Origin of the sequence: Streptomyces sp. BoleA5 (assembly GCF_000373665.1) — a bacterium.
In the GTDB taxonomy this organism is placed as follows: domain Bacteria; phylum Actinomycetota; class Actinomycetes; order Streptomycetales; family Streptomycetaceae; genus Actinacidiphila.
This window is the reverse complement of the sequence record NZ_KB892113.1, coordinates 1-113,097: the sequence shown is the minus strand read 5'-3', so window position 1 is coordinate 113,097 and position 113,097 is coordinate 1. Positions and strand designations below refer to the sequence as shown.

General features: G+C 73.3%; 104 protein-coding genes, 1 pseudogene and 2 riboswitches (1 of these 107 only partly in view). Of the genes and pseudogenes, 40 read left to right on the top strand and 65 right to left on the bottom strand.

Annotated features, from left to right (window positions below; all coding sequences use genetic code 11):
• Window positions 1-689, bottom strand: the 5' portion of a protein-coding gene (locus B085_RS0124770; protein ID WP_018561295.1) for an adenosine deaminase. Its footprint begins 505 nt before the window's first position; the window shows 689 of its 1,194 coding nt (coding positions 1-689); the start codon lies at window positions 687-689; the stop codon falls past the left edge of the window.
• Window positions 690-790: 101 nt separating this feature from the next.
• On the opposite strand from B085_RS0124770, the gene B085_RS0124765 reads away from it, so the two are divergent.
• Window positions 791-1,576: a dienelactone hydrolase family protein gene (locus B085_RS0124765; protein ID WP_078620042.1), complete on the top strand. Its 786-nt coding sequence runs from the start codon at window positions 791-793 to the stop codon at window positions 1,574-1,576.
• Window positions 1,577-1,631: 55 nt separating this feature from the next.
• Here the strand turns inward: B085_RS0124765 and B085_RS0124760 are convergent, their stop codons facing one another.
• The gene (locus B085_RS0124760) at window positions 1,632-2,612 is read right to left on the bottom strand and encodes a LysR family transcriptional regulator (RefSeq protein ID WP_063741067.1); all 981 of its coding nucleotides are present in this window, start codon (window positions 2,610-2,612) and stop codon (window positions 1,632-1,634) included.
• Window positions 2,613-2,675: 63 nt separating this feature from the next.
• Between B085_RS0124760 and B085_RS0124755 the strand changes: the two genes are divergently transcribed.
• A complete protein-coding gene (locus B085_RS0124755) occupies window positions 2,676-3,983 on the top strand; it encodes an MFS transporter (RefSeq protein ID WP_037732378.1) in 1,308 nt (435 codons plus the stop codon).
• A gap of 98 nt (window positions 3,984-4,081) precedes the next feature.
• Here the strand turns inward: B085_RS0124755 and B085_RS0124750 are convergent, their stop codons facing one another.
• The 8 genes from B085_RS0124750 to B085_RS0124715 form a co-directional block, all read right to left on the bottom strand.
• Window positions 4,082-5,359 (bottom strand): thymidine phosphorylase, encoded by a 1,278-nt coding sequence (locus tag B085_RS0124750; RefSeq protein WP_018561291.1) that lies wholly within the window; start codon window positions 5,357-5,359, stop codon window positions 4,082-4,084.
• 15 nt (window positions 5,360-5,374) lie between these two features.
• Window positions 5,375-5,797: a cytidine deaminase gene (locus tag B085_RS0124745; protein WP_018561290.1), complete on the bottom strand. Its 423-nt coding sequence runs from the start codon at window positions 5,795-5,797 to the stop codon at window positions 5,375-5,377.
• Window positions 5,794-7,083: an ABC transporter permease gene (locus B085_RS0124740; protein WP_018561289.1), complete on the bottom strand. Its 1,290-nt coding sequence runs from the start codon at window positions 7,081-7,083 to the stop codon at window positions 5,794-5,796. Before B085_RS0124740 ends, B085_RS0124745 begins: the two co-directional genes overlap by 4 nt.
• Entirely contained in the window at window positions 7,080-8,195 is a 1,116-nt protein-coding gene (locus B085_RS0124735; RefSeq protein WP_018561288.1) for an ABC transporter permease, read from the bottom strand. Before B085_RS0124735 ends, B085_RS0124740 begins: the two co-directional genes overlap by 4 nt.
• Window positions 8,192-9,742, bottom strand: a complete 1,551-nt coding sequence (locus B085_RS0124730) for an ABC transporter ATP-binding protein (protein WP_018561287.1) — start codon at window positions 9,740-9,742, stop codon at window positions 8,192-8,194. The genes B085_RS0124735 and B085_RS0124730 overlap by 4 nt, the downstream gene beginning before the upstream one ends.
• Window positions 9,743-9,999: 257 nt before the next feature.
• Window positions 10,000-11,055, bottom strand: a complete 1,056-nt coding sequence (locus tag B085_RS0124725; RefSeq protein ID WP_018561286.1) for a BMP family lipoprotein — start codon at window positions 11,053-11,055, stop codon at window positions 10,000-10,002.
• A 154-nt stretch (window positions 11,056-11,209) separates the two neighbouring features.
• Window positions 11,210-12,412: a M20 family metallopeptidase gene (locus B085_RS0124720; protein WP_018561285.1), complete on the bottom strand. Its 1,203-nt coding sequence runs from the start codon at window positions 12,410-12,412 to the stop codon at window positions 11,210-11,212.
• Window positions 12,413-12,701: 289 nt separating this feature from the next.
• Window positions 12,702-14,264, bottom strand: coding sequence for a glycosyltransferase (locus B085_RS0124715; protein ID WP_018561284.1), 1,563 nt, complete (start codon window positions 14,262-14,264; stop codon window positions 12,702-12,704).
• Window positions 14,265-14,470: 206 nt separating this feature from the next.
• Between B085_RS0124715 and B085_RS0124710 the strand changes: the two genes are divergently transcribed.
• Together B085_RS0124710 and B085_RS0124705 are read left to right on the top strand one after the other, a co-directional pair.
• Window positions 14,471-16,321, top strand: coding sequence for a hypothetical protein (locus B085_RS0124710; RefSeq protein WP_018561283.1), 1,851 nt, complete (start codon window positions 14,471-14,473; stop codon window positions 16,319-16,321).
• A complete protein-coding gene (locus B085_RS0124705) occupies window positions 16,318-16,698 on the top strand; it encodes a hypothetical protein (RefSeq protein ID WP_018561282.1) in 381 nt (126 codons plus the stop codon). Before B085_RS0124710 ends, B085_RS0124705 begins: the two co-directional genes overlap by 4 nt.
• Window positions 16,699-16,838: 140 nt before the next feature.
• On the opposite strand, the gene B085_RS0124695 is transcribed toward B085_RS0124705, so the two are convergent.
• From B085_RS0124695 to B085_RS0124680, 4 genes are read right to left on the bottom strand one after another with little or no spacing between them, the layout of a single operon-like run.
• Window positions 16,839-17,954 (bottom strand): hypothetical protein, encoded by a 1,116-nt coding sequence (locus B085_RS0124695; protein WP_018561280.1) that lies wholly within the window; start codon window positions 17,952-17,954, stop codon window positions 16,839-16,841.
• A gap of 3 nt (window positions 17,955-17,957) precedes the next feature.
• Complete coding sequence (locus B085_RS0124690; protein ID WP_018561279.1) at window positions 17,958-18,914, bottom strand: N-acetylneuraminate synthase family protein; 957 nt, start codon at window positions 18,912-18,914, stop codon at window positions 17,958-17,960.
• Window positions 18,911-20,197, bottom strand: a complete 1,287-nt coding sequence (locus tag B085_RS0124685; protein WP_026251388.1) for an acylneuraminate cytidylyltransferase — start codon at window positions 20,195-20,197, stop codon at window positions 18,911-18,913. The genes B085_RS0124690 and B085_RS0124685 overlap by 4 nt, the downstream gene beginning before the upstream one ends.
• Before the next feature lie 29 nt (window positions 20,198-20,226).
• Entirely contained in the window at window positions 20,227-21,534 is a 1,308-nt protein-coding gene (locus B085_RS0124680) for a DUF6716 putative glycosyltransferase (RefSeq protein WP_018561277.1), read from the bottom strand.
• A 187-nt stretch (window positions 21,535-21,721) separates the two neighbouring features.
• Between B085_RS0124680 and B085_RS0124675 the strand changes: the two genes are divergently transcribed.
• The gene (locus B085_RS0124675) at window positions 21,722-22,702 is read left to right on the top strand and encodes a glycosyltransferase family 2 protein (RefSeq protein WP_026251387.1); all 981 of its coding nucleotides are present in this window, start codon (window positions 21,722-21,724) and stop codon (window positions 22,700-22,702) included.
• Window positions 22,702-24,051: a polysialyltransferase family glycosyltransferase gene (locus B085_RS0124670; protein ID WP_018561275.1), complete on the top strand. Its 1,350-nt coding sequence runs from the start codon at window positions 22,702-22,704 to the stop codon at window positions 24,049-24,051. Before B085_RS0124675 ends, B085_RS0124670 begins: the two co-directional genes overlap by 1 nt.
• Before the next feature lie 306 nt (window positions 24,052-24,357).
• Here the strand turns inward: B085_RS0124670 and B085_RS0124660 are convergent, their stop codons facing one another.
• The gene (locus tag B085_RS0124660) at window positions 24,358-25,938 is read right to left on the bottom strand and encodes an acyl-CoA mutase large subunit family protein (RefSeq protein WP_018561273.1); all 1,581 of its coding nucleotides are present in this window, start codon (window positions 25,936-25,938) and stop codon (window positions 24,358-24,360) included.
• 123 nt (window positions 25,939-26,061) lie between these two features.
• Here B085_RS0124660 and B085_RS0124650 point away from each other — a divergent pair, with 123 nt between their 5' ends.
• Window positions 26,062-26,949: a L,D-transpeptidase family protein gene (locus tag B085_RS0124650; RefSeq protein ID WP_063741065.1), complete on the top strand. Its 888-nt coding sequence runs from the start codon at window positions 26,062-26,064 to the stop codon at window positions 26,947-26,949.
• Here B085_RS0124650 and B085_RS0124645 read toward each other — a convergent pair.
• The 5 genes from B085_RS0124645 to B085_RS0124625 form a co-directional block, all read right to left on the bottom strand.
• Window positions 26,940-27,365 (bottom strand): SRPBCC family protein, encoded by a 426-nt coding sequence (locus B085_RS0124645; RefSeq protein ID WP_018561270.1) that lies wholly within the window; start codon window positions 27,363-27,365, stop codon window positions 26,940-26,942. The genes B085_RS0124650 and B085_RS0124645 overlap by 10 nt on opposite strands.
• A 198-nt stretch (window positions 27,366-27,563) precedes the next feature.
• On the bottom strand, window positions 27,564-28,571 hold the full coding sequence (locus B085_RS0124640) for a hypothetical protein (RefSeq protein ID WP_018561269.1): 1,008 nt from the start codon (window positions 28,569-28,571) through the stop codon (window positions 27,564-27,566).
• On the bottom strand, window positions 28,568-29,200 hold the full coding sequence (locus tag B085_RS43685) for an RNA polymerase sigma factor (RefSeq protein ID WP_078620039.1): 633 nt from the start codon (window positions 29,198-29,200) through the stop codon (window positions 28,568-28,570). Before B085_RS43685 ends, B085_RS0124640 begins: the two co-directional genes overlap by 4 nt.
• A gap of 51 nt (window positions 29,201-29,251) precedes the next feature.
• The gene (locus B085_RS0124630) at window positions 29,252-29,779 is read right to left on the bottom strand and encodes an RNA polymerase sigma factor (protein WP_051102161.1); all 528 of its coding nucleotides are present in this window, start codon (window positions 29,777-29,779) and stop codon (window positions 29,252-29,254) included.
• A 239-nt stretch (window positions 29,780-30,018) separates the two neighbouring features.
• Window positions 30,019-31,581 (bottom strand): family 20 glycosylhydrolase, encoded by a 1,563-nt coding sequence (locus B085_RS0124625; RefSeq protein ID WP_051102155.1) that lies wholly within the window; start codon window positions 31,579-31,581, stop codon window positions 30,019-30,021.
• 283 nt (window positions 31,582-31,864) lie between these two features.
• Between B085_RS0124625 and B085_RS0124620 the strand changes: the two genes are divergently transcribed.
• From B085_RS0124620 to B085_RS0124600, 5 genes are all read left to right on the top strand, one after another.
• On the top strand, window positions 31,865-32,434 hold the full coding sequence (locus B085_RS0124620) for a 2-oxo-4-hydroxy-4-carboxy-5-ureidoimidazoline decarboxylase (protein WP_018561265.1): 570 nt from the start codon (window positions 31,865-31,867) through the stop codon (window positions 32,432-32,434).
• A gap of 126 nt (window positions 32,435-32,560) precedes the next feature.
• A complete protein-coding gene (gene sdhC, locus B085_RS0124615; protein ID WP_078620037.1) occupies window positions 32,561-32,941 on the top strand; it encodes a succinate dehydrogenase, cytochrome b556 subunit in 381 nt (126 codons plus the stop codon).
• A gap of 8 nt (window positions 32,942-32,949) precedes the next feature.
• Window positions 32,950-33,420 carry a succinate dehydrogenase hydrophobic membrane anchor subunit gene (locus B085_RS0124610; RefSeq protein ID WP_018561263.1) on the top strand — a complete coding sequence of 157 codons (471 nt, stop codon included), beginning with the start codon at window positions 32,950-32,952 and terminating at the stop codon, window positions 33,418-33,420.
• A gap of 28 nt (window positions 33,421-33,448) precedes the next feature.
• Window positions 33,449-35,203, top strand: coding sequence for a succinate dehydrogenase flavoprotein subunit (sdhA, locus tag B085_RS0124605; RefSeq protein WP_018561262.1), 1,755 nt, complete (start codon window positions 33,449-33,451; stop codon window positions 35,201-35,203).
• Window positions 35,203-35,961: a succinate dehydrogenase iron-sulfur subunit gene (locus B085_RS0124600; protein ID WP_018561261.1), complete on the top strand. Its 759-nt coding sequence runs from the start codon at window positions 35,203-35,205 to the stop codon at window positions 35,959-35,961. Before sdhA ends, B085_RS0124600 begins: the two co-directional genes overlap by 1 nt.
• 68 nt (window positions 35,962-36,029) lie before the next feature.
• Here the strand turns inward: B085_RS0124600 and B085_RS0124595 are convergent, their stop codons facing one another.
• Together B085_RS0124595 and B085_RS43680 are read right to left on the bottom strand one after the other, a co-directional pair.
• Entirely contained in the window at window positions 36,030-37,016 is a 987-nt protein-coding gene (locus B085_RS0124595) for a hypothetical protein (RefSeq protein ID WP_158689820.1), read from the bottom strand.
• A gap of 5 nt (window positions 37,017-37,021) precedes the next feature.
• Window positions 37,022-38,362 (bottom strand): DUF4132 domain-containing protein, encoded by a 1,341-nt coding sequence (locus B085_RS43680; protein WP_018561259.1) that lies wholly within the window; start codon window positions 38,360-38,362, stop codon window positions 37,022-37,024.
• Window positions 38,363-38,541: 179 nt separating this feature from the next.
• Between B085_RS43680 and B085_RS0124585 the strand changes: the two genes are divergently transcribed.
• Entirely contained in the window at window positions 38,542-39,720 is a 1,179-nt protein-coding gene (locus B085_RS0124585; protein WP_106435025.1) for a D-alanyl-D-alanine carboxypeptidase family protein, read from the top strand.
• A 265-nt stretch (window positions 39,721-39,985) separates the two neighbouring features.
• Window positions 39,986-40,402, top strand: coding sequence for a DUF3592 domain-containing protein (locus tag B085_RS0124580; RefSeq protein WP_018561257.1), 417 nt, complete (start codon window positions 39,986-39,988; stop codon window positions 40,400-40,402).
• A gap of 58 nt (window positions 40,403-40,460) precedes the next feature.
• Here B085_RS0124580 and B085_RS43675 read toward each other — a convergent pair whose 3' ends face one another.
• Window positions 40,461-40,904 carry a DUF4234 domain-containing protein gene (locus B085_RS43675; protein WP_018561256.1) on the bottom strand — a complete coding sequence of 148 codons (444 nt, stop codon included), beginning with the start codon at window positions 40,902-40,904 and terminating at the stop codon, window positions 40,461-40,463.
• A gap of 143 nt (window positions 40,905-41,047) precedes the next feature.
• Entirely contained in the window at window positions 41,048-41,575 is a 528-nt protein-coding gene (locus B085_RS0124570) for a MarR family winged helix-turn-helix transcriptional regulator (protein WP_018561255.1), read from the bottom strand.
• A gap of 68 nt (window positions 41,576-41,643) precedes the next feature.
• Here B085_RS0124570 and B085_RS0124565 point away from each other — a divergent pair, with 68 nt between their 5' ends.
• The 4 genes from B085_RS0124565 (at window position 41,644) to B085_RS0124550 (ending at window position 44,717) form a co-directional block, all read left to right on the top strand.
• Window positions 41,644-42,894 (top strand): MFS transporter, encoded by a 1,251-nt coding sequence (locus B085_RS0124565; RefSeq protein WP_018561254.1) that lies wholly within the window; start codon window positions 41,644-41,646, stop codon window positions 42,892-42,894.
• A gap of 128 nt (window positions 42,895-43,022) precedes the next feature.
• Complete coding sequence (locus tag B085_RS0124560) at window positions 43,023-43,433, top strand: hypothetical protein (protein WP_018561253.1); 411 nt, start codon at window positions 43,023-43,025, stop codon at window positions 43,431-43,433.
• A gap of 5 nt (window positions 43,434-43,438) precedes the next feature.
• Window positions 43,439-43,987, top strand: coding sequence for a thiol-disulfide oxidoreductase DCC family protein (locus tag B085_RS0124555; protein WP_018561252.1), 549 nt, complete (start codon window positions 43,439-43,441; stop codon window positions 43,985-43,987).
• 10 nt (window positions 43,988-43,997) lie between these two features.
• Window positions 43,998-44,717 carry a TetR/AcrR family transcriptional regulator gene (locus B085_RS0124550; RefSeq protein WP_051102154.1) on the top strand — a complete coding sequence of 240 codons (720 nt, stop codon included), beginning with the start codon at window positions 43,998-44,000 and terminating at the stop codon, window positions 44,715-44,717.
• Between the two features lie 38 nt (window positions 44,718-44,755).
• On the opposite strand, the gene B085_RS0124545 is transcribed toward B085_RS0124550, so the two are convergent.
• The 3 genes from B085_RS0124545 to B085_RS51030 all read right to left on the bottom strand — a co-directional run bounded on the left by B085_RS0124545 (window position 44,756) and on the right by B085_RS51030 (window position 46,834).
• Window positions 44,756-45,160 (bottom strand): ATP-binding protein, encoded by a 405-nt coding sequence (locus tag B085_RS0124545; protein WP_026251384.1) that lies wholly within the window; start codon window positions 45,158-45,160, stop codon window positions 44,756-44,758.
• Window positions 45,161-45,293: 133 nt separating this feature from the next.
• Window positions 45,294-46,589, bottom strand: a complete 1,296-nt coding sequence (locus tag B085_RS0124540) for a metallophosphoesterase (RefSeq protein ID WP_018561249.1) — start codon at window positions 46,587-46,589, stop codon at window positions 45,294-45,296.
• Window positions 46,586-46,834: an SCO4848 family membrane protein gene (locus B085_RS51030; protein WP_018561248.1), complete on the bottom strand. Its 249-nt coding sequence runs from the start codon at window positions 46,832-46,834 to the stop codon at window positions 46,586-46,588. The genes B085_RS0124540 and B085_RS51030 overlap by 4 nt, the downstream gene beginning before the upstream one ends.
• A gap of 224 nt (window positions 46,835-47,058) precedes the next feature.
• On the opposite strand from B085_RS51030, the gene B085_RS0124530 reads away from it, so the two are divergent.
• A complete protein-coding gene (locus B085_RS0124530; protein ID WP_086020732.1) occupies window positions 47,059-48,438 on the top strand; it encodes a D-alanyl-D-alanine carboxypeptidase family protein in 1,380 nt (459 codons plus the stop codon).
• A gap of 292 nt (window positions 48,439-48,730) precedes the next feature.
• Complete coding sequence (locus B085_RS0124525; protein WP_018561246.1) at window positions 48,731-48,949, top strand: hypothetical protein; 219 nt, start codon at window positions 48,731-48,733, stop codon at window positions 48,947-48,949.
• Between the two features lie 128 nt (window positions 48,950-49,077).
• Here the strand turns inward: B085_RS0124525 and B085_RS0124520 are convergent, their stop codons facing one another.
• Window positions 49,078-49,281 (bottom strand): DUF397 domain-containing protein, encoded by a 204-nt coding sequence (locus B085_RS0124520; protein WP_018561245.1) that lies wholly within the window; start codon window positions 49,279-49,281, stop codon window positions 49,078-49,080.
• Window positions 49,278-50,087 carry a Scr1 family TA system antitoxin-like transcriptional regulator gene (locus B085_RS0124515; protein WP_018561244.1) on the bottom strand — a complete coding sequence of 270 codons (810 nt, stop codon included), beginning with the start codon at window positions 50,085-50,087 and terminating at the stop codon, window positions 49,278-49,280. Before B085_RS0124515 ends, B085_RS0124520 begins: the two co-directional genes overlap by 4 nt.
• Window positions 50,088-50,157: 70 nt before the next feature.
• On the opposite strand from B085_RS0124515, the gene B085_RS0124510 reads away from it, so the two are divergent.
• Both B085_RS0124510 and B085_RS0124505 read left to right on the top strand, forming a co-directional pair.
• Window positions 50,158-50,640 carry an ATP-binding protein gene (locus B085_RS0124510; protein WP_018561243.1) on the top strand — a complete coding sequence of 161 codons (483 nt, stop codon included), beginning with the start codon at window positions 50,158-50,160 and terminating at the stop codon, window positions 50,638-50,640.
• Window positions 50,616-51,188, top strand: coding sequence for a 3'-5' exonuclease (locus B085_RS0124505; protein WP_018561242.1), 573 nt, complete (start codon window positions 50,616-50,618; stop codon window positions 51,186-51,188). Before B085_RS0124510 ends, B085_RS0124505 begins: the two co-directional genes overlap by 25 nt.
• Before the next feature lie 24 nt (window positions 51,189-51,212).
• Here the strand turns inward: B085_RS0124505 and B085_RS0124500 are convergent, their stop codons facing one another.
• The 4 genes from B085_RS0124500 to trpS form a co-directional block, all read right to left on the bottom strand.
• Window positions 51,213-52,184 carry a YihY/virulence factor BrkB family protein gene (locus B085_RS0124500; RefSeq protein WP_026251383.1) on the bottom strand — a complete coding sequence of 324 codons (972 nt, stop codon included), beginning with the start codon at window positions 52,182-52,184 and terminating at the stop codon, window positions 51,213-51,215.
• Window positions 52,185-52,217: 33 nt separating this feature from the next.
• Complete coding sequence (locus tag B085_RS0124495; RefSeq protein ID WP_018561240.1) at window positions 52,218-53,624, bottom strand: pyridoxal phosphate-dependent decarboxylase family protein; 1,407 nt, start codon at window positions 53,622-53,624, stop codon at window positions 52,218-52,220.
• A gap of 46 nt (window positions 53,625-53,670) precedes the next feature.
• Window positions 53,671-54,273, bottom strand: coding sequence for a 2'-5' RNA ligase family protein (locus B085_RS0124490; protein WP_026251382.1), 603 nt, complete (start codon window positions 54,271-54,273; stop codon window positions 53,671-53,673).
• A gap of 169 nt (window positions 54,274-54,442) precedes the next feature.
• On the bottom strand, window positions 54,443-55,456 hold the full coding sequence (trpS, locus tag B085_RS0124485; protein WP_026251381.1) for a tryptophan--tRNA ligase: 1,014 nt from the start codon (window positions 55,454-55,456) through the stop codon (window positions 54,443-54,445).
• Window positions 55,457-55,601: 145 nt separating this feature from the next.
• Here trpS and B085_RS0124480 point away from each other — a divergent pair, with 145 nt between their 5' ends.
• From B085_RS0124480 to B085_RS0124470, 3 genes are read left to right on the top strand one after another with little or no spacing between them, the layout of a single operon-like run.
• The gene (locus tag B085_RS0124480) at window positions 55,602-56,162 is read left to right on the top strand and encodes an RNA polymerase sigma factor (protein ID WP_018561237.1); all 561 of its coding nucleotides are present in this window, start codon (window positions 55,602-55,604) and stop codon (window positions 56,160-56,162) included.
• Entirely contained in the window at window positions 56,159-57,022 is an 864-nt protein-coding gene (locus B085_RS43670) for a hypothetical protein (protein ID WP_018561236.1), read from the top strand. Before B085_RS0124480 ends, B085_RS43670 begins: the two co-directional genes overlap by 4 nt.
• On the top strand, window positions 56,980-57,699 hold the full coding sequence (locus B085_RS0124470; RefSeq protein WP_158689819.1) for a hypothetical protein: 720 nt from the start codon (window positions 56,980-56,982) through the stop codon (window positions 57,697-57,699). Before B085_RS43670 ends, B085_RS0124470 begins: the two co-directional genes overlap by 43 nt.
• A gap of 50 nt (window positions 57,700-57,749) precedes the next feature.
• Here the strand turns inward: B085_RS0124470 and B085_RS0124465 are convergent, their stop codons facing one another.
• The gene (locus tag B085_RS0124465) at window positions 57,750-59,192 is read right to left on the bottom strand and encodes a glycine hydroxymethyltransferase (protein ID WP_018561234.1); all 1,443 of its coding nucleotides are present in this window, start codon (window positions 59,190-59,192) and stop codon (window positions 57,750-57,752) included.
• Window positions 59,193-59,222: 30 nt separating this feature from the next.
• Window positions 59,223-59,309, bottom strand: a riboswitch (ZMP/ZTP riboswitch).
• Between the two features lie 131 nt (window positions 59,310-59,440).
• On the opposite strand from B085_RS0124465, the gene rocD reads away from it, so the two are divergent.
• Window positions 59,441-60,646, top strand: a complete 1,206-nt coding sequence (gene rocD, locus B085_RS0124460; RefSeq protein WP_018561233.1) for an ornithine--oxo-acid transaminase — start codon at window positions 59,441-59,443, stop codon at window positions 60,644-60,646.
• Window positions 60,647-60,867: 221 nt separating this feature from the next.
• On the opposite strand, the gene B085_RS51025 is transcribed toward rocD, so the two are convergent.
• Complete coding sequence (locus B085_RS51025) at window positions 60,868-61,044, bottom strand: carboxymuconolactone decarboxylase family protein (protein ID WP_018561232.1); 177 nt, start codon at window positions 61,042-61,044, stop codon at window positions 60,868-60,870.
• Between the two features lie 208 nt (window positions 61,045-61,252).
• On the opposite strand from B085_RS51025, the gene B085_RS0124450 reads away from it, so the two are divergent.
• On the top strand, window positions 61,253-62,695 hold the full coding sequence (locus tag B085_RS0124450) for a PLP-dependent aminotransferase family protein (protein ID WP_018561231.1): 1,443 nt from the start codon (window positions 61,253-61,255) through the stop codon (window positions 62,693-62,695).
• A 77-nt stretch (window positions 62,696-62,772) separates the two neighbouring features.
• Here B085_RS0124450 and B085_RS0124445 read toward each other — a convergent pair whose 3' ends face one another.
• The 9 genes from B085_RS0124445 to B085_RS0124410 form a co-directional block, all read right to left on the bottom strand.
• Complete coding sequence (locus B085_RS0124445; RefSeq protein WP_018561230.1) at window positions 62,773-63,762, bottom strand: malate dehydrogenase; 990 nt, start codon at window positions 63,760-63,762, stop codon at window positions 62,773-62,775.
• A 186-nt stretch (window positions 63,763-63,948) separates the two neighbouring features.
• Entirely contained in the window at window positions 63,949-64,842 is an 894-nt protein-coding gene (locus B085_RS0124440; protein WP_018561229.1) for a helix-turn-helix domain-containing protein, read from the bottom strand.
• A gap of 85 nt (window positions 64,843-64,927) precedes the next feature.
• On the bottom strand, window positions 64,928-65,776 hold the full coding sequence (locus tag B085_RS45860; RefSeq protein ID WP_158689818.1) for a helix-turn-helix domain-containing protein: 849 nt from the start codon (window positions 65,774-65,776) through the stop codon (window positions 64,928-64,930).
• Between the two features lie 95 nt (window positions 65,777-65,871).
• Window positions 65,872-66,570 carry a response regulator gene (locus B085_RS0124430; RefSeq protein ID WP_018561227.1) on the bottom strand — a complete coding sequence of 233 codons (699 nt, stop codon included), beginning with the start codon at window positions 66,568-66,570 and terminating at the stop codon, window positions 65,872-65,874.
• Window positions 66,567-66,824 carry a hypothetical protein gene (locus B085_RS51710; protein WP_324603879.1) on the bottom strand — a complete coding sequence of 86 codons (258 nt, stop codon included), beginning with the start codon at window positions 66,822-66,824 and terminating at the stop codon, window positions 66,567-66,569. The genes B085_RS0124430 and B085_RS51710 overlap by 4 nt, the downstream gene beginning before the upstream one ends.
• A 2-nt stretch (window positions 66,825-66,826) precedes the next feature.
• Window positions 66,827-67,801, bottom strand: a complete 975-nt coding sequence (locus B085_RS43655) for a sensor histidine kinase (RefSeq protein ID WP_324603878.1) — start codon at window positions 67,799-67,801, stop codon at window positions 66,827-66,829.
• A gap of 239 nt (window positions 67,802-68,040) precedes the next feature.
• Window positions 68,041-69,258 (bottom strand): NADP-dependent isocitrate dehydrogenase, encoded by a 1,218-nt coding sequence (locus tag B085_RS0124420; protein ID WP_018561226.1) that lies wholly within the window; start codon window positions 69,256-69,258, stop codon window positions 68,041-68,043.
• 84 nt (window positions 69,259-69,342) lie between these two features.
• Entirely contained in the window at window positions 69,343-69,786 is a 444-nt protein-coding gene (locus B085_RS0124415) for a DUF3017 domain-containing protein (RefSeq protein WP_018561225.1), read from the bottom strand.
• Entirely contained in the window at window positions 69,783-70,637 is an 855-nt protein-coding gene (locus tag B085_RS0124410) for a bifunctional methylenetetrahydrofolate dehydrogenase/methenyltetrahydrofolate cyclohydrolase (protein ID WP_018561224.1), read from the bottom strand. The genes B085_RS0124415 and B085_RS0124410 overlap by 4 nt, the downstream gene beginning before the upstream one ends.
• A 101-nt stretch (window positions 70,638-70,738) precedes the next feature.
• On the opposite strand from B085_RS0124410, the gene B085_RS0124405 reads away from it, so the two are divergent.
• Both B085_RS0124405 and B085_RS0124400 read left to right on the top strand, forming a co-directional pair.
• A complete protein-coding gene (locus B085_RS0124405; protein WP_018561223.1) occupies window positions 70,739-71,419 on the top strand; it encodes an RDD family protein in 681 nt (226 codons plus the stop codon).
• Window positions 71,420-71,475: 56 nt separating this feature from the next.
• On the top strand, window positions 71,476-72,090 hold the full coding sequence (locus B085_RS0124400; protein WP_018561222.1) for a hypothetical protein: 615 nt from the start codon (window positions 71,476-71,478) through the stop codon (window positions 72,088-72,090).
• A gap of 69 nt (window positions 72,091-72,159) precedes the next feature.
• On the opposite strand, the gene purH is transcribed toward B085_RS0124400, so the two are convergent.
• On the bottom strand, window positions 72,160-73,713 hold the full coding sequence (purH, locus tag B085_RS0124395) for a bifunctional phosphoribosylaminoimidazolecarboxamide formyltransferase/IMP cyclohydrolase (RefSeq protein WP_018561221.1): 1,554 nt from the start codon (window positions 73,711-73,713) through the stop codon (window positions 72,160-72,162).
• Window positions 73,710-74,324 carry a phosphoribosylglycinamide formyltransferase gene (gene purN, locus B085_RS0124390; RefSeq protein ID WP_026251380.1) on the bottom strand — a complete coding sequence of 205 codons (615 nt, stop codon included), beginning with the start codon at window positions 74,322-74,324 and terminating at the stop codon, window positions 73,710-73,712. The genes purH and purN overlap by 4 nt, the downstream gene beginning before the upstream one ends.
• 229 nt (window positions 74,325-74,553) lie before the next feature.
• Here purN and B085_RS43650 point away from each other — a divergent pair, with 229 nt between their 5' ends.
• Window positions 74,554-75,258 (top strand): hypothetical protein, encoded by a 705-nt coding sequence (locus B085_RS43650; protein WP_018561219.1) that lies wholly within the window; start codon window positions 74,554-74,556, stop codon window positions 75,256-75,258.
• 29 nt (window positions 75,259-75,287) lie between these two features.
• On the opposite strand, the gene B085_RS49505 is transcribed toward B085_RS43650, so the two are convergent.
• Window positions 75,288-76,691 carry a DUF6350 family protein gene (locus B085_RS49505; RefSeq protein WP_158689817.1) on the bottom strand — a complete coding sequence of 468 codons (1,404 nt, stop codon included), beginning with the start codon at window positions 76,689-76,691 and terminating at the stop codon, window positions 75,288-75,290.
• 112 nt (window positions 76,692-76,803) lie between these two features.
• On the opposite strand from B085_RS49505, the gene B085_RS43640 reads away from it, so the two are divergent.
• Window positions 76,804-77,742, top strand: a complete 939-nt coding sequence (locus tag B085_RS43640; RefSeq protein ID WP_158689816.1) for an RNA polymerase sigma factor — start codon at window positions 76,804-76,806, stop codon at window positions 77,740-77,742.
• A gap of 101 nt (window positions 77,743-77,843) precedes the next feature.
• Here B085_RS43640 and sucD read toward each other — a convergent pair whose 3' ends face one another.
• The 5 genes from sucD to B085_RS0124350 form a co-directional block, all read right to left on the bottom strand.
• A complete protein-coding gene (gene sucD, locus B085_RS0124370; RefSeq protein WP_018561217.1) occupies window positions 77,844-78,728 on the bottom strand; it encodes a succinate--CoA ligase subunit alpha in 885 nt (294 codons plus the stop codon).
• Between the two features lie 18 nt (window positions 78,729-78,746).
• The gene (sucC, locus tag B085_RS0124365) at window positions 78,747-79,922 is read right to left on the bottom strand and encodes an ADP-forming succinate--CoA ligase subunit beta (protein ID WP_018561216.1); all 1,176 of its coding nucleotides are present in this window, start codon (window positions 79,920-79,922) and stop codon (window positions 78,747-78,749) included.
• A 343-nt stretch (window positions 79,923-80,265) separates the two neighbouring features.
• Window positions 80,266-81,387 carry a VWA domain-containing protein gene (locus tag B085_RS0124360; RefSeq protein ID WP_078620061.1) on the bottom strand — a complete coding sequence of 374 codons (1,122 nt, stop codon included), beginning with the start codon at window positions 81,385-81,387 and terminating at the stop codon, window positions 80,266-80,268.
• An 80-nt stretch (window positions 81,388-81,467) separates the two neighbouring features.
• Window positions 81,468-83,807 (bottom strand): DUF5682 family protein, encoded by a 2,340-nt coding sequence (locus B085_RS0124355; RefSeq protein ID WP_018561214.1) that lies wholly within the window; start codon window positions 83,805-83,807, stop codon window positions 81,468-81,470.
• Window positions 83,804-84,892, bottom strand: coding sequence for an ATP-binding protein (locus tag B085_RS0124350; protein ID WP_018561213.1), 1,089 nt, complete (start codon window positions 84,890-84,892; stop codon window positions 83,804-83,806). Before B085_RS0124350 ends, B085_RS0124355 begins: the two co-directional genes overlap by 4 nt.
• Window positions 84,893-85,056: 164 nt before the next feature.
• On the opposite strand from B085_RS0124350, the gene B085_RS0124345 reads away from it, so the two are divergent.
• Window positions 85,057-86,424, top strand: coding sequence for a hypothetical protein (locus B085_RS0124345; RefSeq protein ID WP_037732375.1), 1,368 nt, complete (start codon window positions 85,057-85,059; stop codon window positions 86,422-86,424).
• Between the two features lie 56 nt (window positions 86,425-86,480).
• Window positions 86,481-88,019, top strand: coding sequence for a DUF5691 domain-containing protein (locus tag B085_RS0124340; protein WP_026251379.1), 1,539 nt, complete (start codon window positions 86,481-86,483; stop codon window positions 88,017-88,019).
• A gap of 84 nt (window positions 88,020-88,103) precedes the next feature.
• Here the strand turns inward: B085_RS0124340 and B085_RS0124335 are convergent, their stop codons facing one another.
• Window positions 88,104-88,517, bottom strand: coding sequence for a cobalamin B12-binding domain-containing protein (locus B085_RS0124335; protein ID WP_018561210.1), 414 nt, complete (start codon window positions 88,515-88,517; stop codon window positions 88,104-88,106).
• Window positions 88,518-88,758: 241 nt separating this feature from the next.
• Between B085_RS0124335 and B085_RS0124330 the strand changes: the two genes are divergently transcribed.
• Both B085_RS0124330 and B085_RS0124325 read left to right on the top strand, forming a co-directional pair.
• Entirely contained in the window at window positions 88,759-89,577 is an 819-nt protein-coding gene (locus B085_RS0124330) for an esterase/lipase family protein (protein WP_018561209.1), read from the top strand.
• 141 nt (window positions 89,578-89,718) lie between these two features.
• Complete coding sequence (locus B085_RS0124325) at window positions 89,719-91,059, top strand: M23 family metallopeptidase (protein ID WP_018561208.1); 1,341 nt, start codon at window positions 89,719-89,721, stop codon at window positions 91,057-91,059.
• A 69-nt stretch (window positions 91,060-91,128) separates the two neighbouring features.
• Here the strand turns inward: B085_RS0124325 and pcrA are convergent, their stop codons facing one another.
• Entirely contained in the window at window positions 91,129-93,567 is a 2,439-nt protein-coding gene (gene pcrA, locus B085_RS0124320; RefSeq protein WP_018561207.1) for a DNA helicase PcrA, read from the bottom strand.
• A 328-nt stretch (window positions 93,568-93,895) separates the two neighbouring features.
• Window positions 93,896-94,054, top strand: a riboswitch (cyclic di-AMP (ydaO/yuaA leader).
• Between the two features lie 7 nt (window positions 94,055-94,061).
• Here pcrA and B085_RS0124315 point away from each other — a divergent pair.
• Entirely contained in the window at window positions 94,062-95,198 is a 1,137-nt protein-coding gene (locus B085_RS0124315; protein ID WP_018561206.1) for a C40 family peptidase, read from the top strand.
• A gap of 28 nt (window positions 95,199-95,226) precedes the next feature.
• Here B085_RS0124315 and B085_RS0124310 read toward each other — a convergent pair whose 3' ends face one another.
• On the bottom strand, window positions 95,227-95,580 hold the full coding sequence (locus B085_RS0124310) for a hypothetical protein (protein WP_018561205.1): 354 nt from the start codon (window positions 95,578-95,580) through the stop codon (window positions 95,227-95,229).
• Between the two features lie 339 nt (window positions 95,581-95,919).
• Between B085_RS0124310 and B085_RS0124305 the strand changes: the two genes are divergently transcribed.
• Complete coding sequence (locus B085_RS0124305; protein WP_018561204.1) at window positions 95,920-96,987, top strand: C40 family peptidase; 1,068 nt, start codon at window positions 95,920-95,922, stop codon at window positions 96,985-96,987.
• 18 nt (window positions 96,988-97,005) lie between these two features.
• Here B085_RS0124305 and B085_RS0124300 read toward each other — a convergent pair whose 3' ends face one another.
• Together B085_RS0124300 and B085_RS0124295 are read right to left on the bottom strand one after the other, a co-directional pair.
• A complete protein-coding gene (locus B085_RS0124300; protein ID WP_018561203.1) occupies window positions 97,006-97,677 on the bottom strand; it encodes a LuxR C-terminal-related transcriptional regulator in 672 nt (223 codons plus the stop codon).
• On the bottom strand, window positions 97,674-98,975 hold the full coding sequence (locus B085_RS0124295) for an ATP-binding protein (RefSeq protein ID WP_018561202.1): 1,302 nt from the start codon (window positions 98,973-98,975) through the stop codon (window positions 97,674-97,676). Before B085_RS0124295 ends, B085_RS0124300 begins: the two co-directional genes overlap by 4 nt.
• A 109-nt stretch (window positions 98,976-99,084) precedes the next feature.
• Here B085_RS0124295 and B085_RS0124290 point away from each other — a divergent pair, with 109 nt between their 5' ends.
• A complete protein-coding gene (locus tag B085_RS0124290) occupies window positions 99,085-100,338 on the top strand; it encodes a PspC domain-containing protein (RefSeq protein WP_018561201.1) in 1,254 nt (417 codons plus the stop codon).
• The gene (locus B085_RS49500) at window positions 100,335-100,598 is read left to right on the top strand and encodes a hypothetical protein (RefSeq protein WP_158689815.1); all 264 of its coding nucleotides are present in this window, start codon (window positions 100,335-100,337) and stop codon (window positions 100,596-100,598) included. Before B085_RS0124290 ends, B085_RS49500 begins: the two co-directional genes overlap by 4 nt.
• Here B085_RS49500 and B085_RS0124285 read toward each other — a convergent pair.
• The 3 genes from B085_RS0124285 to guaA form a co-directional block, all read right to left on the bottom strand.
• Entirely contained in the window at window positions 100,536-101,054 is a 519-nt protein-coding gene (locus B085_RS0124285; RefSeq protein WP_018561200.1) for a DoxX family protein, read from the bottom strand. The genes B085_RS49500 and B085_RS0124285 overlap by 63 nt on opposite strands.
• A gap of 119 nt (window positions 101,055-101,173) precedes the next feature.
• The gene (locus tag B085_RS0124280) at window positions 101,174-101,965 is read right to left on the bottom strand and encodes a class II aldolase/adducin family protein (protein WP_018561199.1); all 792 of its coding nucleotides are present in this window, start codon (window positions 101,963-101,965) and stop codon (window positions 101,174-101,176) included.
• Between the two features lie 89 nt (window positions 101,966-102,054).
• On the bottom strand, window positions 102,055-103,638 hold the full coding sequence (gene guaA, locus B085_RS0124275; protein ID WP_018561198.1) for a glutamine-hydrolyzing GMP synthase: 1,584 nt from the start codon (window positions 103,636-103,638) through the stop codon (window positions 102,055-102,057).
• Between the two features lie 277 nt (window positions 103,639-103,915).
• Here guaA and B085_RS0124270 point away from each other — a divergent pair, with 277 nt between their 5' ends.
• Window positions 103,916-104,194, top strand: a complete 279-nt coding sequence (locus B085_RS0124270; RefSeq protein ID WP_018561197.1) for a chorismate mutase — start codon at window positions 103,916-103,918, stop codon at window positions 104,192-104,194.
• A gap of 534 nt (window positions 104,195-104,728) precedes the next feature.
• Here B085_RS0124270 and B085_RS0124265 read toward each other — a convergent pair.
• The 5 genes and pseudogenes from B085_RS0124265 to B085_RS43635 all read right to left on the bottom strand — a co-directional run.
• Window positions 104,729-106,513 (bottom strand): GMC family oxidoreductase N-terminal domain-containing protein, encoded by a 1,785-nt coding sequence (locus tag B085_RS0124265; RefSeq protein WP_018561196.1) that lies wholly within the window; start codon window positions 106,511-106,513, stop codon window positions 104,729-104,731.
• Complete coding sequence (locus tag B085_RS0124260; protein ID WP_026251377.1) at window positions 106,513-108,114, bottom strand: succinic semialdehyde dehydrogenase; 1,602 nt, start codon at window positions 108,112-108,114, stop codon at window positions 106,513-106,515. Before B085_RS0124260 ends, B085_RS0124265 begins: the two co-directional genes overlap by 1 nt.
• 153 nt (window positions 108,115-108,267) lie before the next feature.
• Window positions 108,268-110,154: a serine/threonine protein kinase gene (locus B085_RS0124255; RefSeq protein ID WP_018561194.1), complete on the bottom strand. Its 1,887-nt coding sequence runs from the start codon at window positions 110,152-110,154 to the stop codon at window positions 108,268-108,270.
• An 81-nt stretch (window positions 110,155-110,235) separates the two neighbouring features.
• Entirely contained in the window at window positions 110,236-112,107 is a 1,872-nt protein-coding gene (locus tag B085_RS0124250; RefSeq protein WP_018561193.1) for a serine/threonine-protein kinase, read from the bottom strand.
• 121 nt (window positions 112,108-112,228) lie between these two features.
• Window positions 112,229-113,097: pseudogene (locus tag B085_RS43635) on the bottom strand (serine/threonine protein kinase); the annotation flags it as partial.

Genomic DNA, 113,097 nt, shown 5'->3' with positions numbered 1-113,097 from the left:
GAGGGCAGGCCGAAGGCCTCGCCGGCGTGGATGGTGAAGTGGAAGTTCTCCCGCTGGAGGTACTCGAAGGCGTCGAGGTGGCGGGTGGGCGGGAAGCCGGCCTCGGCGCCCGCGATGTCGAAGCCGACGACGCCCCGGTCGCGGTACCGGATGGCCAGTTCGGCGATCTCCTGCGAGCGGGCGGCGTGCCGCATCGCGGTGAGCAGGGCGCCCACCCGGATCCGGCCACCCGCCTCGCGGGCCCGCCGTTCGCCTTCCCGGAAGCCCTCGTTGACGGCCTCCACGACCTCGTCGAGGGAGAGCCCGTGGTCGACGTGGAGTTCCGGGGCGTAGCGCACCTCGGCGTAGACGACGCCGTCCGCGGCGAGGTCCTCGGCGCACTCGGCGGCGACCCGGGTGAGCGCCTCGCGGGTCTGCATGACGCCGACCGTGTGCGAGAAGGTCTCCAGGTAGCGCTCCAGCGAGCCGGAGTCGGCGGCCTCGCGGAACCAGGTGCCGAGCTTGTCCGGGTCGGTCTCCGGCAGGCCGTCGTAGCCCGACGCACGGGCCAGGTCGACGACGGTCCCGGGGCGGACGCCGCCGTCGAGGTGGTCGTGGAGCAGCACCTTGGGTGCACGGCGGATCTGCTCGGGCGTGGGGGTGGCCCCCGCAGCGCCCGCGGGGAAGGGGAGCGTGCTTGAGCTCGTCATTTCCGAAAGATACCCCCTACGCGCGTAGAACTCTTGGATGATGCCGAATATTGACCTCCTGGCCAGGTCGTGCACACCTTCCCGTCTGCCATGGTTACGCCATGGCTTCGCAAGCTTTACCGGTGCGTGGTGCGCGGTTGGGAAAGAGAGTGACACCGGGTCTGAACCCGGCGGCCCGGCGGGATTCGGACGAGGAGGCGGTCCGTGCCGCCGTGTTGCTGCTGCCCGGCGGCCGTGCGCTGAGCACCCGTCGGCGCTCCCCCGTGGCGGCCGCGGCGATGGTGCCGCTGGCACGTCGGCTCATGCGGACGGCGGGCCGCGGCGGGGGCCTGGCCGTGCACGTCGTGCACTACCGCTTCCGCGGCTGGAACGGCGGTCACGCCCACCCGGCCGAGGACGCGCAGTGGGCGGTCGACGAGGTCGTCCGCCGCTACGGTGACGTACCGGTGTCGCTGGTCGGCATGGACATGGGCGGCCGCGCCGCGCTGCGGGCCGCGGGCCACCCGGCCGTCGACTCCGCGGTCGCCATAGCCCCGTGGCTGCCGGACGCGCCCGAGCCCGATCCGGTGAAGCAGCTGATAGGCCGCCATGTCCTGATCGTGCACGGCACGAACGACGGCTCCACCCACCCCGATCTCTCCTACCGGCTGGCCGAGCGGGTGAAGAAGGTCAACCGGGACGTGTGCCGGTTCGAGGTGCACACCGACGGCCACCTGCTCCACGACCACCGGGCCGAAGTCGCCTCGCTGACGTCCGACTTCGTCCTCGGCACCCTGCTGGGGAGGTCCTTCGCCCGCCCCGTCGCCGACGCACTGGCCGCCCCTCCCCCGCTCGGCCTGCGCATGCCCCTGGCCTCCGGTTTCGGCAGGTCCCCCCAACTTCGCTGAGCCGCCCGGCGGCCACGGGGCTCACGCCCGCCCACCCCCGGACCGGCCGGCGCCGTCAGTCGGGCAGGAGCTGCCCGCGCCTGCCGAGCAGGAACTTCTTGAACGCCGCGACCGGGGCCGTGTCGGCGTGCCCGCCGAGCCAGGCCACCCCGATCTCCCGGACCGCGCGCGGGGCGGTGACGGTCAGCTCCACGACACCGGGGCGCGGCACGAGCGGCGGCGGCAGCAGGGCCACCCCCAGGCCGGCGGCGACCAGCCCGCGCAGGGTCTCGGCCTCCTCGCCCTCGAAGCCCACCCGGGGGGTGAAGCCCGCCTCCGCGCACAGGGCGTCGGTGATGCGCCGCAGCCCGTATCCCGCCTCCAGGCTGACGAACAGCTCCCCGGACGCCTCCGCCAGACGCACCCGGCGGCGGGAGGCGAGCCGGTGGTCGGCGGGGACGACCAGCCGCAGCCGCTGCTCGTCCAGGCGCCGGACGACCAGGTCGGGCGCGTCCGGCACCGGCGAGGTCAGGCACAGGTCCAGCTGGCCCGCACGCAGCCCGGCGAGCATCGCCTCGCCGTAGTTCTGCACGAGCTGGAAGCGGATCCGCGGGTGGTCGGCGCGGAAGGCCCGCAGCAGGGCCGGTACGGTCTCCGGGCCGAGCGTGTGGAGGAAGCCGAAGGCGACCCGTCCGGACAGCGGGTCGGCGTCGGCGCGCACGGACTCGGCCGAGCGCTCCACCTCGCCCAGCGCCCGCTCCACGGAGGCGAGGAAGCCGCGCCCCGCGGGGGTGAGCGAGACCGTACGGCCCTGGCGGGCGAAGAGCGTGACGCCCAGGTCGAGTTCGAGCCGGACCATGGCACGGCTGAGCGTGGACTGGGGCACCCCCAGCTCGCGCGCCGCACGGGTGACGTGCTCGTGCCGCGCCACGGCGGCGAACTGGGCGAGCCGGGGTGCCAGCACCGTCGCCCAGGACGTGCTGTCCAGCTCCGCCCGCATGTCTGTTGCGTCACGGGACGGCGACAGCGATCCGGCTGACCTCGCTTCATGCACCATGGGAACGATTATGGCCACTGTGTGCATTGGACGCATGAAACGGGCCCGGCCTAGCGTAAAGGCATGTCTCCCGCCGATACAGGGGCGTCCACCGTGACACGGCCGGGCGCCGCCCCCTCCGCCCCCTCAGCCCCCTCAGCCGCCACACTGCGACCGGGTGAGCCCGGCTACCGCCGCGCCATCCTTGCCCTGTTCGCCGCGGGTCTCGCCACCTTCGCCCTCCTCTACTCCACGCAGGCCCTGCTGCCGGTGCTGTCCACGGGGCTGTCCCTCAGCCCGGCCCAGGCCAGCCTCACCGTCTCGGCCACCACCGCCGCGCTGGCGCTGGCCCTGCTGCCGGTGAGCGCGCTGAGCGAGAAGTACGGGCGCACGGCCGTGATGACGGCGTCGGTCTTCAGTGCCTCGGCACTGGCCCTGGTCATCCCGTTCGCGCCGGACCTGACCACCCTGGTCGTGCTGCGCGCCGCGCAGGGCGTGGCCCTCGCAGGGCTCCCGGCGACCGCGATGGCGTACCTCGGCGAGGAGATCCACCCCAAGGCGGTGGCCTCCGCGATCGGGCTCTACGTCGCGGGCAACAGCATCGGCGGCATGAGCTCCCGGGTCCTGACCGGCGCCGTGGCGCAGGCCTTCGGCTGGCGCGCCTCGCTGTTCGCCGCCGGCGCGATGGCGGTGCTGTGCGCCGTCGCCTTCCGCCTGCTGATCCCCGCCGCCCGCAACTTCCGTCCCGGCCCGGTCAGTCCCGTCGCCCTGTGGCGCACGGTCACCGGCCATCTGGGCACCCCGCTGCTGCGCCGGCTCTACCTGATCGGGCTGCTGTTCATGGCGGTCTTCGGCGCCGTCTACAACGTGCTGGGCTACCGGCTCGCCGCCGAGCCCTTCGGCCTGTCGCAGACCGCGATCGGCCTCATCTTCCTGGTCTACCTGGTCGGCACCGGCGCCTCCGCCGCCTCCGGCGTCCTGCACGGCCGCCTCGGACGGCGCGGCGCCCTGTACGTCGCCGTGGTGCTGGCCGCCGGCGGGCTGCTGCTCACCCTGGCGGACTCCCTCGCCGCCGTGCTGACCGGCCTGGTCCTCATCACGGCCGGCTTCTTCACCGGCCACTCCATCGCCTCCGGGGCGGTCAGCCGCACCGCCACCACCGGCCGCGCCCAGGCCTCCGCGCTCTATCTGACCGCGTACTACATCGGCAACAGCGTCGGCGGCACCCTCGGCGCCTCCGCCTTCCACTCCGCCGGCTGGGACGGCACGGTCGCCCTGTGCCTGGCCGCCGTCCTGGGCGTCGCGGGGATCACCCTGCACGCCACCCGGCGCGCGGTCGCGGACCGGCGGCTCACCGTCCCGGCCCGGCGGACGGCCCGGCGGACGGCCTGACGGAAGGCCTCACGGAAGGCCTCACGGAGCGGAACGCGAACGGGACCGGTGGAAGTCCACCGGTCCCGTTCCGTGTCGCGGGGGGGGGAAGGCCCCGCTCAGGCGATGCGCTCCAGCACGATCGGGTCCGCCGTGAACGCCGTGCCCGCCGGGGAGATCTCGACGCCGCCGGCGAGGGCCTCCAGCGCCCAGCCGAACTTCTCCGGGGTGTCGGTGTGCAGGGTGAGCAGCGGCTGGCCCTGGGTGACCGCGGCACCCGGCTTGGCGTGCAGCTCGACGCCCGCGCCGGCCTGCACCGGGTCCTCCTTGCGCGCCCGGCCCGCGCCGAGGCGCCAGGCGGCGACACCCACGGCGTAGGCGTCCAGACCGGTGAGGACACCGGAACGCTCGGCGGTGACGACGTGCCGCTCGCGCGCGGCGGGCAGCTCCGCGTCCGGGTCGCCGCCCTGGGCGGAGATCATGCGGCGCCACACGTCCATGGCGGAGCCGTCGGCGAGCGCCTTGGCCGGGTCGGCGTCCTTCAGGCCCGCCGCGTCGAGCATCTCGCGCGCCAGGGCGAGGGTCAGCTCGACCACGTCGGCCGGGCCGCCGCCCGCCAGCACCTCGACGGACTCCCGGACCTCCAGCGCGTTGCCCGCGGTCAGGCCGAGCGGGGTGGACATGCCGGTGAGCAGCGCCACCGTCCGCACACCGTGGTCGGTGCCCAGCCCCACCATCGTGGAGGCCAGTTCCCGCGCCTGCTCCAGGTCCTTCATGAAGGCCCCGGAGCCGACCTTGACGTCCAGGACGAGCGAGCCCGTGCCCTCGGCGATCTTCTTGGACATGATCGAGGAGGCGATCAGCGGGATCGCCTCGACGGTGCCGGTGACGTCGCGCAGCGCGTACAGCTTCTTGTCGGCGGGGGCGAGGCCGTCGCCCGCGGCGCAGATGACGGCGCCGCTGTCGCCCAGGACCCGCAGCATCTCGTCGTTCGACAGCAGGGCCCGCCAGCCCGGGATGGACTCCAGCTTGTCCAGGGTGCCCCCGGTGTGGCCGAGGCCGCGGCCGGACAGCTGGGGGACGGCCGCGCCGCAGGCCGCGACCAGGGGCGCGAGCGGCAGCGTGATCTTGTCGCCGACGCCACCGGTGGAGTGCTTGTCGGCGGTCGGACGGGGCAGCGCGGAGAAGTCCATGCGCTCGCCGCTGGCGATCATCGCGGCCGTCCAGCGCGCGATCTCGGCCCGGTCCATGCCGTTGAGCAGGATCGCCATCGCGAGCGCGGACATCTGCTCGTCGGCGACCTCACCCCTGGTGTAGGCGTCGATGACCCAGTCGATCTGGTCGTCGCCGAGGCGGCCGCCGTCGCGCTTGGTGCGGATGACGGAAATCGCGTCCATGATTCACGTACCTTCTTAGCGATTGATCAGGTCGTCCGGGCCGAACGCGTCGGGGAGGACGTCGCGCATCGCGCGGATGCCGTCGGACATCTCCACCAGCAGTTCGGGGCCGCCGTGCTCCCACAGCAGCTGACGGCAGCGACCGCACGGCATCAGCTGGTCGCCCTTGCGGTCGACGCAGGTGAAGGCGACGAGCCGGCCGCCTCCGGTGGCGTGCAGGGTCGACACCAGGCCGCACTCGGCGCACAGGCCGAGGCCGTAGCTGGCGTTCTCCACGTTGCACGCCGAGATGACCCGCCCGTCGTCCACCAGCGCGGCCGCGCCGACGGGGAAATGCGAGTACGGGACGTAGGCCCGGGACATGGCGTCCCGGGCCTGTGCCCGCAGGCCTTCCCAGTCGACGTCGTCGACGCCGACCCGGCCCGCGGTGTCGCTCACTTGCCCTGACCCTTCCGGTACCTCATACCGTCAGCCTTGGGCATCCGCAGACGTTGTGCCGACAGGGAGAGCACCAGCAGGGTGACGACGTAGGGGGTCGCGCCCACGAACTCGCTGGGCACCTCGTCGGTGAGCAGGTACCAGGCCAGCACCAGCGCGCCGACGACGAGGCTGACACCGCCCTGCCAGAAGCTCCGCTTCCACAGCTTCCAGGCCGCCAGCAACACCAGCAGGACCACCAGGAGCAGCAGCAGCGCGTGCACCGTCGGACCGCCGTTGCGCAGCTGGAGCGCGTCGGAGTAGCCGAAGAGGCCGGCGCCGGTGGCGAGGCCGCCGACGCGCCAGTTGCCGAAGATCATCGCCGCGAGGCCGATGTAGCCGCGGCCGCCGGTCTGGCCCTCGAGGTAGATGTGCGTGGGCACCATCGCCAGGAAGGCGCCGCCGAGGCCGGCGAGACCGCCGGAGGCGATCACGGCGATGTACTTGTACAGGTACACGTTGACGCCGAGCGACTCGGCCGCGACCGGGTTCTCGCCGCAGGAGCGCAGCCGCAGGCCGAACGGGCTGCGCCACAGCAGGAAGAAGCTGCCGACGAAGAGCACCACCGCGACGAGCGTCAGCGCGGACACGTCGGTGACGAGGCCGCCGAGGACGCCGGCGAGGTCGGAGACGAAGAACCAGCCGTGCTTCTCGATGCTCGACAGCCCGTCGGACAGCCCCGGGACGTCGAAGGACGGCAGGGGGTCGACCGGCGGGGACTGCTTGGGGTTACCGCCCTTGGTGGCCGCGTCGCCGGTGGAGAACCACAGCTTGGCGAGGTACTGGGTGGCACCGAGCGCCAGGATGTTGATGGCCACACCGGAGATGATGTGGTCGACGCCGAAGGTGACGGTGGCGATCGCGTGGATCAGGCCGCCGAGCGCACCGCCGACGACGCCGGCGAGGACGCCGACCCACGGGTTGGTCTGCCAGCCGGCCCAGGCACCGAAGAAGGTGCCGAGGATCATCATGCCCTCGAGGCCGATGTTGACCACGCCGGACCGCTCGGACCACAGGCCGGCCAGACCGGCCAGGCCGATCGGCACGGCGAGGCCGAGCGCCGCGGTGATCTGGCCCTGCGCGGTGAGCTGGTCCTGGCCGGTGATGATCCGCACCACCGACACCAGCGCGATCGCGGCGGCGATGATCAGCAGGATCACCGGGAAGGAGAGGCGGCCCTTGCGGCCCTTGGCCCCTGCGGCCTTGGGAGCCGCGGGCGGCGGGGTCTGGGTCGTCGTGGCGGTCACGCCGTCACCTCCTTCTTGGTGCGGGCCTGGGCGGCGAGCTCCTCGCCGACCTTCTGCTGCTGGCGCTTGAGGCCGTAGCGGCGGACCACCTCGTAGGCGATGACGACGCTCAGGACGATGACGCCCTGCATCACGCCGACGATCTCCTTGTCGTAGCCCTCGAACTCCAGGCGGCCCGAGCCGCGCTCCAGGAAGCCCCACAGCAGCGCGGCCAGCGCGACGCCGACCGGGTTGTTGCGGCCGAGCAGGGCCACCGAGATGCCGGTGAAGCCGATGCCGGCCGGGAAGAGGTCGGCGCCGTAGGCGTGGGTGTCGTTCAGCAGCAGCGGCAGGCCGGTGAGACCGGCCAGGCCGCCGGAGATCAGCATGCTGGTGACCACCATGCGCTTGACGCTGACGCCGCTGGCGGTGGCGGCGCTCTCGGACAGGCCGACGCTGCGCAGGTCGAAGCCGAAGCGGGTGCGGCCCAGCACGAACCAGTAGCCGACGCCGATGATCACGGCGAGCACGACGAAGCCGTAGATCTGGCCGATGTCCTCGCCCATGTCGAAGTTGAACAGATGGCCGGAGGAGGGCAGCGGCGTGGTCGACACCGAGGTGCCCGCCTTGTCGAGGTGGCCGAGCCGGCCGTCCTTGAGCAGGTAGCCGACGATGGACAGGGCGATCGCGTTCAGCATGATCGTCGCGATGACCTCGCTGACCCCGCGCGAGGTCTTCAGCACACCCGCGATACCGGCCCACATGGCGCCGACGGTCATGGCGACCACGATGATCAGCGGGATCTGCAGGAAGCCCGGCAGCGACACCGCGCCGCCGACGGCCGCGGCGAAGAAGGCGCCCAGGCGGTACTGCCCCTCGACGCCGATGTTGAACAGGTTCATGCGGAAGCCGACGGCGACCGCGATGCCCGCGATGTAGTACGTGGTCGCCTTGTTGATGATCTCGACCTGGCTGTCGCTCTTGAAGCCGTAGTCGAACATCGTCCCGAAGGCGCCGAACGGCTCCTTGCCCGTGGCGAGCAGCACCAGCGCCGTGATCACGAACGCGGCCACGAGCGCCAGCACGGGGGCGGCGATGCCGAGGAGCACCCGCTCCTTGTCGATCTTCTTCATCGGTCCTCTCCCCCGTGGCCGGTGTCGCCGTCCTCGTGCTCGAGATGGCCGGCGGCCGCGCCGGTCATCGCGGAGCCCAGCTCCTCCGGGGTGATGGTGGCGGGGTCGGCGTCGGCGACCAGGCGGCCGCGGTACATGACGCGCAAGGTGTCGGACAGGCCGATCAGCTCGTCCAGGTCGGCGGAGATCAGCAGCACGGCCAGGCCCTCACGCCGGGCCTCGCGGATCTGGTCCCAGATCTGGGCCTGGGCACCGACGTCCACGCCCCGGGTGGGGTGCGCGGCGATCAGCAGCTTGGGCCGGTGGCTCATCTCACGGCCGACGATCAGCTTCTGCTGGTTGCCGCCGGACAGGGACGCGGCGGTCACCTCGATGCCGGGGGTGCGGACGTCGTACTCGCGCACGATCCGCTCGGTGTCGCGGCGGGCCGCGGCCGGGTCGAGGAAGCCGCCCTTGCTGTTGGGGGACTCGGTGACGTGGCCCAGGATGCGGTTCTCCCAGAGCGGGGCCTCCAGCAGCAGGCCGTGCCGGTGCCGGTCCTCGGGGATGTAGCCGATGCCGCCCTCGCGGCGCCTGCGCGTCGGCACCTGGGTGATCTCGTCGCCGTCGAGGCCGATCCGGCCCGCGTCGGGCGGCAGGATGCCCATGATCGCCTCGACCAGTTCCGCCTGGCCGTTGCCCTCGACACCCGCGATGCCGAGGACCTCGCCCTTGTGGATGGTGAAGGAGATCCGGTCCAGGACGACGCGTTCGATGCCCTCCAGGTCGGTCTCCGACAGGTGCAGACCGTCGACGGTCAGCATCGGAACGTCGGTGACCGTCGACTCGCGGGTCTCGGGGGACGGCAGCTCGCTGCCGACCATCAGCTCCGCGAGCTGCTTGGGGGTCGTGGTCGCCGGGTCGGCGGAACCGACCGTGGTGCCCCGGCGGATGACGGTGATCGCGTCGGCGACGGAGAGCACCTCGCCCAGCTTGTGGGAGATGAAGATGACCGTCAGGCCCTCGGCCTTGAGCTCGCGCAGGTTGTCGAAGAGCGCGTCGACCTCCTGCGGTACGAGGACCGCGGTCGGCTCGTCGAGGATCAGCGTACGGGCGCCGCGGAAGAGGACCTTCAGGATCTCGACGCGCTGACGGTCGGCGACACCGAGGTCCTCCACCAGGACGTCCGGGCGCACCCCGAGGCCGTAGGCGTCCGAGATCTCCTTGATCTTCGCCCGGGCCCTGCCGCCGATGCCGTACAGCTTCTCGCTGCCGAGGACGACGTTCTCGAGGACGGTGAGGTTGTCGGCGAGCATGAAGTGCTGGTGCACCATGCCGATGCCGCGGGCGATGGCGTCGCCCGGGTCGTGGAAGGTCACCCGCTCGCCGTCGACGGTGATGGTGCCCTCGTCCGGCTTCTGCATGCCGTAGAGGATCTTCATCAGCGTCGACTTGCCGGCGCCGTTCTCGCCCACGAGGGCGTGCACCGTGCCACGGCGAACCGTGATGTCGATGTCGTGGTTGGCCACGACGCCTGGGAATCGCTTGGTGATGCCGCGGAGCTCCACGGCATTCTGGCTGGGGGGGCTGGACGCGTCGATGGCGCACTCTCCTCGCGGAAAAGAGCGGGGTGGGCGGGGTGTGGCGAACGTATCGCGAGGAGGGGCCTCTACACGCGTAGCGTTGCCAGATCCATAAGGGGATGAGTCACAACGGATACCGCGTGCGCGACACCCGGCTGAACGCAGGCGCGAGGCCCGGGAAGGGGGGAGCCTGGGCTGTCCCCTCCCGAGCCTCGCGCCCGGCGCTCATGAGAGACCGGACGTCACTTGACGGTCGTCTTGACCTTGATGTCGCCGCTCACGATCTTGGTCTTGGCCTCGTCCAGCTGGGACTTGATGTCGTCGATGAAGCCACCGCTGGTGGACAGGCCGACACCGTCCTTGGACAGGTCGTAGGCGTGGGTGCCGGTCAGGGGGGCACCGTCCTTGACCGACTTGACCGCGTCGTAGACCGCGACGTTCACGTTCTTCAGCGCGGAGGTCAGGATCGAGTCCTTGTACTTGGCCAGACCCGGCTGCTCGTGCTGGTCGGAGTCGACACCGATCGCCCAGGCGCCGGACTTGCCGGCGACGGCCTCGATGGCACCGTTGCCGGAGGAGCCGGCGGCCGAGTAGATCACGTCGATGCCGTTGTCCAGCATGCCCTGCGCGGCGGCCTTGCCCTTGGCGGGGTCGGAGAAGCCGGAGAGGTCCGAGCCGGGGGTCAGGTACTGGGTGGTGACCTTGATCTTCGGGTTGGTCTCCTCCACGCCCTGGCGGAAGCCGGCCTCGAACTTGTTGATCAGCGGGATGTCCACGCCACCGATGAAGCCGACCTTGTTGTCCTTGGTCTTCAGGGCGGCGGCGACACCGGCGAGGTAGGAGCTCTGCTCCTCGGTGAAGACGATGCTGTCGACGTTCTTGGCGTCGACGACCGAGTCGACGATCGCGAAGGTCGTCTTGGGGTACTTCTTGGCCGCGGCCGTGATGGAGTCGGCGTACGCGAAGCCGACACCGATGACCGGGTTGTAACCCGCGTCGGCCAGGTCCTCCAGGCGCTGCTCGCGGTCGGCCTCGGTGTCCGAGGTCTTGGCGGTCAGCTCCTTCACCTCGACACCGAAGTCGGCCTTCGCCTTGTCCAGGCCCGCGGCGGCGGAGTCGTTGAACGAGTGGTCACCACGGCCACCCACGTCGTAGGCGACGCCGACCTTCAGCTTGCTGCTGTCGCTGCCGCCGCTGGTGGTGTCACTGTCCTTGGAGCTGCTGCCGCAAGCGGTCGCAGTGAGCGCGAGAGCCGCGGAGGCTATACCCGCGGCGGCGATCTTGGTTACCCGGCGCAAGAGGGTACCCCTTCAACTCTGAGCGCCCCGTCCGGCGCTGGCTTAACCGGAGCTTAACGCGCGTAGATGTCAGGTAAAGGGGGGTTGGCCGCCCGTTATCGGATCGTCGCATTTCGGCCAGGTGACCCAGCCGTGTCGGCCGGGTCACCCACCGTCATGCCAGCAGCGCAGCAGAGGTGAAGAGCTCCACGCCGACCTTGATCGCGCCCTCGTCGACATCGAAGTCACCTTGATGCAGATCACGCTTTGACGTGTCCCCAACGGGCCGTACGCCCAACCTCGCCAGCGCGCCCGGAACCTGCTCCAGGTACCAGGAGAAGTCCTCGCCGCCGAGGCTCTGCTCCGTGTCCTCGACCGTGTGCGCGCCGTAACGGGCCGTCATGGCGTCGCGCAGCAGCTCGGTCGAGTCCGCCTCGTTCACCACCGGCGGCACCCCGCGGTGGTAGGTCAGCTCCCACTTCGCCCGGTACATCGCGGCCACCTGGTCGATCACCTCGTGGACCAGGTCGGGGGCCTCGTGCCAGGCGTTCAGGTCCAGGCAGCGGACCGTGCCCTCCAGCTCGGCGTGCTGCGGGATGACGTTGGCGGCGTGACCGGCCTCGATGCGGCCCCACACGATGCTCATCCCGGCCCGGGGGTCGATCCGGCGGGCCAGCACGGCCGGCAACTCGGTGGCCATCTTGGCGGCGGCCGTGACCAGGTCGGTGGTGAGGTGGGGGCGGGCCGTGTGGCCGCCCGCGCCGTCCAGGGAGAGCTCCAGCCGGTCCACGGCGGAGGTGATCGGCCCCTGCCGCAGCCCGATCCGCCCGACCTCGACCTTCGGGTCGCAGTGCAGGGCCAGGATCCGGCCCACGCCGTCCAGCGCCTTCGCCTTGATGGCGTCCAGCGCGCCGCCCGGCATGACCTCCTCGGCCGGCTGGAACACCAGCCGCACCGGACGCCTCAGCTTGCCCTCGCGCTCCAGCTCCGCCAGTACCAGGCCGGCGCCGAGCACCACCGTGGTGTGCACGTCGTGGCCGCAGGCGTGCGCCCGGCCGGGCACGGTCGAGCGGTACTCCACGCGCTTGGTGTCCGGGATCGGGAGCGCGTCCAGATCCGCGCGCAGCGCCAGCCGCGGACGCTCGGGGTCGGTGGCGCCGATGTCGCACAACAGCCCGGTGCCGCCGGGCATCACACGGGGCTTGAGACCGGCCTGCTCCAGGCGCGCCTTGACCGCGGCGGTGGTACGGAACTCCTGCCGGCCCAGCTCGGGGTTCATGTGCAGGTCCCGCCGGAACGCCACGAGTTCGGCCCGCAGCCGCTCGGGCACCACCCCCAGCAGCGCACCTTCGGGTGCGGCGGGGACCACGGGCGCCACTGGCACGGGATTTTCGGAGGGTTCGGAGGCTGAGTCGTTCACCTCCGACAGGCTAGACCGCATCTGTACTCCTGATCGCTGGATCGCCGTAATTTCATGCCGCGCGAGGAAGAAAAACTCCCCCGTTCGGCGCGTACCCCGCCCCGTACAGGGGTAAGAACCTGGTTTATCCCTCGCCACTCCATAGTGGCCCAACGATCGCCCGGCCGCGAGGCAACGCTCTGTGAGCGGCCCGGAACGGCCCTGGCGGGAAGCGCCGAGGGCGGCGGACCCCCTTGGCCGGGGCGGTTCAGACCAGGGCGACGGGGGCGTCGGAGGCGGACAGCTCCGGGGAGGGACGGCGCGGGCCCAGGAGGCGCGCGTAGAGGTCGACGAGCGGCTCGGCCTGCTTCTGCCAGGACCACTCGCGCAGCACGTCCCCGCGTTCGTACGCCTTGCGGTAGCGGCGCGGGTTGGTGAGCACGGCGCCGACGGCCCGGACGAAGTCGGCGGTGTCCCCGCAGCGGAAGACCTCGCCGTTGCCGATCTCCAGGGTCGGGCGGGCCAGCACGCGGACGTCGCTGACCACCACGGGCAGCCGGGCGTGCGCGTACTCGAAGTAGCGGGCCGGGAGCGCGACCTGCCGGTCGGGGAGCCGGTGCACGGGCAGCACGCCGATGTCCGCCGAGGACAGGAAGCGCGGGATCTCGGCGGGCGGCACGTACGGCAGCACGTGCAGCCGGCGGGCCACGCCCAGCTCGGCCGCGCGGCCGGCGAGGGTGCCGATCCAGGGGTCCTCGGGGTCGGGGACGATCAGCGCGGCGTGCAGGTCGTAGAGCCTGGGCAGCGCGTCGACGACCGTGAGCAGGCCGCGGGCGGGGCCGGCGGCGCCGCTGTGGACCAGCAGCGGGACCTCGGGGGCGAGGCGGCAGCGGTCGCGGACCCCGGACGGCGGCGGGGAGGGCAGCGGCTCGTACGGCGGGGTGTTGCGGGCCACCGCGGGGCGCGTGGGCAGCCCGTGGCGCTCGCGAAGGCGGTCGGCGTAGGTGTCGGCGACGGTGACGACGCCGTCGGTGAGCGGCGCGTAGCTGCGCTCGTGGGCGTCGCGGGCGACGGCGGCGCGGCGGGAGGGCTCGGCCTCGACGGTGGTGTCCCAGACCACCTCCACCCGGTGGCCGCTTCCCTCGGCGCGCATCGCGGCCCGCACGGCGGTGCCCAGGGTCCGGTGGCCCAGGGCGTGCACGAGGTGCGGGCGCAGTTCGTCGAGGACCGGGCCGTAGGCGATCTCCAGGTCGAGCAGGAGCGGGTCGAGCCGGCGCCAGCAGCGCTTGCCGAGCAGCAGCCGGGTCGCGGTGGCGGCGGCGCTCTCGAGGGCTCCGCCGGGGACGGAGCGGCGGCGGACCGCGGCGCGGTACTGCGCCGAGCGCAGCGCCGTCCAGGCCCGGCGCAGTACGTGCCGGAACCGGCTGCCCGCGTGCAGGAGGCGGGCGCCGGCCTTCACCGGTAAAGGGCGGTGGATCACGTCCAGCTCGGCGCCGCGGGAGGCCAGCAGGGCCGCGTGGGCGGCGAGCAGCGCGTTGCGGAAGGCGTGCGCATCGGCGCTGCGGTAGGCGAGGACGTGCCGCGGGCCCGGACGGGGCCGCTGCAGCCGCCTGCGGTGGAGCGTCTCGGCGACGGTGACGCGCAGCAGCCGCACGCCGGCGGGCGCGGTGCCGGTCGCGCCGGCGGGCCCCTCGGCGGCGCGGCCGATGAGCGTGACCTCGTACCCGGCGGCGACCGCCGCCGCCGCCACACGGTGCGCCCGGGAGTCACCGTCGAGCGCGCTGTCCGCGAGGACCGCGATGCGCGGCGCGGACCTCGGTGCCGTTGCCATGGATCAAGACAACCGGGTTCGGGTGACCGCTCGGTGAAGTGGATCTTGCGGAGAGCGGAACGCCACCGGCCGCCGGTCCGCGCGCTCTTGCGCGCCCCCGCACTTCAACACGCCCCGGCGCGGCCGGTTTTCCCCCTTGCCGCGCCTTTCGGGAGCTCGTCACCGGCCACCAGACTGGTGTGACGAGGGGAAATGGGGTGGGGCGTGTGACATCGCGATACCCGGGCGCCGGGAACACGGGGGCCACCGGGGACACGGAGGCGTACGGCGCGGACGACGGGGGCACGGCCGCGGTGCCGCCGCCCCGCCCCGCGCACGCGCCGGGCGGCGCGCGGACGCCGCGGGGGGCGTCCGCGGTGCCGTACGGGGCCGAGGAGGACTGGAGCGCGTCGACCCGGTACATGTGCGCGGGGGCGCGCCTGGACGAGAGCTTCGCGCGCCGGGTGGTGCACGAGCTGCGGCACGAGCGCTACCGGGCCTGCGCCCCGTCCTACGGCGTCGACCTCGACCGGGTCGGCGCCCACGCCGAGCAGACCCTGCGCGACCTGCGCAAACGGGATCTGGCCGTCGGCGCCGCCTTCGTCCTGTCGCTGCTGGTCTCCCCGGTGGCCACGCTCGCCTACTGGTTCGCCACCTCCTTCCTTCCCGGGGGCGGCGCGCAGACGGGCTCGGCGGTGCCGAGGCGGCGCCGGCCCCGGGAGGGGCAGCGCGACCCGGCCGTCATGGTGGTGCTGCGAGCCCTGGCGGTGCAGCTCGCCGTCCTGCTGGCGGCCTCCTGGCTGAGTGCCCTGGTGCCGTTCTGGCCGAGCGCCGGACCGGTGGTGACCTTCCTGCTGACGCTGGTGCTGCTGGTCGGCTGGCCGTGGCTGCTCACCTGGGAGCAGCGCAACGCGGCGTGGAGGGCCATCCGCGAGCAGCTGACCCGTGAGGCCTTCCGCTCCTCCGCGCAGGAGCCGCCCCGCGACCCGGGCGCGGCGGGGCTGCCGCAGTCCTCCGTGGGCGGTGACGCGAACCTGGTCGTCTACAGCGGCTACCGGCCCTTCGTGGGGGCGGGTGACGAGGTCACCTCGTGGTCCTTCGCGATGCGGCTCACCCCGGAGGGCCACGAACCGGGCTCCGGGCAGGAGCCTCCCGCGGTGCCCTTCGACACGGCCGGGCTGGTCCGCCGGCTGGCCGACGACCTGGACGCCCTGCGCGCGGCCGCGGCCTCCCCGGTGGACCGGATCCCCGGCCTGGAGGTGACGGAGAAGGTCTTCGTCCACGGCACGGAACTGCGGCAGAACACCCTCTTCGGGGAGGCCGTGTTCTGGCCCGGCGCCGCCGGCCGGTGGCCGCCCGAGGGCAGGCCGGCCGACCAGCTCTCCTCGGAGCGCATCGCGGCGGCCCGGGGCGTCGTCGACGGCCCGGTGCGGCACTGCCTGGCCGCGCAGGTGCGCAGCTGGGGGACGGACCTGGTGCTGTCGGTCTTCGTACAGACCGCGGTGAGCGGGGCGACGCTGTATCTGCAGGCCGACACCCTGGTGCTGACCCCGGTCCGGGAGGCCTACCGGGTCGCCGACTCCGTCTCCCGTCCCGAGGAGGCCGAGGAGGCCGCCCCCGGCCTCGCCGACGCGCTGCTGCACAGCCGCTCGGTGCTGATGTCCGCACTGCCCGACGCCTACGCCGAGCTGCGCGCCTCCTCCCGGCGCGAACGGGCGCTGCGGGCGCAGCGGACGGCCGTCACGGACGACCGCCGCTATGACTTCGGGGCCCGGATCAGCCTGCGGGAGCTGGCCTCCTCGCACGCCTACCGCGACTTCTTCCAGAAAGTGGACGTCACGCGCGTCGGCAAGCAGATCGAGCTGCAGATCCTCGGCACGCTCGCCGAGTTCCTCGCGGAACACGGCCTGGAGCGAGGGGATCTGACGCAGCATCGCAACGTCATCCTGAACCAGGGCATCATGATGACCGGCGGCTCCATGAGCGGCAGCATCGCGGCGGGCTCCGGCGCCGCGGCGATCTCCGGCGGTGGGCGGCAGTCCGCGGCCGGGGCAGGCGCCGAAGGGAGCGCGAAGTGACGCCGCGGGATCCGGCTCCACGGATCAACCACGGCATCGTGATCGGGGGCGACGCCCGGGTCAGCGACTCGGCCCTGGCCGCCGGGCCCGGGGCGTACGCGCGCAAGGACGGCGCGGACGCCGAGGCGCTGCGTACGGCGCTCGCCGCGCTCGCCGAACTGCGCCGGCGCCTGGACGCGCCGGAGGGCACGCAGGCCGCCCGGGAGGAGGCCGACGCCCTGGCGGACGACCTCCTGGCGGTGGAGGCGGGGGGTATCGACGGGCGACGGGCGGGCGAGCGGCTGACCCGGCTGCGGACGCTCGTCGGTGACGCCACCGCGCTGAGCGGGCTGGTCACGGCGGTCCACGAGAGCGTACGGGCGATCACCGGTGGGTGAGCGTCCACGCCGACACCCGCAGCTCCGCCGGCCGGTTGGCCGCCCAGTTGAGCGGCGGCAGCCTGCCGACGGAGATGCGGGTCACCTCCGTGACGCACTGACCCCCGGCCGGCCCGGCCGGCCCGGCCGGCGGGCCGGCCTCAGTCGGCCGCGGCCGTGCCCGTGGCCACCGAGGCCAGACCGTGCAGGTCGCGGGCGCTGCCCGTGATCCCGGACAGGAAGCTCTGGGCCCGCGGCGAGGCCCGGTCGGTCAGCCACTCCGGATCGACGTCGCAGACGGTGATCCGGACACCGGTGCCCTCCAGGGCGAGCGGCAGGGTGTGCACGACCGTGGAGGGAAAGCTCAGGACCGTGTGGCCGATCGGGCCGCGGCGGGCGATCAGTTCCAGCGGCAGGTCGGGCCGCACGATCTGCAGTCCGGTCTCCGCGGTCAGCCGGTGGAGTTTGTCGGCGCTCTCCCGGCGGTGCGCGAAGTAGCGGGTGGCGCCGTGCGCCCTGGTCAGGGCGGCGACGGCGGTCAGATAGCGCTCGGGGTCGACCACCCCGGTCTCCACCAGGGAGGTGCCGACGATGTCGGTGCCGGCGCTGATGGTGGGCGGGCCGAACCGCGCCCGGGTCCAGGCGAAGCGGTTCGCCCGCAGCACCATCCCGGGGGGAGGCGAGGCGGGCATCGAGCTGAACAGCTCGACGCGCCGCCCGGCGCCTGGGGTGAGGCGGCGCCGGGCGGCAGAGGCGAAGACGCCGAAGGCCGCGTCCGCCGGCGACAGCCGGCGGCCGCTGCGGTGCCACCGGACGAGCCGGGCACCCTTGGCGAGGAGTTCGGTGAACTCCATGGTCGCCGTGCCGTCGTCCACGACGGTGATCTCCTTCGTCCGGCTCAGCGGCAGAAGGACCTGCACCAGCCGGGAGAAGGGATCACCGAGGACGACCCGTCCCGCGGCCCGCAGGGCCGGGGTCAGTTCGGCGGCGGTGCGCAGCAGCGAGCCCCGGGAGGAGCGGGCCTCGCACCAGCGCACGGTGATGCCCTCGTCCATCGCCAGTTCCGCCATGCGGCGGAGCTGACCTCGCGTCATGGGGTCACGCGGAGCGAGGGCGACGATGGTGAGCGGCCGCCCGGGCGCCGCCGGGCCCGGGACGGCCTTCGCCGTCCCGGGCCGCGGCGCGGGCACCGCGGGCGGGTGAACATGCGCCCACTCCAGCACGTTGAGCAGCTGAACGGGGCTCTCTACGAGTGCCAGAGTGCCGCTGTCGCCCATGGATCAGGCCGACACCGTCTCGGGCTCGGCGGCGGCCGCGGCCTGGGCCGCCTCCTGCTCGGCGATGACGCCGGGCACGCGCCGCAGCTTCTTCATCGGGCCGAGCTCGCCCTCGTAGACCTTCTTGACACCGTCGCCGAGCGCCTGCTCGATGATGCGGATGTCGCGGACCAGACGGTCCAGACCCTGCGGCTCGACGGAAGCGGCCTGGTCCGAGCCCCAGTTGGCACGGTCGAGGGTGATGTGGCGCTCGACGAAGACGGCGCCCAGGGCGACGGCCGCGAGAGTGGTCTGCAGGCCGATCTCGTGACCGGAGTAGCCGACCGGCACGTTCGGGAACTCGCTCTGCAGGGTGTTGATCATCCGCAGGTTGAGCTCCTCGTGCTTCGCCGGGTAGGTCGACGTGGCGTGGCACAGGATGATGTTCTCGCTGCCGAGCACCTCCACCGCGTGGCGGATCTGCTTCGGGGTCGACATGCCGGTCGAGAGGATGACCGTCTTGCCGGTGGCGCGCAGGGCGCGCAGCAGCTCGTCGTCGGTGAGCGAGGCCGAGGCGACCTTGTGGACCCGGACGTTCTCGAACTTCTCCAGGAACTCGACCGAGGGGACGTCCCACGGGGAGGCGAACCAGTCGATGCCCTTCTTGGTGCAGTACTCGTCGATCGCGCGGTACTCGTCCTCACCGAACTCCACCTTGTGGCGGTAGTCGATGTAGGTCATCCGGCCCCAGGGGGTGTCCCGCTCGATGTCCCACTGGTCGCGCGGAGTGCAGATCTCCGGGGTGCGCTTCTGGAACTTCACACCGTCGGCGCCGGCCTCCACGGCCGCGTCGATCAGGGCGAAGGCGTCCTCGAGGGAGCCGTTGTGGTTGATGCCGATCTCGCCGGTGACGTAGACGGGCTGGCCGGGGCCGACCAGGCGGTCGCCGATCGGACGAAGGCGGGCGTTGGTGGTGGTCACTGGGAGAGTTCCCTTCGGGAAAGAGAGGGGCCGAGGATCCACGAGGCGATCTCGCGGATGGCTCCGCGTCCTCCGGGCGTTGCGGTGACGGAGCGGGCGGCGTCCTTGACGATGTCGTGCGCGTTGGCGACGGCCGTGGGCCAGCCGACGAGCGCGAAGCAGCCGAGGTCGTTGACGTCGTTGCCGACGTACAGGACCCGCTCGGGGGCGATTCCTTGCTCCTCGCACCACTGCTTGAGTGCGAGGTCCTTGCGGTCGATGCCGTGGAGCACGGGGACCTTGAGCTTGCGGGCCCGCGCGGCGACGACCGGGTTGGTCTCCGTGGACAGGATCAGGACGGGCAGTCCGTTGTCGCGCAGGGCGGCGATCCCGAGCCCGTCACCGCGGTGCACGGTGACGGCCTCGCGTCCATCGGAGTCGACCAGCACCGTGTCGTCGGTCTGGGTGCCGTCGAAGTCGAGTACGACCGCGTCGACGTCGTCGCGGGTCGGGCGCGCCGGCGCCTCGGTGCCGCTCTCCGTCGCGGTGTCGAGCAGCGGGGCCAGGGCGCGGGCGCGGGCCAGGTCGTCCGGCTCGTCGACCTCCAGGACCTTGGCGGGGTCGGTGCGCACCAGCGCGGTGTGGCCGAAGAAGCGGTGCTTCGCCTCGCGGAAGCCCGGGGCGCGCATCGCGTAGGCGGCGCCGGTCTCCAGCAGGTCCTGCGGCCGGTCCTGGCGGCGCGGGCGGTGGGCCTTGTCGTGGTTGACGCCGTAGCCGCCGGTCGCGGCGGCCACCGTCGTACGGGACCGGCCGCCCTCGGCGGCCTCGCCGGCGGCCGCGGCGGCGGCACCGATCTGGTCGGCGGCGTCGCGCCAGACGAAGCCGTGGAAGGGGGCCACGGTCACGGCCGTGTCAGCGCCGTCCTCCACGACCGCGGCGGCCACGCCGTTGACGTCCTCGGTGGTGATGAACGGGCTGGTGCACTGGACGAGCAGCACCACGTCCGCGCCGCGTCCGGTCATCGCCTCGTGGGCGTCCATCGCGTGCAGGACCGCGGCCTCGCTGGTCGCGGTGTCCCCGGCGATGGCGGCCGGGCGCAGGACGACCTCGGCGCCGGCGGTGCGGGCCGCGTCGGCGATGGCGGGATCGTCGGTGGAGACCACGACGTCGGTGACGAGCCCGGCCTCGCGGCAGGCCTGCACGGCTCGGGCGACCAGCGGCACGCCCCCGACCGTGGCGAGGTTCTTACCGGGTACGCCCTTCGAGCCGCCGCGGGCGGGAATGACGGCCAACACCGTTGGCATGGTGGCTCCTTGCGACTTGGTGGGCGGGTTCACAGCTGACCCCACCTGCGGATCACGGGCGCGACGCGCTGCACGCCCTGGCGGTACGCGGCGCGCGCGGAGTTGCGCGCGAGGTCGCGCACGGTCCGGCGCAGGGCGCTGGGCTCGGTCGGCTCGGTCACGGCGCCGGGCAGGGGCTCGCCCTTCGGGTCGAGGCCGTGGCGGGCGAGCACTCCGGGCAGGTAACCGGGCGCGGTGACGGTCGTGTAGTACGGCGCCAGTGGCGGGAGCCCGGGGGCGGCGGCGAGTTCGGTGACGCGCTCGCGCACGGTGCGGAAGGGGTCGCCGCCGGAGGCGATGCCCTGGGCGCGGGCCCACTCGGGGTGCACCCTCGGCACCTCGCCGGAGTCGATCTGGTCCCAGGAGGCGTAGGCCCCGGAGCCGAGGAAGTGGTGGTTCCCCAGCGCCTCACGGATCCCCAGGTCGGTGAGGACGGCCGTGGGGATGCCGCGGTGCATGGACTCCAGCGCCGCCGTCGAACTCACCGTGACCAGCAGGTCGGTGCGGTCCAGGACCTCGCCCATGTGCCCGTAGACGAGCTGGAGGTTCTTCGGCGGGTCCAGCTTGGACACCAGCTTCTGGTACGGCTGTTCCTCGATGTGCGTGGTGTGCTCACCGGGCTTGCTGCGCAGCTTGACCAGGACCTCGCGCTCCGGGTGGAAGCGTGCGTGGTCCACCGCGCGGCGCAGCAGGTACGTGCGGTCCCTGCGGCTGTCCGGCACGGAGGGCTGGACGGCGAAGACCACGGTGAACGGCCGGTCCCCGGAGGGCTCGTAGGGCTTGCCCTCCAGGAAGGGCAGGGCGGTCTCGACGACGGTCCCGGCGTCGGCGCCGACTCCCCCGTAGACCTCGCGGAAGCGCTGCGCGTCGTGGGCGCTGTTGGCGAGCACCGCGTCGGCGCCGGCCCGCAGCAGGAGCCCGTCCGCGAGCTTCTCGTAGACGACCCCGACGTACCCGGTGACGACGACCGGACGGCGGGGGGCGCCCTGCCAGGCGCGGCCGAGTCCGTGCAGCATGGCCTGGACGGTGCCGCCGACGCAGGAGAGCACGACGATGTCCGCGGTGTCGCGGGAGGTCCCGGCCAGGAACTGTGCCGCGGTGACCTCGCGCATCGAGTCCGCGGGGATGCCGACCTCGGCGAGCTGGCGCTCGGTCGGGGTCGCCCGGCCACGGAGCAGGCGGGCGTCGAGCCGCGCCTCCGGGGCGATGCGGCGCGCCGTCAGCGCACCCCATTTCCATCGGGTGTCCGAGTCGGCGAGGACGGTGACCCTGATCGGGTCGGCGGTACTTGCTGGCACGCCGCAGACGCTAGGAATGCATTCCGAGCGGGCCTCCAACGCAACGCCAACGGACGGTTAACAACGCGCCGCCGAATGAAGAAGCGGCCGCCGGGGGCGACGGATTCACGGTTCCGCCATCTTCCGTTCATCCCGGGGTGGGGGAGGAGTCAGGGCAAGGGACGAGACGGCCCATAGGGTGCACGACGTGGTCAAGCTCTCCGTCATCGTCCCGTTCTACAACGTGCAGGCGTTCGCTCCTGACATGTTGAGGAGCCTCCGCGCGAATGCCCGCGCGGATTTCGAGTTCATTCTCGTGAACGACTGCGCAACGGATGACACCCCCGGAATCCTCGAGCGCGCGCTGCCCGACCTGCCCGGGGCGATACTCGTCTCCCACGAGAGGAACGGCGGACTCGCCACCGCCCGCAACACCGGCATCGACGCCGCCCGGGGCGAGTACCTGACCTTCCTCGACGGTGACGACTGGCTGGCCGAGGGCTATCTGCCCCGCCTGCTGGAGGCGATCGAGACCCTCGGCACGGACTTCGTGCGCACCGACCACGTCGTCTCGCACGGGCGCAGGCGCACGGTCGCCCGGGTGCCGCACGGCCGCCGCGGGGTGGCCCTCGACCCGCGCGAGGCGATCCTGCCCGCCGACCGCACGACCTCGGTGGACTACCCGTACGCCTGGGCCGGTATCTACCACCGGCGGCTGGCCGACGCGGGGCTGCTGCACTTCCCCGACGGACTGCGCACGGCCGAGGACCGGCCGTGGATCTGGCGGCTGCACCGCGAGGCGAAGTCCTTCGCGGTGGTCGGCCTGCTGGGCGTCTTCTACCGGCGCGGTGTGGCCACCTCGCTCACGCAGATCGGCGACGTCCGGCAGCTGGACTTCGTCCGCTCCTTCGACCAGGTCCTCGCCGAGACCGCGGCGGACCCCGACGCGGACCGCCTCCTCCCCAAGGCCGTGCGCACCTACTGCGCGGTGATCGCCCACCACCTGGGCGCCATGGGCCGCTACGAGCCCCACGTCGCGCGCAGGCTGAAGGCGATGAGCGCGGCCGCCCTGAAGCAGATGCCGCAGGAGATCCTGAACGAGGTGCTGGACTCGATGGACATGAAGCGCAGCCTGCTGCTGCGCCGGACGCGCAGGCGTCTTCGCGTCGCCGGGGCGGTGTCCGCCTGATGTCCCGTACCCAGGTGCTCCTGGCGTCGACGCTGTTCGGCGCCGCCACGGTGGCCGCCGCGCTGGACGCCGGACTGTTCGCCCCGGCCGACCGCAGGCTGCTGCTGGTCAGCAACAACGCCCTCGTGCCCGAGATCTCGCCGGCGCTGGACACGGCACCGGGCTTCGGTGCGCTGCGCGGCCGCTTCGACAGGGTGCTCTCGTGGAACGACACGATCGCCCCGCTCCACCCGTCGGGCTGGTCGCCACGGCCCGAGGACGTACCGCTGTGGGAGCGCCATCTGCGGCGGCTGTGGGGCCTCGGCGACGACGAGGTCGAGCTGGTCGTCGAGTCGCTGCACGTCGAGCCGGCCCTGGCGCTGGTGAACGTCTTCCCGGGCGCGCCCGTCGAGGTGTACGCCGACGGTCTGATGGTCTACGGCCCGACCCGGGACCGGCTGGACCCACTGGTCACGACCCGGGTCGACCGGGTCCTGCACCTGGACCTGGTCCCCGGGCTGCGGCCGCTGCTGCTGTCGGAGCACGACGTCCCGGCCGGGCTCGTCCCCGCCGACGCCTTCACCGCGGTCCTCGCTCAGATCGCGGAGCACGACGCGGCCCCGGCCCCGGCCCCGCTCCCCGAGGGCGCCGCCCTGCTGCTCGGCCAGTACCTGTCGGCGCTGGACATCCTCACCGCCGCCGAGGAGGAGGAACTGCACGTCGCCATGGTGCGCGGCGCGGTCGCGGCGGGGCACCGGACGGTGGTCTTCAAGCCGCACCCGACGGCGCCGGCGCACTGGTCGCGGCGGCTGGAGCGGGAGGCGGAGGCGCTGGGCGCCGAGCTGACCGTTGCCGGGGCGTCGGAGCCGGCCGAGGTGCTGTTCCTGCGGGTCCGCCCGCGGCTGGTCGTCGGCTGCTTCTCCACCGCGCTGTTCACCGCGTCCGTCCTGTACGGGCTGCCGGTCGCGCGCGTCGGCACCGCACTGGTGCTGGAGCGGCTGTCGCCGTACCCGAACAGCAACCGCGTGCCCGTCACGATCGCAGACCGTCTCCTGCCGGACCTGGAGGACCGGCGGGCGACGCAGGCCTGGCGGCCGCCGACGGCGGAGCAGGTCGCACGCGACCTGACGCCCCTGGTGCGTGCCGTGGGCTACTGCATGCAGCCCCAGGCGTACGCGCGCCTGCGTGACGACGCGGTCCGCTATCTGACGGACAACCTGGACGGCGGCACCTGGCGCTACTTCAGGCGGCGCCGGCTGGCGTCACTGGCACTGCCGGGAGCGGTGCCCTCCCGACTGGCCTTCCTGCCGGACAACCCGGCCGCGCGCAGGGTCGCGCGGCGGATCAAGCGCGTCGCGTCCCGCCGCTGACCGCGGCGTTCGGGGCCGGGTCGCCGAGGGCCGGCGCGGAGTGCCGCGCTGCCCCTCGGCGTCCCGAAACCCGTAGTGACGACCGCCTGGGTGACTACCGTGCGCCGTTCGGGGCGAGGGTCGGCTCGATGCCCGCGACGGGGATCCGCAGCCCGGTCCCGAAGCGCGCGTCGTAGTGGTCGAACATCTCCCGGCGCACCTACGGCCAAGGCTTGTTCGTGAGCGACCCGACGGCTATGTCGGTCGGCCTCGCCACGCGCGAGCCGGAGCGCGTCACCGCCCGGCTCGCCCGCTTCGCCGGGTGACTCAGAACGCGTCCGAGGGGACGTACGTCCCCCACACCTCGCGGAGCGCGCCGCAGACCTCGCCCACCGTCGCGCGGGCACGGAGGGCGTCCCTCATCGGGTACAGGACGTCCTCCGTGCCCTCGGCGGCCTTGCGCAGCGCGGACAGCGCGGCGTCCACGGCACGTCCGTCGCGCCCGGCCCGCAGCGCGGCCAGCCGCTCCACCTGCGCGGCCTCGATCGCGGGGTCGACGCGCAGCGGCTCGTACGGCTCCTCCGCCTCCAGCTGGAAGCGGTTGACGCCGACGACCACCCGTTCCCCGGAGTCGGTCTCCCGGGCGATCCGGTACGCGTTGCGCTCGATCTCGGCCTTCTGGAAGCCGTGTTCGATCGCGCTCACCGCCCCGCCGAACTCCTCCACCCTGGCCATCAGATCCAGGGCGGCGGCCTCGATGCCGTCGGTCATCGACTCCACGACGTAGGACCCGGCGAAAGGGTCCACGGTCGCCGTCACGTCGGTCTCGTACGCCAGGACCTGCTGGGTGCGCAGCGCGAGCCGGGCGGACTTCTCCGTGGGGAGCGCGATCGCCTCGTCGAAGGAGTTGGTGTGCAGCGACTGCGTGCCGCCCAGCACCGCCGCCAGCCCCTGGACGGCGACCCGCACCAGGTTCACCTCGGGCTGCTGCGCGGTGAGCTGCACGCCCGCGGTCTGGGTGTGGAAGCGCAGCATCTGCGACCTGGGGTTCCGCGCCCCGAACTCCTCGCGCATCACGCGGGCCCAGATGCGGCGGGCGGCACGGAACTTGGCGACCTCCTCCAGGAGGGTCGTACGCGAGACGAAGAAGAAGGACAGCCGCGGCGCGAAGTCGTCGACGTCCATGCCCGCGGCGAGTGCGGTCCTGACGTACTCGATGCCGTCGGCGAGAGTGAAGGCGATCTCCTGCGCGGGCGAGGCGCCGGCCTCGGCCATGTGGTAGCCGGAGATGGAGATGGTGTTCCACCGCGGGATCTCCGCCCGGCAGTAGCGGAAGAGGTCCGACACCAGCCGCAGCGAGGGCTTGGGCGGGAAGATGTAGGTGCCGCGGGCGATGTACTCCTTGAGCACGTCGTTCTGGATCGTGCCGGTGAGCCGGTCCGCGGGCACCCCCTGCTCCTCGCCGACCAGCTGGTACATCAGGAGCAGCAGGGCGGCGGGCGCGTTGATCGTCATCGAGGTGGAGACCCGGTCGAGCGGGATGCCGTCGAACAGCACCCTCATGTCCTCGACCGAGTCGACGGCCACACCGACCTTGCCCACCTCGCCGTGGGCGAGGGGGGCGTCGCTGTCGTGGCCCATCTGCGTCGGCAGGTCGAAGGCGACGGACAGGCCCGTGGTGCCGTGGGCGATCAGCTGCCGGTAGCGGGCGTTGGACTCGGCGGCGGTGCCGAAGCCCGCGTACTGGCGCATCGTCCAGGGCCGGGTGGTGTACATCGTCGGGTGGACACCGCGCGTGTAGGGGTAGCCGCCCGGCTCACCGAGCCGTGCGCCCGGGTCCCAGCCGTCCAGAACGTCGGGGCCGTAGACGGGCTCGATCGGCAGACCGGATTCGGACTCGCGTGCCATGCGTCATGCCTCCAGCGACTCGGCCCCCTTTCTCAGTGTGCGGTGAACCGTGACCTGGCCCGTGCAACTACATGCCGGGGAAGTCAGTCAAAGGGGGTACCGACTCATCTCCAGGGGGACGCAGTGGCACTCATATCCGTTACAGGATCACGCGCGGCGGCCGCGGCCGCCGCGCTGCTCACCGGGGCCCTCCTCGCGGGCTGCACGGCCCAGGCGAGCGAGCCCACGGCCAGGGCCTCCGCGGCCCCGGACACCTCGGCCTCCGCGGCGAGCCCCTCCGCGAGCCCGAGCCAGAGCACCGCGCCCGCCACCGGCTCCCCGTCACCGGCGGCCTCGCCGTCCGCCACGAAGAAGCCGAAGGCCGACCGCACCCCCCGGCCGGTCGTCGTCATCGCGCGCGGCAGCAGCAGCGCACGCGTGCGCGAGCTGCAGGCCCGGCTCAGGCAGCTCGGCCTCTTCGGCCGCAACCCCACCGGCTACTACGGCGACGTCACCGCCTCCGCGGTGCGCGCCTTCCAGTCCCGCCACAAGCTGCCCGCCTCGGGCACCGTCACCGACAGGACCTGGGCGAAGCTGCGCTCGGTCACCCGGCAGCCCACGCATGACGCCATGTACCCGCCGACCGCCAACCCGGTCGCGAAGCTCGACCCGCGCTGCATGACGGGCCGCGTGCTGTGCGTCAGCAAGACCAGCCGCACCCTGGCCTGGGTCGTGAACGGCAGGGTCGTCTCGGCGATGGACGTCCGCTTCGGCTCGCAGTACACGCCCACCCGCGAGGGCACCTTCAGCGTCTTCGCCAAGAGCCGGCACCACGTGTCGACGATCTACCACACCCCCATGCCGTACGCGATGTTCTTCAGCGGCGGCCAGGCGGTGCACTACTCCTCCGACTTCGCCGCCCGCGGCTACGCGGGGGCCTCGCACGGCTGCGTCAACGTCCGCGACCTCGGCAGGATCTCGGCCCTCTTCGACCAGGTGCGGGTCGGCGACAAGGTCGTCGTCTACTGGTGAGCCCGGGCCAGGAGCCCGTCCAGCGCCCGCCCGAAGAGCAGCCGGCCGGCCCACGCGGTGGGCCGGTCGAACGCCGCCGGCAGCGGGCGCACCCGCAGGTCCTCGCGCCACACCACGCGCGAGCCCCCGCCCTCGCTCGGCCACACCTCGATCTCGGCCCAGCCGAGCACGGTCCGGCCGCGCTTCTCCAGCCGGCACCGTCCGGGGCGGCCCCCGTCCGGCGGCTCCCAGCGCACGATCTCCATGGGGTCGTCGACGGACGCCCGCCCCAGGCCGGTCCGCGCCGTGAACGACCGCTCCCCCGTGACGACGGTGGTGGTGAGCGGGACCAGCGCGGCGTGGCGTTCCCAGTCGGTGACCCGGCGCCAGGTCTCGGCGGCGGGGAGCGGGGAGTGCCGCTCGATCCGGAAGATCACGTCGTCGACCCTACCCCGCTGTCCCTGCCGCGCACGTGAGGACGCGGGCGGAGCGGGGGGAAAGCGCTCCGCCCACGTCCCTCGTTGGGGGCCCGATACGGGGAGACCGGGCGACCCCTCGACCGATGACCAGTCGGTCTACTGGTTAAAGCGCCCGGGGGGCCGAAAGTGTCACACCCCGGAGGCAGCCGGGAGATGTCACCCGCGGCCGGGACGCGGTCCCGGCCGGCCCTCGGATGGGACGGGGCGGGGGCCCGGGACGGCACGGGGCGCCGGCCCGCTCCCGTTGGTGCCGCGCGGGCCGTGGTCCCCGCTGCGGTGGTGTCCACCGGAACGGTTCTCCGGACGGCCGCGGCCGTCCTGCGAGTCGTCGTCGCCCTGCTCGCTCCCCTTCCCGGCCTTGCCCGCCTTCCCCCCGTGTCCGGGGTTGCTGCCGAGCACCCCGGCGCAGTAGGCGCGGATCTGGTGCCGGCCGCCGCCCGCCGCCTTGCGCAGCTGCTTGTAGGCCTGTTCGTCCGCACTCTTGCGGTGCCGTTCCGCCGCCGCGTACGCACGGCACAGCACCTTGTGGTCCACGGCCGGCGGTGAGGGCGCCGTCCCGGCGGACCCGCCGGGAGGGACGGTGTCGTGGGTGCCGCCCGCGCCGCCCGCCGGGCGGTCGCGGCCCGGGCCGGAGCCGGGACCGGCCGGGGCCGGCGGGGCGGTACGGCCGGGGGACGGCGAACCGCTGTCCGGGGCCGCCGTGGCCGCGCCCTGGGTGTGGACCGGTGCCGGGTCCGGCGCGCCGTGGCCGAGCAGGGCGGGCAGCGCGCCGGCGGCGGCCGCCACGCCCACCCCCGCCACCGCGGCGGTCGCGATCAACGTCCCCGCCAGCGATCTGGAGTGACGGGCCGTCCGGCTCCGTCCGGGCCGGGACACCGCGCCCGCGCCCGCGCCGGGCGACCAGTCGTCGGCCGTGCCGGCGCGGACGCCCGTGGAGCCCGCGGTGAGCGCGTCGTCGCGCGCGGCGCGGAAGGCGGCGACGGCCGCCTCCTCGCGTCCGGGGTCGACGGTCGCGGGAGCCGCGGCGGCGGCCAGCAGCCCGGCCAGGGCGGCGGCCCGCTCGTCGCGCCAGGTCCGCTCCGCGGGATCGTCACCGTGGGCACCCCGCAGCAACCGCTCGGCGGTGGCGTCGTCCAGCCAGTCGTGTCCTCGGTTATCGGTCATCTCATGTCCTCAAGCGTTCGGGGCGCCGAAAACGTCACACTCGACGACCCGCCGTCGGAATCCAGCAGTTCGGCGAGACGGCGCAGGCCTCGGCTGGTGGCCATGCGCATCGCACCGGGCCTCTTGCCGACGACCTCGGCCGCCGACCGGGAGTCCAGGCCCATCACCACGCGCAGCAGCACGGCCTCGGCCTGGTCCTGGGGAAGGGCGGCGATGGCCGCCAGCGCGGCACCGGTGCCCACCGCGGCGACCGCCTCCTCTGCCGTGTCCGACACGGCGGGCCGGTCGAGCAGTTCCTCCACCCCGGCGGCGGCGAGCGGCCGGCGGCCGACCGCCCGCAGGTGGTCCAGCGCCCGGTTGCGGGCGACCCGGGCCGTCCAGCCGCGCACCGCGTCGCCGTCACCGCGGAAGCCCGGCAGATCGCGCGCTATCTGCAACCACGCCTCCGACGCCACGTCCTCGGCGTCCACCGCGCCGACCAGTGAGCGTACGTACTGCAGCAGTTGCGGCTGCACCGCTCGGTACACGAACCGGAAGCCGTCCTCGTCCCCCTCTTGCGCCGCGCGTACCGCGGTCGCCAAATCCACGTTCGAGCCTCCCCCACGGAATCGCGCACCATACTGCCCCATCGTGGGCGCCCGCAGGGGCCTCGGGGGCGGCTACCCGCCGGTCACCACGGGTCAGGACAGCAGCCGGGCGAGCCGCTTGAGGCCGCGGTACGCCGCCGTGCGGACCGCTCCCGCCCGCTTGCCCAGCACCCGGGCGGCGGACGCCGCGTCGAGCCCGACGACGACGCGCAGCAGGACCGCCTCCGCCTGGTCGGGCGGCAGCGAGGCGATCAGGGAGAGCGCGCGTTCGGTGGCGAGCGCCTCCAGCGCGCGGTCGGCGGCGTCCTCGGCCGCGGGGAGGTCCAGCGGTTCGGCGTCGAGCGGGCCGGCGCGGGGCCTGGCGTCCTGGCGCCGCAGATGATCCAGGGCCCGGTGCCGGGCTATGGTCGCCGCCCAGCCACGGAACCCCGCCCCGTCCCCGCGGAAGCGGCCGAGGTCGCGGGCGATTTCGAGCCAGGCCTCGGAGGTGACGTCCTCCGCGTCGTCGCCGACGAGGCCGCGCACATAACCGAACAGCAGCGGCTGGAGAAGCCGGTAGACCACCGCGAAGGCGTCCTCGTCCCCGCCCTGGGCGCGCCCCACCGCTGCCCCGAGCTCCATGTCGCGGTCGGTCCGCGGATCGTGGCGCCCCCCGTTGCTGGCCACACCGTCCCCTCGGCTCGCCGGCATCCCGCACAGCGTGGATTCGCACTGAATCGTCACACCTGTCGGGCCGCCCTGGCGATGGGTGTGACATTTTCGGCCTCGTAGACGCTTTAACAATCAGAAGCGGCCGAAGACGCTCCTGTGGGGGGAGGCGGACTTCGGCCGCTTCACCTGAGTGCGCCCTGCGCGGCGGCTCAGCCCGCCCTGCCGGCGAGGGCGGTGAAGTCCTGCCAGCTCAGAACGGGCCGGCCGGGGTCCCAGAGCTTCTGGGTGAGCGCGCGCAGCGGCATCCGGATGCCGGCCGCGACCTCGTCCTCGGTCTGGGCGTCCGCCCGGTCGCACCAGACGGCCAGCCGCGCGCCCACGATGCGGTCGGGTCCCGCGAACTCCGCGGGCACGGCGGCGTCCCGGTAGACCACGGCCGGGGTCCACTCCTCGTAGATGCGCCGTCCGCTGGGGTACGGGAAGTTCTCCGGTGCGCCGAGGACGTAGTAGAGGTACCAGGAGTTGAGGTTGAGCAGCTGCCTGCCCTGGCGCAGGTAGTCCTCGGGCAGCCGGCCGCGCAGTTTGTTGCTGGACCAGTAGGCCACCACCCGGTCGGGGTCCGCGGTGACCCGGGCGCCGTCGGAGAAGCCGTCGTTCCAGGCCTCGACCCGTTTGCCGAGCGACCGCAGCGTGGCGGCGCGGTCGTTGAGCCAGCCGGCCGCCGCGTCGGCCACGCCCGCGTCCGGGCCGTACCGCTCGCGCGCGTACGCGGCGATCTGCGGGAAGGACGCCTCCGGGTCGTCCGCCACGAGCGGCCCGTACTCGTCCCCGCCGATGTGCCAGTACGTGCCGGGGAAGAGCGGCGCGTACTCCTCGATCAGGTCGTCGACGACGTCCGCCGCACCGGGCCGGGAGATGTCGAGCGCCCCGCGCACGGGCGTGCCGTCCGCGGAGCGCAGCTGGAGGTCCGGGTGGGCGTCGAGCACCGCGCCCATGTGGCCGGGGCTGTCGATCTCGGGGACGACGGTGATGTGCCGCCGCGCGGCGAGGTCGACCACGGCGCGGATGTCCTCCTTGGACAGGTGCCGGGCCGAGACGATCTCGGGGTGGCTGTCGCTCTGCACGCGGAAGCCCTGGTCGTCACTGAGGTGGAGGTGGAGCTGGTTGTACTTCAGGTCCCCCAGCTCGCGGACCCTGGCCTCCAGCCACTCACGGGTGAAGTACTTGCGGCCGATGTCGATCATCAGCCCGCGCTCCTGGCGGTCCGGGCGGTCCTCGACGGTGCCGGCCGGCACCCGTCCGGTCGAGCGGATCGCCTGCAGCAGGGTGCGGGTGCCGTAGAAGACCCCGGCGTCGGTGCCGGCGCGTACTGTCACCCCGTCGGCCGACGTTGTCATCTCGTACGACTCCGGCCCGGAATTACTCCGTTCGAGTGAAAGTGAGATGTCCCCCGGCCTCGCCGGCCCGCCGGCGTACGGCCGTCGGAGCTCCTCCGCGAGCAGCCGCGCCTCGTCCTCCACGGTGCTCCCCACGGGCGCCACCACCCGGGAGCCGGGTCCCGGCACGAAGGCGGCGGTACCGGCGTCGGGGACGAAGGAACGGACGGCGGGGATCGACGGGAACCCGGCGGACCTGCCCGCATCCCCCGCCTGCGGGGCGCCGGCGGCGGTGGTCCCCGCGGGTGCGGCGAGTGCCGGACCGGCCCCGAGCACAGCGGTCAGTACGGCCGTCGCCGCGCACGCCGAGGCACGTTTCGTCCGCTTCTGCCACATGATCCAAATTTATGCCCGTTATGGGAGTCTCGCCGTGCGGACCAGGAGAAGACGTGCACTTTCGTTCCCGTACGAGTGAAATTCGTGCATCCGTCGGACAGGGCCGAACATAGGCCGATACGGTGGTCGTCACTCGTCGTCCCACTGTGGTTCACGCCGCGCAGCCGCCCAGCGGTTCCCCCCACCGCCACCGTTCCCTCCCAGGAGCCCACCGCTGTCCAGCGACACTCCCGCCGTCCCGCCACGGGCACCGGCGCACCTGCCCGCGCAGTCGCGCGGCCGGGTGCCCCGGCCGTCCCCGGCGGCCCGCCCCGGCCTCCCCCACGGCCTGCGGCGGCTCAACGACGCCTCGCCCGGGGCGGCCGAGTCCGTCCTGCTGACCTGCTGCGGAAGCCTGCGCTGGGCTCGCCGGGTCGCCGCGCACCGTCCCTATCCCGACCTGGACGCGCTGCTGGCCGCCGCCGACGAGGCCGCCTACGACCTCACACCCGCCGACCTCGCCGAGGCCCTCGCCGCCGAGGCGTCGGGCGCCCCGCCGGACGCCGCCCCCACCCGCGGCAGCCTCGCCGCGCACACGGCGCTGCGCGCCGCGCAGGCCGCGTACGAGGCGCGCTTCGGCCACGTCTTCGTGCTGTCCCTCTCCGGGGTGCACCCCGGAGAGTCCCTCGACCGGATGCTGGCGTCACTCCGTCAGCGGCTCGCCAACGACCCGGACGAGGAGCGGGTCACGGCCGCCGAGGAACTGCGCCGGGTGACCCGGTCCCGCCTGACGCGGCTGGCCCTCGGGGACGCATCCGGCGGGCCCGGGGCTCCCGGCCGATACACCCACACGTGCGGGATCGATCACACCTGAAGGACCCGGCAGGACGTAGCCGACAAGCCGTCGCTACGATGGCCAGGGCCGGTGGACCGTACCCGGCCGGGCCGACCGACCAACGAAGCCGGCAGGCCCCACATCCGCTCCCGGAGGGTTTTTTCCGTGCCGGCTGGAACGTTGTACCGCGGCCGGGAAGGCATGTGGTCATGGGTGGCTCATCGAGTCACCGGTGTCCTCATCTTCTTCTTCCTGTTCGTCCACGTCCTCGACACCGCACTCGTGCGCGTCTCCCCCGAGGACTACGACAAGGTCGTCAACACCTACAAACAGCCCATCGTCAGCCTGCTCGAGTACGGGCTGGTCGCGGCTGTCCTCTTCCACGCTCTGAACGGCCTGCGCGTCATCGCCGTCGACTTCTGGTCCAAGGGCCCGAAGTACCAGAAGCAGATGCTGTGGACGGTCGTCGGAATCTGGGTCGTGCTGATGATCGGGGCCATCTACCCCGTCCTCGGCCACGCCGCACGAGTGCTGTTCGGGAGCTGAGCGAAGCCATGTCCGCAACCGACCACGTGGAGCTCAGCTCCTCCAGCGCCGCCTACGGCCCCGACAACCCGGCCCCGGTCATCGAGCCGCCGCGCGCCCGGACCAAGCGCACCCCGCGCAGCACCCGGACCAACTTCGAGATGTACGGCTGGCTCTTCATGCGCCTGTCCGGCATCGTCCTGGTCGTCCTGGTCATCGGTCACCTGCTGATCCAGCTGGTCCTCGACGGGGGCGTGACCAAGGTCGGCTTCGCCTTCGTCGCCGGCCGCTGGGCCTCGCCGTTCTGGCAGACCTGGGACCTGATCATGCTGTGGCTGGCGATGCTGCACGGCGGCAACGGCCTGCGCACCGTGATCAACGACTACGCGGAGCGGGACAACACCCGGTTCTGGCTGAAGATGCTGGTCTACACCGCGACCGCGTTCACCATCATCCTCGGCACGCTGGTGATCTTCACCTTCGACCCGAACATCCGCTAGCCAGGGCTGGACAGGGAAGCGACCCCTCATGCAGATCCACAAGTACGACACCGTCATCGTCGGCGCGGGCGGCGCCGGCATGCGCGCCGCCATCGAGGCGACGAAGCGCAGCCGCACCGCCGTGCTGACGAAGCTCTACCCCACCCGCTCCCACACCGGCGCCGCCCAGGGCGGCATGGCGGCGGCCCTCGCGAACGTCGAGGACGACAACTGGGAGTGGCACACCTTCGACACGATCAAGGGCGGTGACTACCTGGTCGACCAGGACGCCGCCGAGATCCTGGCGAAGGAGGCCATCGACGCGGTCCTCGACCTCGAGAAGATGGGCCTGCCCTTCAACCGCACCCCCGAGGGCCGGATCGACCAGCGCCGCTTCGGCGGCCACTCGCGCAACCACGGCGAGGCCCCGGTCCGCCGCGCCTGCTACGCGGCCGACCGCACCGGCCACATGATCCTCCAGACGCTGTACCAGAACTGCGTCAAGGAGGGTGTGGAGTTCTTCAACGAGTTCTACGTCCTCGACCAGATCATCGTCGAGGAGGACGGCGTCAAGAAGTCCGCCGGCGTCGTCGCGTACGAGCTGGCCACCGGCGAGATCCACGTCTTCCAGGCGAAGGCCGTGGTGTACGCCTCCGGCGGCACCGGCAAGTTCTTCAAGGTCACCTCCAACGCGCACACCCTCACCGGTGACGGCCAGGCCGCCGTCTACCGCCGCGGTCTGCCGCTGGAGGACATGGAGTTCTTCCAGTTCCACCCGACCGGCATCTGGCGCATGGGCATCCTGCTGACGGAGGGCGCCCGCGGTGAGGGCGGCATCCTCCGCAACAAGGACGGCGAGCGCTTCATGGAGAAGTACGCGCCGGTCATGAAGGACCTCGCCTCGCGTGACGTCGTCTCCCGGGCGATCTACACCGAGATCCGCGAGGGCCGCGGCTGCGGGCCCGAGGGCGACCACGTCTACCTCGACCTGACGCACCTGCCGCCGGAGCAGCTCGACGCCAAGCTCCCCGACATCACCGAGTTCGCGCGGACCTACCTCGGCATCGAGCCCTACACGGACCCGATCCCGATCCAGCCGACCGCGCACTACGCCATGGGCGGCATCCCCACCAACGTCGAGGGTGAGGTCCTGTCGGACAACACCACCGTCGTCCCGGGCCTGTACGCCGCCGGCGAGGTCGCCTGTGTCTCCGTGCACGGCGCCAACCGCCTCGGCACCAACTCGCTGCTGGACATCAACGTCTTCGGCCGCCGGGCCGGCATCGCCGCCGCCGAGTACTCGGCGGACCACGACTACGTCGAGCTCCCCGAGGCCCCGGCGCAGTTCGTGGTCGACCAGGTCGAGCGGCTCCGCGCCTCCACCGGCAACGAGCGGGTCGCGCAGCTGCGCAAGGAGCTGCAGGAGACCATGGACGCCAACGTCATGGTGTTCCGCACCGAGCAGACCATCAAGACCGCCGTCGAGAAGATCGGCGAGCTGCGCGCGCGGTACCGGAACGTGTCGGTCCAGGACAAGGGCAAGCGGTTCAACACCGACCTGCTCGAGGCCATCGAGCTCGGCAACCTGCTCGACCTGGCCGAGGTCATGGCGGTCTCGGCCCTGGCCCGCAAGGAGTCCCGCGGCGGCCACTACCGCGAGGACTACCCGAACCGCGACGACGTCAACTTCATGCGGCACACGATGGCGTACCGCGAAGTGGGTGCCGACGGCGCCGAGTCGATCCGTCTCGACTACAAGCCGGTAGTGCAGACCCGCTACCAGCCGATGGAGCGTAAGTACTGATGAGCACCGCGACCCTCGACAAGGTCGAGGCCGAGGCCCAGGCCTCGCCCTACATCACGGTCACCTTCCGGATCCGCCGGTTCAACCCGGAGATCTCGGACGAGGCCACCTGGCAGGACTTCGAGCTGGAGATCGACCCCAAGGAGCGGGTCCTCGACGGTCTCCACAAGATCAAGTGGGACATGGACGGAACGCTGACGTTCCGTCGCTCCTGCGCCCACGGCATCTGCGGCTCCGACGCCATGCGCATCAACGGCCGCAACCGGCTGGCCTGCAAGACCCTGATCAAGGACATCAACCCGGACAAGCCCATCACCGTCGAGCCCATCAAGGGCCTGACGGTGCTGAAGGACCTGGTCGTCGACATGGACCCGTTCTTCCAGGCCTACCGGGACGTGATGCCCTTCCTGATCACCAAGGGCAACGAGCCGACGCGCGAGCGCCTGCAGTCCGCCGAGGACCGCGCGCGCTTCGACGACACCACCAAGTGCATCCTGTGCGCCGCGTGCACGTCGTCCTGCCCGGTCTTCTGGAACGACGGCCAGTACTTCGGCCCGGCGGCCATCGTCAACGCCCACCGCTTCATCTTCGACTCGCGTGACGAGGGTGGCGAGCAGCGGCTCGAGGTGCTGAACGACAAGGACGGCGTGTGGCGCTGCCGCACCACGTTCAACTGCACCGACGCGTGCCCGCGTGGCATCGAGGTCACCAAGGCCATCCAGGAGGTGAAGCGCGCGCTCATCACGCGTCGCTTCTGATCCCCTCCGCCGAGGCTCTCCCGAGGGCCCCGCACCCGGTCTCCGCCGGGTGCGGGGCCCTCGGGCGTTCACGGGGTCAGCGCACGCCGGATCTGCCCGCGGGTGACCGTGTGGCCGACGCACCCGTCGAGTCTGCGCAGCTCGTCCCGGCCGGCCCCGCCGTCCAGCCGGGCCAGGGCCCGTATGCCTGCCGCGGCGACGACGGTCTTGACCGGGGGGCGCTCGACCAGGGCTCCCAGGACGCGGACGGTCTCCGCGTGGAGAGGCACGATGGGGGACGACAGCAGCCAGGCCAGTCCGCGGACGGCGGTGACGTTCCAGGGGTCGTGGGCGCCCGCCTCGGCGCTGCCGCCGTGGGTGGCCAGGGCAAGCCAGGGGGTGGCGGTGCGGCGTACGGTCTCGGAGCCGACGCCCTCGATGACCGCGGCGGCCGCCCGGTCCCAGCGGGCGCCGGGGCGCGGCCCCGCGGCGCGCAGATGCGGGATCAGCCGCCGCCAGGGGTCGCCGAGTTCCGGCAGTTCGGCCAGGACGCGGTCGGACCAGGGCTCACCGGGGTTGAGGGGCGGCTCGGGGAGGCGGTCCAGCAGGAGTCCCGCCCAGCCGAGGCCGTGGTGCGCGCACCGGCGGATCATCCCCACGACCTCCGCCGACAGAGGACGTCCCGCGTCGAGCAGCGCCTCGGCGACGACGGGCATCTCGTCGCCGCAGTTGAACCAGTACGACCGGCGGGCGATGCCCTCCAGCATGTCGTGCCAGCCGCTGCACCACGCGTCGTGCACGAAGCCCCGGGACACCGCGGCCAGCAGCACCATGACCCGCTCGCACCGGTCGGGCGTGGAGCCGGGCGCGTCGGCACGCTCGACGAGCAGCCTCGCGAGGGCCACACGTCGTTCGCGGGGCATCGCCCTCAGCCGGGACACCGCCGCGTGGCCCTCGCAGTCGGCGGCCGACAGCAGGTGCCCTGCCAGCTCGGTCACGTCCCCCTTCGCCGCGAGCCGGGCGATGAGGGCGATCCGGCCCGGGTCCTCCCAGGGCGAGCAATCCGGGGTCCGCACGCGTTTCACAGTCGGCTCACGATCGTCGGGTCGGTGATCTCCGTGTCGCGGGCGAGAAGCAGCGCCTTGGCGAGGATCACCGGCAGCATGGGGTCGCCCTCGAAGGGCAGGGGCCCGGGGACCGCACCGGCGGTCGCGGGTGGGACGACGCACAGATGGCGGTCGTCCGGGGACATCAGGACGTTGCCGGAGCCCAGATGGATCCGGTACGTGTGCCGGTCGCCGCGGACGCGCAGGAAGCGGCCCTCCACCGCGCAGCGGCCGGCGATGGCCAGACGCGGCACGAGCCGGGACACCACCTCGCGGCGGGTCGCGGCGCAGGGGGTCAGCTCGCCGGAGACACAGGACGCCCAGTAGGCGCGGAAGCGGCCGTCGGGGCCGCCGTCCTGCCAGGTGGGGTCGTTCCCTATGCCGGCGGCGCCGACGAACAGGTCGACGTCGCGCAGGACTTCGCTGAGGACGAGCGGCGGGACGTCGGCGGGCGGGAGCCGGCAGGCCCGGCTGCCGGAGGCGGGGGCGTCCAGCGGGAGGAAGCGCACCTGGTCGGTGCCGATGAGCGCGGGGCCGCCGGGGCAGTCGCCGCCCTCGTCCCCGTCGACGCCCTGGATCCGCAGCTCCGCACGCAGCCCCCACTGGGGGAGTTCGCGCGTGGCGTGCGGGAGGGCGTCCTCGCCGGGCGGGCTCGGGCGGTACCGCCAGCCGCGGGCGGCGGCCAGCGCTGCGAACGGGTGCTGCCTCAGGACGTGCGGGGTGGCGAAAAGGCGTGCGGCGTCGGCGGGGCCATACACCTCGCGGTGGGCCTGCCGGAAGGGCTGTGTGACGCCGTGCCGTTCCAGCCACTCCCGCCAGGCATTGATCTCCGCACGCTCGCGCCCCAGCGGGTGCCACAGCACCACGGCCCGGCCGCCGGCTACGGGGACCGGCTCACCGTCGAGGGCGCGCAGCCCGCCCTCGGCCCAGCCGCAGGCGACCCCGTCGACCGTCCACAGCAGGCGCCGCGCGAGGGTGCCGAGCAGCGGGTGGTCGGCAAGTCCCCGACGCCAGTGCGCGTACGGCAGGGCGCGCCGCTCCGTGAACTGCCGGTCCAGCCGGCCGGCCTGCGCCGCCAGCGTCCGGTCGATGTCCCTGACGGCCGTCCGGAGCCGCGTCACCTCCCCCGCGTGGTCGCGCCGCACGGCGGCCGGGGCGCCCTTCAGGGCCTTGCCCGTCGCGTTCCGCCAGCCCAGCACGGCCCGCCCGTCCCGGATCCCCAGCTCCGCGGTGACCCCGCCCAGCCGCTGCGCCACCCCGAGCCCGTACCCGGGCACCGCCGGCCCCTCGACGTCCCCCCACGCGATCACGTTCACCGTCCACCCCCATGCGGCGACCCCACGTCCTCCATCTCCGCCGAGCGTAGGACCGCCCTCTGACAACGCGCCGCGCTTCCCCCGTTCGGCGCAGGCGCCCCGGATGCGCTGGGCCGACCGGCGTCCTCGGCGGTGGCCCCGGTTCGGTTGCGGGGGGTCGCAGCTTGTAACGTCCCCCCATGGCCGCGACACCCCCCACACCGCCGCGACGTGCCGTCCTCGGGCTCGGCGTGACTGCCGCGCTGCTTCCCCCCGGGAAGGCGGTCGCGGCCGCCAGATCCGTGGTCGGGGGCGAGCGGCTGGGACGGCACGGCGTGCAGGTGGCCGCGGGGGCGCCGAGGCTGCCGGAGACGAACTCCCTGTCGTGGATCGTGGCGGACGCCGACTCCGGTGAGGTGCTGGCGTCGTACAACGCGCACCGGCGGCTGCCGCCGGCGAGCACGCTGAAGATGCTCTTCGCGGACACCCTGCTGACCCGCTTCGACCGCCGCAAGCGGCACCAGGTGACGCACGCGGACCTGGCGGACATAGGAGCCGGGAGCAGTCTGGTCGGGATCGAGGCCGGCATCACCTACACGGTCGAGCAGCTCTGGCTCGGGGTGTTCCTGCGATCGGGGAACGACGCGGTGCACGTGCTGTGCTCGATGAACGGCGGCATGGACAAGACCGTCCGGGACATGCGGGCGCGGGCGCGGGAACTGCAGGCGAACGACACGCACGTGGTGAGCCCGGACGGCTACGACACGCCCGGTCAGCTGTCCTCGGCGTACGACCTGACGCTCTTCGCCCGGGCGGGGCTGCGCAACCCGGACTTCCGTCACTACTGCCGCACGCAGGTCGCGCGCTTCCCCGGGGAGAAGGGCGAGACCTTCGAGATCCAGAACACCAACCGGCTGCTCGGCGAGTACGACGGCATGATCGGGGTGAAGAACGGCTACACCACCAACGCCGGGAACACCTTCACCGGCGCGGCGGAGCGCGACGGTCGGACGCTGCTGGTGACCGTGATGCACCCCGAGTCGGGGTACGACGAGGTGTACCAGGAGGCGGCCGACCTGCTGGACTGGGGCTTCGACGCGGCGGGCCGCGTCGAGCCGGTCGGGGAACTGGTGCCGACGCTGAGCCAGGTGCGCGCGATGGCCGGCGGCCCGCCCGCCGACGGCCCCGGCCCACGGCCCGCGGCGGCGGCCGACGGGTCCGGGGGGTCCTCGTGGATCGGCCCGGCGGTGGAGACCGTCCTGGTGGCGGCCGTCGCTGCGTTCATCCTGGCGATCAGGCGCCGCCCGCTGCCGCAGCGTGCGGCGGCGGGCCGGGGCGACGCCCGGCGGCGCGGGCGCGGCTCGAGCCGCGCCCGCTGAGTTCGCCGTCCCACGGCCGGGGCACGCGGCTCACCGGGCGAGAATCCCGCAGGAGGCGACGGCCGGTTGCCGGCTACCGGGCGGGCGCCGCCGCGGCGGCCGCGTCTGCGGGAACGCTCCGGCGCCTCATGGCGGTCCTCGTGCTCCCCCGGCACCTTGTCGGTCCGGTCGGCGCGTGGGAGGAGCAGGGCGAGATCACGCTGTGGACCGAGACCCGGGACTACGCCTACGCTATCGCGCCGGGCTCACTGACTCCGGAGAAGAAATGCACGCATTCACCTTGCTCATGGCAGCCTGCATATTCGTGCTCGGATTGATCCTCGTCCGATTGACGGCAATGGAGGTACTCAGGAGGAGAGCCGTCTCCCGCAACGGGGTCGCGGTCGAAGGCGAATGCGTGGACCGTACGTGGAGCCAACCGGGCAGGCCCCATTACGTCTTGACCTACACGACACTCGAAGGAAGGACCTTTCGCGCGGCCTTTTCGAGCACGGCGCTCCCTCCCGGCTTCACCGGCGAGTCGACCGCGACCATAATCTACGACCCGGCGGATCCCGGTACGTCGATGACGGCCTTCGCCCTGCACAAAGCGATCTGGAGAAGTCCGGGCGACGTATATGCCGCTCTGGGTGGCGCGGCCCTGTGCTGCATCGCGGCATGGATGGCCATGGAAAGCATGTGATCCGGCCCGACCCCCACGCCGGGAACCTGGGCGCGCGACCGCGCGACGGCTCGGGCCGTCAGTTGCGGGCGACCCAGACCTGGTTGAGCTGCTCCTGGTAGTAGAACGAGGTCAGCCCGAACGCGGGCGCCAGCAGCAGTCCCTTGAGACCGGAGACCGTGTCGTGGAGGCCCGCGCGGCGCTGGGCGCGGGCGATGCGGCAGCCGGTGTTGTAGAGCGAGACGACGGCGGGCACGAGCAGCAGCGCGCCGAGGCTGACGGCGAGCACGGCGAGGGCGGGCCGGACCTTGATGCCTGGGTCGAACTCCCGCAGTTCCTTGTTGGCCCGGTAGTACCAGACGAGCCAGTACACGCCGAAGGTCAGCGGCCCCAGCAGCCAGACGGCCTCGGGGCGGCGCATGTCGCCGGACGGCGTGGCGAGCCCCACGCTCCCGGAGACGGGGAAACCCGGGAAGGGCCCCCGCGGGTAGGGGAGGGTCCGGTAGCGGTCCTCGTTGAACATGCTGCCCCCAGGTCGCGCCTTCGGCAGTGACGGAGCGGTTGCGTGCCGAAGAGAAGGTAAAGCTACTCGGCGGTTCGGCGGCCTGTCAGCGGGGAACGCTCACAAATTTCGCACAGGATGTCGGATCTTCCCGGATCCTGTGTTCAGTCGGCCTCGGCCACCACCATGACGCGTCGCAGCAGGTCGGAAAGATGCCGGCGTTCCTCGGCGTCGAGGGTGCCGAGCAGCCGGTACTCCTCGTGGCCGAGCACGTCCATGGCGCCGAGCCAGGTGGCGCGGCCGGCGTCGGTGAGCTCGACGTCGATGCGCCGGCGGTCGGCGGTGGAGTGGGTGCGCCGGACGTGGCCGCGGGCCTCCAGCGCGTCGAGGCGGCCGGTGACGGAGGCGGGTGCCAGGTCGAGGTCGGCGGCGAGTTCGGACGGGGCGGCGCGGCCGCCGCGCCCGGCGAGGGCGTGCAGGGTGTCGAACTCGTGCCGCTGCAGGCCGAAGTCGACCAGTGACTGCTCACGGATCTTGCGCAGATGGCTGGTGACGAGCTTCATGCGGGTGACGGCGCCCTCGACGTCCGGGTCGAGGTCCGGCAGCACGGGCAGCCAGCGCTCCACGTGTCCGTCGGTCCAGTCCCGTTCCACCGCGGAGCCCTCGGCGTCGGTGTCGGCATCGGCTTCCATGGCCCGAATCCTACGGCGCCATATATTTCGGTGGCGAATGATTCGTCACCGAAATACATTGCGGTGCCATGACGCCCACACACCCTCTCCGGCTCCGCGGCTTCCGGCTGCTGTTCGCCGGGCGCACGCTGTCCCTGCTCGGCGACGGGGTCGTGCCCGCCGCACTGGTCATCGCCGTCACCCGGGCGACCGGCGACGTCTCGGCCCTCGCCCTCGTCCTGGCCTGCGCGATGGTGCCGAAGCTGCTGCTGCTCCCGCTCGGCGGGGTGGTGGCCGACCGCTTCGACGCCCGGCGCGTGGCGGTCGCCGCGGATCTCGCACGCTGCGCCGCCCAGCTCTTCGTCGGGCTCGAACTGCTGGGCGGCGACCCGTCACTGGGCCCCATCGCGCTCGCCGAGGCGGTGGGCGGCACCGCCTCCGCCTTCGCGATGCCGACCCAGTCGCCGCTGGTCGCCGGCACCGTCACCGACGGGGCGGCGCGGCAGCGGGCCAACTCCCTGATGGGAGTCGCGAACAGCGCGACCCGGCTGTGCGGCCCGGCCCTCGCCGCGGCGCTGATCTGGGCCGCCGGTCCCGGCCTCGCCTTCGTGCTGGACGCCGCCTCCTTCGCGGTGAGCGCGGCGCTGCTGACGGTGCTGCGGGTCGAGCGGACCGCGCTGCCGCGCGCGTCGGTGCTCGCCGACCTCAAGGAGGGCTGGGGCGAGGTCCGCTCGCGCGACTGGTACTGGACGAGTCTGGTCGCGCATGCCGCGTGGAACGGTGCGGCAGCGGTCCTGACCACCCTCGGCCCGGCCGTCGCGATCCATCGGCTCGGCGGCGAGGGCGTGTGGTTCTGGGTGCTGGAGGCCGGGGCGATCGGTCTCGTCCTCGGCTCCCTGCTGGCCGCACGCGCCCGGCCGCACCGCCCCGTACTCGTCGCCAACCTGGGCCTGGCGACGTACGCACTGCCGCTGGTCCTGCTGGCCCTGGCCGCCCCGGCCCCGCTGCTCATCGCGGCGTACGGGCTGGCGCTCGCGGCGCTCGGCTACCTCACCCCCGTCTGGGAGACAGTCGTCCAGCAGCAGGTGCCGCCGCAGGCGCTGGCCCGGGTCACCTCCTACGACTGGCTGCTGTCCCTCGCCGCGATGCCCGCGGGCTACGCGCTGGCCCCGCTCGCCGCCGGCCTGTGGGGTCCGGCGGTCCCGCTGGCGGTGTCGGCGGCGCTGGTCGCGGCCGCCTGCCTGGCGACCGCGGCGGTGCCGGGGGTGCGGGCGATCGGCGTGGTCCGCGCGGAGCCCGCCGTGGCGGCCCCGGTCGGCGACCGGGCCGCGAAGGCCTGACGGCCGCACGGCGGCACGCCGGCCCCCACGACCCCTGCGGGAGACCGCACTTCTCGCTTGAACATGTTCAAAAACAGGTCTACATTCATCGGCACGGGTTTTGAACACGTTCGAAAAGGGTGGGACCCATGGACCTCACGGTCGTCGCATACGTCATCTACCTGCTCGTCAGCGTCGCGCTGACGGTGTGGGTGGCCCGGACCCTCAGCCGGGCCGGCAAGGTCTTCCTCGAAGACGTGCTCCACGGCAACGAGAAGCTGGCCGACGCCGTCAACCACCTGCTGGTGGTCGGCTTCTACCTCGTGAACCTCGGCTTCGTGGCGCTGTACCTGAAGAGCGCCGACCGGGTCGGGAACGCCCGCGAGCTCTTCGAGGCGCTGTCGGTCAAGCTCGGTGTCGTCCTGCTCGTCCTCGGGGTGCTGCACCTCGGCAACGTGTACGTCCTCAACAAGATCCGCCGCCGGGGCGTGATGGACCGCGAGCAGGTCCCGCCCGTCCGCCCGCAGGGCTGGACCGCCCCCGCGCGGCCCGGGGCGTGACGGCGATGGACCGCACCCCAGCGACCGGGGCCGCTCCGGCGGCCCCGGTGCCGGTCCGTCTGCTGACCGTCCTGTACGACCCGGACTGCTCGCTCTGCTCCTTCGTCCGCCGCTGGCTGGAACGCCAGCGGCAGATCGTGCCGCTGGACCTCGTCCCGGTCGGCTCCGACGAGGCCCGGCGCCGATTCCCCGAGCTGGACCACACCGCGACCCGGCGCGAGATCACCGTCGTCGGGGACTCGGGGCAGGTCTACCGGGACGACGCCGCCTGGCTGGTCTGCCTGTGGGCCCTGGCCGAGTACCGCCCCATGGCGCACCGTCTCGGCACCCGCGCCGGAGCGCCCGTCGCCCGGGCCGCCGTGCTCGCCGCCGCCCGCTACCGCGAGGCGCAGTGGGGCCGAGGGGCCGCGGCGACGGGCTGGGGCGGCCGGATGTACACCAGCGGCGAGGGCTGGTCCTACGACCCCGAGCGGGGCTGGACGCACACCGCCCCGGACGCCGCCCCGGACACCTATCCCGACGCCTGCGCGGACGGCTGCGCCCCGCCCGGTTAGGCTCACCGACGTGGAAGAAGCACCCCCTGGCACGGCCCCCGGCTCGACCCCCGGGACGCCCCGGCCCCCCAAGAGCGAGCAGACGCGCGCCCTGATCCTCGAGACGGCCATGCGGCTGTTCGAGGAACGGGGCTACGACAAGACGACGATGCGCGCCATCGCCAAGGAGGCCGGGGTCTCGGTCGGCAACGCCTACTACTACTTCGACGGGAAGGAACACCTCGTCCAGGGCTTCTACGACCGCCTCGCCGCCGAGCACGAGGCCGCGGTCCAGGGAATCCTGGACGGCGGTGGGGACCGTGACCTGGCGGCGCGGCTGCTCACCGTGATGACCGCCTGGATCGACGTCGCCCGCCCCTACCACCAGTTCGCCGCGCAGTTCTTCAAGAACGCCGCCGACCCGGCGAGCCCGCTCAGTCCCTTCTCCCCGGAGTCGCACCCGGCCCGCGACGCGGCCATCTCCATCCACGAACGGGTGCTCTCCGGCTCCGACATCAAGGCCGACGCGGAACTCGCCGAGGTGCTGCCCGAACTGATGTGGATGTACCAGATGGGCATCGTCGTCTACTGGGTCTTCGACCACTCCCCCGACACCGAGCGCACCCGCCGGCTGGTCGCGCGCACCGCGCCGCTCGGCGCGCGGATCCTCAGGCTCTCCCGCTACCGGCTGCTGCGGCCGATCGTGCGCGAGATCCGCGAGCTGCTCACGGAGTTCCTCTTCCGGCGCTGAGCCGGCCGGCCCGCCGCCCGCCGGGGGCACCGCCCCGGTCAGCCCACTGCGGGCTCGGCCAGCACCGCCCAGACCGTCTTGCCGTACCGGCCGCGCTCCCGGACGCCCCAGGTGTCCGAGAGCGCCTGCACCAGCCTCAGACCGCGCCCCGACTCGTCGCCGTCGCCCGCGTCGCGCGGCACGGGGCGGGACTGGGCGCCGCCGTCGGACACCTCGACGACGCACGAGCCGTCGGAGTGGACGGTCACCGCCACCTCGAACTCCCGCTCCAGGAGCGGGCTGTACCGTACGGCGTTGGTCGCCAGCTCCGACACGACGAGAACGACGGACTCGACGGTCTCGCCCTCCTTCTCCCAGCCCTCGAGATGGTCACGTACCCTGTGCCGGGCCAGCCCGACCGACGTGGGATGCCGGGGCAGCCGGAACGCACTGCGCCTCAACAGGTCACTCTCCCCATGAGCGAACGCCCCCCTTCCGTTGCGCCATCCCTTACCAGTTTCGACGCGGGGAATGCGTTCCGTGCCAGATTGTTCGCCCTCGGTGAGAGGTTTCCGGCCAAATTCAGACGGGCGGCCGTCAGGCCAGGGGCGAGGCGAGGGTCACGATCGTGATGTCCGAGGGCGCGCCCACACGGACCGGCGGGCCCCACGCCCCCGCACCACGGGTCACGTACAACTGGGTGTCGCCGTACGTTTCCAGACCGGCCACCGTGGGGTTGGCCAGTTCCGCGATGTAGTTGCCGGGCCACAGCTGCCCGCCGTGGGTGTGCCCGGACAGCTGCAGGTCCACGTGGTGCCGGACCGACTCGTGGATCATCACCGGCTGGTGGGCGAGGAGCACCACCGCGCGCGAGGTGTCCCGGTCGCCGAGCGCCGTCGTGTAGTCGGGGGCGTGGTCGTGGTCCGCGCCGCTGATGTCGTTGACCCCGGCCAGGTCGAAGCCGGCGAGTTCGGTGCGGGCGTTCTCCAGCGGGTGGACGCCGAGATCGCGCACGAAGTCGATCCAGGGCGCGGCCCCGGAGAAGTACTCGTGGTTGCCGGTGACGAAATAGCTCCCGTCCCGCGCCCGGAGCCGGGCCAGCGGCTCGGCCGCGGCGCCCAGTTCCCGCACCGAGCCGTCGACCAGGTCGCCGACGATGGCGACGAGGTCCGGGCGGGCCCCGTTGATCGTGTCCACGATCCGCTGGGTGTGCGCCCTGCCGAGGATCGGGCCGAGGTGGATGTCGCTCACCACGGCGATCCGGTAACCGTCCGCGGCCGCGGGAAGCTTGGCGAGAGGCACGGTGACGTACTTCAGGCGCGGGCCGCGCAGCACGCCGTAGGTGCCCTGGCCGACCGTCACCCCCGCGGCGACGGCCGCCGCGGCGCCGACCGTACGCGCGACGAACAGCCGCCTCGTCGGCCCGGCGGACGCGGACTCGGGCCGCGGCTGCGGCTGCGGCGAGGCCTCGGACGTCTTTCCGGCGGGCTCGGCCGCGTCCTCGGGCGCGCCGGCCGGCCCGGCCGGTTCTCCGGCTCCGGCGGGCTCGGCGGCCCGCACGCCCCGGGACCGCTCCCTGCGCTCCAGCGCGCCCCGCAGCAGAGGCCGTACGGCCTCGCCCGCCAGCACCGCCAGCGTCAGGTAGAGCAGCACCGCCAGCCACAGGTAGCCCGGCCAGGCCAGCCACCGTTCGGCCGCCAGCGGCAGCGTCCGCCCTCCGGTCAGCGCGCCCACGCTCAGCAGCGGCAGGGCGACCGCCAGGACCGTCCCCGTCCGCCGCCACCAGCCGCCCGGCGCGGACACGTCGCGGACCAGCCTGCGCCACAGGTAGTAGTGCACCCCGCCGAGGAGGGCCAGGACGGCCGCGACGACGGCGACCACCACGAGGGTCACCGGGCAGCCCGCAGCGCTCTCAGACCGCGGACGCCGAGAACGCCGATCGCGGTGCCGAGCACGAGCGAGGTGACCGCCAGCGTCAGGTGCACCCAGAAGTAGGTGGTGGGCGAGCCGTGGTCACCGCCCTCGAAGGCGAGCCCGCTGGCGTCCTTCCACAGGTTCTTGACGAACGTCGTCCATACGATCCAGCTCCACACCCCGAAGGCGGTCAGGAACCAGGAGACGGGGCGGCTGAGCTTCATGCGACCAGTATGCGGGCCGCCGTGCGGCCCCCTGCCGCGGGGTCGCCCCGCCGACCCTGACGCGGGCCGCCGCCCAAGACGCCCGTGGGCACCGCCCGGTTGCACATCCGGCACGTGGGATCGGTCACGGCCCGAACGGCCCCCCACGCCTGCCGCTCGTCCCGGACGGACTGTAACTTCACATCGTGCCGAACTCCTCCCCCCGCGCCGCGCGCCGTTCCGCCATGGTGCTGTCCGCCCTCGCACTCGTCGGCGGTACGGCCCTGACCACCGCGCCCGTCGCGCACGCGAAGCCCTCCCCCCCGTCGGCCACACCGACGCCGCCCGCGCAGATGTCGGCGGTCGGCGGGGATCGGCTGGGGCAGCCAGGCACCCAGGTCAGCCCGCTGACCGGCGCCCCCGCCCTGCCCGGGAAGCTCACCTCGCGGTCGTGGATCGTCTCCGACGCCGAGACCGGGGAGGTGCTGGCCGCCCACAACCCGCACTGGAAGCTGCCCCCCGCCAGCACGCTCAAGATGCTGTTCGCGGACACGGTGCTGCCCAAGCTGGACAAGGCGCAGACCCACAAGGTGCTGCCCTCCGACCTCGACGGCGTCGGCGCGGGCAGCAGTCTCGTGGGCATCAAGGAGAACCTCACCTACACCGTCCACGACCTGTGGCTCGGGGTCTTCCTCCGCTCCGGGAACGACGCCGTCCACGTCCTGTCCTCGATGAACGGCGGCGTGGACGCGACCGTCCTGGAGATGCAGCGCAAGGCCGAGGACCTGCAGGCGGACGACACCACGGTGATCTCCCCCGACGGCTACGACATGCCCGGCCAGGTCTCCTCGGCGTACGACCTGACGCTCTTCGCCCGCTCCGGCCTGCAGAACGCGGACTTCCGCGAGTACTGCTCGACCGTGCGCGCCCAGTTCCCCGGCGGGTGGAAGAAGACCAAGGCGAAGAAGGGCAAGAAGGCCACCAAGAAGCGCTCGACCTTCGAGATCCAGAACACCAACCGGTTGCTCTCCGGTGACTACGACGTCCCGACCTACCAGGGCATCGCGGGCGTGAAGAACGGTTACACCACCAAGGCGGGCAACACCTTCACCGGTGTCGCCCAACGCGGCGACCGCACGCTCCTGGTGACCGTCATGCACCCCGGCCCGGGCCACAACATGGCCTACAAGGAGGCGGCGAAGCTGCTCGACTGGGGCTTCAAGGCGGACGGCATGGTCACCCCGGTCGGCATGCTCGTGCCCCCGAAGTCCGCCATCGCGTCGGCCTCCCCGTCCGCCTCCGCCTCCCCCAGCGAGAAGCCCCGGCAGCAGGTCGCCGCGCCCGCCTCCTCCGGTGGCGGCGGCGGGGCCTGGACGGCCCTCGCGCTCACCGGCGGCTCCGTCCTGGTCGTCGCCGCCCTGGCCTACCTCGTACGGCGGCGCTGGCCCCTGCCGCAGCCGACGGCGAACGCCGCCATCCCCGCCCCGACCAAGCCCGGCGACGACGCGGCCGCGAAGCCCGCGGAGGACGAAGCCGTGGCGACGGACGAGGCCACGCCGCCGAAGGAGGGCGCGGCCGAGGAGGGCGCCGGGAAGACCGAGGCCACCGCGGACCGCCCGGTCTGACGCCCGGAGGGCATGGGCCTGATCCGCCGTGTCCCGCTTCGCCGGCCGGCGGCGTCCCACTGGGCCGTGCCGGAGGATCGTTCCCGTCGGTCCTGCGGCCCGGCTGCGGCCGGTGGCACCCGCCACCGGCCGCAGCCGTCTCGTGCCAAGCGCACATGCCCCCCGGCCAGGGGGCGCTCGACGGCGCACGTGCGGCTCGTGCGCCCACCCCGCTGCGACCGCCCCCTGCCGCGCGAACGGCCCGGCCAGTACCCAGGAACCAGGGAAAACCGGTACGGGAAGGGAGCACGCCATGGGCATGTTGTCGGTCATCGGGCTCGTCCTGGGGCTCGTCGCGGTCGCCTACTGCCTCCGCTCGGCCTTCCGGGCCAAGACCCCCGCGGGACGCGCCGGCTGGCTCATCGCCGCCCCGGCGGCCGTGCTCGCCGGGGTCTACCTGGTGGGCTACATCCTGATCACCGTGCTGGTGCTGGCCGCCGCATGGTTCACCGCGGCCCATTTCCTGCGCTGAGCCCAGGAGTTCCGGGCGGCTTCACCGGCCCGCCTCCGTGTACACCCGTCCCCCGGCCGTCGAGAGCCTCGACGCCGCCGGCTACGGCAGTCGGTCCACGCACCTCATCGGCGCGCGCGAACTGGGCGTCATCGCCCGGCGTCGGTCGCGCCACGCGCGACGGCGTACGCCACGAAGTCCGCCCACGCCCCGGGCGTGAACGTCAGCCGGGCCCCGGCCCGGTCCTTGGAGTCCCGCACCAGGACCGCGCCCTGACCGAACGCGACCTCGACGCACGCGCCGCCCTCGGAGTTGCTGTGGCTGGACGTGAACCACACGAGCCCGTCGGTCATGACCTCTCCGCCAAGTCGTCGATGAACCGCGTGGACTCCTCGGGTCCGAGGGCCTGGCGGGTGATCATGTCGTGGCGCCGCATGACGATACTGACCCGGGCCGGGTCCGCATAGAGGATTCCCGTGGTCTGCCCCTCCTCGTAGACGAGGTGCTGATGTTCGGCGGTCTCCAGCAACACGAACGGGCCGTGCAGTCCCGGGTGGAGACCCCGGTCCGCTGGCATGACCTGGATGGTGATGTTCCGGGCACGCCCTCGCGCCAGCAGCGTCCGCAACTGCTCGCGGTGCGCCTCGGGGTCCGAGAAGGAGCGCAGCGCCGACTCCTCCACCACGAAACTGAACGACCGGGAGCCGTTGTCCAGCATCAACTGGCGTTCGAGCCGTGCCGCCACGCGCTCCGCGAGCGTCTCCTCGTCGAGCGGTGGCCAGTGGGACGACAGCAACGTGCGCACGTAGGGCTCGCTTTGCAGAAGCCCGGGGATGTACTGGCTCTCGTACCAGTTGACGGCGATCGCCTCGGCCTCGTACCGCATGTACTCCCGGGCGTAGGTCGGGTACTTCTCCGGGGTGAGGAACGCCTCCGCCGCCGTGAGTTTGCCCTGCGCCCCGCACAGCCCGTCGGCGACCTGAAGCAGCCGCTGCGTCGGGCGGCGGCGCCCCTGCTCCATCGACTTGACGGTCTCGTAGCCGTACCCCGCCTCGTCCGCCAGCCGCTCGCGGGTGACGCCCGCGTGTTCGCGCCAGAGCTTGACCTGGTTGCCGCAGTACCGCCACGCCATCGGGGGCGGGGACACGTCACTCGCCACTCGGGTACAACCACCCTCCGTACTCGCGCCGATACTCCCGACCGTACGCCGCGACCTGCACTTTTGAGCCATGAACGAGACAACTCCCCCTGTCGAGTGGTGGTTTTCGCGCCACCCGCGCAGCGTCGGCCGGGCGCGGGCCAGGCTGCGGGAACAGGCCCTCGCGTGGGGCCTCGCCGCCGGCACGACGGACACCGCGGTCCTGCTGCTCAGCGAGCTGATGAGCAGCGCCGTCCGGCACGCGCGGGTCCCGCCGGGCCGGCGGATCGCCGCTCGGGCCGCCCTGGTCTCGGGGGTGCTGCGGGTCGAGGTCTGCGACGCGTGCGACGACCCGCCCGTGCCGCGGCAGGCGTCCGCGACGGACGAGTCTGGACGCGGGCTGGCGCTCCTCGACATGCTCGCCGACGCCTGGAACGTTCAGCCTCGGCCGTACGGCATCGGCAAGACGGTCTGGTTCGAACTCAGAGTGACAAATGCATGCGTAAACAGTAGTGACCAGTGGCCGGATCTCGACGTAGGGTTCGCGCCATGGACAGTGACCTGGGACTCCTGAACGTCATCGACGTCGAGGCGACGTGCTGGGACGGCGAGCCGCCGCAGGGCTCGGTGAGCGAGATCATCGAGATCGGGCTGACCGTCGTGGACCTCGTCGCGGGCGAGCGCGTCGCCCGCCACCGCGTTCTCGTGCGGCCCGCGCGCTCCGCCGTGAGTCCCTTCTGCAGCCGACTGACCGGTCTGACACAGGCCGAGGTGGACTCCGGGCTGGACTTCGCGGACGCCTGCAAGCTGCTCGCCGTCGAGCACCGGGCGGGATCGCGTCCGTGGGCGAGCTGGGGCGACTACGACCGCCACCAGTTCAACCGTCAGTGCCGGGCCACCGACACGACGTACCCCTTCGGCGGCCGGCACATCAACGTCAAGACGCTCTTCACCCAGGCCCACCGCCTGACCAAGCGTCCCGGCATGGCGGAGGCGCTCCGGATCGTCGGACTGCCCCTGGAAGGTCGCCACCACCGCGGCGAGGACGACGCGTGGAACGTCGCCGCCCTCGTCGTCGACCTGTCGCAGCGGGGCGCCTGGCCGGCGACGCCGGCCTTCTGACCCCGCCGGGGCGGCCTCCCGGAGTCAGGCAGTCTCGGGCCGATCGGGCCGCTCGGGCCGCTCGGGCCGACCGCGCTCGGGCCGACCGCGCTCGGGCTCGCCCGGCGGGTCCTTGCGGTCCTTCCGCGCCGCGGCGGCGGCCAGTTCGGCGCTGTGCGGGGTGGCCGTCCACGCCGCGCAGTACAGCAGGAGCTTCGCCGTGAAGTTGATCCAGAGCAGCAGCGCGATGGGCACGCCGAAGGCGCCGTACATGCTCTTGGTGGCCACGCTCTGCAGGTAGCCGCTGATGAGCAGTTTCAGCAGCTCGAAGCCGATCGCGCCGATGAGGCTCGCCACGACGACGTCGCGGCGGTTCGGGGTGACGCCCGGCAGCAGGGTGAGCAGGTAGGCGAGGATCAGCAGGTCCACGAGGACGGCGATGCAGAAGCCCGCCACCGACAACAGGGCGCGCCCCGGCCCGTGTTCGTCGAGGCCGATGGCGTCGCCGAGACGGCCGACGGCCGTCCCGGCGAGGGCCGAGCAGGCGACGGAGAGCAGCGCGACGGCGCCGAGGCCGACCAGGACGCCGAAGTCCTTGGGCTTCTGCAGGAACGGGTTCTCGGGCTCGTCGTCCTTGTGCCAGACCGCCCTGAGGCAGTCGCGCAGGGCACCGACCCAGCTGACACCGGTGAGGACCAGCAGCACGCCGGCGATGGCGCCCACCGTGCCCGCGTTGTCGACGAGCCCGCCGATGTTGAGCTGGTCGGCGATGCCCGGCACCTGCTCTGCCAGCTTGCCCTCGAGTTGCTTCAGCTGACCGGGGGACAGCAGCGCCGCGCCGACGGCGGCGCCGACGGTCAGCAGCGGGAAGAGCGCGACGAAGCTGACGAAGGTGATGGCGGCGGCCAGCCGCGTCCAGTGCACGCCCTCCAGATGCTCGTACGTGCGCCAGGCGTGGGTGCGCATGAGCCGCGCGATCCACGGTCCGATCACTGGGAGCCGAGTCAGCCATTCCATACCACGCGCCTACCCTCCGTCACGACGTGCACTCTAGGTGGCGGTCGTCGTCGCGGCGGTGATCGCGTCCAGGACGCGGTCCGTGTCGGCCTCCGATGTACGCCAGTTACTGAAGGCGGCCCGCACGGCGGGGACGCCGTGGAGGACCGTCGGGGTGAGGAAGGCCTCGCCGGAGGCGGCGACGGCACGGACGAACGCGCCGACGCGCTCGGCCGTGGGGTCGTCGGCCAGGGTGAAGCAGACGACGTTGAGCCGGACGGGGGCCAGGAGCCGCAGGCGGGCGTCGGCCTCGATGCCCTCGCCGAGACGGCGGGCGCAGGCGGCGTTGCGTTCGACGACCTCGCGGTGGCCCTCGCTGCCGTAGGCGGTGAGGGCGAACCACGCGGCGAGGGCGCGCAGCCGGCGGGAGTTCTCGGGGGTGAGGTGGAGGAAGTCGGGGTCGGGGAGTGCGGGCAGGCCCAGGTAGGACGAGGCGTTGTGGAAGACCCGGACCTGGAGGTCCTGACGGCGGGTGAACTGGACGGCGGCGTCGTAAGGCACGTTCAGCCATTTGTGGAGGTCGACGCAGACGGAGTCGGCGGCGTCGATGCCCTCGGTGAGGTGCGCGAACGAGGGCGACAGCGCGGCGAAGCCGCCGAACGCCGCGTCGACGTGGAGCCAGAAGTCGTGGCGCTCCTTCAGGGCGGCGATCGCGCGCAGGTCGTCGAAGTCGACGGTGTTGACGGTGCCGGCGTTCGCGACCACGACGGCCGGGCGGCCCTCGCCCTCCAGCGCCGTCAGCGCCGCGTCGAGGCGGTCGACGTCCACCGCCTCCCGGCCACCGGGCAGCACCGGCACGGAAGTCAGGGACGAGCGGCCGAGCCCGAGCACCGACAGGGCCTTGTCGACGCTGGAGTGCGGGGTGCCGGACAGCACCGTCACCGGGCCGAGCGCGGCCAGCCCGTCACGGGAGACGGACAGCCCGAGCCGCTCGCCGAGCCACTCGCGCGCCACGGCCAGGCCCACGGTGTTGGAGACGGTCGCGCCGGTGACGAAGGCGCCGCTGTGCTCCTCGGCGAGGCCGAGCATCGCGCGGAGCCAACCGACGGTCTCGCGTTCCAGGGCGGCGGCGGACGAGTCGCCGCCCGCCGAGACGTTCTGGTCGTAGGTGCTGGTGAGCCAGTCGCCCGCCACGGCGGCTGGGGTCGCTCCCCCGGTGACGAACCCCAGGTAGCGCGGTCCGGCACTGCCCGAGAAACCGGGTGCCCAGCGCCGTTCGAAGAGCGCGAGCGCGCCGTCGGCACCGGTCCCGGTGACGGGGAGGGGCTGCGGCTCGGGGGCGGGCCCGGGTCGGGCGGCCGGGCGTTCGTCCACCGTTTCCAGCTCACGGACGGCCAGGTCCCGTACGGCCTGCAGGAGTTCGGGGAGGTGTGCGCGGTCCGCGGCGAGTGTGGGGTGCATGGCGGCAGCGTAGGCGGGGCGTCGTGCGCGGCCCCGCCCGGCGTGCTCACCCGTGCGGCGGACCGCCCGCGGGAGCCGGGCTGAGCGACTCGCACGCACCCGTCTGGTGCGGCACGAGGGAATGCCCGGGGGCGCCGCCGAAGGGGTAGTCCCGCACACTGCGCCAGACGCCCTCGTCGTCCTGCTCGTACAGCGAGAAGCAGCTGACCGTCCAGGCGGCGGCGAAGTCGGCGAGCTCCGTCTCGGCACGGTCCAGCGCCTCGTCGGGGATACCGTGGCCGATGGTGACGTGCGGGTGGTAGGGGAACTGGAGCTCGCGCCGGACCGGACCGGAGCGGACCCGCTCCTGCAGTTCGGCGCAGTGGAGGGCGCCCTGGACGAGATCGATGTAGACGACCGGGGTGACCGGCCGGAAACTGGCCGTGCCCTCCAGCCGCATGGGGAAGGCGCGACCGGTGGCGGCGACCTCGGCGAGGTGCTCCCGGAAGGCCGGGAGCAGCGCCGTGTCCACCTCGGTGGGCGGGAGCAGCGTGACGTGGGTGGGGATGCAGTACGCCAGCGGGTCTCCATAGCCGGCACGGCGCTGCTGAAGCAGGCTGCCGTAAGGCTCGGGGACCGCGATCGACACGCCGATCATGCGGTTTCCCACGCGTTCACCCCTTCCCCGGGTCGGTTCGCGGCGTCGTACGCACGCCGTACGACACAACTCCGTCAGAGCCAGTGTGACGCGCGCGCGGCCTCCCGCGCGAGCGTCGTCCGTCACACCTGCGCGGGACCTAAGGCCCCTCTTCCCGGGCGTTCGGGAGCGGAAGGGGCCGTCAGTGCTTGGCGGGCAGGAAGCCGATCCTCTCGTACGCCTTCGCCAGGGTCTCCGCGGCGACGGACCGGGCCTTCTCGGCGCCCTTGGCGAGGACGGAGTCCAGCGTCTCGGGGTCGCCCAGGTACTCCTGGGTGCGCTCGCGGAACGGCGTGACCCATTCCACGAAGACCTCCGCGAGGTCGGTCTTGAGCGCACCGTAGCCCTTGCCCTCGTACTTCTGCTCGAGTTCCGGGATTCCGGTGCCGGTGAGGGTGGAGTAGATGGTCAACAGGTTGCTGACGCCCGGCTTCTCCTGCTCGTCGTAGCGGATCACGGTGTCGGTGTCGGTGACCGCGCTCTTGATCTTCTTCGCCGAGGCCTTGGGCTCGTCCAGGAGGTTGACCAGGCCCTTCGGGGACGCCGCCGACTTGCTCATCTTCGACAGCGGTTCCTGCAGGTCGTAGATCTTCGCCGTCTCCTTGACGATGTAGGCGTCGGGGACGGTGAAGGTGTCGCCGAAGCGGGCGTTGAAGCGCTCCGCGAGATCGCGGGTGAGCTCGATGTGCTGACGCTGGTCCTCGCCGACGGGGACGGCGTTCGCCTGGTACAGCAGGATGTCCGCGACCTGCAGGATCGGGTACGTGAACAGGCCGACGGTGGCCCGGTCGGCGCCCTGCTTGGCGGACTTGTCCTTGAACTGCGTCATGCGGGACGCCTCGCCGAAGCCGGTGAGGCAGTTGAACACCCAGCCGAGCTGTGCGTGTTCGGGGACATGGCTCTGGACGAACAGGGTGCAGCGCTCCGGGTCGAGCCCCGCGGCCAGCAGCTGGGCGGCGGCGAGCCGGGTGTTGGCGCGCAGCTCGGCCGGGTCCTGCGGCACGGTGATCGCGTGGAGGTCGACGACCATGTAGAAGGCGTCATGGGACTCCTGCAGTGCCACCCACTGGCGGACCGCGCCCAGGTAGTTGCCCAGGTGGAACGAACCTGCGGTGGGCTGGATACCGGAGAGCACACGGGGACGATCGAGAGCCATGGCACTCATTCTCTCAGGTCCGCGCGGATTCCATGGCCGCGGTGGGAACCCGGGGGCGGCCGGCGGTGTAGAAGGGGCGACGGGAGCCGCACGGGGGCGGCGCCGGGCGACGGGAGGGGGGTCCGCCACGGAGGGGGAGGCGGCGGTGATCGCGCGCGTACGCGCCGGTGAGCGGGAGGCGTACGCGGAGCTGGTGCGCCTGCACGCGGACGTCGCGCACCGCACCGCCGTGCTGCTCGGCGCGGGCGCCGACGCCGAGGACGTGGTGCAGGTCTCGTTCGTCAAGGCGTACCGCGCGCTCGCGACCTTCCGGGACGGGGCGGCCTTCCGTCCGTGGCTGCTGCGGATCGTCGCCAACGAGGCGAGGAACGCCGGGCGGGCGGCGCGCCGTCTGCGGTCGGCTGTGGAGCGCAACGCCGTGCTGGAGGCCCTGCCCCCCGCGGCGGACGACCCGGAGTCGCTGGCGGTGTCGCGGGAGCGCCGGACGGAGCTGCTGGCCGCGGTGCGGACGCTGAGCGAACCGCACCGGCTGGTGGTCACCTGCCGCTATCTGCTGGACCTGGACGAGGAGGAGACGGCGACGGTGCTCGACTGGCCGCGTGGCACGGTGAAGTCCCGGCTGCACCGGGCCCTGGCCCGGTTGCGGGCGGTGCTCGGCGAGCCGGTGCCGGCCGGCCGGTGCGACGACGGGGGGCGGCGCCCATGACGGACGGGCTCCCGGAGGAACTGCGCGAGGCGGGCCGGTGGCTGGAGATCCCGGCGCCGTCGCCCGACTCCGTCGCCGAGCAGGTGCTGGCCCGGCTGCTGGCCGAGGCGGCGCCGGCCCCGGCCGTCCCCGCGCCGGGCCGCCGCAGCCGGGCGCGGGCGTGGGCCGCGGCACGGTGGCGGGCCCTGACGGCGGTGCTGTGCGGGCTGCTGGTGGTGCTCGTGCTGACACCGCCGGTACGGGCCGCGGTCGCGGACTGGTTCGGCTTCGGCGGCGTCGTCGTGCACCGTGACCCTTGCGCCCGCCCCGGCACGGGCGCCCCGCCGCCGGTGCGGGGCGACGCGCCGCTGGACGGGGCGTACGTGCCGCAGGCGCTGGGCGAGCCGGACGGGGTGGCGGCCGTCGACGGGGGCCGGGTGCTGTCGATGAGCTGGCGGGTGGACGGGCGCACGGTACGGCTCGACCAGTTCCGGGCCACGATCGACATGGTCTTCCTCAAGAAGGTCGGCGGGGCGGCCGAGTGGGTCGAGCTGGGCACCGGGACCGACTACGGGGTGTGGTTCGCGGAGCCCCACTACGTGCAGTTGGTCGACCCCGACGGCCGTACCCGCCGCGAGGCCCCCCGGACCGCCGGGCCGACCCTGGTCTGGCAGCGCGGGGGGACGACGCTGCGCCTGGAGGGCGTGCCGGACCTGGCGCGCGCCCTCGCCGTCGCGGACTCCGCCCGGCGGCGTCAGGGCCTGTCTCCTCCCGCGGACGGGAACCTCGCGGGCCCGGTCGGTGTAACAGGGGCAGGACCGAGCGAGAGGGGGACGGGATGCGGATCGATAGGTTCGTCACCTGGGCCGGAGTCACCGTGACGGCGCTCGCCGCGGTGATCGGCGGATCGGGGCCGGCCGCGGCGGGTGGGCCGACCAGCGTGATGCTGGTCGCTCCGGGCAGCGGCAGGGCCGCGGGCCTCTACGCCAGTTCACCCGACTACCGGGAACTGGAGCAGTCCATCGGGAACGAGCCGGAGGAGGAGGCGCCGAAGTCGCTGTCGGACGTGATGAACGACCGGCAGCGCGAGGTCACCCTCACCTGGCTGGTCCACGACGTGTCGGTCTGGAAGGTGGACTTCGTGTATCCGGACGGCCCCGGCGGTGCCTGGGTCCACAGCCGCTCGGCGACGGAGAAGGGTCTGCCGGAGCAGGGCGTGTGGCGCAGGGCGGCCCGCACCGACAAGCTCCGTGCCCTCCTGGGCCGGCTGGGCCTGATGGAGTCCGACAAGGGCCTCGGCATGAGCGCTCCCGACTATCCGCTCGGCCCGGACGACGCGACCGTCGCCGAGGAGACCGCGGCGGCCGCACCGCGGGCCTCGGATGCCGCGCGGGCCGCGGCGGCCGGTGACGCCGGTGGCGCGGACGGCTGGTGGCTCTCCCTGCCCGGGCTCGGCGCCGGATTGCTCGTCGGGGGCGCCGGCACCTTTCTCGTCCTGCGCCGTATATCCGGACGCACGCCCGAGGAGGGCCCCCGCCAGGAGCTCGTCGACGCCTGACGCGGCGGGGGTGCGCGCCGCTGCGGCACGCACCCCGTGCGGGCGGCGGATCAGCCGAGGTCGATCCCGGGGTAGAGCGGGAAACCGGCCAGCAGGTCCGTCGCGCGCTGAGCGACCTCGTCGGCGACCTTGGCATCCAGCACGTGCTGCGCCTTGGACGGCTTGCCGGCCGAGGTGACGCCCGCCGTCGTGGCCGTGAGCACCCGGTCGATCAGTCCGGCGATCTCGTCCATCTCCCCCGTGCCGAGACCGCGCGTGGTGAGCGCCGGGGTGCCGATGCGGATGCCGGAGGTGTACCAGGCTCCGTTGGGGTCCTGGGGGATGGAGTTGCGGTTGGTGACGACGCCCGAGTCCAGGAGCGCCGCCTCGGCCTGCCGGCCGGTGAGCCCGTAGGAGGACTCGACGTCGATCAGGACGAGGTGGTTGTCCGTGCCACCGGTCACCAGCGTGGCGCCACGGCGCAGCAGCCCCTCGGCCAGGGCCCGGGAGTTGTCGACGATGCGCTGCGCGTAGCCGTGGAAGTCCGGGCGGCGGGCCTCCGCCAGGGCCACCGCCTTGGCGGCCATGACATGCGGCAGCGGGCCGCCGAGCACCATGGGGCAGCCGCGGTCGACCTGCTCGGCGAGCGAGGAGTCGCACAGGACCATCCCGCCACGCGGGCCGCGCAGCGACTTGTGTGTGGTGGTGGTGACGATCTGCGCGTGCGGCACGGGGTCGAAGTCGCCGGTGAGGACCTTGCCGGCGACCAGGCCCGCGAAGTGCGCCATGTCGACCATCAGCGTGGCGCCGACCTCGTCGGCGATCTCCCGCATGATCCGGAAGTTCACCAGCCGCGGGTAGGCCGAGTAGCCCGCCACGATGACGAGCGGCCGGAACTCGCGGGCGGTCTTGCGCAGTGCCTCGTAGTCCAGCAGACCCGTGGCGGGGTCAGTTCCGTAGCTGCGCTGGTCGAACATCTTGCCGGAGATGTTGGGCCGGAAGCCGTGGGTGAGGTGCCCGCCCGCGTCCAGCGACATGCCGAGCATCCGCTGGTCGCCGAGCTCGTGGCGCAGCCGCGCCCAGTCCTCCTCGCTCAGGTCGTTGACCTGGCGGGCCCCGGCCCGCTCCAGCGCGGGCGCCTCGACCCGGGCGGCGAGCACGGCCCAGAAGGCGACGAGGTTGGCGTCGATGCCGGAGTGCGGCTGCACATAGGCGTGCTGGGCGCCGAACACCTCGCGCGCGTGCTCGGCCGCGAGCGCCTCGACGGTGTCGACGTTCCGGCAGCCGGCGTAGAAGCGGCGGCCGACGGTGCCCTCGGCGTACTTGTCGCTGAACCAGTTGCCCATGGCCAGCAGCACCGCCGGGGAGGCGTAGTTCTCGCTGGCGATGAGCTTGAGCGAGTCGCGCTGGTCCTCGAGCTCCTGGCCGATGGCGTCGGCCACGCGCGGCTCGACACCCCTGATGACCTCGATGGCACTGCGGAAGGCGGTGGATTCGGTGGAACCACTCGGCATGTCAGACCTCCTGCTGCACGGCACGGCATACGGGACGGCCCAGGCGCACGGCACACAGTTCACGGGCCGCTCCCCGATGGTCAATCCCATCCCAGCGCGCCAGTCACGACCCGTGGCCAGCCTAGCAACGCCGGTCGGGGCGCCGCCCGGCACGAGGTTTCTTCGCATCCGGGACGAGCGACGATAGAAAGGGGCCCCACCGGGCCCCAGCGCCACAACTCCCGACGTACCACGAACGGAGCACTCACGTGTCGACCGCCGCCGAGCACATCGCCGCCGCCGAGGCGCACAGCGCCCACAACTACCACCCCCTCCCGGTCGTCGTCGCCTCCGCCGAAGGCGCCTGGGTGACGGACGTCGAGGGCCGCCGGTACCTCGACATGCTCGCCGGCTACTCGGCGCTGAACTTCGGGCACCGCAACGCCCGTCTCATCGAGGCCGCCAAGGCCCAGCTCGACCGCGTGACGCTCACCTCGCGGGCGTTCCACCACGACCGCTTCGCGCGCTTCTGCACGGAGCTGGCCGAGCTGTGCGGCATGGAGATGGTGCTGCCGATGAACACCGGCGCGGAGGCCGTCGAGACGGCGGTGAAGACGGCCCGCAAGTGGGGCTACCGGGTCAAGGGCGTGCCGGACGGCCAGGCGAAGATCGTCGTCGCCGCGGACAACTTCCACGGGCGGACGACGACCATCATCAGCTTCTCCACCGACCCCGAGGCCCGCGCGGACTTCGGCCCGTACACCCCCGGCTTCGAGGTCGTCCCGTACGGCGACCTGGCGGCGCTGGAGGCGGCCCTGGACGACCGCACCGTGGCCGTGCTGATGGAGCCCATCCAGGGCGAGGCGGGGGTGCTCGTACCGCCGGCCGGCTACTGGGCGGGCGTGCGCCGGCTGACCGAGGAGCGCGGCATCCTCTTCATCGCCGACGAGATCCAGTCGGGGCTGGGCCGGACGGGCCGGACCTTCGCGTCGGAGCACGAGGGCGTCGTCCCGGACATGTACGTGCTGGGCAAGGCGCTCGGCGGGGGCGTCGTCCCGGTCTCGGCGGTCGTGTCCTCGTCGGAGGTGCTCGGGGTCTACCGGCCCGGTGAGCACGGCTCGACCTTCGGCGGCAACCCGCTGGCCTGCGCGGTGGCGCTGGAGGTCCTCGCGATGCTGCGCTCCGGCGAGTACCAGCAGCGGGCCTGCGAACTCGGCGACCACCTGCACCACGAGCTGGCGCTGCTGACCGGCAGCGGGGCCGTCACGCAGGTCCGCGGACGCGGTCTGTGGGCGGGGGTGGACATCGCCCCGGAGCACGGCACCGGCCGTCAGATCTCCGAACGGCTCCTGGAGCGGGGTGTCCTGGTCAAGGACACCCACGGCTCCACGATCCGGCTCGCGCCGCCGCTGGTCATCTCCAAGGAGGATCTGGACTGGGGCCTGGACCAGCTGCGGGCCGTGCTGTCGGCCTGAGCCCCGCCGGGGGCAGGGGCCCGGACGAGGGGCGCCCCGGCGGTCAGACGCCGTCGGGGCACCGCCGGGGACAGCCGCGCCGTCACGCCCATGCGGTTCCAGGCGTTGATGGTCACGCACATGGCGATCAGCCGGGGCAGCTCGTCCTCGTCGAAGACCCGGGCGGCCTCGTCGTGGACCTCGTCCGGGACACCGCCCTGACCGCGCGCCGGGTCACCGCCTCAGGGCGGCGCGGCACGCTCGCGCGCGGTGAAGGACGGGGACTCGCGCCACACGGTGAGCGCGTGCGGCTTCTGCTCGGTCAGCCCTGGCCTGCGGGCGTCGTGCAGGTGCTGGTCCCCGCAGTCGGCGCAGCGGTTGGGCTGCGAGGCACGGGCCTTGACCAGCTCCTTGACCATGGGGCGAGGCCGGCGGCCGCCGCGGCGTCCAGGGCGGTCATCGCCTTGTGGAAGTCGGGGGCGGCCTTCCCGAGCAGCATGCGGGGGGCGTGCGCGGGGACCAGGTCGTCCGGGCCGAGGCCGGAAGGAGCGCCGGCGGCCGTGGTGATCGTCGACATGTTACTCGACCGAGGTTCAAGGTGGCCTCAACCCATGGTCCACTTGGAGGGTGAACGAGTGGGCCATTTCAGGAGTCGACCTCCATCTGGACCTCGCCGGCGGCAGCGGTGCGCGCGCCGGACTGGAGGACGCGCTGCGCGGGGCCGTGCGCGACGGCAGGCTCGCCCCCGGCACCCGGCTGCCGTCCTCCCGGACGCTCGCCAAGGACCTGGGCGTCGCCCGCAACACCGTCGCCGACGCCTACGGACAACTGGTGGCCGAGGGCTGGCTGACGGCCCGCCAGGGCTCCGGCACGCGGGTCGGAGACGGCTGGCGCCCGACCGGGCCGCCCACCGCGCAGCGCCCGAGCGGCGCCACGGACCCCGCCCGCGCCCCCAAGCCACCGGCCGAGCCGCTGTGGCACCGGGAGCACTTCCCGTACGACCTGCGGCCCGGCTCGCCCGACCTCGGCTCGTTCCCCCGCGCCGCGTGGTCCGCCGCCGCGCGCCGCGCCCTGGCGGCCGCGCCCAACGACGCCCTCGGCTACACCGACCCGCGCGGCCGCCCCGAACTGCGCGAGGCCCTGGCGGCGTACCTGGGCCGGGTGCGCGGGGTGCGCACCGCCCCGGAGTGCGTCGTGGTGTGCACGGGCTTCGTCCAGGCCGCCGGGCTGATCGGCCGGGCCCTGCGGAGCAGGGGGTCCCACCGCGTCGCCGTCGAGGCGCTCGGCTACCCGCACACCCTGCGCATCCTGCGGATGGCCGGGCTCACCACCGTCCCGCTGACCGTCGACGACGACGGCGCGCAGGTCTCCGTCCTCGACAACCGCGTCGACGCCGTAATGCTCACACCCGCGCACCAGTTCCCGTACGGCGCACCGCTCTCCCCCGCGCGTCGCACGGCGGCCGTGGCCTGGGCTCGCGACACCGGCGGCCTGGTCGTCGAGGACGACTACGACGGGGAGTTCCGTTACGACCGGCAGCCGGTCGGCGCCCTTCAGGGCCTGGCGCCCGAGCACGTCGTCTACGCCGGAACCGCCAGCAAGAGCCTCGCCCCCGGGCTGCGGCTGGCCTGGCTCGCGCTGCCGCCCGCACTCGTGGAGCCCGTGCTCGCCGAGAAGCTCCTCGCCGACCACCAGTCCCCCGTGCTCGACCAGCTGACCCTCGCCGAGCTGATCGTCTCCGGCGGCTACGACCGCCATGTGCGCCGCATGCGGCTGCACTACCGGCGCCGCCGCGACCGCCTCGTCACCGCGCTCGCCGCCCGCGCCCCCGCCGTGCGGGTCTCGGGCATCGCCGCCGGCCTCCACGCCGTCCTGCGGCTGCCGCCGGGCACGTCGGCCGGCGCGCTGGTCGCACGGGCGCGGGAGCACGGCCTCGCCCTGCAGTCCGTCGCCGACTTCGGCGGCACGGAAGACGACGCGATCGTCGTCGGCTACGGCGCCCCGCCCGAGCACGCCTTCGCCGGCGCGCTGGACGTCCTCTGCGCGCTGCTCGCCGCGCACACGGCGTGAGGCGCACGCGAAACGGCCCCCCGCCGCGCCCGTGCGGGGCGCGGCGGAGGGCCGCTCGGGGACTCGGTGTCCCGGGATCAGATGAGGCCGAGGCCGCGGACCGCCTCGCGCTCCTCCTCGAGCTCCGCGACCGACGCGTCGATGCGCGCACGGGAGAACTCGTTGACTTCCAGTCCCTGGACGATCTCGAACCGGCCGTCCTTCGCGGTCACCGGGAAGGAGGAGATGAGGCCCTCCGGCACGCCGTAGGAGCCGTCGGAGACGACGCCGGCGGAGGTCCAGTCGCCCTCGGCGGTGCCGTTGGTCCAGGTGAAGACGTGGTCGATGGCGGCGTTGGCCGCCGACGCCGCGGAGGAGGCGCCACGGGCCGCGATGATCGCGGCGCCGCGCTTGGCGACGGTCGGGATGAACTCCTCGGCCAGCCACTTCTCGTCGCCCACGGTCTCGGCGGCGTTCTTGCCGGCGACCTCGGCGTGGAAGATGTCCGGGTACTGGGTTGCGGAGTGGTTGCCCCAGATGGTGAGGCGGCGGATCTCGCTCACCGGCACGCCGGTCTTCTTCGACAGCTGCGAGATGGCCCGGTTGTGGTCCAGGCGGGTCATCGCGGTGAAGCGGTCGGCCGGGACGTCCGGGGCCGAGGACTGCGCGATGAGCGCGTTGGTGTTCGCCGGGTTGCCGACGACGAGGACGCGGATGTCGTCCGCGGCGTGGTCGTTGATGGCCTTGCCCTGCGGGCCGAAGATGCCGCCGTTGGCCTCCAGCAGGTCGCCGCGCTCCATGCCGGCGGTGCGGGGACGGGCGCCGACGAGCAGGCCCACGTTGGCGCCGTCGAAGGCGACGTTCGGGTCGTCGCTGATGTCGATGCCCTTGAGCAGCGGGAACGCGCAGTCGTCCAGCTCCATCGCGGTGCCCTCGGCGGCCTTCAGCGCCGGGGTGATCTCCAGCAGCCGCAGCTTCACCGGGACATCGGGGCCGAGCAGGTGGCCGGAGGCGATGCGGAAGAGCAGCGCGTAGCCGATCTGGCCGGCGGCTCCGGTTACGGTGACGTTGACGGGAGTGCGAGTCATTGCCTTCTCCTGGCCTTCTCCTGCTGGATCCCTTGCCGCCCCGGCAGCGTCCCATGCCCCGGAACGGGGATCTCTCGGCGTCAAGAGACCCACGCCAGGCTATACCCGTGCCGTCGCGCCGGGAGCCACACTCGGTGTGGCCCCGGTCACCGCGCCCGCCCGGGCGGCCGGCGTGTGCGGCGGCCGTCAGCCGGGCGGAGGCGCTGCGCAGCCGTGGGAACCCGTGGTGAGGGTGGCGCAGGCGCGGGCCGCGCCGGGCGCGCGGACGGCGAGCATCGAGGTGTAGGCCTCGGGGTCCCGGCCGATGCGGCTGCGCTGCGAGCGGCGGGCCCCGCCCGCCTCCGTGACGCTGACCGTGTCGCCAGGGGCCCCGGCCGAGATGCGGGCCCAGACGGCCGCGCAGACCCGGCTGTAGCGCATCTCGACGTACGCGCCGCCCACCCAGGCCGCCGCGGCCGTACGGGCGTTGCCGCCTCCGCAGCCCATTCCTTCGGGGTCCTTGCCCGTGCACTCCTGGCCGGTGCACTTCACGCCCGCGGGCAGAGCGGCCGCCCGGGCGGTACGGGACGGGCCGGGCCGGGCGCGGTCGTCGCCGTCGCCGCCGGTCAGGGCGGTGACGCCGACCACCGCCAGCACGACGGCCACGACGCCCGCCACGAAGAGCAGGACCGGACGGCGCCGTACCGCCGGGGCGGCGGGCGCCGGGGAGGGCGCCGGGGAGGGCGCCGCCGGGGCCGGACCGAACCCCCCGAGCGCGGCACGGGCCTCGGCGATCCGCACCGCCTCCATCGTCACGTCGTGGCGGCCCTCGGCGCGGCTCCAGACCCGCTCGGCGACCTCCCACATCGTGGTGAAGTGCGCCGGGTCGGCACCCGTCGCCTCGGCGAGCGCGACCACGGCGTAACGGGGCGGCAGCAGCCGGCCGCCCAGGTACCGCTCCCACGAACTCCTGCTGTACCCGGTCGCCTCGGCGAGCGCCGCGACACTCAGGCCGCCGCGGTCGACCTGGCGCCGCAGCGCCTCGGTGAACTCCCGTACCCGCGGGTCCAGGTCGTCGGCCAGTGGCCGCCAGCGGGCCATCTCCCGTTCCCCCTCTTGCTGTTGCCGTTCTGTACCGGAAGGCTGCCGATGAGGATGCTTCGGGCGGCCCGTCCGGTTGCGCCCGTCATCCGATGCAGATGCCCAGGATGATCAGGCCCAGGCAGAGCCCCTTGCCGGGGCTGCGGCTCGGGGACGCGGAGGGCGCGGGCGCCGCCGGTGCGCTCGTCGCGGGCGGCGGTGCCTTGGTCGTGGGTGCGCCGCCGGCGGGCGCCGCCGGCGTCGGTCCGCCCGTGCCGGGTGCCGCCGTGTGCGGGCCGCGCCCCGGGGCGGAGGACACCGCGCCGCTCTGCGTCACCTGCGCCGTGGGCGTGCCGCCGTCCGGGGACATCGCGGCCGCGGTACGGGAGGCCGCCGCGTCCTTCGCCTGCGCCGCGGGAGCCGAGCCGGGCCAGGAGGTGACGGCGGGGCCCGCCGAGCCGGAGGCGGAGGGCGCCGGGCCGACCGGCGCGCCGGCCGTGGGGCGGGCCACCGAGGGCGCCTGGGCGCGCCCGGTCCCGTCCGTGGCCACCCCGGTCGCCACGAGCAGCGCGAACACCCCGCCGAGCACCAGCCCGCCGGCAGCCGCCAGCAGGGCCTTGCGGCGCCGTCGCAGGGCGTGCCGGGGCATCCCCTCGACGGGGGCCAGCGGATCGAGCGGATCGGCGTACGGGAAGCCCTTCATGGTCTCGGCGACCCCGCGGTCGGCCAGCTCCCACAGGGCCATCAGCCGGTCGTAGTCGGCACCGCTGAGCTGCCCCAGCACCTCGACGGCGTCCCGCGGCGGGATCCTCACGCCGTTGAGGTACCGCTCCCAGGCGCCCGCGCTGCTCGCCGTGCGCGCGGCGAGCGCCGGGACGCTCAGCCCGCTGCGGTCCTTCATCCGGCGCAGATGCACGGCCAGACGGCGCGCGGCACCGTCCAATGTCTCGGGCAATGGCTCCCAACGTGCCACCACGCACCCCCCCGGCTCCGTCGATCAACCCACGGTAGCGACGCACATACGCTCGATGCACGGAATCCGGAGAATCCTCACGCGCCGCGCGGGGTGACGAGTCCGGTCTCGTAGGCCAGGACGACGGCCTGCGCGCGGCTGCCGAGGTCGAGCTTGGCCATGGTGCGGTTCAGGTGGGTCTTGACGGTGGCCTCGCTGATGAAGAGCAGGTCGGCGATCTCCGGGTTCGCCAGGCCTCGGGCGACCAGCCGCAGCACCTCCGCCTCCCGCGCGGTCAGCGCCGCGAGTTCGGCGGGCGGGGCGCGGTCCGCGCCCGCGGGCGGGACGCCGGGACGCGGGACGCCGGGGCGCGGCGGTGCGTACGCCTCGATCAGCCGCCGGGTGACGCTCGGCGCGAAGAGGGTGTCCCCTCCGGCGACGGCGTGGACGGCGGCGATCAGCCGGTCGGGTCCCGCGTCCTTGAGCAGGAAGCCCGAGGCCCCGGCGCGCAGCGCGGTGTAGACGTACTCGTCCAGGTCGAAGGTGGTGAGGACGAGGATCCGGGGCGGCGGGTCCGCCGCGGCGGCCAGGATCCGCTCGGTGGCGACGACCCCGCTGATCCCCGGCATCCGGATGTCCATCAGGATCACGTCGGGCGCGGTCAGCGCCGCACGCTCCACGGCCTCCTCGCCGTCGCCGGCCTCCCCGACCACCTCGATGCCGGGGGCCGCCTGCAGCAGCGCGGCGAGGCCGGCCCGGATCAGGAACTGGTCGTCGACGACGAGCACCCTGGTCATGCGTCCGATGCGTCCCCTCGCCGCTCCGTCCCGCGCGCGGACGTGGGGAGCACGAGCCGTACCTCGAAACCCTCGCCGAGCGGGCCGATGTCCACCGTCCCGCCGTAGAGCCTGGCGCGCTCCCGCATGCCGATCAACCCGTGGCCCGTTCCCCGGCCGATTGTGGCCGGATCGGATCGGCCCGGTGGCGCCCCGGAGCCGCCGCCGGTCCCGGTGGCGCCCGTGGTGCCGGCGCCGTCGTCGGTGACGGTCACCGTCAGGTGGTGCGGCTCGTAGCCGACCAGGACCCGGGCCGGGCGAGGGGGGCGTGCTTGAGCACGTTGGTCAGCGCCTCCTGCACGACCCGGTACGCGCACAGTCCGACGCCGGGGGCGACGGGCCGGGGCTCGCCCTCGATCCGCAGTTCGACGGCGAGCCCCGCGGCCCGCACCCGCTCGATCATCTCGCCGAGCCGGGTCACCGAGGGCATGGGGTCGTACGAGGCCCAGCCCTCCTGCGGCTCCCCCGGCCCGGCGCGGAGCACCTTGAGCATGCGGCGCATCTCCTGGAGCGCCTCGCGGGTGGTGTCGGAGATGGTGTCGAGCGCGCCGCGGGCGGTCTGCGGGGAGGTGTGGAACACGTACGCGGCCATGCCCGCCTGCACCGAGATCACCGACATGTGGTGGGCGACGACGTCGTGCAGCTCGCGGGCTATCCGCGCCTGCTCCTCCGCCACCGTCTCCCGGGCCCGGTCCTGCTGCTCGGTCCGCAGCTGCTCGGTGAGCCGGGCCAGCCGCTCCTCGCGCTTGGCCGACACCCGGGCGGAGCGCCCGAAACGGCACATCACCAGCGGGAACACCACGGCCTGCGCGGCCACCGTGGCCATCGAGCCCTGCGCCGCGGTCAGCCCGGCGTACACCCAGACCGCGCCCAGCAGCGCCGCACAGGCCAGCGCGGTGCGCACCGGGCGCAGGGCCGCGACGGTGTACAGCGCGAGCAGCGGCGCCATCGAGTTGACGACCGGCCAGTACCCGGCGGCGACGTAGAGGACCCAGGCGGCGCAGACGAAGACGCAGACGCCGACCGGCGCCCAGCGGCGCACCACGACGGGCAGGTTGACCAGGGCGGTCAGCGCGTAGCCGAACAGGTCGAGGCGTATCCAGTCGTCGGGCGGCCGTTCGTGCCCCAGCAGCATGCTGGCGGCGGTGAAGCCCACCGCCAGCAGGACGTCGACCAGCCCCTTGTTCCCCACGGGCGCAGCGTAGGCCCCGGCCGTGCGGGTGGGCGTCAGTCCCCCGCCGTACCGCGGAAGTTGTACGTCCTCTTACGAAAGGTCAAACCGGCACGGGACGACCTGCCGGCCCCGCCGGCCGTAGCGTCGTCGCCGGGGGCCAGAGGGGGGCGCCCCAACACGACGGTGCCCCGCCCTCCGACGGGGGAGGACGGGGCACCGGGTCGTGGAGGGTGCCGCGCGGCGCCGGACGTCCGGCCTCAGCCGGACATGCGCTTGCGCAGGTTCTCGTCGACGGCGGCCAGGAACTGCTCGGTCGTCAGCCACGGCTGCTCCGGGCTGATCAGCACGGCCAGGTCCTGGGTCAGCTGGCCGGCCTCGACGACCTCCAGGCAGGCGCTCTCCAGCGTCCCGGCGAACCGGGCGAGCTCGGGGGTGTCGTCCAGCCGGGCGCGGTGGGCCAGGCCGCGGCTCCACGCGAAGACCATGGCGATGGGGTTGGTCGAGGTCGGCCGGCCCGCCTGGTGCCTGCGGTAGTGGCGGGTGACCGTGCCGTGCGCCGCCTCCGACACCACGGTCCGGCCGTCGGAGGTCATCAGGAGCGAGGTCATCAGCCCCGCCGAGCCGACGCCGCGGGTGAGGACCCCGGACAGGATGTCGCCGTCGTAGTTCTTGCACGCCCAGACGTAGCCGCCGGCGCCCTTCATGGCCGAGGCCGCCATGTCGTCGACCTGGCGGTGCTCGTGGCCCAGGCCCGACGCCTCGAACTGGCGCCGGAACTCGGTGTCGAAGACCTCCTGGAAGAGGTCCTTGAAGCGGCCGTCGTACTTCCTGAGCACCGTGTTCTTCGTGGACAGGTGGACGGGGAGCCCGCGCGCCAGCCCGTAGCGGAAGGCGGCGCGCGCGAACTCGCGGATCGACTCGTCCAGGTTGACCATGCCGAGCGCCACGCCGGGGCCCGGGAAGTGGTGGACCTCCAGGTCGACCGGGTCGGAGCCGTCGGCCGGGGTGAAGCTCAGGGCGAGGGTGCCCGCCCCCGGGATCCGCAGCTCGGTGGCCCGGTACTGGTCGCCGAAGGCGTGCCGCGCGATCACCACGGGCCGGGTCCCGCCGGGCACGGCCCGCGGCACGTTCCGCAGGACGACGGGTTCGCGGAAGATCCCGCCGCCGAGGCGGTCGCGGATGGTGGCGTTCGGAGAGCGGTACATCCCCTTGAGGCCGAACTCCGCGACCCGCGCCTCGTCCGGGGTGACGGTGGCGCACTTGACGCCGACGCCGTGCAGCGCGACCGCTTCCGCCGCCTCCGCCGTCACCCGGTCGTGGGTGGCGTCCCGGTGCTCGATGCCCAGGTCGAAGCGGACCAGTCCGATGTCGAGGTAGGGCAGGACGAGCTCGTCCCTGATGAACCGCCAGATGATCCGCGCCATCTCGTCGCCGTCGAGCTCGACGACCGGGTTCCTTGCCTTGATCTTGGTCATGGGAGTCGTTCTCCCTCTCACGCCGTGACGTGTGCCCGGGGTACACGTCGTACGTCAGGACACTCGCCACACAGCGTAACCGGATCAACGCACGGAGAAACGGACGACGTCCTCCAGGAAGGGGATCTCGAGCACCGGGTGCGGCTGCGCCATCAGCGCCAGCAGCACGATCAGGGCCCCCAGCACACCGTAGGTGATCATGTCGGTGAAGCGGCTGCGGACGGCCAGCATGCCCACCGAGGGCAGCAGCCGGCGCATCACCGAGCCCAGCAGCAGCGCCGAGCCGACCAGCACCAGGCCGGCCCGGGTGACGTCCGCCGCCACCAGCACCAGGCCGAGCAGCACCGATCCGCAGACCACGAGGATCGGCCACTGACGGGCCGGAGCGGGCGCGTGGGCGCCCATGGCCCGGCCGCCGCCCTCGGGGCGCGCGGTACCGCGGGTCAGCACCTGGAAGCGGCGGCTGCGGCCGGAGTCGCCGTTCTCCTCCGGCGGCGCAGCATCCGTACGGGGGCCCGTGCCGGTCATGCGTACCGGCCCTCCGCGGCCTCCACGACGTTCGCCAGCAGCATGGCCCTGGTCATCGGGCCGACGCCGCCGGGGTTCGGCGAGATCCAGCCGGCGACCTCGGTCACGCCCGGGTGCACGTCACCGACGATCTTGCCGTTCTCGTCGCGGCTGACACCGACGTCCAGCACGGCGGCGCCCGGCCGCACGTCCTGCGGCTTCACCAGGTGCGGCACGCCCGCGGCGGCCACGATGATGTCGGCCTGGCGCAACTGGGCGGACAGGTCACGGGTGCCGGTGTGGCAGAGGGTGACGGTGGCGTTCTCCGACTTGCGGGTCAGCAGCAGCCCGATCGAGCGGCCGACGGTGACCCCGCGGCCGACCACGGCGACGTGCGCGCCGTTGATCTCGACGCCGTGCCGCCGCAGCAGCTCCACGATGCCGTTGGGGGTGCAGGGCAGCGGGCCGCGCTCGTTGAGCACCAGCCGCCCGAGGTTCGTCGGGTGCAGTCCGTCGGCGTCCTTGGCCGGGTCCATCAGCTCCAGGACGCGGTTGGTGTCGATCCCCTTGGGAAGCGGGAGCTGGACGATGTAGCCGGTGCACTCGGGGTTGTCGTTCAGTTCGCGGACGACCGCCTCGATCTCCTCCTGGGTGGCGGTCTCCGGCAGCTCGCGCTGGATGGAGGCGATACCGACCTCCGCGCAGTCGCGGTGCTTGCCCGCGACGTACCAGCGGCTGCCCGGGTCGTCGCCGACCAGCAGCGTGCCCAGCCCCGGGGTGACACCCCGCTCCTTGAGCACCTGGACGCGGGTCGACAGTTCGGACTTGATCGCGGCGGCAGTGGCCTTGCCATCGAGAATCTGGGCGGTCATACCTCCATCTTCTCAGGTCCGCACACCAACGCTGGACAGCGGATGACGCCGCCCACGACGATGTGCCCGTCCCCAGTCCCATCCGCGCGAAAGAAGCCACAGTGAGCTACCCGCCCGGTCCCGGCAACCCCTACGGCCAGCAGCCCCCGCAGCAGCCCTACGGCCATCCCCAGCAGCAGCCTCCGGCCCAGCCCGGCTACGGCTACCCGACGCAGCCCCAACCGCCCTACGGCGCCGTTCCGCCGCAGGCCCAGGGCCCGTACGGCTACGGCTACCCGGGAGGTCCCGCCGGTCCCGTCCCGGGCATGCCGCCGTTCGCGAGCTGGGGCGCGCGCGTGGGCGCGACGCTGATCGACTTCCTCGTCACCGGTCTCGTGCCGATGATCCTCATCGGCATCGGCTACGGGCAGTTCATCGCCGCGCTGATCGACGAGGCGGACCGCTGCAACGCGACCGCCGGCCCCTGCGACCCGCCCGCGATGCCCGGCGGCGCACTCGCATTGATCGGCCTCGGCTTCGTGCTGTCCGTGCTCGGCGGCCTGTTCCTCTGCTACCGCGAGGGCAAGACCGGCCAGACCCCGGGCAAGAAGGCCCTCGGCATCAGTGTGCTGCGGGAGTTGGACGGCCGTCCGCTCGGCTTCGGCATGGCCTTCGTCCGCCGGCTCTGCCACGGCCTGGACGGCGCCGCCTGCTACATCGGCTACCTGTGGCCGCTGTGGGACGACAAGAAGCAGACCTTCGCCGACAAGATCCTCAACACGGTCGTCGTCAAGGTCCAGTAGCCCCGGGCGAGAATGAGCCCACGTCCCCGGTCCCGTCCGCGCGAAGGAAGTCAGAAGTGAGCTATCCGCCCGGTCCCGGCGATCCCTACGGCCGGCAACCGCCGCAGCAGTCCTACGGGTACCCGCAACAGCCCCCGGCCCAGCCGGGCTACGGCTACCCGGCGCAGCCCCGTCCACAGGGGCAGCCGCCGTACGGATACCCGCAGCAGCCGCAGCAGCCGCAGCAGCCGCAGCCCGGAACGCCGTTCGCGGCGTACCCGGGCGGGCCGGAGGTCATGCCGTCGTCGGCGCGGGCGGCCCGGGCGATGCTCTTCGTGCTCGGCGGGATGCAGATCCTGGGCGGTCTGCTGCTCCTGCTCGGGGCCGCGGCGCTCAAGAGCATCGACGACACCGACGAACTGGCCATGCCCATCGGCCTGGTCTACGTCATGGGGGTGCTCTTCCTCGCCTTCGCCGTCCTGTCGATCGGCATGGGCGCCAAGTACAGGACCGGCGGCAACGGCACCCGGATCGGGTCCATCGTGATCGGCGTGCTGGTCGCGCTGAGCAGCGTCGCCACCATGTTCAGCGGCGCCTTCGTGCTGCTCGCGCCGCTCGCGCTCAGCGTGCTGCTGATCGTCTTCGCCGCCAAGGCCGAGACGGCGGCCTGGTTCAAGCGCCCGCAGTACTGAGCGGGTCCGCCCGCAGGCCGAAGGCCCCCGCGCGAGCGGGGGCCTTCGGCGTTCCGGCACTCGGGCCGGTCAGTGGAAGAAGTGCCGCGTACCGGTGAGGTACATGGTCACGCCGGCCTTGCGGGCGGCCTCGACCACGGCCTCGTCGCGCACCGAACCACCGGGCTGCACCACGGCCTTGACACCCGCGCCGGTGAGCACCTCCAGCCCGTCGGGGAACGGGAAGAAGGCGTCGGAGGCGGCGTAGGAGCCCGTCGCGCGCTCCTCGCCGGCCCGCTGTACGGCGAGCTTGGCGGAGTCGACCCGGTTGACCTGGCCCATGCCGACGCCGACCGTGGCGCCGCCCTTGGCCAGCAGGATGGCGTTGGACTTCACGGCCCGGCAGGCACGCCAGGCGAACGCCAGGTCGGCCAGTTCGTCGGCCGTCAGCGGCTCGCCGGTGGCCAGCGTCCAGGTGGCCGGGTCGTCGCCGGCGGCCTGGAGGCGGTCCTTCTCCTGCAGCAGCAGCCCGCCCTCGACGGGACGGAACTCCGTCCGCGCCTCGGGCGCCTCGGGGCAGCGCAGCACGCGGATGTTCTTCTTGCGGGCGAGGACCTCGACCGCGCCCTCCTCGAAGTCCGGCGCCACGATGACCTCGGTGAAGATCTCGGCGACCTGCTCAGCCATGGCCACCGTCACCGGCCGGTTGACGGCGATCACGCCGCCGAAGGCCGACAGCGGGTCACAGGCGTGCGCCTTGCGGTGCGCCTCGGCGACGTCGTCGCCCACCGCGATGCCGCACGGGTTGGCGTGCTTGATGATCGCGACGCAGGGCTCCTCGTGGTCGTACGCCGCCCGGCGCGCGGCCTCGGTGTCCACGTAGTTGTTGTAGGACATCTCCTTGCCGTGCAGCTGCTCGGCGTTGGCCAGGCCCGTCCCGCCGTCGGTGTACAGCGCGGCGGCCTGGTGCGGGTTCTCGCCGTAGCGCAGCACGTTCTTGCGCTCGTAGGTGGCGCCCATGAAGTCCGGGAAGGGGCTGTCGTCGGCGGGCGCGTACGAGCTCGCGAACCAGCTCGCGACCGCGACGTCGTACGCCGCGGTGTGCTGGAACGCCTCGGCCGCCAGGCGCTTGCGGGTGCCGAGGTCGAAGCCGCCCTCACGGACGGCTGCGAGCACGTCCGCGTACCGCTCGGGGCTGGTCACGACCGCCACGGACGGGTGGTTCTTGGCGGCGGCGCGGACCATCGAGGGGCCGCCGATGTCGATCTGCTCGACGCACTCGTCCTCCGAGGCGCCGGAGGCGACCGTCTCGCGGAAGGGGTAGAGGTTGACCACGACCAGGTCGAAGGGCTCGACGCCCAGCTCCTCCAGCTGCCGGCGGTGGTCCTCCAGCCGCAGGTCGGCGAGGATGCCGGCGTGCACCTTCGGGTGCAGGGTCTTGACCCGTCCGTCCAGGCACTCGGGGAAGCCGGTCAGCTCCTCCACCTTGGTGACCGGCACTCCGGCGGCGGCGATCCGCCCGGCCGTCGAGCCGGTGGAGACCAGCTGGACGCCCGCCTCGTGCAGGCCGCGGGCCAGCTCCTCCAGACCGGTCTTGTCGTAGACGCTGACCAGTGCGCGACGGATCTCCCGCTTGGTACTCACGGCAACAGAACCTTTCGTCCCTCAATGCGATAGCCGTCGCGGGACAACCGCCCCACGACGTCGACGAGCAGCGTGCGCTCGACTTCCTTGATGCGCTCGTGGAGCGCTTCCTCCGTGTCGTCCTGCCGGACCTCGACCGCGCCCTGGGCGATGATCGGACCGGTGTCGACGCCGTCGTCGACGAAGTGGACGGTGCAGCCGGTGACCTTCACGCCGTAGGCGAGGGCGTCGCGCACCCCGTGGGCACCCGGGAAACCCGGCAGCAGCGCCGGGTGCGTGTTGACGAAGCGGCCGCCGAACCGGGCGAGGAACTCCTTGCCCACGATCTTCATGAACCCCGCGGAGACGACCAGGTCCGGCTCGTATCCGGCCACGGCGGCGGTCAGCGCGGCGTCCCACGCCTCGCGGTCGCCGTGGTCGCCGACCCGGCAGACGAACGTCGGCACCCCGGCGCGCTCGGCGCGCTCCAGTCCGGCGATGCCGGACCGGTCCGCGCCGACGGCGACGACGTGCAGTCCCGCGTCGAGCAGCGCCTGCAGGTTCGTGCCCGAACCGGAGACGAGCACGACGAGTCGGGCGGGACGGGAAAGGGGCGGAAAGACTGTGGCCACTGCGGGTCATCTCTCGGGGATCCGGCGCTTTGGAGGATCGTACGACTCGAAGATCGCCGGAATTCCGGGGAACTCTACGAGGCCGTCGACCGTCAGCAACGATACCGGCACACCCACCCGCCCCCACGGGACGGGGGAGCGCGCGGGCGGTAGCGTCTGGGGTGAGAACGGCGAAGTCACGCGTCCGACAACACGAGGAGTCGACGGCAAGGGGATGACCCAGGCAAACATGAGCGGTGGCCGAGGCCACGAGCAGGACAACCCGTTCGCCCCGCCGCCGGAGAACGCGCCCGAGCAGCCCTGGCAGCCGCGCCGGCCGGAGCAGCCCTCCGACTCCGGGGACGAGCCGCCCACGCCCACTCCGCCCCCGCCGCCCCCGGCGTGGGGCGGCCAGTGGAGCGACCGGCAGCCGGGCCGGGAGGATGGTGGCTACGGCAACCGCCCCGGTGGCGGTTACGGCGGCCGGCGCCCGGACGGGCCCCGCTTCGACCCCACCGACCCCGCCCAGCGGCGTGCCCGCTACGCCATGATCTGCGGCATGTGGGGGCTCTTCTTCGCCCTCTTCCTCGGGTGGACGTACGTGGGGCTGTTGCTCGGCGCACTCGCGCTGTACTGGAGCGTCAACGCGCTGCGGATGAAGCCCGAGGAGCGGGCCAAGGCCCGCGCCGAGGCGGCCGCCCTGCTGGCCGAGGGCGGGGCCGCCCCGACGCCGCCGCGGCCCACCGACCCCCGCAGCAAGCCGCAGCGCCCGGCCGCCCTCGGCGGTCTGATCATGGGCGGGCTCGCCCTCTGCGTCGTGGCGGTGACCTTCACGACCCAGGTGGTCTACAAGGACTACTACGCCTGCACCCGTGACGCGCTCACCTCCTCGTCGCGCGACGCGTGCGAGAAGCTGCTGCCGACCCCGCTCCGCGACGTCCTGAACACGCCCTGACGCATCGCCGCGCCGCCCCGGGCGGAGGCTCAGGCCTCCCACGGGGCGGCGTCGGCCGTCGCGCGGCCCTCCGACTCCGGGGCCTCCGCCTTGGGGGTCTCGGTCCTCGGCGTCTCGGTACTCGGCGTCTCGGTCCTCGGGCTCTCCGCCTCAGGGGCCTCCGCCCACCCGCTCCCCGTCCCGGCGGACGCGCGGCGGACCCGCACCCAGCGCACCAGCAGGGCCGTCGGCGTGCCGGCGGTCGCCGTCCATCCGGCCGCCATGCCCCCGACGAGCCACCATGACGGCCCGAATTCCTCCAGCGCCCCGGTGCCCAGCGGCCCCGCCGCGAACCCGGTGAGCAGTGCCATGGCGATCCCGCACGCCAGCCCGCCCAGGGCCGCGTGGGCCGCGGTGCGCCCGAGGCCGCACGGCTCACGGCGATCGACGGCGAGCCACCCCACCGCGACCCCGGCGAGCACCGGCACGACCAGTGCCGCCCAGGTCAGCGACGTCCCCGGGCCGGCCTGGGGCAGCGCCGCGAGCAGCGGGAAGTCCGGCAGCACCGGCTCCCCCACCACCCCGGCCGGACGCACCACGGCCTCGGTGCCGAGCGCGAAACCGGGGCCCAGCGCGTAGGCCGCTCCCCACACGGCGGCGTTCGGAATCAGCGCGACCGCCACCGCCAGCACGGCCAGGCGCCCGGACAGCGCCTCGCTGAGCCGTGTGAAGGACGCCCCCGCGGCGCCGGGATGCAGCGCCAGGGTCACCACCGTGAGCGCCGCGCCGCCCGCGACGAGGACGCAGACGCCCGCCGCCGCCGAACGCAGCACGGCCACGACCTCGCGCAGCGGCACCGTCACCACCGCGGTCACCCGGGACAGCGGGCCGGGCAGCGGGATCCGCGGCCGCCCCCGCTCCGCCCAGGCCCCGGCACCCGCCGCGAGGGCGGCGACGACGGGCAGGTGCAGCGCCGCGGCGAGGGCGTCGCTGCGCACCGGCCCGTACGAGGTGTAGACGACCACCCCGGCGCCCACCGCGAGGTATCCGCCGATCAGCCAGGCGACGGCGGACCGCGCGACCTTGCCGTCCGAGGCGGGCACGACGGCGTCCGCCCCGGCCCGGTACAGCAGCCAGACCGGGAACACCATGAGCAGCAGCGGCGTGACGCCGATGGGGGCGGCGGACCCGGAGAGGGTCTCGGTGCGCACGAGGTCGCCCCCGTGGGCGAGCAGCCAGCAGTCCGCGGCGACGTGCAGGGCGCCGTCCAGTCCGCTGTCCGGGAACGGGGAGACGACCCACAGGAAAAGCACGAGCATGGCGAAGCCGCCCAGGCCCAGGCCCGCAGCGACCACGCCGCCGGTGAAGGCGGGGGCCGATTCGGAGGTGCGCAGGGTCGCGTGGGCGGCCCGGATCCGGCGCACGGCGTGACTCAGGGCGCTTGCGGCACTCACGGATCTCATGCTGCCAAGAACACCCCCTTTCGACGTGGCAGCATGCGAATGCCCGCCGTGTCGCGGAATATGGCGTTATGCGTTTCTTCATTCGATCCGAGTGGTCGATCGCATGAGCCGCACACCCACCACGAAGGCCGCGAAGGCAGTCAAGAGGCGAAGGCGCCACCAGTCCGCGAAGGACGGCGACGCCGCGCAGGACCCCCGGGCCGCACGAGCGGCCGGTCGGGGGGAGTCCGCCGCGCCCGCGGAGCGGCCGGAGCCCGCAGTGGCCGGCGCCTCCCGCGACCCCGGCCCCGGCTCCCGCCCGGCCGACCCGGCGTCCGGGTCCGCCCCGCGCGGCGGGCAGGCACTGCCGGAAGCGCCGGCGCAGGACCCGGCGGTCGAGGCCGTACGGATCGCCGAGGCCGCCCAGGCCGCCTTCGACGGGCTGTACACCCGCAACGCCCCCGCCCTGCTCCGCCAGGTCGAACTGCTCACCGGGAGCATGCCGCTGGCCCGGCACGCCGTGCACCGCGCCTTCGACCTGGCCTGGCAGCGGTGGCCCGAGGTCGCCGTCGACCCCGACCCGGCCGGGTGGATCCGCGCGGAGGCGCACCACCACGCCCTCGCGCCCTGGCAGCAGCTGCTGCCCTGGTTCCGCACACCGCCACGGGAGCGCAGCCCGTTCCAGCGGCTGCCGCGCGGCACCCGGCACGCCGTGCTGCTCCACGACGGCCTGGGGCTGAGCCTGCGGCGCACCGCGGCGGAGAGCCTGGCCACCACCTCCATGACCAGGCGGCGCATCGTCCGCGGACGTGAGGTCCTCGGCGAGGCGGCGGCGGTCCGCCTCGGCGACCTGCTGGACGAGCAGCCGCAGCCCGAGTTCCCGGCGGCCATGGTGCGCGAGCTGAGCGAGCAGTGGCTGCGCATCCGCACGGTGGGCGCCGTGGGGGCGACGCTGCTGATCGCGCTGGTGACCGCGGTCGGGCTGGTGTTCGGGCCGCTGTCCGGCCGGGTCGCGGCCGACCGCCACCCGGCCGGACAGCGCACCTCCGCCCCCGCTCCCTGAGCGGTTGCGTCACCGCCCCGGCCGCCGGCCCCGCACACGCACGCGGGCCCGCTCCCCGAGGGGAGCGGGCCCGCGTGCCTGCCTCCGTACGGAAGCGGGGATCAGCCCTGGAGGATGGCGCGCGCGAGGCGGGCCGTCTCCGACGGGGTCTTGCCCACCTTGACGCCGGCGGCCTCGAGGGCCTCCTTCTTCGCCTGGGCGGTGCCGGAGGAGCCGGAGACGATGGCGCCGGCGTGGCCCATGGTCTTGCCCTCGGGCGCGGTGAAGCCCGCGACGTAGCCGACGACCGGCTTGGTGACGTGCTCGGCGATGAAGGCCGCGGCACGCTCCTCGGCGTCGCCGCCGATCTCGCCGATCATGACGATCAGGTCGGTGTCGGGGTCGTCCTGGAACGCCTTCAGCGCGTCGATGTGGGTGGTGCCGATGATCGGGTCACCACCGATGCCGACCGCGGAGGAGAAGCCGATGTCGCTGAGCTCGTACATCATCTGGTACGTCAGCGTGCCGGACTTCGACACCAGGCCGATGCGGCCGGAGGTGGTGATGTCGGCCGGGATGATGCCCGCGTTGGACTGTCCGGGGGTGATCAGACCGGGGCAGTTGGGACCGATGATCCGGGTCTTGTTGCCCTTGCTGCCCGCGTACGCCCAGAAGGCGGCGGTGTCGTGGACGGCGATGCCCTCGGTGATCACGACCGCGAGGCCGATGCCGGCGTCGATGGCCTCGATGACCGCGTCCTTGGCGAACTTCGGCGGGACGAAGATGACGGTGACGTCGGCACCGGTCTTCTCCATCGCCTCGGCGACCGAGCCGAACACCGGCACCTCGGTGCCGTCGAAGTCCACGCTGGTGCCGGCCTTGCGCGGGTTCACCCCGCCGACGATGTTGGTACCCGAGGCGAGCATGCGCCGGGTGTGCTTGGTGCCCTCGGAACCGGTCATCCCCTGGACGATGACCTTGCTCTCCTTGGTCAGGAAGATAGCCATGATGTGGTGACCTGTCCCTTACTTCGCAGCCAGCTCGGCGGCGCGCTCGGCGGCGCCGTCCATGGTGTCGACCTGCTCCACCAGCGGGTGGTTGGCGTCGGTGAGGATCTGCCGGCCCAGCTCGGCGTTGTTGCCGTCCAGGCGGACGACGAGCGGCTTGGTGACCTCTTCGCCCTTGGACTTCAGCAGCTCCAGGGCCTGGACGATGCCGTTGGCGACCGCGTCGCAGGCGGTGATGCCGCCGAAGACGTTGACGAAGACGGACTTGACGTCCGCGTCGCCCAGGATGATCTCGAGACCGTTGGCCATGACCTCGGCGGAGGCGCCACCACCGATGTCGAGGAAGTTGGCGGGCTTGACGTTGCCGTGGCCCTCACCGGCGTAGGCGACGACGTCCAGGGTGCTCATGACGAGACCCGCGCCGTTGCCGATGATGCCGACCTCGCCGTCGAGCTTGACGTAGTTGAGGCCCTTGGCCTTGGCCGCGGCCTCCAGCGGGTTGGCGGCGGCGTGGTCGACCAGCGCCTCGTGCTCCGGCTGGCGGAAGTCGGCGTTCTCGTCCAGGGAGACCTTGCCGTCGAGCGCGATGACGCGGCCGTCGGCGACCTTGGCGAGCGGGTTGACCTCGACCAGGAGCGCGTCCTCGGAGAGGAAGGTCTTCCACAGGGTCTGCAGGATCTCGGTGACCTGGTCGGCGACGTCGGCCGGGAAGGCGGCCGCCTCGACGATCTCGCGGGCCTTGGCCGGGGTCACGCCCTCGATGGCGTCCACCGGGATCTTGGCGACGGCCGCGGGGTTGGTGGCCGCGACCTCCTCGATCTCCATGCCGCCCTCGACGGACGCGATCGCCAGGAAGGTCCGGTTGGCGCGGTCGAGGAGGAAGGAGACGTAGTACTCGGAGGCGATCTCCGGGGCCAGCTCGGCCAGCATCACCTTGTGAACCGTGTGGCCCTTGATGTCCATGCCGAGGATCTGGCCGGCCTTGGCGACCGCGTCCTCGGGGTCCGACGCCACCTTCACGCCGCCGGCCTTGCCGCGGCCGCCGGTCTTCACCTGGGCCTTGACGACAGCCTTGCCACCGAGTCGCTCCGCGACCTCGCGCGCCGCCTCAGGCGTGTCGATGACTTCACCGGCCAGCACCGGTACACCGTGCTTGGCGAAGAGGTCCCTCGCCTGGTACTCGAACAGGTCCACGCGCGTCCGTCCTTGGTAATCGCGGTTCGTTGTCTGCGTGCGTGCCGGGGGCGGTCGTCGCTGACGTCTTCGTAACGAACCCTACGAACGGTCGTACGGGGGGCGCACACGGCGGCCGAGCACGCGGCATGTCCGTCTCGCAGGTTATCGCCGCATGGGCGGCACGGGTAAATCGGAGGTGGCGCGGGAGCGGTGAGAACGGTCACAGACCAGCCGAACGAGGGGCTTCCCTTGACAGCGCAAGCGCCGCCGGCGCCCTGCGGACGGCCGTCCCGGCGGCGTCCGGCAGGACAGGAACGCTCACCGAGCGTGACCGGGCCGCTGCCGTCCGCCCGGCCAGGCGTCACCCGCCGGCCTCGGGCACGGGCAGCGGCCGCTTCTCGACGGCGGCCGCCATCACCTCGGGGAAGAGGTCCGGGGTGCAGGCGAACGCGGGCACCCCCAGTGCCGCGAGCGCCGCCGCGTGCTCGCGGTCGTAGGAGGGCGCGCCCTCGTCCGACAGCGCCAGCAGCGCCACGAACTGCACGCCGGACGCCTTCATCGCGGCGACCCGCTTGAGCATCTCGTCGCGGATGCCGCCCTCGTACAGGTCGCTGACGAGGACGACGACGGTCTCGGCGGGCCGGCTGACGAGCGACTGGCAGTAGGCCAGCGCCCGGTTGATGTCGGTGCCGCCGCCGAGGCTGGTGCCGAACAGCACGTCGACGGGGTCGTCCAGATGTTCCGTCAGGTCGGCGACCGCCGTGTCGAAGACGACGAGCCGGGTGTCGAGGCTGCGCAGGGAGGCGAGCACGGCGCCGAAGACGGACGCGTAGACCACGGACGCCGCCATCGAGCCCGACTGGTCGATACAGAGCACGACGTCCTTCCGCACCGCCTTCGAGGCACGGCCGTGGCCTATCAGCCGCTCGGGCACGACCGTGCCGTGCTCGGGCAGGTAGTGGCGGAGGTTGGCACGGATCGTGCGGTCCCAGTCGATGTCCCGGTGCCGGGGGCGGTCCACCCGGGCGGAACGGTCCAGCGCGCCGGTGAGGGCGGCCCGGGTCCGGGTCGCCAGACGCCGCTCCAGGTCATCCACGACCTTGCGGACGACGGCACGCGCCGTCTCCTTCGTCGTCGCGGGCATCGCCTTGTTCAGCGAGAGCAGCGTGCCGACCAGGTGGACGTCGGGCTCCACCGCCTCCAGCATCTCCGGTTCCAGCAGCAGCGCGGAAAGCCCGAGCCGGTCGACGGCGTCGCGCTGCATCACCTGCACGACGCTGCCGGGGAAGTATCTGCGGATGTCTCCCAGCCAGCGCGCGACCTGCGGCGCCGAGCCGCCCAGGCCGCCGCTCCGCGGGGGAGGTGCCCCGCCGTCGCCGCGCGGCGCGGCGCCGTACACCGCCTCCAGCGACTGGTCCATCGCGGCGTCCCGGCCCGTGAGGCGCCGCCCCGTGCCGTCGGCGGGCCCGCCGCCGAGCACCATCCGCCAGCGGCGCAGCCGCTCGTCGGCCTCCGCACCCTTGCCCGGGCGCTCGCCCGTACCCGTGCCCTCGTCGGTGTCCTTCACGCGTCCTGACCCCCGTCCGCTCCGCCGGGACCCAGCAGCAGCCGCACGGTGGACAGCGCCGCCTCCGCCCGCTCCTCGTCGAGCCGCGAGGCGAAGCCCGGCAGGCCCTCCCCCGCGGCGCCGGCCGCGCCCCCGCCTCCCGGGCCGCGCCGCACGAGCTCCCCCACCGTGCGCCGCACCCCCGGGTCGAAGCCGCCGAAGGTGCGCCGCAGCAACGGGAGCACGTCGTCGAAGGCCGCCGCGGGCACCGTGGTCAGCCAGCCGTCGACCAGCGCGAGCAGCCGCTCGTCGTGGACCAGCAGCATGCCGCCCCCGGCGAGGAAGCCCTCGACCCAGGCGGCCGCCTCCTGGGGCGCCGTGCCGTGCGACAGTGCGAGTCCCATCAGCCGGGCCACCTCGCCGGGTCCCAGGCGGGCGTCGTCGAGGAGCAGCCGTGCGGCGCTGCCGCGCAGCAGTCCCGGTATGCCGCGGTCCCGCACGGCCAGCTTCCGCAGCACGCCGGCCCAGCGGTCGCGCAGCGCGTCGTCGCCGAGCAGGACCAGGGCCTGCTGCACCTCCACGACATGACCGCGCATCTCGGCGGCGCCGTCCGCGTCGAGCCCCGCGCAGGCGGGCGGGAGCCCGACGCAGACGCGCTCCGCGAGTCCCCCGGCGACCTCGCGCAGCGCCCCCGCGTCCGTGCCCCGAACGTCGCCGTAGCGCAGCGAGCGCACCAGCGCGGGCAGTGCCTGCGCGAGGTGCGCGACGTCCGTGTCGAGCGCCGCCCGGTCGGCGAGCACCCGCATCACCGTCGGCAGGGCGTCCGGCAGCCCGGCGAGCAGGCAGCGTTCCGCGAGGCCCGTCAGCTCGGCGAGCGCCCGCGCGTTCACCGCCGCGTCCTCGGCCCGGGCGCCCGCCGCGGACTCCACCGTGGTGCCCCACACCCCGGCCTCCGCGACCGCCACCGCGAGTTCCGGCTCCCAGCGCAGCCGCCAGCTCTCCCGGAAGGTACCGGTGGCGGCCGTGCGGGACCGGCTCGGCCGCCCCCAGTCGATCCCGAGCATCCCAAGCCGGTGCAGCAGCCGGCTGCGTGCGGCGTCGGTGTCCTTGCGCAGGTCCAGGTCCGCCTCCTTCTCCGCCGCCTCCGGCTTCATCCGCAGCCTGCGCTGCTCGCGTGTCAGGTCGCGGGCGAGAGGCACCGCGGGCGCGCCCCGCGGGACCTCGCCCAGCACGTCCCCCACCACCAGCCGGTCCCGGATCAGCGCCAGCGGAACGTCCGATCCGTCGCACATCACCGCCCGTACCGCGTCCGTGGTCTCGCCGAGCCCGGGCAGCGGGCGGCCGCGCAGGCCCGCGAGGGTGTCGGCGAGCCGTACCGCCTCGATGACGTGCGCGGAGGAGACCGGGAGGTCCTCCTCGCGCAGCAGGCCGGCGACCTTGGTCATCCACCGGGCGACGGGCCGGTCGGGCGAGGTGAACAGATGGCGGTACCAGCCGGGCGAGTCGATGCCGGCCCCGTAGCCGCCGGCCCGGGAGAGCCTGCGGTGCGTCCAGGGCACCCAGGTGACCTCCACCTTCGCCTTGGGCAGGCCTTTGAGCAGGGCCCGGTCGGCTGTGACACCGCCCGTACGGGCGAGGGCGGGCACGTGCCAGGCGCCGCACACCACCGCCACCCGCTCGTGCGCGCGGCGCGCCTCCCGTATCCGCAGCCGCATGTGGGCCTCGCGCACCGCGTCCCCCCGGTGTCCCCCGTCTCCGTAGGTCTCGCGCAGCACACCCATGGCCTCGGCGAGCGCCCCGAACGCGGCCAGCGGGTCGCCGTCCCCCTCGCCGTCCCCGCCGCGGTGCTCGACGGCGTCCTCCCACCAGCGCTCCGGATCGTCGTGGCCGGCCGCCCGCGCCAGCACGGCGAGCGGGTCGATGCGCGCGTCCGCCGCTCCGGCTCCCTCTTCTCCCCCGTCCCCTTCTCCTCCTTCCTCTCCTTCCCCTCGTGCCCCTGGTCCGTGCGGAGCCTCACTCTCGTCGCGCAGCAGGAGCGAGTGCGCGGCGGGAAGGTCGATGAACCGCACCGGCACCGCGTGTCCGGCCGCCCAGCGGATCGCCGCCCATTCGGGGGAGAACTCGGCGAACGGCCAGAAGCCGGCCCGGGACGGCTCGTCCACCACGTGGGCGAGCAGCGCGACGGGCGGCCGCATCCCGGGATCGGCGGCGAGCCCCAGCACCGCGTCGGCCTCCGGCGGGCCCTCGACGAGCACGATCCGCGGCTCCAGCCGGTCGAGCGCGGCCCGTACGGCGCGGGCCGACCCCGGGCCGTGGTGCCGAACCCCCAGCAGCGCCACCCCGTCCGCGGCGGTCACGGCGTCACCTCACGGCAGGCACGGTAGAAGTCCTTCCAGCCCTCCCGCTCGCGGACCACCGTCTCCAGGTACTCCTGCCAGACCACGCGGTCGGCGGACGGGTCGCGCACCACCGCCCCGAGGATCCCCGCGGCGATGTCCCCGGCGCGCAGTACACCGTCGCCGAAGTGCGCCGCCAGGGCGAGTCCGTTCGTCACCACGGAGATCGCCTCGGCTGTGGAGAGGGTGCCGGAGGGGGACTTCACCTTCGTGCGCCCGTCGGCGGTGACCCCGCCGCGCAGTTCGCGGAAGACGGTGACCACCCGCCGGATCTCGTCCGCGCCCTCCGGGGCGGCGGGCAGCTCCAGCGAGCGCCCCAGCTGGCGGACACGGCGGCTGACGATGTCGACCTCCTCCTCCACGGTCGCGGGCAGCGGCAGCACGACCGTGTTGAAGCGCCGGCGCAGCGCGCTCGACAGGTCGTTGACGCCGCGGTCGCGGTCGTTGGCCGTCGCGATCACGTTGAACCCGCGCACGGCCTGGGTCTCGGTGCCCAGCTCCGGTATGGGCAGGGTCTTCTCGGAGAGGATGGTGATGAGGGTGTCCTGGACGTCCGCGGGGATGCGGGTCAGCTCCTCCACGCGGGCGATGCGCCCCTCGGCCATCGCGCGCATGACCGGGCTCGGGACCAGTGCCTCCCGGCTCGGGCCGCCGGTGAGCAGCCGGGCGTAGTTCCAGCCGTAGCGGACGGCCTCCTCCGGGGTGCCCGCGGTGCCCTGCACGAGCAGCGTGGAGTCACCGCTGACGGCGGCGGCGAGGTGCTCGGAGACCCAGGTCTTGGCGGTGCCCGGGACGCCGAGCAGCAGCAGCGCCCGGTCGGTCGCGAGCGTGCTGACCGCGACCTCCACGATCCGCCGCGGACCCACGTACTTGGGGGTGACGACCGTGCCGTCGGGCAGCTCGCCGCCGAGCAGGTACGTGGCGACCGCCCACGGCGACAGGTTCCACCGGGCCGGGCGCGGCCGGTCGTCGGCCGCCGCGAGAGCCTTGAGCTCATGGGCGAACGCGTCTTCGGCATGCGGCCGGAGTGCGGTGTCCACGGACATGGTTCTCCCCTGTTCTCCCATGGAGCCGATGGCGCGGACGCCCCGTCAGCCCCCTCGGGGCGTCCGCGTTCCCACCATCGCGCACCCCACTGACAATCCCGTTCGCGCGTCAGGAAGCCGCAGCTCAGGGCGGTTTGTCAGTGGCTGCCCGTAGCGTCGTGGCCATGAACGGGACGGATGGACGGCGAGCGGAGCGGTGGACGCCCGACCAGGTCCTGGCACTCGCGTCCGACACGTCGTCACGCGAGGCCGGGAAGGGCCTGGCGACGGCCGCCCGATGGTCCGGGACGGGGAGTTCGGGCACCGCGGTGTGGGGGTCGTGCGCGGGCGGCGGCAGTTCCCCGTACCGGGCGGTGGCCGAGACGGTGGGGCCCGCCTTCGGGTGCAGCTGCCCCGGCCGCACGTCCCCGTGCGCGCACGTGCTCGCGCTGCTTCTCCTGTGGGCGGGGGGCGAGGTGGGGCCGGCCGCGCACGGGGGCGGCCGGCCCGACTGGGTCACCGCATGGCTGGACTCGCGCCGCGCGCGGGGGGAACGGACGGAGCGCGGCGGGCGCGGGGCGTCCGGCGGTGACCGGGAGGCGGCGCGCAGGCGGGCCGAGCGCCGGGCGGAGCGGGTCGCCGCCGGGGCGACGGAGCTGGAGCGGCGGCTGGCGGACCTGCTGCGGGGAGGCCTGGCGGGCGCGGACCGCGAGGGGTACCGGCCGTGGGAGGAGATGGCGGCGCGCATGGTCGACGCCCAGGCCCCAGGTCTCGCCACGCGGGTGCGCGAGCTGGGCGCGCTCGCGGGGGCGGGGGGTGACTGGCCGTCGCGGCTGCTGGAGGAGACGGCGCTGCTGCACCTGCTGGCCAGGAGCTGCCTGCGGCAGGAGGCTCTCCCCGCGCCGCTGGCGGCCACCGTCCGGTCCCGGGTCGGCTTCACCGTCGACTCGGCGGAACTCCTCGCCGGGCCGACGGTGCGCGACCGATGGCTGGTCCTGGCGCGGCAGGACACGGCCGACGAACGTCTCACCACCCGCAGGACCTGGCTGTACGGCGAGGCCACCGGCCGTGCCGCGCTGCTGCTGTCCTTCGGGGCGGCGGGCAGGGCGCCGGAGCCCGCGCTGCCGGTCGGCCTCGGCCTCGACGCGGAGCTGGCCTTCCATCCGGCGGCCCGCCCGCTGCGGGCGGTGCTCGGGCCGCGGCACGGCGCGCCCCTGCCGGGCCGCGTGCCGCCGGGCGTACCGGTGGCGGCGGCGCTCGACACGTACGGGCAGGCCGTGGCCGGCGATCCATGGCTGGACGCCTGGCCGGTCGTGCTCGCCGGTGTCGTGCCGATACCCGGCGGGGCGGGCTGGCAGGTGGCGGACGCGGACGGGAGCGACGCCGTCCCCGTCGCGGCGGGCGGCTCCGGTGCCGGAGCGGGGCTGTGGCGCCTCGCGGCGGTCTCCGGCGGCCACCCGGTGACGGTGTTCGGCGAGCTGGGGCACCAGGGCTTCCGTCCGTGCACGGCCTGGGCCGGCACGGCCGCGGAGCCGGTGCCGCTGACGGTGTGATCCCGGCCGGGATCCCCGAGGGCGGCCGCGTGGAGACGACGACTGGAGGGGGACCGATGACGACGACCTGGGCCGAACTGGTCGGCACCGCGCTCCTCGGCACCGGCCGCAGGGGCGGCCCACCCGAGGAGCTGCTGGACACCGCCGCGCTCGCCGTCGTGCGGCGCCGCGCCGGGGTGCGGACGGCCATGGCGGGGGCGCGGCCGGCCACGGCACCCCACGACCCGCGGCCACCGCTGCCCGAGGCGGCGCGACGGCGCCTGTCCCTGCTGCTGGCGGACCGCTCGGCCGGGGGCGGCGGCAGCCGGCGCGGCGCCGCCCCCAACCTCGCCGAGCTGCTGCCCCAGTGGCTCGGCGAGGCCGTTGCCCGCGGCTGGTCCGCCCCGCCGGAACTGCTGCCCGCGCTGCTGGACGCCGCCCGCGCGCGCACCGACCTGCGGCCCGACGCCCTGGCCCTGGCGGGACCGCGCGGGCTGTGGCTGGCGGAGCTGAACGCGGACTGGCGTTTCGCGCTGCGCGCCGGGGCACCCGGCGTCGTCCCGGACACCGGCGACCGGGGCGCCGTGCGGACGCTGTGGGAGGAGGGGCTCTTCGCCGAACGGGTGGCGCTGCTGGGCCGGCTGCGGGCCCGCGACCCGCGCCGGGCGCTGGAGCTGCTGCGCTCGGGATGGGCCGCCGAGCGCGCCGAGGACCGGCTGATGTTCCTGGACTCGCTCCGCGAGGGCCTGTCGCCGCAGGACGAACCGTTCCTGGAGCAGGCCCTCACCGACCGCAGCCGCAATGTGCGGGCCACCGCCGCGGAGCTGCTGTCGGCCCTCCCCGGCTCCGCCCTCGCCGCCCGGATGGCCGCACGGGCCAGGACGTGCGTCGCGTGGGACCCGACGGTGGGACGTATCGGCGTGGAGGCGCCCTACGAGTGCGACGCGGCCATGGAACGCGACGGTGTGGTGGCGATACCCCCGGCCGGGCGCGGGGAGCGGGCGTGGTGGTTCGGCCAGGTGGCGGATGCTGCGCCGCTCGTCACCTGGCGGGAGCGCTTCGGGGGCCGGACCCCGGAGGAGGTCATCGCGCTGCCCGTCGCCGACGACTGGCAGGCGGATCTGCACGCGGCCTGGTGCCGGGCGGCCGTGCGCCAGGGGGACGCCGCCTGGGCGCGCGCCCTGCTGGGCCCCGCCCCGGCTCCCGCGACGGCGGTCAGCCCGGTCGGGGACCCGGCGAAGCTGCTGTCGATCCTCCCGGCCCCGGAGCGGGCGGAGTGGGTGGCCCGGTTCATCGCGGCGCACGGACTGTCGGAGGCGTTCCAGATGCTGGCGGTCTGCGCCGTGCCCTGGTCCGGGCCGCTGGGGGCGGCGGTGGTGGACGCCCTGGACATCGCGCGTGACGCGGGCAGCTACCCGTGGAGCTTCAGCGGGGTGATGGGCCTGGCCGAGCGCTGCATGGACCCGGCTGAGGCCGACCGGGCGGCCCCGCTGGCCGCGGTGCCCGCGGAGTCCGCCGACACCTCGCCGGGCGCCGGGGCGTACTGGGCGGAGGCCTTCCAGCGACTGGTCGGCACCCTGCGGCTGCGGGCCACGATGCTCGCGGAGCTGGCCTGATCAGGCGGCCGTCGCGCCGCCGTCCGCCGCCATGGGGCCCGCCGGCGGCGGTGCGGGGCACGCCCGCACCGCTGTCCGCGACGATCAGGCTTCGGCCGGATGGCGGATGTTGTCGTTCACCCAGGTGATGACGTCGGTGGTCGGCGTACCCGGGGTGAAGATCGCGGCCACGCCCAGTTCCCGCAGCGGCGCGATGTCGTCCTCCGGGATGATCCCGCCGCCGAAGACCTTGATGTCCTCGGCCTCACGGTCGCGGAGCAGCTCGATCACCTTGGCGAAGAGCGTCATGTGGGCTCCGGAGAGGATCGACAGGCCGATGGCGTCGGCGTCCTCCTGGATCGCGGTGTCCACGATCTGCTCGGGCGTCTGGTGGAGGCCGGTGTAGATGACCTCCATGCCGGCGTCCCGCAGCGCCCGCGCGATGACCTTGGCCCCGCGGTCGTGACCGTCCAGCCCCGGCTTGGCGACCACCACACGGATCGGTCCGGACACTCCCATCACTGCCTCCATACACGATTGCTGCGCTCAGCGGGCACTTGTGTGAACGAACGTTATCGCCAGCATCCCCCGTGCGGACAGTTTCACGAAGGGCCCCGAGGGGGAAATCACACATGGGACACGTTCACGTTAGAAACGCGTTCGGCCCGTGGTCGTCCTCCGTTCAGCAGGCGACGCGGGCCGTCGCGTTCTCGGCGCACGGGGGACAGGGCCGTCTCCGTGTGCCCACGGGAGGTAGGCCATGGGCGTCCTGTCTTTCGGTGTCGGAGACCGCTTGGTACGCCAGGCGGCCTACGTACGAGCCGCGGCGATCGAGATCGCCATCCTGACCGGTCATGTCTTCCTCTACCCGACCGGAATCTTCCAGGAACGCGGGCCGCAGCCGGCGGCCGGTGACCCCGAGGTCCCGCCCCGGCTCCCCACCGCGGGCCGGAGCCACCCCCCGGTGCTCCTGCTGCACGGCTTCGTGGACAACCGTTCGGTGTTCGCGATGCTCCGCCGGTCGCTGCGGCGGCACGGCTGGCCGCATGTGCAGGCGCTCAACTACTCGCCGCTGACCTGCGACATCCGTACGGCGGCGGCCCTCCTCGGGCGCCACGTCGAACAGATCTGCGAGCAGACGGGGCACCATCAGGTGGACATCGTGGGCCACAGCCTCGGCGGACTCATCGCGCGCTACTACGCCCAGCGCCTGGGCGGCGACACGCGGGTACGCACCGTGGTCACCCTGGGCACCCCGCACGCCGGGACCCGGGCCGCGCCGCTGCTGAACCCGCACCCGATCGTCCGCCAGATGCGGCCCAACTCCGACCTCATCGAGGAGCTGGCCAAGCCGGCGCCCGGCTGCCGCTCCCGCTTCGTGGCGTTCTGGAGCGATCTGGACGAACTGATGAGCCCGGTCGAGGCCGCCCGGCTCGACCACCCGGACCTCATCGCCCGCAACGTCCATGTCGCGGGGGTCGGGCATCTGACCATGCCGGTCCACGCCGCCATCGCCGCCGGCATCCGGCAGGCGCTGCTGGGAGAGGAACTGGCGTCGGGAGCCGTGGACGCCGCCTGACGGCCTTGCCCCCATAAGCATCGAAAGGCAATCGAACACAAGGCATCGGGGACCCCTGAATCCCGCCGAAGATTGTGGGCGTCGCCCGCTGGGGGATACAGTCGCCGCTAATTCTCCTGCTGCCGAGGCGAAAGAGAAGCGGTGAACGACCGTCATCCGGCGGGGTACGCCCCCGAGTACAGCGGCTATGGGTACGAGGGCCATTCCGACGCCTCGTACGCGCCCACGGGCGCCGCTCACGGGAATGACGATCCCCTCTTCGGCTCCTGCCAGGGTTACCCGGCCTACGACACGGGCTCCTACGCCACCGTCTCGTACGACACCACCGCCGGCAGCACCGCCGGCACCACGGCGACCGGCCACTGGCCCTCGGGGCAGACCGCCGACTACGGCGACCACACCGGCACGGTCACCGGCACCTGGTACCTGGACCCCTCGCAGCCGCAGCCGACGGCGGCCTACGACTACACGCAGTACGAGCACACGGCCGTCCACGCCGCCTACGGGGAGCCCGAGGCCGCCCACGGCCACGCGCCCGAGCCCGCCGCGTACGAGCAGCAGGAGCGGTACGGGACCGCGGCCTACGCCCCGGAGCACCACGAGGCCGAGCCCTACGAGGACGAGACCTACGAGCCCGGGTCCTACGACGACGCCTACGACGGCACCGAGGACGCCGCCGAGCCGGAACCGGAGCACGACTCCGCGGAGGACGCCCCCGCGGCCGTCCTGCCGCGCCCGCGCGGCGGAAGCGGCGGCGGGAACCGCAGGCGCCGCCCGGCCCGGCGCTCGGCCCTGCTCACCGTCGCCGTCCCCTCCGTGGCGGTGATGGGCGTCGCCTGCGCGGCCGCCGTCACCGTCAACACCGAGGACGCCGCCGACAACAGCCGCACGCAGGCCGACGGCGCCCCGGATGCGGTCGATGCCCCGACCACGAAGCTCGACCAGCAGCTCGCCGGGGTCAACCGGGACGTCGACGACTTCACCGACCGCGCCAGCCGCAGCCAGGAGCGCATCGACCTCAAGGAGCGCCAGGCCCAGGAGCGCGCGAAGAAGGCGGCGCAGGCGGCCCTCAAGGAGCAGCTGCGCCCCAAGTTCATGCTCCCGGTCAAGTACCACGGCCTGAGCGCCTACTTCGGCCAGGCGGGCGTGAACTGGATGTCCGTCCACACCGGCATCGACTTCCCGGTGGACTACGGCACGCCGGTGATGGCCGCGACCGACGGCGTCGTGCGCACCCAGTGGAACAGCGCCTACGGCAACATGGCGATAGTGACCGCCCCCGACGGCACCGAGACCTGGTACTGCCATCTGAGCAGCACCAAGATCCGCTCAGGCTCGGTCAAGGCCGGCGACGTCATCGCCTATTCCGGCAATTCGGGCAACTCCACCGGGCCGCACCTCCACTTCGAGGTGCGTCCCGCCGGCGGCTCAGCCGTCGACCCACTGCAGTGGCTGCTGAACCACGGGGTCGACCCCCGCTGAACCCCCGGCTCCCCGGGCCGGGCCGAAGTCCCAACCCGGCTCCGGACCCGGACCCGGACCCGGACCCGGCTAGAGCTTCTCCACCGGCGCGTACCGCAGCAGCAGCACCTTCGGCCGCTCGTCGCCGAAGTCGATCACCGCCTTGGCCTTGTCCCCGCTGCCGTCGACCCCGACGACCGTGCCCAGCCCGAACGTGTCGTGCGTGACCCGGTCCCCCACCGCCAGCGAGATGACCGGGCGGTCCTGGGTGCGCCGCGTCGCGAAACCGGAGGGGCCGCTCTTGGAGGAGGAACGCGACAGCATCGAGGCCGCCGCCGACACCGAGGCGGAGGGTGCCGCGGAGGCGCCCGTGCGCCTCCACTCGATGAGCGGCTCCGGAATCTCCTCCAGGAAGCGCGAGGCCGGGTTGTACGAGGGCTGGCCCCAGGCGCTGCGCATGGTGGACCGCGTCACGTACAGCCGCTGCCGCGCCCGCGTGATACCGACGTAGGCGAGCCGCCGCTCCTCCTCCAGTTCCTTGGTCTGACCGAGCGCGCGCATGTGCGGGAAGACCCCGTCCTCCATGCCGGTCAGGAAGACCACCGGGAACTCCAGGCCCTTGGCGGTGTGCAGGGTCATCAGCGTTATGACGCCGCCGCCCTCGTCGTCGTCCGGGATCTGGTCGGAGTCGGCGACCAGCGCGACCCGCTCCAGGAACTCGGCGAGCGTGCCGGGCTCCTCCTCGGTGCGCTCCTGCTCGAACTCCAGGGCGACCGCCGCGAGTTCCTGGAGGTTCTCGATGCGGGTCTCGTCCTGCGGGTCGGTGGAGGCCTGGAGCTCGGCCAGATAGCCCGTGCGCTCCAGCACGGCCTCCAGGACGGTGGCGGGCCCGGCGCCGGAGTCGACGACGGTGCGCAGCTCCTCCAGCAGCTCGTTGAAGCGCTTGACGGCGTTGAGCGAGCGGGCGGCCATGCCGAAGGCCTCGTCGACCCGGCGCAGCGCGGCGGCGAAGGAGATCCGCTCGCGCGAGGCCAGGGCGTCGACCATCGCCTCGGCGCGCTCCCCGATGCCGCGCTTGGGCACGTTCAGGATGCGGCGCAGCGGGACGGTGTCCTCGGGGTTGGCGAGCACGCGCAGGTAGGCCAGGACGTCCCGGACCTCCTTGCGCTCGTAGAAGCGGACCCCGCCGACGACCTTGTAGGGCAGGCCGACGCGGATGAAGACCTCTTCGAAGACACGGGACTGCGCGTTGGTCCGGTAGAAGACCGCCACGTCACCGGGGCGGGCGTCCCCGGCGTCGGTGAGCCGGTCGATCTCGTCGGCGATGAACTGCGCCTCGTCGTGCTCCTGGTCGGCGACGTAACCGGTGATGACCGGGCCCTGTCCGGCCTCGGTCCACAGGTTCTTCGGCCGGCGCGAGGCGTTGCGCTCGATGACGGCGTTGGCCGCGGTCAGGATGTTCTGGGTGGAGCGGTAGTTCTGCTCCAGCAGGATGGTGCGGGCCTGCGGGTAGTCCTCCTCGAACTGGAGGATGTTGCGGATCGTGGCGCCGCGGAAGGCGTAGATGCTCTGGTCGGCGTCACCGACCACGCACAGCTCGGCGGGCTCCTCGCCCTCGGCCGCGTCCCCGGACGCCGTGCCGACCAGCTCGCGCACCAGGGTGTACTGGGCGTGGTTGGTGTCCTGGTACTCGTCGACCAGGACGTGCCGGAAGCGGCGCCGGTAGTGCTCGGCGACGTCCGGGAAGGCCTGCAGCAGGTTGACCGTGGTCATGATGATGTCGTCGAAGTCGAGCGCGTTGGCCTCGCGCAGCCGCGACTGGTACATCCCGTAGGCCTCGGCGAGCTTTTTCTCGAAGGGGTTCTCGGCCTGGTCGGCGAAGGTCTCCTCGTCGATGAGCTCGTTCTTGAGGTTGGAGACCTTGGCGCTGAAGGACTTCGGCGGGAACTGCTTGGGGTCCAGGTCCAGGTCACGGCAGACCAGCGCCATCAGGCGCTTGGAGTCGGCCGCGTCGTAGATCGAGAAGCTGGAGGTGAAGCCGAGCCTCTTGGACTCCCGGCGCAGAATGCGGACGCACGCGCTGTGGAAGGTGGAGACCCACATCACATTGGCGCGCGGGCCGACCAGCTGCTCGACGCGCTCCTTCATCTCCCCGGCGGCCTTGTTGGTGAAGGTGATCGCCAGGATCTGGCCGGGGTGCACCTTGCGGGCGCCCAGCAGGTACGCGATGCGGTGGGTGAGGACCCGGGTCTTGCCGGAGCCGGCGCCGGCGACGATCAGCAGCGGGGAGCCGGAGTGCTCGACGGCGGCGCGCTGCTCGTCGTTCAGGCCTTGGAGCAGCGCGGCCGGGTCCACCGCCGGGCGGGGGGCGCCGTCGCGGTAGTACGCGTCCCGGTCCACGGGCGCGTCGAAGCGCCCCTCGAAGAGGTCGTCGGGAACCGTCTCGGGCCCGTCCTCGGGAGGCGGCGGGGGCTCCTCCTCCCTCGGTTCGAGGCCGGCCAGGAAGCTGTCGTCAAAGAGGCTGCTCATCGCCTCCCGAGTCTAGGCCGTGGGACGGACAACGTTGCGCCGCTTGCCCGAGCCCGTACCTTCCGGACGCCCCGGCCGCCGTCCCCGGCCGGCCGCCGCGCGCGCCGCGGTCCGCCGCGCCCGGTCCGGCCCGTCCGGCCGGAACCGCGCCCGGTCCGGCCCCCTGCCCGTCACGAGCGGGCAGGACAGGGCCCTTCACGGCCCCGAATGGTGAAGGTCACGAAATGATTGCGGACAATTCGAACACCAGGGTTCCCACAGACCCCCGCAGTTGACTACCGTGCCGGATCAGGCGGTCCGCTCCACGCGGCGGCGACCGTGCCGTCACGGACCGCCTCCGCTGAGTCCGGCGACCGCCGGAGCCGGGGACCCACGACCTTGGGGTGAATCGGTCGGTACGGGCGCGACGCGCCCGCACGGACCGTAGGGCGGCCTTCCGAAGCCCGAACCCGACAGCTAACCCGGTAGGCGGTCCACGGAAGGAGCCGCCTGACTTGGCGACGCACCGCAAGCCGCGCCCGCGCGCGCTGACCGTCCCCGGCCCTCGGGCCGCGGTGGGACTCACGACCGCCGCACTGGCGACCGTCACCCTCTTCGGCGAGAGCGCGAGCGCGGCGCCCGCCTCACCCGACAAGCCCTCCATCACCGAAGTGAAGGCGCAGGTCGACAAGCTCTTCCACCAGGCGGAGGCCGCCACCGAGCGCTACAACGGCGCCAAGGAGCAGACCGAGCGGCAGCGCACGCGCGCCGACGCGCTGCTCGACCAGGTGGCCCGCAAGACCGAGACGCTCAACTCCGCCCGCCGCACGATCGGCGAGTACGCCGCGGCGCAGTACCGCGGCGGCGGCCTGGACGGGACGACGACCTTCCTGCTCACCTCCGACCCGCAGCAGTTCCTGGACCAGGCGCACCTGATGGACCGCCTGTCCGACCGCCAGGAGCACGCGCTGGAGACCTTCCGCTCCGAGCAGGCCGAGACGGCGGCCAAGCGCTCCGAGGCCGTCGAGAGCCTGCAGAAGCTGACCGAGGCGCAGCAGCGGCTGAACGCGGAGAAGACCGCGGTCAAGCAGAAGCTCGCCGCGGCGCAGAAGTTGCTGAACAGCCTCACCGCCCAGGAGAAGGCGCGGCTGGCGGCGCTGGAGAAGAAGCGCCAGGAGGAGGCCGCCGAGAAGGCCGCGGAGATCGCCGCCAAGGAGAAGGCCGCGCAGGAGGCGGCGGCGAAGGAGTCGGGCTCGTCCGCCGGCTCCTCGGGCTCGACGGCCCCGGCGTCCGGGACCTACGCCGCCAAGGCGGCCAAGGCGATCGAGTTCGCGCGGGCCCAGTTGGGCAAGCCGTACGTGTACGGCGCCACCGGCCCGAACTCCTACGACTGCTCGGGCCTGACCCAGGCCGCCTGGGGCGCCGCGGGCGTCTCGATCCCCCGTGTCACCTACGACCAGGTCGACTTCGGCAGCCGCGTGAGCGCCGACCAGCTGCAACCCGGCGACCTGGTCTTCTTCTACTCGGACATCACCCACGTCGGCCTCTACATCGGCGGCGGCCAGATGATCCACGCCCCCCACACCGGGAGCGTGGTGAAGATCGCCCCGATCACGGAGATGCCGATCTACGGCTACGCCCGGATGGCCTGAGCCCCCGGCCGGCCCTCCATGGCCGGGCTCAGGTCCACAGCACCGCGATGAAGATGTTGGCGGTGGTCAGCGCACCCACGGTGCCGAAGGCCGCCGCCGGCACCTTCTCCTCGTCCCGCTTGACGTAGACCAGGCCGAGGACCACCACCAGGACCGCGAGCTTCACACCGATCTTGATGTTGTTCACCGGCTGGTCGTCGGCCTGGTTGAGGCCGACCAGGAGCGCGCCGGTGACCAGCATGGTCAGGGCGCCGTGCAGCATGCCCGGCACGAAACGGGCCTCGCCGCGGCCCATGGCCTTCATCTGGGTGAGGAAGCCGCCCAGCAGCGCGGCGATGCCGATGATGTGCAGGCCGACGATCAGGTTGATGAGTACGTCCATGGCTCAGGACCCTAGCCAGGCTCATACCAGCGCCCGTCACCGAGGTCGCACTCTTCCGTCACATCGGTCACGGCCGGACCGGAAGTGACCAGGTCACCCGTCGAACAGCGGTCATCCGTGGGCAGTCCACGGCCGAATCGGACCAGTCCCGCACAGTGCGGAGCCCCCTCGCGGCGTCCAGGTTTAGCGTCCTGCCACAGGTGGCCGATCCCCACTGCCGCGCGGACCCCGTCCCCGGCACGGCCGCCCCCGCCGAAGGTCCGGCGGTGGACGGCTCCCCGTCCGCCCGCCGCCGGACCGCCGGGGGACGTACGGACAGCCCGGAAGGAGTGGCGTCGCGTGACGTCGCACAGAAGGCCCAAGGATCGCGGTCGGGCAGGCACGACCGCGCGCACCGCCGCCGGTCTCGCCCTGGCGGGCGCGGCCTCCATGACGGTGTTCGGGGAGGCCGGGCACGCCGAGCCGCGGCTGACCGCGGACGAGGCCAGGGCCCGGGTGGACCGGCTGTACGAGGAGGCCGAGCAGGCCACCGAGCGGTACAACGGCGCGAAGGAGAAGGCGGACACGGCCACCGGCCGCATCGAGCGCCTCCAGGACGAACTCGCCCGCAGGACCGAGCGCCTCAACCGCAGCCGGGACGGCCTCGGCTCCCTCGCCACCGCCCAGTACCGCGGCGGTGGCATCGACCCCGCCGTCCAGCTGGCTCTCGCCTCCTCCCCCGGCGACTACCTGGAGCGCGCCGGGATGCTGGACCGGATGAGCAGCCGCCAGAACGCCGCGCTGCGCGCGCTGTCGGCCCAGCGACGGGACATCGAGCAACTGCGCACCGAGACCGAGGGCGAGCTGGCGGAGCTGCGCGGCACCCGCGCCGAACTCGCCCGCCACAAGCACACCGTGGAGCAGCGCCTGGCCTCCGCACGGCAGCTGCTCGGCCGGCTCACCGCCGGGCAGCGCGCCGAGGTGCTGTCCTCCGGGGGCCACGGTTCCGCCGACCCGGCCCGTGCCGGCCGCGCCGCCACCGGATCGCGTACCGGTCTGGCACCGGCCGCCGCCCCCAACGCGCGGGCCGCCCGCGCCGTCTCCTTCGCCTACGACTCCCTCGGTCTGCCCTACGTCTGGGGCGCCACCGGGCCCTCGGCGTACGACTGCTCGGGCTTCACGCAGGCCGCGTGGCGCTCGGGCGGGGTGTCCCTGCCGCGCACGACGTACACCCAGATCAACGCGGGCACCCGGGTCTCCCGCTCCCAACTGGAGCCCGGCGACCTGGTGTTCTTCTACTCGGGCATCAGCCACGTCGGCCTGTACGTGGGCAACGGCATGATGATCCACGCCCCCCGCACCGGTGACGTCGTCAAGCTCGCCCCGGTCGACCAGATGCCCTTCGCGGGCGCCGCACGGCCGGCGTGACGCCCGCGCCGCGCGGCCTCAGACCAGCCGGCGGGCGGTCGCCCAGCGGGTGAGTTCGTGCCGGTTGCTGAGCTGCAGCTTGCGCAGCACCGCCGAGACGTGCGACTCGACCGTCTTCACCGAGATGTAGAGCTGCTTGGCGACTTCCTTGTACGCGTAGCCGCGTGCGATCAGCCGCAGCACCTCGCGCTCGCGCTGGGTCAGCCGGTCCAGGTCCTCGTCGACCGGCGGGGCGTCGGTGGAGGCGAAGGCGTCGAGGACGAAGCCGGCCAGCCGGGGCGAGAAGACGGCGTCGCCGTCGGCGACCCGGAACACCGAACTGACCAGGTCCGGGCCGGTGATGGTCTTGGTGACATAGCCGCGGGCACCGCCGCGGATCACCCCGATGACGTCCTCGGCGGCATCGGATACCGACAACGCCAGAAAGCGCACGGGGTGTTCGGCGTCGGCCATGAGCCCGGCGCAGCGCTTGAGGACCTCCACCCCGCCGCCGCCCGGCAGATGGACGTCGAGCAGGACGACGCCGGGCCGCGTCGCGGTGATGACGGAGACCGCCTGGTCCACGTCGGCGGCCTCGCCGACCACGTCGACCCCGGTCCGCTCGGTCTCGCCGATCTCGGCCTGCACCCCGGTGCGGAACATCCGGTGGTCGTCGACGAGGACGACCCTCACGCGTCGTTCCGTGCTCATGACGACCTCCCTGGTCCCTGGGCCCTGTCCATCTCCAGCTCCACTTCCGTCCCCCCGCCCGGTGCGGAGCGCAGCCGCGCCTCGCCGCCGTTGCGCCGCATCCGGCCGATGATCGACTCCCGGACGCCCATCCTGTCCGACGGTACGTCCTCGAGGTCGAATCCGGGGCCGCGGTCGCGGACCGATACGAAGACCCTGCTCTCCTCGACCTCCGCGTACACCTGCACGGGTTCGTCCCCACCGTACTTGGCGGCGTTGACCATGGCCTCACGGGCCGCCTGCATCTGCGCCACCAGGCGTTCGTCGAGCGGGCAGTCGCCCACGCACACCACCTCGACGGGGACGCCGTGCGCGTCCTCCACCTCGGCCGCCGCCCGGCGCACCGCCTCGGCGAGGGTGGCCGGCTCGTCCTCCTTGCCGTTGCCCTCGGGCCGGTAGAGCCACGCCCGCAGCTCCCGTTCCTGCGCGCGGGCCAGCCGCGCGACCTCGCGCGGGTCCTCGGCGTGCCGCTGGATGAGGGTCAGGGTGTGCAGCACGGAGTCGTGGACGTGTGCGGCGACCTCGGCCCGCTCCTGCGCGCGGATGCGGGCCAGCCTCTCGGCGGACAGGTCCTGGGTCATGCGCACGAGGTACGGTCCGGCGATCAGGGCCACCCCGACCAGGACGGCGAGCGCGGCCTGCAGGATGGTGCCCAGGTGGCTCACCGAACCCTGCACGACGAGGAAGCCCGTCACGCCCACGCCGACGAGGATCACCCCGGCGGCGCCGCGCGCGAAGGGCAGCAGCCTCTTGCGGCGGCTCAGCTCGGCCCAGCGGGCCCGGCGGGCGTTGTCGGCCTGCCGCCACACCAGGGCGACGCCGAGCCCGATCAGCAGCAGCGGCCACACATAGGCGTTGGCTCTGCCGAGGTTGAGGTTGTCCAGCAGGATGCCGAGGCCGATGGCGAGCGCGATGAGCGCGACGATCTGGCCTCGGTCGGGCCTGCGTCCGGCGAGCCAGGAACGGGCGTCGCGCGGCTCCTTGGCCTCGACGACCCCGCCGACGCCGAGCGGCACCACGAACCAGAAGACCGCGTACAGCAGGATGCCGAGGCCCTGGATGGTGGCCAGGACGACGAAGACCACCCGCACCCATGCCACCGGCAGTCCGAGGTGCCCGGCCAGCCCGCGGGCGACACCGCCGATCATCCGGCCCTCGGAGCTGCGGTAGAGCTTGCGGACCGGGGATCCGGCCGGGTCCGGCGGCGCGAAGTACGACGCCCCGTCGGGCGGGCTGGTCGGTGGTCCGGCGGCTGGCATGTCCCGATCGTCACACGTTTCGCGCACGGTGGGTATCAGGGTTGGCCCCCATGCGGGGTCAGGGTCGTTCCGGATACCGCCACCCCTCCCCTACCGCCACCATGGAGCCATGACGGAGCAGTACACGCAGACGGAGGCGGCCGGGTCACCGCCGGGCCGGCGGTTGGCGCGCTGCCGCGAGCGGAAGGTGATCGCCGGCGTCTGCGAGGGCGCGGGACGGTACTTCGACATCGATCCGGTGGTCTTCCGGATCGTGCTCGGTGTGCTGGCACTCACCGGCGGCCTCGGGCTGGTGGCCTACGGCCTGGCGTGGCTGCTCGTCCCGCTGGAGGGGGAGACCGAGAGCGAGGCGCACCGGCTGCTGTCGGGACGGGTCGAGGGGACCGCGCTGACGGCGGTGCTCGTCGCGCTGGTCGGCTGCGGGCTGTTCCTGTCGTTGCTGGGCAGCGGCGGGAACCTGGCCTTCTCGCTGGGGCTGCTGGCGGCCTTCGCCGGCGCCGTGTACTGGTCGGTGCACCGCCGGCAGGCCAGCGAGGCGCCCGCGCAGCCGGTCGCGCCGCCCCCGACCCAGCCGCCGCCGCAGCCCGCCACGGCGGCGTGGTGGAAGGAGACCGCGGTCGAGGACGCGCCCCCGGTTCCGGGGCCGGGCGGCTACCTGTGGGGTCCGGACGACAGCCCCTCGGACGTGGAGCGCGACCGCCGCGAGTGGCGGGACCGGCGCCGGGCGGTACGGCGCGAGGGCGCCTGGCTCGGAGTGTTCGTGTTCTTCCTGGCGGCGGCCGCGGCCGCGGGCGGCCTCGCCGCGTCCTGGTCGTCCGAGCCGCTGGCCACCAGCGTGCAGATCGGCCTCGGCTCCGCGCTGGCCGTCCTCGGTCTGGGCTTCCTGGTGAGCACCTGGTGGGGGCGGCTCGGGGGCGGCACCGTCTTCCTGGTGCTGCTGACCGCCGCGCTGCTGGTGGGCTCCACGACACTGCCCCGGTCGGTCGGCACCGACTGGAAGCAGCGCACATGGACGCCCGCCACGCTCTCGGCGGTGCAGGACGCGTACGAGCTGGGCACCGGCCGGGCGACGCTCGACCTGTCGAAGCTCCAGCCGGGCGGCCGCACCGTCGCGACGCGGGCCCAGATCGGCGCGGGGCAGCTGGTGGTCAGGATCCCGGACGACCTCACACTGCGGATGCACGTCCAGGTGGGCGTGGGCGACGTGCAGTTGCCGGGCGAGAAGGAGAAGGACATCGACGTCCAGCCCGGGCTGGACCGGAAGGTGACCCTGGGCCCGGTGGACGGACGGAAGTCCGAGGGCACGGTGGAGCTGGACGTGGAAGTGGGCGTCGGACAGGTGAAGGTGGTGCAGTTCCCGTGAGACGGCATCCGTTCGCGCCCTCGGCGCTGTTGACCGGGCTGGTCCTGCTGGGACTGGCCGCGGTGTTCCTGCTCGACGCCGCGGGCGAGGTGTCGCTGACCCCGGCGGCCGCGGTGCCCCTGACCTGTGCGGGTCTGGGGCTCGCGGCACTCGGCTCGGTCGCCGCCCGGATGCTCCGGGGGCGGACCGCCCGGCGCTCAGGCCAGACCGCGCCGGCCCCGGCCGCGCCGTCCGGCGATCATCGCGTCGACGGAGAGTAGCGGGGCGCCGGCGAGGACCAGCGGCAGCCAGGCCATGAGGTAGGCGAGGTCGTTTCCGTAGTAGTACGGCTGCGTGGACCAGCTCATCGTCAGCCACAGGCTCAGTGAGATCAGCGCGCCGCCCAGGGCGGCGATCCGGCTGAGGAGGCCGACGAGCGTGCCGACGCCGACGGCGATCTCACCGACGGCGATGGCGTAGCCGAAGCCGTGCGGGTTCTCCATGGCCAGGTCGATCATGCCCGGGATCGCGGCGGAGCCGCGCACCGCGTTGAGGGTGGCGACGAGCGAGCCGGGTGCGCTGTCGTTGAAGAAGGTGTCGGACATCAGCTTGTCGAACCCGGCGTAGACGAAGGTCACGCCCAGGAAGATGCGCAGCGGCAGCAGCGCGTAGCGCCGGGCCGTGTCCCGCCACGGACCCTGGCTGGGGTACCGCTCCGTGTCCCTCGTTCCGCTCATGCCCGTTATACCCGTCACGCTCATGACGTCCGCCCTCTCCGCACGCACCCGTCGTGGACCCCCTCCCGGACGATTCTCCAGGAGCGCCCTGGGAGATACGTAGGCGAAGCGGCCGTCGTTCAATCAAAAAGCCCTGCATTATCGCGAGCTATCCGCTCGTATGTGGGCTGGTAGTTGATCCAGGCGACCAGATCGTGTCCCAATTGCTCACGGGTGGCGAGCGCGTCCTCGTGGGTGATCCACACCGGCTTGCCCGCCGCCTTCGCGCTCAGCTGCACCTGGCAGGACTTCTCCATCGTCATGAACCACCAGGCCGCCGCGTCCACGGTCTCGCCGACCGTCAGGAGTCCGTGGTTGCGCAGTACCACCGCCTTGTACGCCCCCAGGACCACCGCGATGCGCCGAGCCTGCGCCTCGTCCACCACGACCCCGGTGTAGGCGTCGAAGAGCGCGTGGTCCTCGTAGAAGGCGCAGGCGTCCTGGGTGATCGGTTCCAGCCGCTCCCCCAGCGCCGCCAGCGCCCGGCCGTAGGTCGAGTGGCTGTGCACGACGGCCGTCACGTCGGGCCGTGCGGTGTGCACATGGGCGTGGATGGTGAAGGCCGCCTGGTTGACGTGGTGCCGGCCCTCGACGACGGCGCCGTGCTGGTTGGCCAGGATCAGCTCGCCCACGGTCAGGTGCCGGAACGGCACCCCGAAGGGGTTCACCCAGAAATGGTCCGGCAGCTCCGGATCGCGCACGGTGATGTGACCCGACACCCCGTCCTCGAACCCCAGCTCCGCGAACGCCCGCAGCGCCACCACCAGCCGCTCCTTGCGGTGACGGCGTTCCTCCGCGGGGTCCTCGAAGGTGGGCGGGAGTGCGAAATGGAGCCGATCAGGCGGTACGGGCTGCGGCGCGGTGTCGGTCATGGCGCGGAAGTTACCCCGAGGTACCGCAGATGAACAGGGGCGATACCAGGTTTCCCCGGTATCGCCCCAAGCCTGCCCCACTCAGGGGGCTACTCCCACTCGATGGTGCCCGGGGGCTTGCTGGTGACGTCCAGCACGACACGGTTGACGTCGGCGACCTCGTTGGTGATCCGGGTCGAGATCCGGGCCAGCACCTCGTACGGCAGCCGCGACCAGTCCGCGGTCATGGCGTCCTCGCTGGAGACCGGACGCAGCACGATGGGGTGGCCGTAGGTGCGGCCGTCGCCCTGCACGCCCACCGAGCGGACGTCGGCGAGCAGCACCACCGGGCACTGCCAGATGTCGCGGTCGAGACCCGCGGCCGTCAGCTCCTCGCGGGCGATCGCGTCGGCCTCGCGCAGCAGGTCCAGGCGCTCCTTGGTGACCTCGCCGACGATGCGGATGCCCAGGCCCGGGCCCGGGAAGGGCTGGCGCTGGACGATCTCCTCGGGCAGGCCGAGCTCCTGGCCGACCATGCGGACCTCGTCCTTGAACAGCTTGCGCAGCGGCTCGACGAGCTGGAACTGCAGGTCCTCGGGGAGGCCGCCCACGTTGTGGTGGGACTTGATGTTGGCGGTGCCGGTGCCGCCGCCGGACTCCACGACGTCCGGGTAGAGGGTGCCCTGCACCAGGAACTCCACCGACTCGCCGTGGGCGCCGGCCTCGGCGACGATCTCGCTCGCGGCCTGCTCGAAGACCCGGATGAACTCCCGGCCGATGATCTTGCGCTTCTCCTCGGGGTCGGACACCCCGGCGAGCGCGGTCAGGAAGCGCTCCTGCGCGTCGACGACCTTCAGCTGCACACCGGTGGCCGCCACGAAGTCCTTCTCGACCTGCTCGGACTCGCCCTTGCGCATCAGGCCGTGGTCCACGTAGACGCAGGTCAGCTTCTCGCCGATGGCCTTGTTGACCAGGGCCGCGGCGACCGCGGAGTCCACTCCGCCGGACAGGCCGCAGATGGCGCGCTTGTCGCCGACCTGCGCGCGGATCGCGGCCACCTGCTCCTCGACCACGTTGTGCGTGGTCCAGTCCGGGGCGATGCCGGCGCCGCGGTAGAGGAAGTGCTCCAGCACCTGCTGGCCGTGGTCGGAGTGCAGCACCTCGGGGTGGTACTGGACGCCGTAGAGCTTCTTCTCGTCGTTCTCGAACGCCGCCACCGGCACCAGGTCGGTGGCCGCGGAGACGGTGAAGCCCTCCGGGGCGGCGGTGCAGGTGTCGCCGTGCGACATCCACACCGACTGCTCGGCCGGGGTGCCCTCGAAGAGCGTGGAGCCGGTCTTGCCGACGTGCAGCGGGGTGCGGCCGTACTCACGCGCCCCGGTGTTGTCGACGGTGCCGCCGAGGGTGATCGCCATCAACTGGAAGCCGTAGCACATGCCGAAGACCGGGACGCCCGCCTCGAAGAGGGCGCGGTCCAGCCGCGGGGCGTGCTCGGCGTAGACCGACGACGGGCCGCCCGACAGGATGATCGCCGCGGGCCGCTTGGCCAGCATCTCCTCGACCGGCATCGTGCTCGGCACGATCTCGCTGTAGACCCGGGCCTCACGGACGCGGCGGGCGATGAGCTGGGCGTACTGCGCCCCGAAGTCAACGACGAGGACGGTGTCGGGGGCGGCTGGGGTCGCTGATGCCACGGTGGGCCTTCCGGCGGTGTCGAACGTGGGGTCCCTGCCGATTCTACCGGGGCCCGCGGCTTTACTTCCCCGCCCCGGGGGCGCACACTGTGCCGCATGCTCAACCGCACGCGCTTCGCGTTTACCTATGGCACCGGCTGGTCCGGCTGCCATGGTCGTGCTGTCTGAGCGAGGAAACGCATCCAGACGTCACCAGGCGCCCCGGGCCACACGGCCCGGGGCGCCTGGCGTTTCCCGTCCCGGGCGGCCCGGGGGCCCGGCCCCCGAGGAGGAACCCATGAGCAGCACCCCCGCGGCACCGCGGACCACCGACGCCGGCGCCGTCATCGCGGACGCCCGCGAGCGGATCGACGACCTCGACGCGAGGATCATCGCGCTGGTGCGGGAACGGATGGCCGTCTCGGCGGGCATCCAGCGCGCCCGCATCGCTTCCGGCGGCCGCCGCGTGCACCTCTCCCGCGAGATGGACATCCTGCGCCGCTACAGCGAGCAGTTGGGCAGGCCCGGCACGGCACTCGCCATGACCCTGCTGGAGCTGAGCCGCGGCCGGGTCTGAAGCCCCCGCGGCACCGGCCGTATGACCCGTTCGGGGGGCATCACCCGTACGGCACGTGACCGCCTACGGACGGCTTCGTTGAATCCGGTGTCCGTGCCAGCCAGGCGCGGTGACCCTGGGCCAGGGAAGCAAGGACGTCGAAGACCACGCGTGGACACCGCTCAGACGCAGCTGGGCGGGGTGCCACCGGAGCGATGAGGCGCGACCGCGCGAGTGGAAGCAATGCGGTCGCGCCGTGGGACCTCGCTCCGGTGATAGTGACCGGACGGCAGGGGACAGCAGCCCGGTCACGACTCAAAGTGGCGGTCGGTTCCGGGGACGCCCGGGACCGGCCGCTCTGCGAGGAACACACTACTCATTTCGCGGTACTTGAGCAGGTATCCGACCCTCGATCGAGTGAGTCGGGCCGCACAGGGCGCTCTCCGCGCGGTCCGGCGCCCCGTCGGAACGCGCCCGGAACCAGCCCGGAACACGGCCGGGAGGGCCGCGTCCCCTGCGGGCGCGACCCCCACGGCGTCCGTGCGTCCGGCGGCGTCAGCCCTTGGGCGGCACCGGCGGGACGGGGATCACGGGCAGCCGCAGCGCGCCGAAGGCGTCCTCGGGGACGACCGGGCTCCTGGGCTCGACCGCGGCGACGCGGCGGTAGGCCTCGCCCTGGGCCGGGCGCGGGTCGGCGTCACCCTTGTTGGGCCACAGCGACATGGCCCGTTCGGCCTGCGCGGTGATGGTGAGCGACGGGTTGACCCCCAGGTTGGCGGAGACCGCGGCGCCGTCCACCACATGGATGCCCGGGTGCCCGAACAGCCGGTGGTACGGGTCGATCACACCGTGCTCGGCGTCCTCGCCGATCGCGCAGCCGCCCAGGAAGTGGGCGGTGAGCGGGGTGCCCATCAACTCGCCGACGTTGCTGCCCGCGAAGCCGTTGATCTCCTCCGCGAGCAGGCGCGCGGCCTCGGCGCCCTCGGGGATGAACGAGGGGTTGGGCGCGCCGTGCCCCTGCCGGGCGGTGAGCAGTCCCTTCCCCAAACCCCTGGGCTTGCGGTAGGTCGTCAGCGAGTTGTCCAGGGACTGCATGACCAGCCCGATGATGGTGCGCTCGGACCAGCGGCGGTTGGACAGCGACCGCATCAGCAGCACCGGGTGGCGCGCGCAGTGCGCCAGGTAGGCGAGCCCGCGCGGCAGCCGGGTGCCGTGCGGGACCTGCAGGATGGACAGGCCGCCCATCGAGTTGGAGCCCTTGCCGTAGCGGACCGGCTCGATGTGGGTGTTCGCGTCGGGATGGATCGAGGACGTGATGGCCACCCCGCGCGTGAAGTCCACGCGCGGCTCGCCGGTGCGCCTGCGGTAGCGGCGGCTGTCGGTCTGCGCGCCCACCAGCGCCTCGGAGTTGGTGCGGGTCAGCTCCCCCAGCCGGGCGGACAGCCCCGGCAGCAGGCCCGCGTCGCGCATGCGGTGCAGCAGCGTCTGGGTGCCGTACGTCCCGGCGGCGACGACCACGTGCCCGGCGCGCAGCACGCGCGGCTTCGCCTTGCGGCGGGCGTCGGTGGGGACGACGGCGACGTCGTAGCCGCCCTCCGGGTTCTCCGAGACGGCGGTGACGGTGGTCATCGCGTGGATCTCGGCGCCCGCCTTCTCGGCGAGGTGGAGGTAGTTCTCGTTGAGGGTGTTCTTGGCGCCGTGACGGCAGCCGGTCATGCACTCCCCGCACTCCGTGCAGGCCCGCCGGGACGGGCCTGCGCCGCCGAAGTACGGGTCGGGGACCTCGGTGCCGGGCGCGGCCTCGGCGTCGCCCGCGGCGTCCCGTCCGTCGCCGAAGAAGACGCCGACCGGAGCCATGTGGAAGGAGTCGCCGACGCCCATCCGCTCGGCGGTCGCCTTGAGGTGGACGTCCGAGGGGGTCATCGTCGGGTTGAGCCGCACGCCGAGCATGCGCTTGGCCTGGTCGTAGTAGGGGGCCAACTCCTCCTGCCAGTCGGTGATGTGGCCCCACTGGCGGTCCTCGAAGAAGGCCTTCGGCGGGACGTAGAGGGTGTTGGCGTAGTTCAGCGAACCACCTCCGACCCCCGCGCCGGCCAGGATCATGACGTTGTCGAGCAGGTGGATGCGCTGGATCCCGTACAGGCCGAGCGCCGGGGCCCACAGGTAGTCCCTGATGTGCCAGGAGTTCTTCGGCAGCGACTCCCGGGTCCAGCGGCGCCCGGCCTCCAGGACGCCGACCGTGTAGCCCTTCTCGGTCAGGCGCAGTGCGGACACGGATCCGCCGAAGCCGGACCCGATCACGATCACGTCGTAGTCGTAGGACATCCGCTCCCCCTCCATCAGCGCAGCCTCAGCGCCTTCATCACGCGCAGGCTGCGGCTCATGAGGGCCGCGTACGCCGAGTCGTCCATGCCCAGCGACGGGGCCATCGGCAGCAGCCGCTGCGTCGCCACGGTCTGCGCCTCGGTGTACTTGAGGATGCCCTCCGAGCCGTGCCTGCGCCCGAGGCCGGAGTCCTTCATGCCTCCCATCGGGGACTGCACGCTGCCGTACGCCGGCGCGTAGCCCTCGTTGACGTTGACGGTGCCGCTGCGCAGGCGCGCGGCGACGCGGGCGCCGCGGCGGGTGTCCTTGGTCCAGACGCTGGAATTGAGGCCGTAGGGCGTCGCGTTGGCGCGCTCGACCGCCTCGTCCTCGTCGGTGAAGCGGTATACGGACACCACCGGTCCGAAGGTCTCCTCCGCGCACACCGCCATCGGCGGCTCGACACCGTCCAGGACGGTCGGCTCGAAGAAGTAGGGGCCGACGTCGGGCCTGGCCCTGCCGCCGGTGAGGACGGTGGCGCCCTTGGCGACCGCCTCGTCCACGTGCCGGGTCACGGTCTCCAGCTGGCGCTCGCCGGCCAGCGACCCCATCCCGGCGCCGTAGGCGAGGGCGGTGCCCAGCTTGAGGGCCCGGGTGCGCGCGGTGAAGCGCTCCAGGAAGGCGTCGGCGACCGACGCGTGGACGAAGAGCCGCTCGATGGAGATGCACAGCTGGCCCGCCGAGGAGAAGCAGGCGCGGACCGCGCCCTCTGCCGCCTTGTCGAGGTCGGCGTCCTCCAGCACCAGCAGGGCGTTCTTGCCGCCGAGTTCGAGGGAGGCGCCGATCAGGCGGGCCGCGGCACGCGTGGCCACGTCGCGGCCGGTGCGGGTGGAGCCGGTGAAGGACACGTAGTCGGCGTGCTCGACGACCGCCGGGCCGACGACCGGGCCCTCACCGATGACGACCTGCCAGACGTCGGCGGGCAGCCCGGCCTCGATCAGCTGCTCGCGCGCCCACAGGGCGGTCAGCGCGGTCTCGGTGTCCGGCTTCATCACCACGGCGTTGCCCGCGACGAAGGCGGGAAGCGCGTCGCCGACGGAGAGTTCGAGGGGGTAGTTCCACGGCGCGATCTGGCCGACGACACCGCGCGGGTGCCGCAGCTCCCGCACCTTGGTGAGCGTCGGGATGGCGCCGGTGTGCCGCTTGGGCCTCAGGTACGACGGGGCCTTGACGCCGTAGTGCCGGGCGGCGACGGCGACCGCCAGCACCTCCTCGTGCGCGTGCAGCCGGGCCTTGCCGGTCTCCAGCTGGATCAGGTCCAGCACCTCGGACTGGCGGGCCAGCACGAGGTCGTGGAAGCGGAGCAGCACCGCGGCACGCCTGCGCACCGACGTGGCCGCCCAGGCCTTCTGCGCCTCCCGCGCCCTGTCGTAGGCCGCCGCCACGTCTTCCGGGGTCGACTCCGGGAGCTCCGCCAGCTTCTCGCCGGTCAGCGGCGTGTGGTTCACGGTCCTGCCGCTGCCGGCGACGCCCCGCGTCAGCCGCGCCACGAGGTCCGGGGTCACCACGTCCGCGGCGGTCCTGGTGCCGGAGGGGGCGACCGGATTGCCGTTACCGCCAGTAGGAGAGTCCGTCATGGCGGGAGCGTACGACGGGGTGGCACCGCGTGCATACCCGTCAGTAGCCGGTTTTCACAATTACGCCAGCAAAAGCTGGCAGGAATGCCGCGAACCCCTGCCCGGCTCGGCCCGAGCGGCCCCGGGGCCGCTCGGCTGCGGTCGGCGCCGTGCTCAGGTGGTGCGGTAGGTCTCCGCGGCCTTCTCGAAGTAGCGCTTGACGTCGGCGCGTTCACCGTCCGGCCCGACGACCAGGACGACGTGGTACCTGCCGTCGCGGATCATCACCAGGTTGCGCGCGAACAGCTGCCGCCCGGATCCGTCGCTCCAGCTGAACTCGCCTTCCGCGGCGGAGATCCCGCCCATGTCGAGGCGGCGCAGCCCGGAGGCCGAGGACCAGCCGGAGGCACGGAAGCCCGCCAGCTCCGGCTCGTCGTTCTGGTAGACGATGGGATCGCTGCCCTTGTCCGCGACGGTGTCCCGGCCCGGCACGACCAGCAGCTGGTAGTCGCCGCCGGTGTAGCGGACCTGCCCGTCGGCGTTCCTTCCCGTGCGCTGCCAGCCGTTGGGGACGGCGAGGCGGAAGCCCTCCGGATCGGTGCGCAACCGGAATTCGCCGCCGAGGCCGGTGACGGCGCCGTCGTCCGCGGGGGTGGACCGCGTGGGCGGCGGGGCGCTCGTGGCGGGGGGCGAACTCCGCGGGGCCTTGGTGGCGGGCGACCCCCCGGCCCGCGGCTTCGTCGACTGCGGCCGTTCGTCACCGCCGGGCACCTGCGCGGGCAGGGTCCGCGTGGCGCCCGCCGCGCCCTCGTCCCCGGCCCCGCCGCGCGGCATGAAGAGCACGGCGTAGAGCACTGCGGCGACCATCAGCAGCAGCACCAGCCCGACCAGGGTGACCCCGAGGCTGCGCGGCCCGCGCGCCGACCGCTGCCCGCGCTCCTTGGTGCGCTTGTGGCGCCCGTGCGCGGAAGGCGCGGGCACGGGGTCGGCGGCGGCCTTGCGGCGCCGCACCAGTTCGCCCCGGCGCCTTACGACGGGCAGTTTGTGCGGATCGTCGGCGGGCACCGGCACCGTGCTCAGCCCCAGGTCCGGTTCCGGAGCGGACCGGACGAGCGAGCGCAGCCAGCCGCGCAGTTCCTCCGCGTCGGGCCGCTCCTCGGGGTCCTGGCGGAGCAGGGACTCCACGACGGGCCGCAGCGGTCCGCACTCCTCGGCGTACGCGGGCGGTTCGGCTATGACCAGCTGGACCAGCTCCGCGGTGTTCTCCTCCGGGAACGGCGGATGCCCCTGGACGCTGCGGAAGAGCAGCGACCCCAGCGCCCACAGGTCGGCGGCGGGACCGACGGGCGGGGCGAGCTGCCAGTTCTCGTGGACCTCGGTGGCCTGCTCCGGGGCCCACCGCTCCGTGACCGGGCCGATCACGGTGAGCCGCGCCTGCCGGGCGCGTTCCAGCTCCAGCGCGGAGTGCGGGCCCTCCCAGCCGCCGGGCGCCTCGCCGCCGCCGGCCATGACGGGCACCGGCACCGGGTTGTACCCGCACAGCGCCTCCTGTGCGGCGCCAACGGCCAGGCCGGAGAGCATCGCCCGGCCGTCGTCGCAGACCAGTACGGTGCGGCCGGTGACGTTGCGGTGGACCCAGCCGTGCGCGTGCAGCACGCGCAGCGCGGTCAGCACGTCGGAGGCCACCTCGGCGGCACGGTACGGGCTGAGCCGCTTGTCGGCGAGGACCGCGGCCAGCGGGCGGGCGGCGACCAGTTCGCTCACTATCCACACGCTGCCGTCCTCGACGAAGATGTCGAAGACCTGCACCAGCCGGGGGTGGTCGGGTATCGCGGCCGCCGCCCGCGCTGCCTCCAGGGCCCGGTGGGCGGTGTCCCCGCCGTCCCCTTGGTGCGGCCCGGGCTCGGCGCTGACGACCTCGGGCAGCAGGACCTGGCGTATCAGCACCTCCTGGTTGCTGAACGTGTCCCAGGCCCGGGTCTCCACCAGTTCGAACTCGTCGGCGGGCGGCCGCGGCAGGCGGTAGCGGTCGGCCAGTACGCGTCCCGCGTAGTCGTCCACGACGCCTCCCCAAAGCGTCAGATCCGATCCGTTGTGGATGCGGACAGTCCGCAATGACTCACGATACGTGCTCGAGCGGCGTCACTTGGCCGGTTTGAAGGTGTTGTAGAGCGCCTCGCGCATCTCCCTGGTCTTCTTGCTGTTCCAGTCGGCGTCCGGCGCGAAGAAGAGGATGGCGTAGCCGTGTCCGTCGTCCACGACGAAGCCGCGGTTGACGGCGCGCATCTTCGTCCCGCCGGAGGTGTAGGTGAACTCCCAGTCGGCCGCGGTGCGGTAGCCGCGGTAGTCCACGTCCTTTATGTCCACCTTCTGGTAGCCGGGGAACCTGCTCGCGGCGCCGGACTCGTTCTGGCGCCAGGCGTCCGCCGCGCTCCTGCCCGGGGTGTGGGTCCAGTCGACCTGCACCCGGGGGCTGCGGCGGGCGTTGAAGATCCAGCCGTTGCCGGCCCGCTCCTTGTTCGCGGCCCAGCCACTGGGCAGCGCTATCGAGAAGCCCTCGGAGTCGGTGTAGGTCGTCCAGCCGGCCGGGACGGCGCCGGTACCGTTCTTCCCGCTGCCGGAGCCGTCGCCGGACCCGGAGGAGGAACCGCCCGAGCCCTTGCCGGAGTCGCCGTCCTTCCCCTTGCCGGCGTCGTCGCCGCCCTTGTCGTCGCCGGCCTCGCCGCCCGTGCCCTTGTCGTCGCCTCCCTTGCCGTCCTGGACGCCTTCGTCACCGGACTTGGCGCTCGCCGGGGCGGACGGGCCGGCGGGCCGGCGCGCGCCCGGGTCGTCGTCGCCCTGGCCGGCCCAGATGCCGATGCCCGTCCCGAGCAGCACGAGGACGACCACGATCGCCGCGAAGAGCACTGCGCGTCGGCGGCGCTCGTCCATCGACGCCAGGAGCGGCAGCCGGAGGGCGGCCGGGGCGGCGGCGACCGGTACCGGCGCGACCGGCGCGGACGCGGTCGCCGGGGTGGCGGTGGTCGCCGGGGTCGCCTCTGGCTCCGGCTTGGCCTTGGCGGCCCGCAGGGCCGCCTGGTCGGCCGCGGCGGCCCGGGCGGCCGGGGGTGCGTCGGTCGGCGTCGGCTGCGGGTCGGAGGGCGGCAGCGGCATGGTCCGCGTGGCCTCCGCGACCGGGACGTCCGGCGCGTGGGCGACGCGCGTCAGCAGCGGACGCACGCCGGCGTCGTCGAGCCTCAGCTCCGGGTCCTTGTTGAGCAGCCCGTGGATCGCGTCGGCCAGCGGACCCGCGTTGCGCGGGGTCTGCAGAGACTCGGTCATGACCGCGGTGAGCGTGGCGATGGCCGAGCCCTTGTCGTACGGCGGCCGGCCCTCGACCGAGGCGTACAGCAGCGCGCCCAGCGACCACAGGTCGGCCGGCGGGCCCGGCTTCTGGCCGCGCGCCCGCTCCGGCGAGATGTAGGAGGGAGCGCCGACCAGCATGCCGGTTGAGGTGACGGAGGGGTCGCCGTCGATCTGGGCGATGCCGAAGTCGCTCAGCACGACGCGGCCGTCGTCGGCGATCAGGACGTTGGACGGCTTCACGTCACGGTGGAGGATGCCCTCCTTGTGGGCGGCCCGCAGGACGTCCAGCACGGTCAGCCCGACCTCGGCGGCGCGCTTGGGCGAGAGCGGCCCGTCCTCGCGGATCGCGTCCGACAGCGAGCGGCCCTCGACCAGCTCCATGACGATCCAGGGCCGGTCGTCCTCCTCGACGACGTCGAAGACGGTCACCGCGCCGGTGTTGCGGATCCGGGCGGTCGCCTTGGCCTCGCGCAGGGTGCGGGTGATCAGGCGGCGCTTCTCGTCCTCGTCGATGTTGTGCGGGAAGCGGAGCTCCTTCACGGCGACCGTACGGCCGAGCGTCTCGTCGACGGCCCGCCAGACGGTGCCCATGCCGCCCTTGCCGAGGACGGCGCCGAGTCGGTACCGGTCGGCGATGAGACGCTGGTCGGTGTCGTGCGCCTGGCCCATGAATTCCCTCTGCAGTCGCTGAAGATGAAGCTCCCTCATCGCCTGCTTGCGGCGACCGCGGGATGGAGACCTCCATCATCCCTGACTCGGGGCCGTGGTCCCACCCCGGCCCCGCCGTGTGCTAGTCGTGGACGACGAGTCCGGCCACCGCGTTGTCGAAGACCGACCGGAAATCGCCCCATTGGGCCGTAGGCGCCGAGAGGTAGACGGCGAACTCGCGTCCACCGGGCTCCCCGAAGCCGAGGTCGATGGCCCGGAAGTCGCGGGCCTTGCCCTGGAAGGTGAACTCCCATATGGCTGCGGGGCGATCACGCCAGCGGGTGCTCTGCATCCGCAGCCGCTCGTATCCGGCCAGCTTGGGGATGGTCTGCTGCTCCTCCTCCCCGAAGTGCTCCAGAGGGTCGCTCGCCGCGTAGTCCAGCGTGCCGATCCGCAGGCCGGCCAGTCCGCTCGGATCGACGTAGATGACCTGATCGCCCTGCACCTGACGGGTCCACCCGTCGGGCACCGGGACGGAGAAGCCGCGCTCCGGCTCCTCGGCCAGGCGGTAGCCCGCCGGCACGGGCGAGGGGCCCGGAGCCGACGGGGACGGAGAAGGAGACGGGGAGGACGGCGACGAGGATGTCGCCGAGTGGCTCGGCCCCGGCCCGTCGCCCTGGGTGCCGGTGGAGCCGCCGAAGTGCTGGGCGGCGTAGAACCCGCCGCCGGCCAGGGCGACCGCCAGCGCCGCCGCGACCAGCGCCCGTACGCCGGCGCGCCGGCGGCGCCCGGGGGCCGGCGGCGGCGCCGCGACCTCCGACGGGACCGTGGGGGCGTGCGGCGGCTCGGGCTGCGGGGCGGGGGTCCGGGACCGGACGACGGCGGTCGGTGCGGTGTGCGACACGGCGAGGCTGTCGCGGGGGACGCTCTCGGTCTCGGTCTCGGCGGCACCGGCCCGCAGCAACCGCTCGGCCTCCTCCGCCGACAGCCGCCCCCGCGGCTCCCGCACCA

Excerpts from the sequence above, each read along its gene's own strand:
- B085_RS0124765 (WP_078620042.1), top strand. The coding sequence starts at position 791 with ATGGCTTCGCAAGCTTTACCGGTGCGTGGTGCGCGGTTGGGAAAGAGA.
- B085_RS0124760 (WP_063741067.1), bottom strand. The coding sequence starts at position 2,612 with ATGGTGCATGAAGCGAGGTCAGCCGGATCGCTGTCGCCGTCCCGTGAC.
- B085_RS0124755 (WP_037732378.1), top strand. The coding sequence starts at position 2,676 with ATGTCTCCCGCCGATACAGGGGCGTCCACCGTGACACGGCCGGGCGCC.
- B085_RS0124750 (WP_018561291.1), bottom strand. The coding sequence starts at position 5,359 with ATGGACGCGATTTCCGTCATCCGCACCAAGCGCGACGGCGGCCGCCTC.
- B085_RS0124735 (WP_018561288.1), bottom strand. The coding sequence starts at position 8,195 with ATGAAGAAGATCGACAAGGAGCGGGTGCTCCTCGGCATCGCCGCCCCC.
- B085_RS0124715 (WP_018561284.1), bottom strand. The coding sequence starts at position 14,264 with ATGGCAACGGCACCGAGGTCCGCGCCGCGCATCGCGGTCCTCGCGGAC.
- B085_RS0124695 (WP_018561280.1), bottom strand. The coding sequence starts at position 17,954 with ATGGGCGACAGCGGCACTCTGGCACTCGTAGAGAGCCCCGTTCAGCTG.
- B085_RS0124685 (WP_026251388.1), bottom strand. The coding sequence starts at position 20,197 with ATGCCAACGGTGTTGGCCGTCATTCCCGCCCGCGGCGGCTCGAAGGGC.
- B085_RS0124670 (WP_018561275.1), top strand. The coding sequence starts at position 22,702 with ATGTCCCGTACCCAGGTGCTCCTGGCGTCGACGCTGTTCGGCGCCGCC.
- B085_RS0124660 (WP_018561273.1), bottom strand. The coding sequence starts at position 25,938 with ATGGCACGCGAGTCCGAATCCGGTCTGCCGATCGAGCCCGTCTACGGC.
- B085_RS0124640 (WP_018561269.1), bottom strand. The coding sequence starts at position 28,571 with ATGACCGATAACCGAGGACACGACTGGCTGGACGACGCCACCGCCGAG.
- B085_RS43685 (WP_078620039.1), bottom strand. The coding sequence starts at position 29,200 with ATGGGGCAGTATGGTGCGCGATTCCGTGGGGGAGGCTCGAACGTGGAT.
- B085_RS0124630 (WP_051102161.1), bottom strand. The coding sequence starts at position 29,779 with ATGGAGCTCGGGGCAGCGGTGGGGCGCGCCCAGGGCGGGGACGAGGAC.
- B085_RS0124625 (WP_051102155.1), bottom strand. The coding sequence starts at position 31,581 with ATGTGGCAGAAGCGGACGAAACGTGCCTCGGCGTGCGCGGCGACGGCC.
- B085_RS0124610 (WP_018561263.1), top strand. The coding sequence starts at position 32,950 with ATGTCCGCAACCGACCACGTGGAGCTCAGCTCCTCCAGCGCCGCCTAC.
- sdhA (WP_018561262.1), top strand. The coding sequence starts at position 33,449 with ATGCAGATCCACAAGTACGACACCGTCATCGTCGGCGCGGGCGGCGCC.
- B085_RS0124600 (WP_018561261.1), top strand. The coding sequence starts at position 35,203 with ATGAGCACCGCGACCCTCGACAAGGTCGAGGCCGAGGCCCAGGCCTCG.
- B085_RS0124585 (WP_106435025.1), top strand. The coding sequence starts at position 38,542 with ATGGCCGCGACACCCCCCACACCGCCGCGACGTGCCGTCCTCGGGCTC.
- B085_RS0124580 (WP_018561257.1), top strand. The coding sequence starts at position 39,986 with ATGCACGCATTCACCTTGCTCATGGCAGCCTGCATATTCGTGCTCGGA.
- B085_RS43675 (WP_018561256.1), bottom strand. The coding sequence starts at position 40,904 with ATGTTCAACGAGGACCGCTACCGGACCCTCCCCTACCCGCGGGGGCCC.
- B085_RS0124570 (WP_018561255.1), bottom strand. The coding sequence starts at position 41,575 with ATGGAAGCCGATGCCGACACCGACGCCGAGGGCTCCGCGGTGGAACGG.
- B085_RS0124565 (WP_018561254.1), top strand. The coding sequence starts at position 41,644 with ATGACGCCCACACACCCTCTCCGGCTCCGCGGCTTCCGGCTGCTGTTC.
- B085_RS0124560 (WP_018561253.1), top strand. The coding sequence starts at position 43,023 with ATGGACCTCACGGTCGTCGCATACGTCATCTACCTGCTCGTCAGCGTC.
- B085_RS0124555 (WP_018561252.1), top strand. The coding sequence starts at position 43,439 with ATGGACCGCACCCCAGCGACCGGGGCCGCTCCGGCGGCCCCGGTGCCG.
- B085_RS51030 (WP_018561248.1), bottom strand. The coding sequence starts at position 46,834 with ATGAAGCTCAGCCGCCCCGTCTCCTGGTTCCTGACCGCCTTCGGGGTG.
- B085_RS0124530 (WP_086020732.1), top strand. The coding sequence starts at position 47,059 with ATGGTGCTGTCCGCCCTCGCACTCGTCGGCGGTACGGCCCTGACCACC.
- B085_RS0124525 (WP_018561246.1), top strand. The coding sequence starts at position 48,731 with ATGGGCATGTTGTCGGTCATCGGGCTCGTCCTGGGGCTCGTCGCGGTC.
- B085_RS0124520 (WP_018561245.1), bottom strand. The coding sequence starts at position 49,281 with ATGACCGACGGGCTCGTGTGGTTCACGTCCAGCCACAGCAACTCCGAG.
- B085_RS0124510 (WP_018561243.1), top strand. The coding sequence starts at position 50,158 with ATGAACGAGACAACTCCCCCTGTCGAGTGGTGGTTTTCGCGCCACCCG.
- B085_RS0124505 (WP_018561242.1), top strand. The coding sequence starts at position 50,616 with ATGGACAGTGACCTGGGACTCCTGAACGTCATCGACGTCGAGGCGACG.
- B085_RS0124500 (WP_026251383.1), bottom strand. The coding sequence starts at position 52,184 with ATGGAATGGCTGACTCGGCTCCCAGTGATCGGACCGTGGATCGCGCGG.
- B085_RS0124495 (WP_018561240.1), bottom strand. The coding sequence starts at position 53,624 with ATGCACCCCACACTCGCCGCGGACCGCGCACACCTCCCCGAACTCCTG.
- trpS (WP_026251381.1), bottom strand. The coding sequence starts at position 55,456 with ATGGCTCTCGATCGTCCCCGTGTGCTCTCCGGTATCCAGCCCACCGCA.
- B085_RS43670 (WP_018561236.1), top strand. The coding sequence starts at position 56,159 with ATGACGGACGGGCTCCCGGAGGAACTGCGCGAGGCGGGCCGGTGGCTG.
- B085_RS0124470 (WP_158689819.1), top strand. The coding sequence starts at position 56,980 with ATGCGGATCGATAGGTTCGTCACCTGGGCCGGAGTCACCGTGACGGCG.
- B085_RS0124465 (WP_018561234.1), bottom strand. The coding sequence starts at position 59,192 with ATGCCGAGTGGTTCCACCGAATCCACCGCCTTCCGCAGTGCCATCGAG.
- B085_RS51025 (WP_018561232.1), bottom strand. The coding sequence starts at position 61,044 with ATGGTCAAGGAGCTGGTCAAGGCCCGTGCCTCGCAGCCCAACCGCTGC.
- B085_RS0124445 (WP_018561230.1), bottom strand. The coding sequence starts at position 63,762 with ATGACTCGCACTCCCGTCAACGTCACCGTAACCGGAGCCGCCGGCCAG.
- B085_RS0124440 (WP_018561229.1), bottom strand. The coding sequence starts at position 64,842 with ATGGCCCGCTGGCGGCCACTGGCCGACGACCTGGACCCGCGGGTACGG.
- B085_RS0124430 (WP_018561227.1), bottom strand. The coding sequence starts at position 66,570 with ATGACCAGGGTGCTCGTCGTCGACGACCAGTTCCTGATCCGGGCCGGC.
- B085_RS0124420 (WP_018561226.1), bottom strand. The coding sequence starts at position 69,258 with ATGACCAAGATCAAGGCAAGGAACCCGGTCGTCGAGCTCGACGGCGAC.
- B085_RS0124415 (WP_018561225.1), bottom strand. The coding sequence starts at position 69,786 with ATGACCGGCACGGGCCCCCGTACGGATGCTGCGCCGCCGGAGGAGAAC.
- B085_RS0124410 (WP_018561224.1), bottom strand. The coding sequence starts at position 70,637 with ATGACCGCCCAGATTCTCGATGGCAAGGCCACTGCCGCCGCGATCAAG.
- B085_RS43650 (WP_018561219.1), top strand. The coding sequence starts at position 74,554 with ATGAGCGGTGGCCGAGGCCACGAGCAGGACAACCCGTTCGCCCCGCCG.
- B085_RS43640 (WP_158689816.1), top strand. The coding sequence starts at position 76,804 with ATGAGCCGCACACCCACCACGAAGGCCGCGAAGGCAGTCAAGAGGCGA.
- sucD (WP_018561217.1), bottom strand. The coding sequence starts at position 78,728 with ATGGCTATCTTCCTGACCAAGGAGAGCAAGGTCATCGTCCAGGGGATG.
- B085_RS0124360 (WP_078620061.1), bottom strand. The coding sequence starts at position 81,387 with ATGGTGCTCGGCGGCGGGCCCGCCGACGGCACGGGGCGGCGCCTCACG.
- B085_RS0124350 (WP_018561213.1), bottom strand. The coding sequence starts at position 84,892 with ATGTCCGTGGACACCGCACTCCGGCCGCATGCCGAAGACGCGTTCGCC.
- B085_RS0124345 (WP_037732375.1), top strand. The coding sequence starts at position 85,057 with ATGAACGGGACGGATGGACGGCGAGCGGAGCGGTGGACGCCCGACCAG.
- B085_RS0124340 (WP_026251379.1), top strand. The coding sequence starts at position 86,481 with ATGACGACGACCTGGGCCGAACTGGTCGGCACCGCGCTCCTCGGCACC.
- B085_RS0124335 (WP_018561210.1), bottom strand. The coding sequence starts at position 88,517 with ATGGGAGTGTCCGGACCGATCCGTGTGGTGGTCGCCAAGCCGGGGCTG.
- B085_RS0124330 (WP_018561209.1), top strand. The coding sequence starts at position 88,759 with ATGGGCGTCCTGTCTTTCGGTGTCGGAGACCGCTTGGTACGCCAGGCG.
- pcrA (WP_018561207.1), bottom strand. The coding sequence starts at position 93,567 with ATGAGCAGCCTCTTTGACGACAGCTTCCTGGCCGGCCTCGAACCGAGG.
- B085_RS0124310 (WP_018561205.1), bottom strand. The coding sequence starts at position 95,580 with ATGGACGTACTCATCAACCTGATCGTCGGCCTGCACATCATCGGCATC.
- B085_RS0124300 (WP_018561203.1), bottom strand. The coding sequence starts at position 97,677 with ATGAGCACGGAACGACGCGTGAGGGTCGTCCTCGTCGACGACCACCGG.
- B085_RS0124295 (WP_018561202.1), bottom strand. The coding sequence starts at position 98,975 with ATGCCAGCCGCCGGACCACCGACCAGCCCGCCCGACGGGGCGTCGTAC.
- B085_RS0124290 (WP_018561201.1), top strand. The coding sequence starts at position 99,085 with ATGACGGAGCAGTACACGCAGACGGAGGCGGCCGGGTCACCGCCGGGC.
- B085_RS0124285 (WP_018561200.1), bottom strand. The coding sequence starts at position 101,054 with ATGAGCGGAACGAGGGACACGGAGCGGTACCCCAGCCAGGGTCCGTGG.
- B085_RS0124280 (WP_018561199.1), bottom strand. The coding sequence starts at position 101,965 with ATGACCGACACCGCGCCGCAGCCCGTACCGCCTGATCGGCTCCATTTC.
- B085_RS0124270 (WP_018561197.1), top strand. The coding sequence starts at position 103,916 with ATGAGCAGCACCCCCGCGGCACCGCGGACCACCGACGCCGGCGCCGTC.
- B085_RS0124265 (WP_018561196.1), bottom strand. The coding sequence starts at position 106,513 with ATGGAGGGGGAGCGGATGTCCTACGACTACGACGTGATCGTGATCGGG.
- B085_RS0124260 (WP_026251377.1), bottom strand. The coding sequence starts at position 108,114 with ATGACGGACTCTCCTACTGGCGGTAACGGCAATCCGGTCGCCCCCTCC.
- B085_RS0124250 (WP_018561193.1), bottom strand. The coding sequence starts at position 112,107 with ATGGGCCAGGCGCACGACACCGACCAGCGTCTCATCGCCGACCGGTAC.